The sequence below is a fragment of the Profundicola chukchiensis genome (assembly GCF_029664245.1).
In the GTDB taxonomy this organism is placed as follows: Bacteria; Bacteroidota; Bacteroidia; order Flavobacteriales; family Weeksellaceae; genus Profundicola; species Profundicola chukchiensis.
This window is the reverse complement of sequence record NZ_JANAIE010000010.1, coordinates 1-90,845: the sequence shown is the minus strand read 5'-3', so window position 1 is coordinate 90,845 and position 90,845 is coordinate 1. Positions and strand designations below refer to the sequence as shown.

The window sequence follows — 90,845 nt, the reverse complement described above, 5'->3', positions numbered from 1 at the left end:
ATATTTGTGATAATTTTGCTTTTTTCAATGAATTCCCAGACGGAATTCAAGCTCACACTTCTAAGACCTTATCCCAGAAAATATTTGATGCCAAGCTTAATATAGTTATGGCCATTCGTGAAAATGGGGATTCAACACCAGAGGAAGATGAATTGGCAGAATCTTACACCAACCAATTGCATGAAATGATTTCGAACCTAGACGAAAAGAGGTTTGAAGTTAGAAAGCATTGGCGCATGGTAAAGGATTTTAAAAGCAGAGAAAGATGGGATAATATCAGTGCAACCGATGTTCACGATCTTAGCGAAAACTTATCAGGATTAGCGCCTTACAACGAAACTGGAGATGAGTTAGCTAAAAGATTTGACTTGTTAGCCCTTAATTTTCAATTAGTCAAATTATCGGGTGATAAAAGTAAAGAAGAAGGCTATGTAAGACAAATCTATAACATTGGGAACAATCTTATCAAGAAAAGAAATGTACCCAAAGTCAAGGAGAAGTTAGAGCTAATAAAACAAATTCAAGAAGTTGAATTTTGGGAAAATACCAATGTGAATGTAATAGAAGACATTCGCATAGAATTAAGAGATTTACTAAAATTTATAGAAAGGGAAGAAGTAAAAACAGTCTACACAGACTTTGCCGATGAAATACAAATGAGCAAAGTGGAAGAAGTGGACATTATGCCTGCCTATACCAAACTAAGGAGTTATAGAGATAGAGTAGAAGCCTTTATTAGAAAAAACAAGTCACACTTGGTGATTGATAAACTTCATAAAAACATTCCAATTACGCCTATGGAGTTGGAGCTGTTAGAATCTTTTTTATTCAACGAAGAGCTAGGAACCAAAGAAGAATATGAAAGAGAATATGGTGAGCAACCATTGGGCAAGTTTATTAGAAGTATAGTTGGACTGGATATAGAAACAGTAAATCAGTTGTTTTCTAACTTCATTGAAGATAAAAACTTAAAACCAGTACAAATTACTTTTATTCAAACCTTGATTAACTATCTAAATCGTAATGGAACTTTAGACAAAAAACTACTAACTCAGCCACCATTTAATGAAGCCAGCGACAACGGCATCATTGGATTGTTTGATGATAGTAAAGTACGAGAGATAGTATCCATTATCGATAACGTGAATAGTAATATTGGATAGGAGGAGTGAGTATAATTTGTGTGACACTAGGCAATAAGTGCTAAGCTTTTCTGCAAAGAATACCCATGTTAAAACTAACCCCTTATTAAGCATAAAAAACCGAAAACAAAACTATGAAAGCAAACGAACTACCTATTAATACTTTTTTACAAGCTCCAAATGTGCAATTTGTAATTCCAGTGTATCAACGTAATTATGATTGGACGAATAGTGAATGTAAAGAGCTACTCAATGATATAATTGCTGTAGAAAAAGAAAATAGAGGAACGCATTTTATTGGTAGTATTGTTTTTATTCATGAAGGAACTTATAGTACAAGTGAGGTAAAAGAACTGGTTATCATAGACGGTCAACAAAGACTCACCACAATCAATATTTTGTATGTAGCCTTATATCGTTTTGCAAAGGAGAATGCTATGCAGCAAGAAGCCGATATGTTGCATAATATGTACTTAATAAATCAATATGTGCAAAAGGAGTCAAGTAAATTAAAGTTAAAGCAGACCGATACCAATTCATTAGCATTTAAAGCTATATTACATGGTACAGAAAATGAATTTGGGAAGTATTCTAACGTTATCGAGAACTTTAATTTTTTCAAATTAGCCATTACTAAGGATAGTTTTCACACGATACTTAATGGTTTAAAACGATTGATATTTGTTGAAATATCATTAGAAAGAGGTAAAGATGATCCACAAAGAATTTTTGAGAGTTTAAACTCAACAGGATTAGATTTATCTCAATCGGACTTGATTAGAAATTATATTCTAATGGACTTAGATCCAAAAAGTCAGCATAAAGTATTTGAACAAATATGGAATCCCATCGAGGAAAATGCTCGTGATTTAATAAAACAAAAATCTAAGGTTTCTGATTATATTCGAGATTATCTAACCCTGCGAAACAAAAAGATTCCTAATAAAAGTAAGGTTTATCTAGAGTTCAAGAAATTATATGCTATAAAAGATGAAGCCTATCACCAGGAGCTAGAAAATATAAAATCACTTTCTACACATTACAAGAAATTTATAAATCCGTCTACGGTACAAGATCCTAACTTAAGAAGAGAGTTAGAATACATTTCACGTTTAGAAATTAATGTTGCGTACCCATTTCTATTGCAGGTCTTTGAAGATGCTGATAATGGATTGATTACAAATGAAGAATTAATTAAAGTTTTAAAACTTATTCAGACCTATACTTGGAGAAGGTTTGTAGTTGGACTACCTACCAATGCACTGAATAAAATCTTTATGACATTGTATTCAGAAGTAGATACGGAGGAATATTATGATTCAATCGCATTAGCTCTAGTTACAAAACGAGGAAGTGCTAAATTTCCGACAGATGAGGATTTAAAAACGGCTTTAAAGGATAAAGACCTTTATAATATTCAGTCAAAAAATAGAAACTATATGTTCGAATTATTAGAGAATTTTAATAATCGTGAACATGTAGATACTTCTAATGATAAAATTACGGTTGAGCATATTTTCCCTCAAAATCCAAACGAAGAATGGTCTAAAGATATAACCCCAGATGACTACTTCTTGTTTAAAGAAAAGTATATTAACACGATTGCTAACCTTACCCTGTCGGGTAACAATGGAGCATTAGGAAACAAGTCTTTTTCTGCTAAAAAAGAAATGAACCGACATGGTGCAGAACAGGGGTATATCTATAGTAGGCTTTGGCTCAATGATTTTTTAAGATCTATTGATAGTTGGGATATAGCTAATTACGAGGAGCGATTCGATATAATATATGATAGGTTTTTAAAGATATGGGAATACCCAGATGTAGTTATACCAGTTTCAGAAAATACAGAAGAACAAAATATCTTTGAAGCAGATTCACCTACCTACAAAAAATTAGAGTATTTTATTTTTGAAAATACAAAAGTTGATGAAGAGATAATTTCTCGAATGTACTATTATATTATTGAAAAGCTATACGAGAAAAACGCACAACTATTATTAGGGGCTATAGATACGTTCAAAATTACTAGAAATCCCTCTGATTTTAGATCTGCACAAGAGGTATTAAGCGGTTATTACGTAGAAGCTAATATAGATAGTAATTCAAAGTTTAGTATTCTTAAAAGACTTCTTACATTATTTGAAATGGAAGATGATCTTATTATAAAATACGCTGATAGCGATAACCCTATAGGTTCAGTTCCAAATAGGTACACGGTTAGAAAAACGTATTGGAAGCAATTATTACCGCAAATAAATAATACAGATTTATATAATAATGTTAACCCTACTAAGGATCATTGGTTAAGTGCAGGTGCTGGTATCAGTGGATTAAGATATACATTAGTAATTACAGGTAAATATGTAAGAATAGAACTAGGCATTTCTAGTTCAGAGAAAGCAAAGAATAAGCGTTACTTTAATCAACTTCTCAGCAAAAAAGAGAGTATAGAAGAAGCTTTTGGAAGACCTTTAGAATGGGAAGAATTAGCTGAGCATAAGATGAGTCGTATAAAATATGAAATGACGGACGTAAGTTTGTATGATGAAAACGATTGGGAAAAGATGAATCAATTCATCGTTGAATATTTACCTAGATTTGAAAATGCTTTACAGAATGCTATCAAAGATTTAAAGTAATAAACATTTCTATTCATGAAATCATGAATTGTAGATTAAATAACTTGAATATAAGTGTAAATTATTTTTATCGAAACAAAAACACCCACTTTTACCAAAACTGGGTGTAAAAGTGGGTGTAATAATTGTAACTCTTTGATAATGAGTTGAAATTGTGGAGTCGGCGGGATTCGAACCCGCGTCCAAACAAGGAAGTAATAAACCTTCTACATGTTTAGTCTTTTCTTTAATTTTCGTGTGCAGCTTGGGTAAAGACACCCTGGCTAACACCTTAGTTCCAAAAATTTCGAATAAAAGTCGGAACTCCTTTTATTCTATCTCCGTATTTCTGTGCCCTAGATTCGGAAGCCACGGTGAGCGGGCGTCCGTAGGACATTTAACGTCCCTACCTTGTAGGGATAACGCCAAGACTTACTATAATTCAGTCGATTAGGCCGCTAAAGCGTAATTGTTGTTGCCAGTTAAAAAGTTGAAATGTCTGTTTAGCGTGAGTGCATAACGTTTCACGACATGCTTATCTACTAATTCGGCTTGCTGTCTAAACCAGTCGACCCCTTTTGTTCAATGAACTTCTTCCACCTTTGTGGATCAGCATGCAAAGTTACAATTTCTATACCATTAATCTAGTGTGTATGCTTTTTTTCTTGAAATTTAAGGATGTCAGACGAATGTTCAATTAAATGAATTGGCGCTTCTGGATGCTTTTCAATCATTTCCAATACACGAGCGTTTTTCTTGGCTTTATCGCCTCGAATATATATATGATCGATTCGGTTGCTGTATTTGGTAAAAAGCTCTAAATAAATATCGGTATCACTTTCTGTAGCATCTCCAATTAAGATAAAATTTTGTTCCTTATAGAATTCTAATAAATGCTCTAAGGTATTCATTTTGTGATTTCTAAAGGCTTTCAATTCATCCCCAAATTTTAATCCAAAGTCTCTTAAAAATAGAGGTCCCATTGGTATGTTTTCAAGTTTTAAGAAGTTGTGCAACATGTCATATAGGTTCCACGGGCTATTGCTTAAATAGAAAATTGGGTTGACTTTTTTACCTTCTTTGTTTAAGCTTAAAGTATGTAAAACCTCAGAAATATCCTCAAAAGGCATACGCGTATGAACATTTTTAAACAAAGTATTATACAGCATTTTAAGCTTTAAAAACGAATTAACGTTGGTTACCAGAACTGTGTCATCAATATCCGACACAATGACATGTTCGGTGTCGCGATGCGGCAATAGGATTCCAATGGTGTTTTCTACAGTTTCACCTTTTTCATTCTTGAAGTTGGGTGTCATAATATGTGCAGAATCCCATTCCAGAAACTCACCATCCGTTGGTTCTTGTTCGATATCCAATTCAACTTCAAAATAACCATCGTCGTCGGTATAAGTTTCAATGATCTGTTCTTGATAAGTAATAATCACTTTGGCAAATTTTGCTTCATCGGAGGCAAAACTCTTGAGATTATTAATCAGATTATCTAGCGTGGAATTTTCTTCCATTTCAATGATTCTTTCATCTTCCAGAACACGTCCTTTGATATGGATTTTGTGCTGATTGGCGTAGGAGAGGTAAGGTCGAATCCTCATAGGATCTTCGTCGAACAACTCTTTGGCAAAAGATTTTACCTCGAACCATGATTTTTTTAAAAACTTATCCATTGAAATATTTTTCTTTGATGTGTTGAACTTGTGGCAAGTAACTTCTACCAAATATATTAAGATGAATTAATAAATAATAATATTGCGCTAGTTCTATTTGAGTGTCCCAGTTTGATGTATCTTCTGTGTTTTCTCGATAGGCTTCAAAGAATTCCTCATCAAAACCACCAAATAACTTGGCCATCCCAATATCCATCATTGGATGTCCGTAGTAAACAGCTGGATCTATTAAAGCAATTTTCCCTTCAGCATTAATGATATAGTTTCCATTCCATAAATCTCCATGAATCAAAGAAGATTTAGTTTTAATAAATTCATTTTCAATAACTTGTGTAAAATCTTTTTCTTCAGGAATCTCATCTTTTGAAATTAAATTTTGTTGAACAGCTAATTGATATTGAGGAAGAATACGATGTTTCCAATAAAACTGTGACCATGAAGTTTCAGGTTGATTGACTTGTGTTAAAGTTCCAACCCAGTTATCAGATTCAAAACCAAACATTGCTGCTTGATGAGCATGTAAATGTGCCAAATTTTCTCCGAACTCTTTAAATGTAGAAGAATTTGCCCTTCCCGAAGGAATGAATTCCATCAGTAAATATGCGAAACCCCCAATTGAACCAATGCCAAGAACTTCAGGAATAATAAAGCTTTGCGTGTTCCTTAAAGTATTTAAACCAATTTCTTCAGCTAAGAATAAATCAATTTTATCACTCGTATTTAATTTTAAAACTAAATCTCCTTGATTGGTGTTTAATTTATAAACTTGTGAAATGCTACCACCCGAAAGTGGCTCATGTTGAATGATTTTAAAGTTAAATGTATCTTCTAAAGTCCGAAAAACTTCCATCATAGACTCGGAAAGTTATCTTCAATCAGTTTTTGTGCAATTTCAAAAGGCGTAACCTCATCTTTTTCTAAAGCTTCTCTATTATCCTCAATTTCCTTTTGAAGAACCGTTTTTTGCTTTAATTTCTTAAGAATTAATTCTTCTAAGTAATCATCAATGCGCAATAGTTTTTGTTCTTGACGCATTTTTTCAAAATATCCATTGCTTTGGATTAATTGATAATACTCCAATATTTTATCCCAAACTTCGTCGATACCGAGATTTGCAAAACCACTTCCTTTAAGGATTTTACGTTTCCATCCTGAATCTTTTGACGGCAGAAATTGCAGTGAACGATGCATATCCATTTTTGTATCCTGAACGATTTTTGGATCGTATAAATCGGTTTTATTAAGAAAAATAACATCTGCCATTTCCATGATGCCACGTTTAATCCCTTGTAAATCATCGCCAGTACCAGAAACCTGAAGGAATAAAAAGAAATCTGTGATATAGTGTACTAGAGTTTCGGACTGACCAACACCCACTGTTTCTACCAGGATTACATCAAAACCGGCAGCTTCGCATAAAAGTACAGCTTCGTAAGTGCGCGCCGTAATTCCACCAAGACTTCCGCCCGTAGCAGTTGGACGAATAAAAGCTTGGTCGGATTTAGAAAGATCTTCCATTCGGGTTTTGTCTCCCAAAATACTTCCGCCTGACAAAGAGCTGCTCGGATCTACCGCCAAAACTGCTACTTTTAAGTTCTGACGAATTAAAAACATACCAAAAGACTCTATAAATGTACTTTTACCCGCACCAGGAACGCCAGTAATAGCAATTCTCTTGGCTTTACCGGTGTAGGGCATTAGCTCGTGAATGAGTTTCTGAGCAAATAGTTGATGTTCTTCTTTCTTGCTTTCTGCATAGGTGATAGCACGACTTAGGGCCGTTAAATTACCAGCTCTAATTTCAGCAGATATGTCGGGAATTGATGTAAAGTTCAAAACTTATTAAAATTATCTTAATAACTCTTTTGCTAAGATATAATTTTAAATAGAAAGGCAATTATCTTTGCAGGATGAATTGGCGAAAATTATTGTTACCCTTTTCCCTTGTTTGGTGGATTATTACGGGTACTAGAAACACGATGTATAGTGCTGGCATATTGCCGTCAAAGAAGTTTAACAAACCGATTATCGTAATTGGTAATTTATCTGTGGGTGGAACAGGTAAGTCACCTCATGTGATGCATGTTTTAGATATTTTAAGAAATTTCTATAGCGTGGCATCCTTGAGTCGAGGCTATGGTAGGCGTACCAAAGGCTTTAGAGTGGCTAATTATGACTCCACAGCTTCTGAGATGGGAGATGAGCCAATGCAATTTTTCAATCGATTCAAGAATAGAATTATTGTTGCAGTAGGAGAGGATCGTGTTCAATCTATCAAGGAGTTGTTTAAGTTGTTCAGGTTAGATGCAGTTGTATTAGATGATGCATTTCAGCACAGAAAGCTTAAATCTGATATGAATATTGTTTTGACAGATTATAGTCATCGTTATACCAAAGATTATTTATTGCCTGCAGGTAATTTGAGAGAATCTAGACGTAATGCTAAGCGCGCTCAAATCATTATTGTCACCAAATGTCCAGATGATTTACCGGAGGAAGAAAAGAAGCAGATTCGTAAGGAATTAAAACCTACACCTAAGCAGCATATTTTCTTTTCACGAGTGAAATATGCCGATCAATTAGAGCATAGAGAGTTTCCAATATCATTAGAGAAATCAAGACATATGAATGTTTTGAGTATTACAGGAATTGCTTCTCCACAGCCTTTTATAGATTATTTAAAAGCTAACTTTAATCAAGTAAGAGAATTAAATTTCCCAGATCACTATGTGTTTAAGGAAGATGATGTAAGAGATATTGTTACGGCTTTCAACCAAATCGAAGGAGAAAAAATTATTCTAACCACTGAAAAGGACTACATGAGATTACGCCATGAGTATTCGATTGTGGATAATTTATATTATCTTCCCATTTCAATTGAAATTGACAAAGAAGAAGAGTTTAATCATTTAATATTTAGTTATGTACAAAGTTTTCGAAGCGGCAACTGATTACCTAAAAGCAAAATTTACGGAGGGTACTCCTGAATTTGCGATTGTTTTAGGGTCAGGTTTAGCGAAACTTAAAGATGAAATAGATGCTATCACCAAGATACCTTATCAAGATATTCCAGATTTCCCACAAACTACGGTTAAAGGCCATAGCGGAGAATTAATCTACGGAAGATTAGAAGGAAAATTGGTTCTTTTGATGGCTGGAAGATTCCATTATTATGAAGGATATACTATGAAGGAAGTTACATTTCCATTCAGATTATATCATTTATTAGGGATTAAAAATTTAATTGTTTCGAATGCATCGGGTGGTGTAAATCCGGACTTTAAAGTGGGTGATATTATGGTGATTACAGATCATATTAATATGTTCCCAGAGCATCCATTGCACGGACCTAATTTAGATAAGTTTGGGCCTAGATTCCCAGATATGTCTAAGGTGTATGATAGAGACTACATTAAAACTTTTGAAGATGTAGCAGCTCAAGAAGATATCAAAATTCATAAAGGTGTTTATCTTGGATTACAAGGGCCTACTTTTGAAACTCCATCTGAATATGGAATGATTCGCATTCTAGGTGCTGATGCTGTAGGAATGAGTACAGTGCCAGAAGTGATTGTAGCTAGACACCAAGGAATGCGTATTGCTGCTTTATCTGTTATTACTGATTTAGGAGGGCCTGATATTGCTTATCCTGTTTCGCATGAGGAAGTATTGAATGCAGCTAATGTTGCGATGCCACATGTGGTGAAATTAGTAAAAGGTTTGGTAAGAGCTTAATTCTTTAAAACTTATAACAAAAAAAACTCCTTTGACTTTAACATCAAAGGAGTTTTTCTATTGAATAAAACTTAAATTATTTCTTCTTTTTCTGATTAGGAATCACCACGATTGGAATTTTAGCATCCTTAATCACATCTCTACAAACACTACCAACAAAGGCTTCATAAAGTGTTCCATGACCTTTTGAGCCAATCACCATAGCATCTGCATTAACTTCGTCAGCCTGTTCTAAAATAGTATCCACTGGAATTCCTTGCTTCACCATAGATTCCACTTCAACTCCTTCGGCCGCAACAATCTCTTGTAGCTTGGTTAGTTCTTTGGCATCTTCTTCCAAAGCTGTTTTTTCTAGTTCAGGCAAATATTGAAAGCCAACATCGCCAATAATAAAGCCAATGTCTAAACTCACAACATGTAGTAAAATGAGTTTGCCACCAGATATTTTCGCCACCTTAACAGCTTCCATGGCTATTTCATGGGAAAAGGGAGATAAATCGACAGGAACGAGGATAGTTTTCATTATATTGATTTTTAATATTATTAAAGTTACGATATTTTTCTAATATCCACACTAAGATTGCTTTGATGGTTTATTTGAATTAAATTTGCCTTTATGCAGATAAAATTTACTTCTTATTTAGTTTTTGTTTTAATTTTCTTGGCTTCTTGTGGTACAGTGGGTAAAAAATCCAAAGTGGATAATTCGGTCACCGGTAGAGCCAAAACCGTTTTACAGGAGGCACATTCGTATATGGGAACGCCTTATAAATATGGAGGTGTAACCAAAAGAGGAATGGATTGCTCTGGTTTAGTTTTACAATCTTATAAGAAAGTAAATATTGATTTGCCGCGAATTACGCGTGATCAGGCAAAGCATGGAATGAAAGTGAAATTAAGAAATGTGCAACCTGGTGATCTATTGTTTTTTAATACTTCTGGAAGTAAAATTTCCCATGTAGGAATTGTAGATCATATTAAAAATGGAGAAATCTTTTTTATCCACGCTTCAACTTCCAAAGGTGTGATGGTAAGTTCTTTAGAGAACACATATTGGAAGCCAAGATTTGTTAAAGCTATCCGATATTTACATTAATTTCTTTTAATCGTAAGCGAGCCTCTGATAGTTCTGCCATCGTTTACTTCTATTAAATACCAATATTCACCCGAAGCTAAAGGTCTACCTTTATTCGTTCCATCCCATGCAAATTCAGAAGAATTTTCAGGAATGGTGTGTGTGTACCTTTGTACGCCTAATTGATCATAAATACTGACTTTAGTATCAGGATAATGTTGTAAACCTCCAATATACCAAGTGTCATTCATGCCATCATTATTGGGTGTAATCACATTGTAAATCTTAAAAATAGCATAAGGGACCTCCTTAACAATACAGTTTAAATGGTTCTTTACATAAATAACACCTTCTCCAACGTCCACATTATTAAACACGGGTTGAGCTTGATAATTTATATTATCGATAGAGTAGGTGTAGTCACTTTGATTCCAAATATCATATAATCTAACACTACCTGCTTGATCATTTACTTCCATTTTGTATTTAAACTCAATATCAGAAAGGATATAAGGAAAAGCTTGACTATTTCTACATCCTGTTGAAGACATTGCGCGTACTGAGTAGTATGCCTCGGGCATATCATCTGTAATATTCAAACTAGCTTGGGTTTGTCCCACCATGGCTACACCATCTTGATACCATTGATAGGATGTTGGAATAAAATCTCCTAAACTCACCGCCGATAATCTTAGATTTTCTGAACAAGCAGCTCCAGAAGCTTCTAATATAAAATCTTCACTCTTTTTTTGAATGCTCACATTATCATAAGCTAAGATTTTTGTTCCAAAGGTTTCATAATAAGTGTAAGGTATGCCAGAAGCCAATCCGATGATGATTGCTGTTATATCTTCTTCAACAGTAAATTCCATGCTTAACTTTTGCCATTCATGTTTGGGATAAAATGGCACACGAGTTAATTCGCTCCAATCCTCGTGAAAATCAGGATATCTTGCATAATCTAAATCGAAGTTCCTCAGGTTTCCATTTTTACCATACAGTCCGATATCAAGTTGCGGCCAATCAACATTATCATTTTGATTAAGTCTATAAATGAAAAAAGAAAAAATATAAGTATTGCCTGGCGTAAGTGCTTGATCTAAGTTAATTCCAAAGAAATCCTTATAAAAATCTACATATGTTTGGTCACCGCCATTAGCTAAACTAGTAAGCTTACTTTGCGTAGATACCACGCCTTTTCCCGAAGGATAGGGATAAGCAGGAATTTGAGTAAAAGCATCCCAATGATGATAACTCGCTCTTGCGAAATGAATATCATATGAATTGGTAGGGTTGATCCAATTTGTGGCTAAATGAATTTGTTCTGGACCGGAAGGTAGTTCTTCATATTGCTCAAAATCCCCATTAGGAATTAGGTTTTCATTTTCAACGCATTCACAATCTGAATCATTTAAATCAATAAAGCCATCCCCATCATCATCAATTGCGTTTGTACAATTCTCTTGTGCTTGGAATAGCACCGAAATGAAAAGAAAACATAAAAAGAGTACAAACTTCAAAGCCTTATATATGAGCACAACTTAGTGAATTTTAATTAGAATATCTTTTAAAAATTAAATTTAGTGTTAAGAAACTATAAATAACTTACTTAAATAATAACTTAGAGTTAAGTTTTAAATATAAAAAAGGAGTGCTTATTCTTAAATTAAAAACAAGCACTCCTTTTAAGTGTATTATTTATGATCTTAAGATTTTATGTCCTTAACATCGATATGTAATTCTTCTAATTGAGAAGCGTCAATACTTGCTGGTGTATTAATCATAACATCACGTCCTGCGTTGTTTTTCGGGAATGCGATATAATCACGAATTGTTTCAGAACCATCTAAAATTGAAACTAAACGGTCAAATCCGAAGGCGATACCACCATGTGGAGGAGCTCCATATTCGAAAGCATTCATTAAGAATCCAAACTGTTTTTGAGCTTCTTCTTTAGTGAAACCTAATAAATCAAACATACGAGATTGTACGTCTTTGTTGAAGATTCTGATCGAACCACCACCGATTTCGTTACCGTTTAGAACTAAATCATAAGCATTAGCTCTAACTTCTCCTGGATTACTTTCTAACAAAGCAATATCTTCAGGTTTCGGAGAGGTGAATGGATGGTGCATTGCATGCCATCTGTTGGTTTCTTCGTCCCATTCCAATAGAGGAAAATCTACAACCCAAAGTGGAGCAAACTCTTCTGGATTTCTTAAATCAAGACGTTTTGCCATTTCCATGCGTAATTCACTCAATTGCTTGCGCGTACTGTTAGCGTCACCGGCCATCAATAACATTAAATCACCTGGTTTAGCATCCATTTTCTCTGCCCAAGCTTTTAAATCTTCTTCAGAGTAGAATTTATCTACCGACGATTTAAAAGTTCCGTCTTCGTTATATCTAGCCCAAACCAATCCATTTGCACCAATTTGTGGACGTTTTACCCAATCGATTAAAGCATCTACTTGTTTTCTTGTGTAACTAGCGCAACCTGGAGCTGCAATACCAACGATAAGTTCTTGTGCATCGAATACATTGAAGCCTTTACCTTTAGCTAAGTCGTTTAACTCAGCGAATTCCATCCCAAAACGAATATCTGGTTTGTCGTTACCATAGCGACGCATAGCATCTGCATACGTCATTCTTGGGAATTTATCGATTTCTACACCTTTCACTTCTTTTAAAAGATGTCTAGTCAAACCTTCGAAAATATTTAAGATATCTTCTTGCTCAACAAACGCCATTTCACAGTCTATTTGTGTGAATTCTGGTTGTCTATCAGCTCTTAAATCCTCATCTCTAAAGCATTTTACGATTTGATAGTATTTATCTAAACCGCCCACCATCAATAATTGCTTGAAAGTTTGAGGTGATTGAGGTAGGGCATAAAACTGACCTGGATTCATTCTGGATGGAACAACGAAATCTCTAGCACCTTCTGGCGTAGATTTAATTAAAACAGGCGTTTCAACTTCAATAAAACCATCATTAGCCAAATAGCTTCTTACTTCTTGAGCTACTTTAGAACGAAAGATTAATTTATTTTTAACCGGGTTTCTACGAATGTCTAAATAGCGATATTGCATACGTAATTCTTCGCCACCATCGGTTTCATTTTCAATAGTGAATGGAGGTAATTTAGCCTCGTTTAAGATTTCAATTTCTTTGATTAAGATTTCAATTTCTCCTGTTGGAATATTAGGGTTCTTAGAAACTCTTTCGATTACTTCTCCCTTAACACGTACCACATACTCGCGACCAAGTTTTCTTGCTTCTGCAAATAATTCTTCGCTGGCTCTATCTTCGTCTACCACCAATTGCGTAATTCCGTAGCGATCCCTTAGATCGATCCACATCATAAAACCTTTGTCGCGGATGGTTTGAACCCAACCACTTAAAGTTACGTTTTCGCCTACATTATTGATATTTAATTCACCGTTGGTATGTGTTCTGTACATTTAATCTGAATTTTGGATAGCAAAAATAACCTTTTCTATATTGGATAAAAACAAAACCGCCGAAATAATTATTTCGACGGTTCTAATCTTGTTATATATTTTTAAAAATTACCTTTTAAAGTGTAAGTAAAGCAATTTTCCTTTGTATAAGTATAAATTGTTTCCTTTGATTTCGAATCTATCTACACTTTCTAAAAGTCGCAAAAATTCTGTTTCTGTCTCTAAATCAGGACAAGCTCTCTTGGTAGCATAAATACCACTAAAAGTGATTTGATCTTCTGATTTATAGTAATCACCACCATAGTAGTTACAACCTGCAAAGCCAGAAATTTTATTGTCTTCTTCTAGTCCAAACGAAATGCTGATAGGCTCGTCGTTCATCCCAATTTGATCTGCATTATCGTTCTGTAATGTCCATTGGTTTTTAAGACCTGCATCTGCTGTAATTTTGTTTACCGTTCCACAAGAGAATAATAGTAACAATAAGCTAGCTAATAATAAATGTAGTGCTTTCATAATTCTAGGTTCTAAGTTCTGCTTTAAGTTCTTGTTTAAGCGAATTAACAACTTTTTTCATTAATTTATCAATTTGCTTATCGTTCATTGTTTTGTTTTCGTCTTGTAAATTTATGCTAATAGCATAAGATTTCTTGCCCGCTGGAAGTTTATCTCCTTCGTAAACATCAAATAAATTAACGTTTTTAATTAAATTATCGTCTGTTTTCTTTACTAAATTTTCGATTTCTTGATAAGTAATTTCTTTGTCCAGTAGCAATGCTAAATCTCGTCTTACCATTGGGAATTTAGAAATTGAACGATATTTCAACTTAGCTTGTTGCTGTACAAGTTTAATTACATCCTTAACATAAATTTCTGCGTAAAGAACTTCTTGATCTATATCGAACTTCTTTAAAACTTTCTTTGAAATTTTACTTAAATGTGCAATTTTTTGTCCATCTACTAAATAATCAACTCCATTTTCTTCGTAAGAGGTGTGAGCTGCTTCTAATTGAACGCCAGTCACTTTCAAGCGTCTAAAGATTTGATTAATCAGTCCGCTTACTTGTAAGAAACTTACTTTCTCACGTTTTTGAGTCCAGCTTTCTTTATTCCAATTACCAGCGATTACAATTCCTAAAGTTATAGCTTCATGGAATTCCCCGTCGATTTTTTGATAAGATTTCCCAAGCTCGAATAACTTGATTTGATCTTTTTTACGCTTAATGTTGTAATCCACATTTTCTAATAAACCAGGTAACAAACTTCTACGCATTACTGTAAGATCAGCGCTTAAAGAGTTGATAATATCTACTGATTTCTCGTCTTCTAAATCAAGCCATTTGTTGTAATCATCTTTATGCATAGAAAGATTCATAGCTTCATAGAAACCTTGATCTACAAGCATATTGGCCATAGTATTTTCAATGGTATCCTCTGGGAATCCGTTTCCTGGAACAATAGCCACAGAAAGCTTTTCTGGGTTTCCGATTTTGTTAAATCCATAGATACGCATGATTTCTTCTATCAAATCAGCCTCTCTCTGAACATCCACACGATAAGCCGGAATCTCTAATTCCAAGATATCATTGGTTTCCGTAAGAATCTCGATTTCTAAAGAATTCAGAATTTCCTTAATCGTTTCTCTATGTAACCTTTCGCCAATTAAACTATCGATTTTTCTATAATTTAAAATCGCTTTATGGTTTTTGATTGGAGTAGGATAGTGGTCGATAACTTCTCCTATAACTTCAGCGTTTGCTAATTCAGAAATTAACTCAACCGCCATTTCTAATGCCTTGATGGTGATATTAGGATCAATCCCTCTCTCAAATCTAAAGGAAGAATCACTATTAATATGATGAGCTTTAGAAGTTTTTCTAACAGAAACAGGGTCAAAATAAGCACTTTCTAAGAAAATGTTGGTCGTTTCCGCTGTTACAGATGAATCTAAACCACCCATAACACCACCAATAGCAATTGGATTTTCAGTGTCACAGATTAAAAGTTCAGTTCCGGCTAATTTTCTGTCGACTTTATCTAAAGTAGAAAATTGTGCATCCTTATAAACACCTGATTGAACAATGATTTTGTTACCTTTAATTTTATCAGCATCAAAAGCATGCATGGGTTGACCTAAAGAATGAAGAATATAATTAGTAATATCTACCACATTATTTAATGGAGATAAACCAATAGCTTTTAATCTATCTTGCAACCATTTAGGAGATTCAGCAACTTTTACGTTTTTCATCGATATCCCCGCATATCTTGGACAGTTTTTCGTATCCAAAATCTCTACGCTAATAGGATTCGCATCTTTCGAAGTAGGAACTTTTTTAAAGTTTTTGTTGATTTTTTCTGCTGATAACTTTCTGTTTTTCAAAGCAGCATATAAATCTCTCGCAACACCAAAATGGCTCATTGCATCTGCGCGATTCGGTGTTAAACCAATCTCAAAAACAGTATCAGAAGTCGTGTCGATGATGTCGGCTAGGGGAGTTCCAGGAACTAAATCTGAATCCATTTCCCAAATTCCTCCATGATCTTCGCTTAGACGTAATTCTTTTTTAGAGCAAATCATTCCGTTAGAAGATTCACCTCTCAATTTCATCTTTTTAATTTCGAATTCGCCTCCTTTGCCATCTTTGATGATTGCACCTGAAGTTGCCACAGGAACTTTTTGTCCAAGTGCCACATTTGGCGCTCCACAAACAATCTGTTCTACGTTTCCGTTACCTAAGTCAACTTTGGTAACTTTTAATTTATCAGCATTGGGATGTTTTTCGCATGAAATAACTTCTCCAACAACAAAATTCTTTAAATCTTCTTCCTGAATTCCAACTACTTCTGTTCCTTCTACTTCTAAACCAATATCGGTAAGAATCTCGGAAACTTTGTCGGTTGATAAATCAGTGTTTATAAAATCTTTTAACCAATTATAAGAAATCTTCATCTGGTAGTTTTATAATATGAAACGCTGTTTTGAAACTTCAAAACAGCGATATTTTTTAATTAATGTTTCAGTTTAAAATTCAATTATGCAGATAACATAAGTGGCATCACCAACATAAGGATTTCTTCGCCTTCCTCTAATCCATCAAGCGGACGAATAATTCCGGCACGATTAGATTCTGACATAGAAAGTGTAATATCCTCACTTTGTAGGTTGTTCAACATTTCTGATAAGAATTTAGCGTTAAAGCCAATCTGCATATCATCACCGTTGTAGTCACACATTAAGTTTTCAACAGCTTTGTTCGCGAAATCAATATCTTCTGCACTGATTGTCAACTGATTTCCTGTAATTTTAAGTCTAACTTGGTGAGTAGATTTATTTGCGAAAATCGCAACACGACGTAGAGAATTCAAGAACATATTACGGTTAATCGTTAATACATTCGGGTTTTCTTTAGGAATTACAGCATCATAAGCAGGATATTTACCATCGATTAATCTACAAGTAAGACTAATGTTTCCTGTTGTGAAAGATGTATTGATATCATTGTATTCAACCACAACTTCTTCGCCCATTGGGAAGATGTTTTTGATTAAATTCAATGGCTTTTTAGGCATAATAAAGTGTGAACCATCTTGTGCTTCAACATCAGAGCGGGTATATTTAACCAGTCTGTGTGCATCGGTTGCCACGAAGTTACATTGCGCATTATCCCACTGAAAGAAAACACCCGTCATAACAGGTCTATGCTCGTCAGTTCCGGTAGCGAACAAACTTTTGTTAATAGCTTCGATTAAGATATCTGAGCTAATAATAGTTTTAGTTGCCTCATCAACAGTTGGTGTTTCTGGGAAGTCATCTGCAGACAAATAAGCTAGCTCATAATTACCTTGTTCAGAAACAATTTCTAACTGTCCATTTCCTTTATCTAAAAAGGTAAGTGGTTGGTCTGGAAAAGTTTTTAAGGTATCTAATAACATTTTTGCTGGAACACAAATGCTTTCAACGTCTTCTGAGTCAACAGTTAACGTAGTAGTAACAGTTGTTTCTAAATCAGATCCAGTAATCTTAAGGTTCTGTTGATCTAATTCAAACAAAAAATTATCTAAAATAGGCATGGTGTTCTGATTGTTGATGACACCACTTATGGTTTGAAGATGCTTTTGTAAATGCGAACTCGCTACGATAAACTTCATGAATTATTTTTCTATTTGATGTAAAAACAAAAATAAGTTATTTAAGGCAATTTCGGTAATTAAATGCAAAAACTTATTAAGGATACTCAGACTTAATATCTCAAAAGCCTATAACTAATAAAAAATTAGGGCCTGTGTAGATTCACTAGCCTTAAAATCGTGTTACTTTTTAATGAATTTCTTCGTTTCTTTTCTATCCGTATAACTAACTTCAATAAAATAAGTCCCTGGTGCCAGACTCTGAACATAGATATCAGCCTCTCTATCGTTGATTTGCTTATTTAAAACCAACCTAGCACTTGCGTCTAAAATTTGAATTTCTTGAATCACTTCCGGAGCTAATAAATGTAATTGTGAAACCACAGGATTAGGGTAGAGTTGAAGCTCTAACGCCTCATTTGGAGTGATATCCGTAGTGTTCAAAGTTGCGTTATAAACATAGGTAAGAATATCTTGATTGGGATTTAACTCATAGCTTGAAAAATTAACAGGTAAATCCTCTAAATAAAATACTTGATCATTTTGAGTCAGGTTTAACCTTCTAATTTCTGAAGAACCATCGCTAGAAATCAATTCAATTTCAATTTCTGTTTCAAAGAAATCTACAGATTCGTGACTTGGAATTTGAGAAATTGTTAAGGCTGCTGTATGATTATTTTGGTCATAATCCATTTCTACAGACATATACGGAAAACCTTCTCCATAAACCCAATCTGCAAAAAACTCATTTAAATCCAATCCGCTTTGAGCTTCCATATGATTTTGTAGATCTGGCGTGGTTGCAAATCCATAGGCCAATAAAGGATCGTTTAAATAATTTTGAAGTGCTTGATAAAAATCCTCATCGCCCAATTTAAATCTAAGCATGTGAACTACCATAGCGCCTTTGTAATAACTCAATCTAGAATTGAAAATTCTGTTGTCTGAAACAGCTTGAGCAGGTGGTATATAGACAGATCCATCATCTTGTGACATCACAAAATTATTTCTACTTAGCTTCCATTGATAGAAGAATTCTTCTCCATACAACTGACGTCTTAGTAAGCCTTCTAAATAAACTGCAAAACCTTCATTTAACCACACATCCGACCAAGTTCCACAAGTTACTTTGTTACCAAACCACTGATGTGCCAATTCGTGGGCTGTTAATGAGGTTTCAAAATGGATTTGAGAAGACATGGTAGAATGTTCCATTCCGCCACCCCAATTCCACTGAGCGTGACCATATTTTTCGTTCTTATATGGATAATCACCGACTAAATCCGAGAAAAACTCTACATAATAAGGAACAGCATCCAATTGAGTTTGAACTTCGGACGTTAATTGCTCCGGATAAACATAATTAATAATAGGAACTGTTGTTCCGCTAACATTTGCCGTGTTATTATATTCAACATAATTAGACATGGCAATACTTACTAAATAAGCCGGAATAGGATATTCAGTTCTCCAATGTGTGGTTTTAAGGCCATTTCCTAAATTTTCTTCAGAAATTAAAAGTCCATTGGAACCAACTTTGTAAGCAGCAGGATGCGTAACCTTAATATCTACCACATCTGCTTTGTCTTTTAAATTATCAATACCTACCCACCAAGTAGAGGCGTAGAAAGGCTCACTCAAAGATGAAACAATCGGAACTCCGTCATGAAATTCTTTCGTTAAGGCAATTGAATTTGAAATATTCGCTTGATAAGTTATACTTAGTTCAACAAGATCTCCTATCGATTTAGTTTCATTGAGTTGAACATTAATCCCATTCGATGTTCGAGTAAAAGAAAGAGGAATGTCTCCATCTTGTAAAGCACTTTCGATGTTTAAATTACTCTGAGCATCAAGGCTCACCTGATTTGTTTCCTCTAGCATAATGAAATTTACTTTAGAAATTCCAGTAAAATTATCCAAGGAGGAATCAAATATAAAGTTTAAGTCATAGGATGTAACATCTATTAATTCAGGTGATTGCATTCTGTCATGCAATTGAGTAGGAGAGAGTCTATGACCTTTAGATTCTATATTGGCGATAACTTCGGGCGACTGAGCCAAAAGGATATTGGCGCATCCGAAGATTAAAAAGTAAAGTAAAATTTTCATTTATTGAGATATTGGTGTAGCAATGTAGTTACTTCTTTAGGTTTCTGCAAAACCATAATATGAGTTCCATTTTGAATCAAATCGGCTTCGTTCATCAAATATTTATGTGGAAACACAATGTCTTTAGTTCCATGCATTTGATATAAACCATTAATTTTCTCTACAGATGGACGCCAATTTACAATTTTATCGATAGACCATCTTAAATAATAAGGATCTTTATAGGTAAAGAATTCATCTAAGCCTGGCATTTTTGGGTTATATAATTTTCTGAAAAATGCATAAGAAATTAGCTTATCAGAAGTGAAAAACCGCATAGGAATGGCTCTATGGGCAGCAGTTCTAGAAGATAGCTTCATGTACTTGGGCATCTGTTTTCGATTTTGTACAGAAGATATTAAAATGGTCTTTTCAGGATTTACATATTTATTTAATTCCTGAACGATGATTCCTCCAAAAGATAACCCAACAAGGGCAAAATCCTCGTTTACATTTATTTCATCTGCAAATCTTTGAACATAATGATCTAGTGATTCTCCGCGCTCGGGTAAATTCCATTCAATGAATACAGGCTCAAAATCCTTTGAGATTTTTAAGTTTTTAAAAGCTCTTTGATTTGCACCTAATCCACTGAAGAAGTAAATTTTCATGCAGGTTGCAATAATTGAACGTCTACAATTCCATCTGGATTTAACATCACCAATTCAACCTCCATCAATTGATTGATTAAAGATTCATCATATGGAGTTTGAACTTTCACATAGTTCTCTGTGAAACCATGCATCATTCCGTTTTTATTATCTGATTCCCATACCACTTTTCGTGTAGAACCTAATTGAGATTTATAGAATGCCATTCTTTTCTTTTCAGATAAAATCCTAAGCATTTTATTTCTCTTTTTACGCTCACTCATGGGCACAACACCATCAAAATGAATCGCTTCGGTGTCGTCACGTTCTGAATAAGTAAATACATGTAAATAGCTAATATCCAGCTCGTTTAGGAAGTTGTAAGTTTTAAGGAATTCTTCGTGAGTTTCACCTGGAAAACCTACAATTACATCCACACCAATACAAGCATGTGGCATCACTTCTTTGATTCTAGCAACACGCTCTTTATATAATCCCGTTAAATAACGACGCTTCATTTTCTTCAAAATGTTATCGCTACCAGATTGTAATGGAATATGGAAGTGTGGAACAAATCTTTGGCTGGTAGAAGTGAAGTCGATGAGTTCATTCTTCAATAAATTAGGTTCAATAGAAGAAATTCTCAATCGATGAACCGAAGTTTCTGCGTCCAATCTTTCGCATAACTCCATAAAAGTGTTTTCGTGTTTTTTATTACCGAACTCGCCTTTACCGTAATCGCCGATATTCACACCCGTTAATACAATTTCTTGAATTCCTTGATCTGAAATTTCTTGAGCTTTATTTAAAATATTCTCAACAGAATCTGAACGTGAAATCCCTCTAGCTAAAGGAATTGTACAATAAGTACAAACATAGTCACAACCATCTTGAACTTTTAAGAAGGCTCGGGTTCTATCACCAATAGAGTAGGCGCTTTCGTAGAAATCAGCTTCCTCGATTTCACAAGAATGCACCTGCGCTTGATCTGCTTTATCTAAGCTAGATAAAAAAGAAACAATATTAAATTTCTCTTTTGCACCTAAAACCAAATCAACGCCAGGTAGTTCAGCGATTTCTTCTGGTTTCAATTGTGCATAACAACCTACCACGACAACAAAACCTTCTGGATTTGCTTTCAAGGCCTTCTTGACAATACGTTTACATTCGTTATCAGCGTTTTGTGTCACCGAACAAGTGTTGATAACATAAACATCTGCCTTCTGATCAAATTCCACCGTCTGATACCCGCCCTGAACTAGATTTCGAGCGATGGTAGAGGTTTCCGAGAAATTTAATTTACATCCTAAAGTGTAAAATGCTGCGCTTTTTTGCATTCGGCAAAGATACGAAGATTTAGATTTTAATTAAAATGCTTAAAATTAATTTTATACAAATAAAAAAGCCCTAGAAAATTATTGTTCTAGAGCTTAAATTTTATAATGTATATTATTTAATTACTTAACAATCAGCCATTTTAACACTCACTGCCAAACCGCCTTCTGAGGTTTCTTTATACTTGGTATTCATGTCTTTAGCCGTTTCCCACATGGTTTCAATCACGTTATCTAAGCTGACTTTAACATATTCTTCATCGTGATCTAGTGCTAATTCAGCTGCATTAATGGCTTTAATCGCTCCCATAGAATTTCTTTCAATACATGGAATTTGAACTAAACCGGCAATCGGATCACAAGTTAAACCTAAATGATGTTCCATTGCAATTTCAGCTGCGTTTAAGCATTGAGCTGGTGTTCCACCTCTTAAATCACAAAGAGCTGCTGCTGCCATCGCCGAAGAAACACCAATTTCTGCTTGACAACCACCCATAGCTGCTGAAATCGTTGCATTTCTTTTGAAAATACTTCCAACAACTCCTGCTGTTAACAAGAAACGTTTAATTCTTGGGAAGGCTGCTTTGTGATTTTCTACCGTTAAATAGAATAGGAGTACAGCCGGAATTACACCCGCAGAACCGTTGGTTGGAGCTGTTACAACTCTTCCTAAGGCAGCATTTACTTCATTAACTGCAATGGCATAAGTTGAAACCCATTTAAAAATTTGACGATAGGTCATTTTCGTATTTCGAATGCTGGCAACCCATTCTTGAGGCGTTTCATATTTTGCTTCCTCAGTAACCAACTTGGAATACATATCAAAAGCACGTCTTCTAACATTTAAACCACCCGGTAAAAATCCTTCAGAATGACAACCTATATATATAGACTCCAACATTACCTTCCAAATTTCTTTTAAATCGCTATCGATTTGTTCTGCATAACGAACGGTTAGCTCATTTTGCATAACTAATTCTGGGATAGAAAGTCCTTGATCTTTACAATGTTGCAGTAATTGAGCTGCATTATCTGTGGGATATGGGAAATCTTTATTATCAGATAAATCTACTGTTTCTGAAGTTTCTTCTTTAGTAATAAATCCACCACCAATAGAGTAAAATGTTGATTCATAAACTCCTGAATCATGTTTTGCGAAAAATTTCATTCCATTGGCATGATATGGTAAAAATTCTCTATCAAAATGAATATCAGACCATTCGAATGGGATTTCTCTTTCTTGGTTTAAGAAAACAGACTTATTGGTTTTGATTTGTTCAATACTATTTTCAATTTCTTCGATAGGAATCGTTACTGGATCATAGCCAGATAAACCAAGCATAACCGCTTTATCGGTAGCGTGGCCAATTCCCGTTAAAGAAAGAGAACCATATAAATGAATTTCTAATCCAGAAACTTTATCAAATAAATCCTCATCTTTAAGTTCTTGAATAAATTCTTGTGCAGCGCGCCAAGGTCCCAAGGTATGTGAACTTGATGGACCAACGCCGATTTTAAGCATATCGAAAATGCTGATATGTTTCATACATCATAAATCTAGTGTGTAGCAAATATATCTAAAGTAAATAGATTTATAATAATATGTTTCAAAACTTGAATTATATGGTTAAAGTCTTAATTTCAAGTGGAATGCATTAAATCTGAATATTAGAAAATAACCCTATAATTTATATTATGTTAAATTTCGTTTTCTGAAATAGTAATTATTACCATCCTTATATATAAACCATCATCTTGTACTCCATGATGTGGTTTTTGCACCATTTACCACATTCCATTCCCCAATTTGGAAATCTGCTGAGTTTCCGATTTCTGGATAAATATTCGATTCAGATTTAAATACGCGATTCTCAGCATGATATTCGTCATGTCCAAAATAATCTGATAAATCTCCGACTTCAACGATTTCTGCTTTGAACGAAATTTCTTCTTCGTTTTCTAATACTTCTCGATACAAGATTCCGATATCAACTTTGGAACTGTGTTTAGCATTTTCAATTTTTACATCTCTATAAATTATATCCAATGCTTTTTGGGAATTCATCGGTGTGTTATAATAATAGTCTGACTTGTCTATTAAATGTTGTTGTTTAATAATTGCCTCAAAAGCTTTGAGTATCGCAAAACTGGTAAACCTACGAGTTTGAACTCTCTTGTAATCATTTGGGAAATGACCACATTCAATCAAGATGGTTGGATATCCTAGTTTCTGAAAATTATCTCCAGTTGCTTTTGGGTAAAACTCATCACTGAATCTAGCCATTTGATGTGGTAAGAAATCTTGTAACCCTTCAATAATACAAGAGATTAGCTGAATTGCCTTTCTTTGACTGGTTGATATAGCGCCAGTGCTATCCGTTACAGGCGCTAAAAACGATAAACTCGCTGGATGATTCGAGTTTTTTGGATGAAATATAGTTCTTTGATCATGTAAATTGAATAGAAAATCATAATCCCATTTCACAACTAGTTCTTTGAGAGTACGCATTTCAGGAGATTGAGATTCAACAAAGTCTCTGTTTATATCGATATTAGCTGCATTTCTTCGCGTATACTTTTCCGCTCCATCTGGGTTAAGTTGTGGAATAAAGTGAATTTCTAGTTGTTGCTCAATAATATTATATAATGTTTCATCTTCATGTAATAACTTCCAGATATCAAACATAGCACGTGTAGCTGTAGATTCATTACCGTGCATTTGAGACCAAAGCAGAATTTTGGTTTTACCCTTCCCTATATTCAATTTATAAATAGGACGATCTTCAAACGAACTTCCAATGACTTCAAAAGAATATGAATTTTTAAAAATTAATTCCTCAACTCTGGTTGCAGGTAAATATCGGTTAGGTAAATCCTCCTTCCAATTTTCGTAGTTAGTCAAAACTGTGTCAATCATAAATTAAAGATAAATCTTTATTGTCTATTTACAAATGTAATTACAATTGTAAACAAGTGAATTTAGACTCATTTGTGAATACATTTAATGCATGACAAGAAGTCAGCTAATGTTATATTAAAATATAGAAAGTAAAACCACAAACATCAAGTATGTCAAAATGAGAGTATTATGTATTCTTATGTAAAAAGAATGTTTAGATTTACTTTAAGTGTTTTGAATTGAGATTATTAAAAGTAATTTTAAAATAAGTTTTATATTTGTAACATGGATTACAGGAATATAATCGAAGAAATTTTAGAAGTTTACAATATTAATGCTTCTGAACTTGCAGATAGAATCGAAGTTCAGCGATCAAGTATCTCGCATATTCTTTCTGGAAGGAATAAGCCTAGTTTAGATTTTTTAATAAAAGTTAAAGATGAGTTTCCTGAGCTTAGGTGGGATTATCTTTTATTAGCTAAGAAGCCCATGACTGAAATCGAGTCAGCTCAGATAAATAGAAAGATTGAACCTTTGTTTGCGGAAGAAAAGGAAGAAGAATCAAAGCCTCCACTCCACTCTAGTGTTCCAGGTGTTAATCCTGTTGCTGAAAAAGCTGATGAAGTAGATTCTCAAAGCACAAAAAAAACCAGATCAATTACTAAAATTGTCTGGTTCTATGATGATAATAGTTTTGAAGTATTTGAAAACTAATTATTTATAAGTCTTTTTTAAAGCTCATTCTTCTTTTGTGATTGACTGGATTATAATCCTTCCATAAGGTTTGAATGCTCTTGTTTTCAGCTAATTCAGGATTGGTTTCCAGGTATTTAATTCCATGTTTACTAAAGGTTTGAAACATTTCCTTGAAAACAATGGCAGTTACTCCTTTTCCTTGATAAGCTGGATCTATACCGATTAGGTAAAATGCAGCTGTATCATTCTTTTTAGAAGCTCGCAATAAATGCCACCAACCAAATGGAAATAATTTTCCTTTGGCTTTTTGTAAAGCTTTAGAATAAGACGGCATAGTGATCGCAAACGCAATCATATTACCTTTTGAATCCTCAATACAACTAACAAAATCTGGATTAATAAAGTTGATATATTTCTCTTTATAATGCTCAATTTGTTGTTTAGGGATGGGCACATAACTACTTAAGTGTCCATAGGTTTTATCCAAAAGTGCAAACATAGGATCAACCACTTCTCTTAAGTCGTCTTTAGTTTTAAACTTTTTAAGTTTCAAACCATATCTTTTCATGATTAACCCAGAGAACTTTATTACTTTTTTAGGTAAAACTTCAGGTAATTCAAGTGCATATTCTACCCATTCACTCGCCATTTCGAAACCTAGCTCACGTAAATGCTTTTCGTAATATTCATAGTTATATAGCGTAACCATGGTAGGGATCTTATCGAAACCTTTGGTTAGCAACCCTGCCTTATCTAAATTGGAGAACCCGACCGGGCCTTCAACGTTTTCTAGTTTATTTTCTCTTCCAAGTTCATAAACTTTCTCTAGCAAAGCTCTTGTAACCTCTATGTCATCGATCATGTCAAACCATCCAAAGCGAACTTTGGCCTTATTCTGCTCCTTAACCTCTTTCCAGTTGATTATAGCAGCAATTCGACCTGCTATTTTTCCATCCTTATAAGCTAAATAATACTTAGCGATAGCATGGTTAAATACCGGATTCAGGCTTTGGTCCAAGGCTTGTTTTTCCTCTTGGATTAATGGTGGGACATAGTATGGATTGTCCTTGTAAAGTTTCATTGGAAATTTGATGAATTCCAACAAATCCTTCTTATTCTTAACTTCTTTTACCTTTATAGACATGAAAAAATATTATGCAAATATAACTTTATATACATTTATTTAATAATCAAATTGAGAATAATACCTAAGATTTGTCATAAGTAGCTGATAATAGGCGAGTAAAATAGATCGTTTACAATTGTAAATAAATAAACTTTAATGCTTCTATTGATTTTTCACCTAGCGGCATTATATTTGCTAATCTTGAAGCAAAATTAAATAAAATGATGGGATATTATATTGTTATTGGAATATTTACCTTGATTAGTATGTACGTGAGTTATATGCTTAAATCTAAGTTTACTAAATATTCTAAAACGCGATTGGCTAACAACATGAGCGGAAAAGAAATTGCAGAACAGATGTTGGCTGATAACGGTATTTATGATGTTAAAGTAATTTCTACGCCAGGAAGCCTTACCGATCACTATAACCCTAGTAATAAAACGGTGAACTTATCAGAAACGGTGTATTTTGAACGAAATGCCGCTGCTGCTGCAGTAGCTGCACACGAATGTGGTCACGCGGTTCAGCATGCTGTGGGCTATTCTTGGTTAAACCTTAGATCTAAGTTAGTTCCAATGGTTAACATCAGTTCTAAGATGTCTATGTGGTTGATTATGGGTGGTATTTTCTTGATGGCGACTTCTGGAAATCAGATAGTATTGGCTTTGGGTGTGGCTGCATTTGCGGTAACTACTCTATTTGCTTTTATTACTTTACCTGTGGAATATGACGCAAGTAATAGAGCTTTAAAATGGTTGAGAGAAAGAAATATCGTTCAATCAGGTGAGTTGGCGATGTCTAAAGATGCTTTGAAATGGGCTGCTAGAACATATGTGGTTGCAGCAATTGGATCCTTAGCTCAGTTGGTATACTTTGCAAGTATGTTAATGGGTAATAGAGATTAAACGAAATTCATATAAAAATGAAAAGAGCAAGAAATTTAATTTCTTGCTCTTTTTTTATGCTTATTCTAAAGGTTTATAAAATGAGAGTTTACTTTAAAACACTTTTTAAGAACTTACCTGTATAGCTTTCTTTTACTTTGCTAATCTCATCTGGTGTTCCTTGTGCTACTAGTTTACCTCCTAAATTTCCTCCTTCTGGGCCAATATCAATGATATAATCGGCAACTTTAATAACATCTAAGTTATGTTCAATAATAACCACTGTGTTTCCTAAACTAACCAATTTATTGATTACTTCCATCAACACGCGAATATCTTCGAAATGTAAACCGGTAGTTGGTTCATCTAAAATGTAGAAAGTATTTCCTGTTTGTTTTTTACTTAACTCAGTAGCTAGTTTTACACGTTGAGCTTCACCTCCACTCAAAGTCGTAGATTGTTGACCCAGAGTTATGTAACCTAGCCCTACTTCAAGTAACATTTTAAGTCGTCGATGAATGTTTGGAATAGGTTCAAAAAACTCTACACCTTCCTCTACCGTCATCTCAAGTACATCAGATATGGATTTACCTTTGTAACGTACCTCTAAAGTTTCTCTATTAAATCTCTTACCGTGACATGTTTCACAATGCACATAAATGTCTGGTAAAAAATTCATTTCAATAACTCGAAGACCTGCACCTTGACAAGTTTCGCATCGACCTCCTTTTACGTTAAATGAAAATCTTCCTGGCTTATAACCTCTAATCTTAGATTCAGGTAAATTCGCAAATAAATTTCTAATATCTGAGAATACACCTGTATAAGTCGCAGGATTACTTCTCGGCGTCCTACCAATTGGAGATTGATCAATATCGATTACTTTATCAATTTCATCTATACCTTTGATGCTTTTGTATTCCAATGGTTTTTGGATGGCCTTAAAGAAATGCTGATTTAAAATTCTATATAAGGTTTCATTAATCAATGTAGATTTTCCACTTCCTGAAACTCCGGTAACAACCGTTAAAGTTCCTAATGGAATTTTGATGTCTACATTTTTAAGGTTATTTCCCTTTGCTCCTTTTAATTCTAAGAATTTTCCATTCCCTTTATTTCTCTCTGCTGGTACCTCAATGGTTTTTACTTGATTAATATAATCTGCAGTTAAGGTTTTAGCATTTTTTAATTCAGAAGGTTTTCCTTGCCAAACAATTTCACCTCCATGTTTCCCAGCAAATGGCCCCATGTCGATAACTTGATCGGCTTCTAAAATCATTTCCTCATCATGCTCTACTACAATTACCGAGTTTCCGATGTCTCGTAAATCCTTTAAGGATTTAATTAGCTTAACATTGTCACGAGGATGCAAACCAATCGATGGTTCATCTAAAATATATAATACGTTGACTAATTGAGTTCCGATTTGAGTTGCTAAACGAATACGTTGAGCTTCTCCTCCTGATAAAGTCTTAGATCCTCGGTTTAATGTTAAATAATCTAAACCAACATCCAATAGGAACTGACATCTGGTAGAAATTTCCTTTAAAATTTCAGAACCAATAAGTTTTTGTTTGTTATTAAGTTTTTCTGGTAGTTCGTCGAGCCAAGTTTTTAATGTTCTAAAATCTAATGCAGAAACATCGGCAATGTTTTTATCATCGATTTTGAAATATAAAGAATCAGTTCTTAGTCGCTGACCATGACAAGTAGAACAATCTGTTTGTACAGCATATCTCTTACTCAAAGAGCGAGACGATGGGTTATCTTTATCATTAATCACTCGATCTAGATAAGGAATAATTCCCTCGAAATCAATCTTATAAGTTTTTGTGATGTCAGCGTACTTTAGCTTCAATTCGATTTTCTCTACACTACCCTCTAAAATATCTTTTCTAGTTTTGGTAGATAAGTCTTTCCATGGAATTTTATCTGTTTCTTCATTTGCTGCCAGGATAGACTCAATTTGATTGTTTATCCAGGCCTTTTTCTTGATATCTTTTAATGGAGCAATCGCACCTTTTGAAATAGATAAGCTATCATCTGGAATAATGGAACTTTCATCAATTATTTTTACTTTTCCGATACCATTACATGTTGGGCAGGCACCTTTAGGAGAGTTAAATGAAAAAGTATTAGGTTCTGGAACTGGATAGGAAATACCAGAAGTTGGGCACATCATATCTCTACTAAAATAGCGAGCCTCGTTGGTGTCCATATCCAAGACCATCATTACATTATCACCTTGATACATAGCCGTCTCAAGGGAAAGTTGTAATCTATCATCACTTACGGTATCTGTAAGTTTAAGCTTATCGATTACAATTTCTATATCATGTGTCTTGTAGCGATCCAGTTGCATTCTAGGTTCAATATCTAGAATTTCACCATCTGCCCGAACTTCTAAAAATCCTTTTTTAGTAATCTGTTCGAATAATTCTCTATAATGACCTTTTCTTGCTCTAACAACCGGAGAAAGAATCATTATTTTCTTGCCTCCAAATTCTTTTCTAAGTAAATCCTTGATTTCATCATCTGTGTAGCTTACCATTTTCTCACCTGTGACATAGGAATAAGGAATGGAAGCTCGTGCGTATAATAATCTTAAAAAATCGTAGATCTCTGTAATAGTTCCTACAGTTGATCGTGGGCTTTTAGAGGTTGTTTTTTGTTCTATAGCAACTACAGGTGAAAGTCCGTCGATTTTATCCACATCGGGTCTTTCCATGCCGCCAAGAAGTTGGCGAGCATAAGCTGAGAAAGTTTCTATATAACGTCTTTGACCTTCGGCGTAGATAGTATCGAAGGCTAATGAAGATTTTCCACTCCCACTTAAACCTGTAATAACAACGAGTTGATCCCTAGGGATTTCAACATTAATATTTTTAAGGTTATGTTCTCTTGCGCCGTAAATCTGAATCGTGTCGTTCTTCATGAAGAAAATTGAACGCCAAATTTACGAAATATATATGTCTCAAGTGTTGCGTCCACTTGAAACTATATAAATGCAATTGGCGTTCGTTGAATATAAAAAGTTTTAAATCTTATTGATTTGCTTTAATAAACCACTCTAAGTTTTCCCATAAACTTTTAGCGTGTTTATTATAGAATTCCTCGTTTTCTGTGGATCCATCCTCTTTAAAGGCCGTTCCAACGTGAGCTACGTGGAATCTAGCTTTTGCTACGTGTGCTCCTATTTTATATAATAGGAATTGTAAATCTTTTGTAACCTGAGCTCCTGCCATATCACCTGAAGATGCAACGGCAAGTCCGATAGGTTTTTTCTGCCATTCTGCATATAACAGATCGATTACATTCTTAAGTGATGCAGGAAAACTGCCATTATATTCTGGTGAAACTATAATAACAGCATCCGCCTCATCGATTTCCTTAGAAAATTTAACTGCGCCCTCGTGTTTTTCTTTCATAAAGCTAAGACGCTCATGAAATAATGGGAAATTTCTTTCTTTTAAATCGATGATATTAGTTTCTACATCGGTGTTATTATCCATCCAATTTTTAAGAAATAAGGCAATGCCGTGAGTATCTCTTCCGTCTCGGATGCTTGAGGATATTATCTGTACTTTCATTTAATTTTGTTTTTGGTGTAGAGCTTATAATTTATACACAAATTTAATGGCTTTGAGTTTAGCAAATATAATTTCCTTTGTCAAAATTTCTCCTTGCTCTTAAACTTATGAATTTTGATTCCAAAGCCGTTTAGCTAAGCGGTATCGTGGCAGGGAATGACGTGGAAATCCTTTCTCATGCCAACAAGCAACAAGTAACGAAGCCAAAGAGCGACCAGAGGAAGCTCCTTTGGCTAGATTAGTTGTCTTGTTGGCATAGAAAGATTGGAACAAAATGCTCGGTTTTGATTTTATTATTCTTTAAAAGTGAATTTATTCGAAGCTTGATTTTCAAGTCTTGAATAAAATTGAAATTTAAAGTCAAAATCAAAAGCCACCCAAATTATTCCTATTATTTTGCTGGTAAGATTTGAGTTACAACTTCACCAAATCCAACACGTTTTCCATCTTTTTCGCTCCATCCTCTCATGGTAACTGTATCGTAATCCTCTATAAATGAACGTTCTTGACCATCTTTAAGTTTAACAGGTTTTTGTCCGCTCCAAGAGATTTCTAACATAGATCCGTAGCTATTTTCGTCTTTTCCAGAGATAGTTCCACTTGCGTACATGTCTCCTACTTCGATATTACAACCATTTACGGTGTGGTGAGCCAATTGCTGCGCCATATTCCAGTACATGTATTTGAAGTTTGAGTTACAAACTACTGTTTCTTCACTGTCTTGTGGCGTTAAACCAACTTGTAAATTGATATCGAAATTCTTTTCACCTTCATATTTTAAGTAAGGTAAAACTTCTGGATCTTGTTTAGGACCAGCCACACGGAATGGATCTAACGCTTCTAAAGTAACAATCCACGGAGAAACCGAAGAACCGAAGTTTTTAGCAAGGAATGGCCCTAAAGGAACATATTCCCATTTTTGTAAATCACGCGCACTCCAGTCATTGAATAAAACCATTCCAAAGATGTGATCCTCAGCGTTTTCAGTAGTCAATGAATCACCCAATTCTGTATATGTATTAGTAATGAATGCCATTTCTAATTCAAAGTCTAATCTTTTACTAGGTCCGAAAACTGGCATATCTGAGTCTGCTGGCTTAGTTTGACCTTTTGGTCTGTGAAGCGCAGTTCCAGAGCTAACGATAGAAGAAGAACGACCGTGGTAGCCTACTGGTAAGTGTTTCCAGTTTGGTAATAAAGCGTTTTCTGGATCGCGAAACATTTTACCTACGTTGGTAGCATGTTCAATCGAGCTATAGAAATCTGTATAGTTTGGAACATGTACAGGAAGCATCATTTGAACATCATTAAGGTCAAAAAATGCATTGGCCTGTAAGTCTGTATCTTTAGATAAGTCAGAACCTTCTAAAAATAATTTTTGGATATGCTCACGAACCGGAACGGTAACTGATTTTCCTAATTCAATGAACGGATTTAAAACCATTGCTTCGAAAACATTTTCTTCTAATCCTAGGTTATCTAAATAACCAGCATCGTATAACATAGCCAAGTCAATCACAGTATCACCAATTCTGGTAACACATGTAGGATATTCTTCAGCAATAAATGCTACACCGAATGGAATATTGTATATTGAAAAATCTGATTCCGAATCATAGGTAATGAATGATTTCATAAAATTTATGGTATTTTATTTGTTATTATTGGACGTGAAATTAATCAATTATTAGCACTATACAATGATTTTATTATTGAAACTTATATTAATCCCCTTGGTTTCGGCGGCCATTGGTTGGATAACGAATAAAATCGCTGTTTGGCTTTTGTTCAATCCTAAAGAACCTGTGAAGTTTCTGTTTTGGACTTTTCAAGGTGTATTCCCAAAACGACAGGATGCGATTGCAACTAGAATTGGTGATTTGGTAGCTGATGAGCTTCTTTCGGCTCATTCTATAAAGGAGCAAGTTTTTACAGATGAAAATCAATCGAGTATTGTGAATTTTGTTTTAGAACGCGTCGATTTATATCTAGAGCACGAATTCAAAAAAGAGCATTGGTTTTTGAATATGTTTATGGGCGATGGTACCAAGACACAAATGAAATCTGAACTAGAAAGAAAGCTTTATGAATCTCTAGATGACATTAGTGAGAATTTTCATGAGTATTTAGAGGAAAAGGTGAATATCAGAAAACTTGTTTCTGACAGAATTAGTAGTCTAGATTCGGGGCAAGTAAATAATTTAATGAATCAAATTCTAAAGTCGGAATTGGGCTTTATTGAGCTAACTGGAGCTATTTTAGGATTTTTGATTGGATTAATTCAGGTATTAATGTTAGAAATTATTGGTTAAGACGAAATCTTTTGATTTTCAATTGTTTTTGGCACAGAGTTTTCTATATATAAGCTAAGATTTTTTAAAAACTAAAAATAATTATTATGAAAAAAAGAAATGGATTATTAGCATTATTGGGTATTGGAGCTTTAGCATTTTGGAAGTACAAGAAAATGTCTCCAGAAGAGCAAGAAAATGTAAAGGGACAAATCAATGAAGCGAAAAGAAAATTTACTGATGCTGGACAAGACATTAAGTCTAAAGTAGAAGATAAATTTAACCAAGCTAAAAGTACAGTTGAAGAAAAAGTAGACGACTTGAAAAAAGACGTTTCTGCTAACTAAGATGTAAATCTTAATAGAATACAAAACAGCCTGAAAAGGCTGTTTTTTTTGTTCTCTATTTTAAGGCTGAATTATTTTTTAAGTATAAAATGGATTAGAAAATTCCACTGATTTCTTTTACTTTTCCGCCAGAGCTTTTTTCGATATTCATTTGAATACTTCCTTTTGGCTTATAATGTAAATCCCCGCTAGAAGAAACAGAAGCATTAAGCTCCTTCTCTACTCCTATTTTCAAATCACCTGATGAAGAGATTTCAGCATTTACAATATCTGCTGTGAAAGATTTACCATCAATATCGCCTGAGCTAGAAGCCATAATATTAGCCGTTTTCGTTCTACCTTTGATTTTGATAAGTCCACTAGATGTTGCATTTAAATTGGCTTCTTTTGCTTTGACACTTCCTTTATATTCCCCCGAACTGCTCACTTCGATATTTATTTTATCACAGTTTGCATCATATTCCACACTTCCTGATGAACTAGCATAAATAAACTGTTCTGATGCATCGAAGTTTCCATCTATTTTTAATTGAGCCGCACTAGAGGCTTTGAATTTAGACACATCACTTCCCCAAACTTCTAAACGAGTTTTATTTTTATTTAAAACCGTATTATATGGTAAATCAAAATCAATGGTTAAAACGCCATCATCGCCTACCTGAATGTTAAGATAGTCCATGAAATTACTTGAGGCATCTACTCTGTGCTCAAAAGATTTATGAAGAACAACTTCAATTCCTTCCGCAACGGAGATGGAGTTAAACTCTTCTAAATCAAAAGTTTTGGTTTCGAAATTATCAGATTCTAATTTCTGAGTTCCGGAACAAGCCGCCAAAAACAATAAGGATAAGGTTAATAATACTAAGTAAGTCTTTTTCATAAAATTAAATTATTTTCCAATTTACTTCAAAAACTTTAATTATTTATTAATTACCTTAAATTAAAAGGAATAAAAAAGTCATATTAAGATTTAAACTCAATGTGACTTGATTTGTTATAACTTTGATTATCAAAAAATAATCTCTCAGGTTTCTTAAATGCTTTTGATGAAATTAATCAATAATTCTACGCCATAACCTGTAGCGCTTTTATCCTTTGAATAATCATTATTACCAAATGCAACTCCTGCAATATCTAAATGCACCCAATTAGGATGTTCATTGGTGAACTGCTCTAAAAATTTACCAGCATAAATCACGTCAGAAAGTGGTGCAAGGCTAATATGTTTAAGGTCAGCAACATCAGATTTTAAATCTTCTAGATATTCATCCCATAAAGGTAAACGCCAAACTTTTTCCCCGATTTCATTACCTAATTTAGACATGGTCTCACTGATTTCATCACTTACGGTAAGCATTGCGGCTGCTTTGTATCCTAAAGTTCTAACAGCGCTTCCAGTTAAAGTGGCAATATCTAATAAAACATCTGGATTATATTTATCATTCAAATAAGCTAAACCATCTGCCAAGGTCATTCTACCTTCTGCGTCTGTATTGATTACTTCAATGGTTTTACCTGCATAAGAATCAATGACATCTCCTGGTAAATAAGAATTTTTATCCACAGCATTATCGGTTGCTGGTAAAATTGCTACGATATTTTTGTCTAATTGAAGTTTTACAGCACTCAATAAAGTTCCTAAAACCGTGGTGGCTCCTCCCATATCACTTTTCATATAGTGCATGTTTTCAGAAGGTTTAATCGAAATACCTCCCGTATCGAAGGTGATGCATTTTCCTACAATTCCAATGGTTTTCTTTACATTTTTTGGTCTATATTCTAAGATCATAAAAGCTGGTTCATAAGCACTTCCCTGGTTCACGGAAAGGAAAGACGAAAGACCTACTTTTTTACATTCTTTCTTGTTTAAGATGGTTAGTTTTAAACCTAGATTCTCTGCAAATTCAGTTACGAAATCTGCTAAAATCTCGGAATTCTTTTGATTAGGTGGAAGATTGAGTAAATCCATTCCCATAAATTTACCTTCTACTAAATAACGCGCTTCTAAGCCTAAATCATCTAAATTAAATTTCGTATTAGGTTGATAAAGAGATAGATTTACGTTCTCATTCCAAAGTGCGAAGGTTTTATCATCTTTTCCAACATTGATTTTATAGGTTCCTTCGAACAATCCAATCATTAAATGTTTTACTTGCTGATCATTAAAACTTTCTGGGAAAACAATACTGATGTTTTCTGCTTCAATATTCTCTTTGTTTTGATGTGAGAACTTTTTAGCTATGTTTTTAAGTTTGCCTAAATCTTTTTCATTTTCTAAGCCGACCAAGAAACACATTTTTGAATTTTTTTCAATTAATTGTGTCTCATTCTTTTTTGCCTTAAAAAATGGAATATTTAGATCATATTTTTCAGCTACTTTGTTTTTTTCAGCTTCTGTAACGAATACAATGCTCGTTTGACTGAAGTCGTAAGATTTAATTTGTTGTATTGGATTCATTTTATTCTTCTTTAATTGTAGATGAATCATCTAAGATATCATAAAAAAGCCATTCTATTGCTTTCGGAAATTCTTGTGACCAATGAAACTCTGAATTTTCATCCTCGGGATTGACTTTTAATTTAAATTATAAATCCTTTTCTTTATCGTCACCAAAGTTATACTCCAATTTGGTGGGAAAGGATTCGCCGATTCGAATTTTATTCCATAACTAGCATCATCATATCGAGTCAACTTTTATCTAGAATCACTAGGATTCCATTTGTTGAAATTTACCATAACAAAAAATCGGTCGATGATCTTCGACGGTACTCCTTAGTTTAAACTCCAGATACTCCCTTAGTTGTGTAAACTCCTCTTCGCTATGTGCCTCGATTTAGAGGAATTAGAATAATCCGTTGATCTCTCCTTCTACCTTTTCTATAATGCTTCCTAAATCTTCTGGATTGTTCACGAAGTCTAAATTATCTACATTGATAATCAGCTTTTTACCCTCATCATAAGAATTAATCCAAGTTTCGTATTTGTCATTTAATCGATTAAGATAATCAATACTGATACTACTTTCGTAATCTCTTCCTCTCATGTGAATTTGCTTCACCAAAGTAGAAATATTCGCATCTAGATATATTAACAAATCAGGCGCTTGAACAAAAGAATTCATTAAATTAAAAACTGTTAGATAATTCTCATAATCACGCGTCATCAACAAGCCCATATCATGCAAATTACTTGCGAAAATATGCGCATCTTCATGAATTGTTCTGTCCTGAATAATGTTCTTTCCACTCTCTCTAATTTGCTTCACTTGACCAAAACGACTTCCTAAAAAGTAGATTTGAAGTTGAAAAGCCCATTGCTCCATATTGTTATAGAAATCGTCTAAATATGGATTTCTATCCACATCCTCAAATTGAGGTGTCCAATTAAAATGTTTTGCTAAAAGTTTAGTTAGCGTAGTTTTTCCTGCTCCAATATTCCCTGAAATGGCTATATGCATAATTATAAAATGACAAGTTGAAAGCGTAAAAATACCAATTTGTTATGAGTATTAAGTGTATAAAATACAATTTGTACGCTAGAACTAAGTTTGTTACTGAAAACTAATTAATTATATTCTTAAAAATTTTGACATAAAAAATTCCCACAGCTAAATGAACCATGGGAATTTAAAATTTATCTTAAATGGATTTAGATTGGTTTTACAACTTCTAAGAACCATTCTTTTACTTTGCCTTCTAAATGTGGAGCTAATTTTTCTTCACAAAATGCATGATAGTCATTCAACCAATTTTTTTGTGGTTGCGTCAACATTTCAGGTACGATTGAATCTTTAAAGAAAGGACAAATCGTTAAGGTTTCGAAATTGTAGAAAGTTCCAAAATCCGTTTTTTCAACTTCTTTCACTGCCACTAAATTTTCGTGACGAATTCCATATTTATTCTCAACATAGAATCCTGGCTCATTAGATAAAACCATTCCCGGAATCAGCGGCTGATCGTTCATATCTTTACGAATATTCTGTGGCCCTTCGTGAACGTTCATAAAACTACCAACACCATGTCCAGTTCCGTGTCCATAATCTTTAGAATTTAACCAAAGTGGCATTCTAGCAATCGCATCAAGCTGAACTCCTCTTGTTCCTTTAGGGAATTGAACCATTGATAAATCAATCATTCCTTGTAATACAAGCGTACAGTTTTGTTTAAACTCTTCAGTTACGTCACCTAAAACTAAAACACGTGTAATATCAGTTGTTCCTTCTTTATATTGTCCACCTGAATCTAATAAAATACTTCCTTCGTCTTTCACGGTTTTCGCACCTTCTTCAGAAGCTGAATAGTGAACAATCGCTCCATTTCCTTGATATCCAATGATGCTACCAAAACTTTCACCAACAAAGTTTTCTCCTTTTGCTCTAAACTCACGTAATTTTAATCCAACTTCGTATTCGCTTAAGTTTTGCTTACAACCTTCGTGCTTCAACCAATACAAGAAATTCACCATAGCAACACCATCACGCACCATTACTTTTCTAAAGCCTTCTAATTCAGCTTCATTTTTAATGGCTTTCATTAAGTTCCCAGGCGTAGCTTTCTCAACAACTTTATTGTCTTTTTCAATCGCATCAAAAATCGATTGGTTACTTGTCGCAGAAACCAAAATAGTTTCATCTTTCATTGATTTTAAATCATCAAAAAACGCTTCATAAGCTTTCACCGAAACTTTGGCATTCGACAAATGTTGACGAACTTTATCATCGATTTTATTCTCATCTACATATAATGTTGCAGTAGAATCGCTCACTAAAATATAGCCTAAGAAAACTGGATTGTAATCCACATCAGCACCACGCAAATTCACTGTCCATGCAACATCGTCTAAAGCAGTAATAATGTGATGAGTCGCTTTAGATTTCTTCATTTCCTCACGAATTTCAGCTAATTTATCCTCCACAGATTTACCAGCTAATTCAGTCGGATGAATGAAAATCGGAGCAATTTTTCCTGCCTCGCTCCTATCCTTCCAAATATTCTTCAACAAAGGTTGATCAACCAGCTGAATATCATTTTCCGCAAACTTATCTTGTAATGATTTCCAGTTGTTGTGTGCTGTAGCCAAAGCATTTACACCCACTTTTCCACCTGCCGGAATATTTTCGATAATCCAATCAATATAGTGTGGCGTTCCATCCTCACCGTCCTTCATCAAATCAATCCCGCTACCTTTCAATTCCGTTGGAGCTTGAACAAAATACCTAGAATCTGTCCATAAACCTGCCTTATCTTTCGTGAAAACTACAAATCCCGCAGAACCCGTAAAACCCGAAATCCATTCGCGCTCCAACCACTCATCTGGCAAATATTCGCTCATGTGTGGATCGGCTGAATAAACAATAAAAGCATCGATTCCTTCATTAGACATTTCATTTCTTAATGCCCCAATTTTATCTTGTATCGTCATAAAACTATTTATTTACTTTTTTCGCTTTCTCGACTGAGAAAATTACAAGCTATAAAGCTACAAAGACCTATCCAAAATAAGGGAATTATCCATTAAAATTTGAAAATTATACTGTGAATCTGAATAAAACTTTAGATTTATTTAAGGAGCTATTTCCTGCTTTCCTTTTCAATCTTTCTCTGCCAACAAGACAAAAATATCTAGTCAAAGGAGCTTCCTTTGGTCGCTCTTTGTCGTTGTATTTTGTAACTTGTTGGCAAAGAAAGGATTTTCAATACAATCAGGGCTAGAGCTCTCTCCTAGCTCTAACGTGAATCTTGGCAAGAAATTAGATGCCTATAAATTTAAATTGATAACAACATGAAATATTTGACTTTTAAAAATGGAGATAAAGTTCCAATGATTGGTTTAGGAACCTACAAAGCCGACGAAGGAAGAGTTTACGAAGGAATTCGATCGGCAATTAAAATTGGATATCGTCATTTTGATTGTGCACATAATTATGGCAATGAGGCAGAAATCGGACAAGCCTTAGCTGATGCCATGGCAGAAGGCGAAGTTACCCGCGAAGAATTATGGATTACTTCTAAACTTTGGAATGATTCACATCAAGAACATGAAGTAGAACCTGCCATTAAACACACACTTAAGAACTTACAATTAGATTATTTAGATCTTTATCTTATCCACTGGCCAATGGCTGTAAAACATGGTCATGAATTCCCTGATAAAGCAGAAAACTTCTACAAACCAGGAGAAATTAGCCTTAGTGAAACTTGGGCTGGAATGTTGAAAGTAAGAGAAAAAGGTTTAGCAAAACATGTTGGTGTTTCTAACTTTAATGTGGCGCAAATAAACCAAATTATTGCGGATACAGGAGAAGTTCCAGAAATGAATCAAATCGAAGTTCATCCTTATTTACAACAAAACGAACTAAAAGAACATGCCGATAGTACTGGCTATTTCATTACAGCTTACAAACCAATCGGTTCAGGTGATTTGGTGAACGAAAACATGAAAAAGAGAGGAATTCCTAGCATGATGCAAAATGAAACCTTAGTGAAAATTGCAGAGGAATTAAATGCACCGGTTTCACATGTTTTATTGGCTTGGTTGAGACAACGTGGAATTGTTGCAGTTCCAAAATCTTCTAATGCTACTCGACAAGAAGAAAACTTCAAATCTAGGAGTCTTGAACTAACAGACGATCATATGGACGCTATTTCTACTTTAGAAAAAGGATTTAGATATGTAGACGCAACCTTCTTTTGTGGTGGAGAATCACCATATACCGTAGAAGATATTTGGGGAAAATAATTTTAAATTAGACATGTGGGTTTGATTTAAATAAACTCTATTATAACCTATAACCCTGCAATTATTGCAGGGTTTTTTATTGAATTTAGTGCAACATTAATTATAAAACCAACTTAGTGTTTAATCGCATAATTCTATAAAAAATTAGTCAAATGTGACTTAAATCAGCGCCTAAATTGAAAGTGTTTTGACGAGATAGGTTTATCTTTATATCATAACCCTTAGAAATAAATAGATATGGCATTTCCAACAGATTTAGAGATAGCAAACGCTGTAAAACCAAAGAAAATCACCAAGATTGCCAAAAAATTAGGCATCGATAAAAATGATTTAGAATTATATGGAAAAGTAAAAGCTAAAATTCCTTTAAGTTATATCGATCCTGAAAAGATTAAGACAAATAAATTGGTTTTGGTGACGGCTATTACGCCAACGCCCGCCGGTGAAGGAAAAACTACCGTGAGCATTGGTTTGGTAGATGGTTTAAACAAAATTGGAAAACAAGCCACTGCTGTAATTCGAGAACCTTCCCTAGGACCTGTTTTTGGAATTAAAGGAGGCGCTGCTGGTGGTGGATATTCACAAGTTATCCCAATGGAAGACATTAATCTTCACTTTACAGGGGATTTTAATGCGATTGAAAAAGCTAATAATTTATTATCGGCGGCGATTGATAATAATATTCAAAGCAGAACTAAATCCATTGGTATAGACCCAAGCACAGTTACATGGAAACGTGTAATGGATATGAATGATAGATCGTTGCGCGAAGTTATTGTGGGCGTGGGAGATAAAAACGGTGTGGTTCGTCAAGATGGATTTAATATTACACCAGCTTCTGAAATCATGGCTATTTTGTGTTTATCAGAAAACTTCTCCGATTTAAAAGAAAGGTTAGGTAAGATTTATGTCGCAGATAAATTCGATGGAACACCTGTATTTGCCAAGGATTTAAAAGTTGTAGGTGCGATGGCTATTTTATTAAAAGAAGCTATTAAACCAAATTTAGTTCAAACTTTAGAAGGAAATCCAGCCTTGGTTCATGGAGGACCTTTCGCGAGTATTGCACAAGGAACGAATACGATAATTGCGACTAAAATGGGCTTGTCTCTATCGGAATATGTTGTTACCGAAGCAGGTTTTGGTGCTGATTTAGGAGCAGAAAAGTTCTTAAACATTAAATGTGTTGCAGGTGGATTATCTCCGGATGTTGCTGTTGTGGTTGCAACTGTTAGAGCCTTAAGACATCATGGAGGCGCGCATAAAAATGATTTACAAAAACCAGATTTAGAGAAATTAAAAGCCGGTTTCCCGAACTTAGAAAAACATATAGAGAACGTTCAGAAGTTTAATATAACGCCGGTGGTTGCTATCAACTATTTCCCAAATGACAGTGATGAAGAAATAGAGTTTATCATCAATGAATGTGAAAAGAGAGGAATTAAAGCTGTTGTATCTAAAGCCTTTTCAGAAGGTGGAAAAGGCGCAGAAGATTTAGCTCGAGCGGTGGCTGAAGTCGCTGATGCTAATGAAACGAAGTTCACGCCTTTGTATAATCACTCGGCTGGAATTCAAGAAAAAATTGAGACCATTGCAAAAGAAATCTATGGAGCTGATAAAGTCAACTTTTTAGCCAAAGCAAAAAGAGTGATGAAGGATTTAGAAAAGAAAGGCTTCGAGAAATTACCAGTTTGTATGGTTAAAACTCCGAAATCTTTAAGTGATGATGACAATAAATTAGGTCGTCCGAGCGGATTTTCGGTTACAGTTCGCGATTTCGAAATTGCTTCGGGTGCTGGATTCATTATCCCTATGTTGGGTGATGCAATGAGAATGCCTGGCCTACCTGCTACTCCAGCTGCTGAAGGAATGGATATAGATGATAATGGTGTGATTACAGGTTTAAGTTAATATTCAAATTGGTTATCAATAATTAGCAGAGTAATAAAATAATATTTATAGGTTAATTAAAAGAAATATCAATTTAAAACCCTTAAAATTAGATAAAGAAAAAGTCGGCAAATTGCCGACTTTTTTTATTTTTAAATAATTTCAATTCTCTATTTCTTAAGTAATAATAAATCTACTCTTCTATTCTGTGCTCTACAAACTTTTGAATTATTTTCAGGACATATAGGATTTTTAGAACCAAAACCTTCGGCATGTACTCGTTCCTCATCAACACCTAATTTAATTAATTCCTTAATGACCGCTTCTGCTCTAGCTTGAGATAAGTCTAAGTTAGTTTGTGCAGAACCAGAATTGTCTGTGTATCCTCCAAATTTAATTTGAGAATAATAGAAGGTGTTCATTAATACAGAAATGTTTTTTAATTGTTCTATAGATTGTTCTGTCAATTCAGCACTTCCTTTCTTAAAGCTAGTTCTATCTAAAGTCAGCCACTTATCAAAATTACTAGGCGTTTCTGGATCGAAATTATCATCTAAGAATCTCTTGAATAATTTATTTTCTGTTGAATTTTCTCCAAATCTTAATTTATCACCTGTGGGTAGTTCAATAGTGGTTTCCTTTCCAGTATCATAAATGTAATTTCCGTCTTCATCTAATTGTTTCTCTACCGCTGAATTCGTTTGATTAGAATCATCCGATAAATGATGTCCACCCAAAATCGGCGCAATCACCAATCCAACCAAGCAGGTTAATTTAATAAGAATATTCATAGAAGGACCTGACGTGTCTTTAAATGGATCACCTACTGTATCTCCTGTAACGGCAGCTTTGTGTGCATCTGAACCTTTATAAGTCATAACTCCGTCTATTTCTACACCTGCTTCAAAAGATTTTTTAGCATTGTCCCACGCTCCACCAGCATTATTCTGGAAAATAGCCCACATTACCCCTGACACACAAACTCCGGCCATATAACCTCCAAGTGGTTCTGCCCCGAAAATTAATCCAATAATAACTGGAGAAATAATGGTGATTAAACCTGGTAAAAGCATTTCTCTTAATGCAGCTTGTGTTGAAATTTCAACACATTTAGCATAATCTGGTTTTCCTGTTCCTTCCATAATACCTGGAATTTCTTTGAACTGTCTTCTTACCTCATGAACCATTTCCATAGCTGCTTTTCCAACTGATTGCATAGCTAGGGCCGAGAAAATTACTGGAATCATTCCTCCTACGAATAGCATCGCCAGCACGTCAGCTTTGAAAATATTAATACCGTCAATACCGGTAAAGGTTACATAAGCTGCAAATAAGGCAAGTGCTGTTAAGGCTGCAGATGCAATAGCAAATCCTTTTCCTACGGCTGCCGTTGTATTTCCTACCGAATCTAAAATATCTGTTCGTTCTCTAACTTGATCTTCTAAATTACTCATCTCGGCAATTCCTCCTGCATTATCTGCAATAGGTCCAAATGCATCGATTGCTAATTGCATCGCAGTGGTTGCCATCATTGCCGAAGCAGCTAAAGCCACTCCATAAAACCCAGCTAATTCATAAGATCCATAAATGGCAGCAGCAAATAATAATACGGATGCAAAAGTTGATTTCATTCCGACGGCCAAACCTGCAATAATGTTGGTTGCCGCACCTGTGGAACTATTTCTAACAATATCCATTACAGGTTTTTTACCTAAACTTGTGTAATAAGCCGTAACCCAAGAAATTAACGCACCTACAGCTAAACCAATCGTTGCTGCATAGAATACATGAATAGATGGAATGGGTTTCGTTCCTTCTCCAAAGAAATTCATGTCAATTACTTCTGGTAGCATCCATTTAATTAAGAAAAAACTAGTCACCCATGTGATAGCAATCGCTGTCCAGTTACCAATATCAAGTGCTTTTTGTACTTGTGCTTCCTTGGCATCATTGTTTTTAATTCCAACTAAAAAAGTACCAATAATTGAAGCGATAACTCCAACTCCAGCCATTACAAGTGGTAATAAAATTGGGCCTAAACCATTGAAATCATCTGTGAATTGAGTATTCAAAGACATATCTCTAATGATATAATTACCCAAAACCATAGAGGCTAGAACCGTAGCGACATAAGATCCAAACAAATCTGCACCCATTCCAGCGACATCACCTACATTATCCCCTACATTATCTGCAATAGTAGCTGGGTTTCTTGGATCATCTTCGGGAATTCCTGCTTCAACTTTTCCTACTAAATCTGCTCCTACATCAGCTGCTTTGGTGTAGATTCCACCTCCTACTCTTGCAAATAAAGCAATAGATTCTGCCCCTAAAGAAAATCCAGCAAGTGCTTCAAGTGCCATTGTCATTTCTTCGTAAAAGTTACCATCGGGTGTGATGAACATTTTAAGAAAAAGAAGAAAGAATAAACTTAAACCTAATACGGCTAAGCCTGCTACACCCAATCCCATAACAGTTCCACCCCCAAAGGAAACCTGTAATGCTTTTGGCAAACTTGTTTTTGCTGCTTCTGCAGTTCTTGTGTTGGCGTCGGTAGCTATTCGCATTCCAATATTTCCGGCTAAAGCTGAAAAAATGGCTCCCACAATAAAGGCGACTACAATTATCCAATGGGTAGAAGGAACTATCCACGAAATAGCAAATAAGGCTATGGAAGCTATTAAGGCGAAAATGACTAGTAGACGATATTCGGCTGCTAAAAACGCTAATGCTCCTTCTTTAATGCTCTTAGAAATAGTTTGCATTTTTTCACTTCCAGGATTTTGCTTTTTAACCCAAGACATTTTAATGCCCATGAAAATCAAACCAATGATGGCTAGAATCGCTGGTATAAACAGTATAAATTCGCTCATGATGTTTGTTTTACTTTTTTAATGAATTACCAAATATATAGATTTAACATTTCTTTCACTATATAAATTTGGTTAGTTATTTGGTGATTTTTCAACAAAAGGTTAATAAACTTATTAAAATAAAATTAATATTGAGTTAAGTTTAAATTACATTAAAATTGAAGCATATGAAATTTTAAAAAGCCTACTCTGTATTTATTTAAATTGATTTGAGTGGAATAACCAAAATAAATTGTTTATTTTTGAAATTGAATTCAAAATCTTTTGTTTAGAAATGATTCCTATGTTGATGGTTTGAATTCACTAATAATTTATAAAATTAGACTATGAGCAATATACAAGTTAAGACGATGGCCCAGTTTATGGCAGAAGGCAAAAAACCTGAAGTTCTTTTTTGGGTTGGATGTGCTGGAAGCTTTGATGATAGAGCAAAGAAAATCACGCGTGCTTTTGTTAAGATTTTAAATAAAGTAGGTGTTGAGTTTGCTGTTTTGGGTACAGAAGAAAGTTGTACTGGTGATCCTGCGAAACGTGCTGGTAACGAGTTTGCTTTTCAAATGTCGGCTATGATGAATATCGAAGTTTTGAATGGCTACCAAATTGAAGATATTGTTACGACTTGTCCTCATTGCTTTAATACACTAAAGAATGAATATCCTGGATTGGGAGGTTTCTATAATGTTCAACACCACTCTCAGTATTTACAAAAATTAATCGATGCAGGAAGGTTAACCATAGAAGGTAAAACTTTTAAAGGAAGAAAAATTACGTTCCACGATCCATGTTATTTAGGACGAGGAAATGATGTGTATGAGGCACCGAGAGATTTAATTAAAAAACTTGACGCTGAATTGGTGGAAATGAAGCGTTGTAAATCTAAAGGCTTATGTTGTGGTGCTGGTGGTGCTCAGATGTTTAAGGAACCTGAAGCAGGAAATAAAGATATTAATATCGAGCGTACGGAAGAAGCAGTTGAAACCAAAGCTGAAGTTATTGCAACAGGATGTCCATTCTGTATGACGATGATGACCGATGGTGTTAAAGGAGTTAACCGCGAAGGTGACGTTATGGTTAGAGACTTTGCTGAATTAATTGCAGAAGCAGAAGATTTATAAATTTTAAAGAAAATAATAAAATATAGAATAGCATTAATTTTTAATTAGTGCTATTTTTTTTGCACCAATTTAAATTCTTAAACAAGTGTTAATTAAATTTAAAAAAACTTTAAATAAGATAAAGTTTAAAACCTTAAATTCGCTTCCAAATTAATAAAAATGAATAAACATTTACTTTCTCTTTGTCTGAGCTTTTTATTTACGATGGTTTGGGCACAGCATGAATTTCAACCTGGTTATGTTGTTAAAAATGGCCAAAGAATCGATTGTTTAATTAAGAACGAAGGTTGGTTTAGAGCGCCTGAGGTTATTTCTTATAAGTTCGAAAATCAAGACAAAATCAACATGGCTCCTGCCAATGAGTTTGATGGATTTTATATTGAGGATACTAAATATAAATATGTAAGTCGTCATTTTCAACCTTTGTATAACAAACCAGCTACTGATATGTATTTGCTCGTTTTGGTAGAAGGAAAAGCATCTCTTTATCAATTTAATTCTGCAAGTGGTGAGAAATATTATTATGAAGCAGAGGATGGAAAGCTTAAGGAATTACAATATAAATCTAAGATAGAAGGTAGTAAGTTAAGAGAAGAATTCGGGTTTCGAGGTCAAATTTTTCAAGATTTAGAATGTAAGGATATTACCAAGTCTATGCTTCAAAGTTTAGAATATCAGAAAAAGAAACTCGTTAACGTATTCAATACTTATAATGAATGTTCTAATGCTGAATATACAGATTACACTAAGTTCAAAAATAAAGGTGACTTTAATCTTTATCTAATGGCCGGAACATCTTTATTCACTACTAGCACTAGCGCTAAAGGTAATGAAACAGAAGTTTCTGCACCAAGTAATATTCCATTGATGGGAGCTTTGGAGATTGAATATACTTTACCAATTAATAATAATAAATTTTCAGTATTTACTGGAGTGTCTTATTCTCAAAATAAGGTAGAAGGAACTTTAAAAAGCAAAGTTAAGGTACCTTCTACAGGTTTGTATCTTACAAATAATTACGATTATGATGTTGCTTATGATTTATTAAGCATACCTGTTGGAGTTAGGTTAAGTATGTTTGTAGATCCAAATCATTCTTTTTATATAAATCCAGGATTCACCTACAACTTCATTATGTCTGAAGAAGAATTTAACTTCGCCCACTTTGATAATAATGAAACTAAAAACTCTTCTTATTTAGATCATGGTATCGGTTTTTTCGCTGGTATTGGATATAGATTTAAATCAAAATTTGGAGCAGAAATTCGATATACTCCTGCTAATGTAGTATATATTAGGGAATTGAAACCTAGCAGTAATGCTGTGGTTGTAATGCTTTCTTACAAAATATTTTAAACCACTTTTAACCTTAAGTTCGCTTTCAAATTAATAAAAATGAATAAACTTTTACTTCACTTTGTCTGAGCTTACTATTTGCGATGGTTTGGGCACAGCATGAATTCCAACCTGGTTATGTTGTCAAAAATGGACAAAGAATCGATTGTTTAATTAAGAACGAAGGTTGGTTTACATCACCTTCCGAAATATCATATAAAGTTTCGGATAATGATGATGAGCTAATTGCAACAGCAAATTCGATAGATGAGTTTTATATACTTGATACACAATATAAATATGTCAGTAAATTCTTTCAACATGTGAATAACATTCCTGCGCAAAAGAACTTTTTACGAGTTCTTGTGGATGGAAAAGCAAGGCTTTATTCATTTAATTCTGGCTTAAATGAGTTTTTATTTTTTGATGTAAATCAGCAAGATTTAGAAATGTTGGAATACAAAACCAAAGTAGAAGAAAGTAAATTAAAAGAATTTTCTAAATTTCGTGGCCAATTATATAAAAGATTAAAATGTGAGGACTTAACTTTAAAAACATTTCAGGATTTAAATTATAAAGTCGATGATTTGGTTCAAATTTTTAAAATTTATAACACTTGTGAGAACTCAGAATTTAAAGACTTTACACAATATCGGAACGAGAGTACAATGAGTTTGTATGTTTATGGAGGAATTTCTCCATTTAAACTTAATCCAATGGGTAAAAATGCACATAAAGCTGTTTCTACCCAAACCTTTGTTTCTTTAAAGGCAGGAATGGAATTAGAATATCTATTACCAATTAATAACAATAAGTTGGGAATAATTTTAGGCGTGGATTATTCAAGTAATACATCAGAAGGCTTTATCCTTTATCGTGATATTGTTCCTTCTTCACAAACTCCTGTTTTGAGACCTCGTAAATTTAAAACCGATTATAATATATTGTCGATTCCATTGGGCGTTCGTTATTATATGTTTTTAGCTGAAAATCATCAGATTTTCGCAAACTCTGGAGTTTCCTTTGGTATTCCTTTAGGTGATGCTATTTTTGAAAATGTAAACTATAATGCTACTTTATATGAATCTAAGTCTGGATTTGGATATTTCATAGGGACAGGCTATCGATTTAATCAAAGATTTGGCTTAGAACTTAGATTTTCTAGCCTGGGCGTTTTAAATGTAAGACATCAGACTGGTAAAAATAGCAACTTTACTGCTGTATTGTCTTATAGGTTTTTATAAGTACAATTGATTTATTTCAAAGAAATTTTGGGATTACCTTGACTCGGTATCTTAAAAATGTGAGATTTATAACACATAACTTTAGATCGCAAATCTCAAATTCATAAAAAAAACCTATCTAAAATAAATTAGATAGGTTTTTTCATTTTATGGAAGTTTAAGTTTTAGCTTAATACTTCACGAATGATTTTAATTGAATCGTCGATTTCTTGTTTAGTAACTGTTAAGTGTGGACGGAATCTAACACTTTTCTCTCCACAAGTTAAAACCAATAATTTATTCTCGAAACATTTAGACCAGAAAGCATCTCTATCTGCATCATTTGGTAAATCAAATGCACACCATAGACCTCTACCTCTAGCATTGGTTACTTGCTCGAAATCTGCCTCTAATTTTTGAAGTTCTGAAAGTAAGTATTCACCCATTACGCGCGAGTTCTCTACTAAGTTTTCCTCTTCAATTACTTCTAAAATTAACTTGAAACGCATCATGTCGATAAAGTTACCTCCGAAAGTAGAGTTAATTCTACTACTCTCTTTGAACACGTTTTTATCAACTTGATCTAATTTCTCTTTGTTAGCTAAGATTCCACAAACTTGTGTTTTCTTTCCGAATGACATCACATCTGGTACGATTCCATAATGTTGCCAAGCCCACATAGTTCCTGTGATTCCCATTCCACATTGAACCTCGTCGAAGATTAATAAAACTTCTTTTTCGTCACAAATATCTCTTAAGTATTGTAAGAATTCTGGTCTGAAGAAGTTATCTCCACCTTCTCCTTGAATAGTCTCAAGACAGATACAAGCGATTTCGTCTGGGTTGTTAGCAAATGCTGCTTCAATTTGTTTTTTTGCTTGTTCTTCTAAAGCGATTGTTTTTTCAACATTTTCACCTTCGAATGGGAAGAACATTTTTGGGTTTTCAATACGTGGCCAATCAAATTTAGGGAAGTACATGAATTTTCTTGGGTCATTGGTGTTGGTCAATGACATAGTATAACCCGTTCTACCGTGGAATGCTTGTTTGAAGTGAATTACTTGTCCAGCTTCTTTGTCAACTCCCCTAGACATATTCAATCTAGTTCTCCAGTCAAAAGCTGTTTTTAATGCATTTTCTACTGCTAAAGCTCCACCTGAAACAAAGAATGCATATTGTAACTCTTCTGGAATAGCAACTCTAGAAAAAGTATCGATAAAATCAGCAAATTCTTGGTTGTAAACATCAGACATAGATGGTTTAATGATAGCACATTTACCTAACCAATCTTGGTGTTTTTTGATGTGTGGGTGGTTGTAACCAATAGCTGCCGAAGCAAACATAGAGAACATGTCTAAATATTCTGCTCCATTTACATCAACGATATAGCTATCATGTGATTTTTCTAAATCCATTACCAAATCAAAACCGTCGGCTAAGATATGCTTGCTTAATCTATCGTGTACTTTTTGTGAAGTTAATGTTTCATTCATATTTCTTGAATTTTTTAAAATTTAAGTCATAAAAGAACTGACTTAATAATGTTATTTTTTTGTGTTTTATGCGCTCAATTTATTAATGAAGTATATAATATAATATATAAGACCCTGAAAATAAATCCAGGGTCCTAAATTAAAATATTAAATATCAAATTTAATTCCTTGAGCTAAAGGAAGTTCAGTTGTGTAATTGATAGTGTTAGTTTGGCGTCTCATATAGATTTTCCAAGCATCTGATCCAGACTCACGTCCACCACCAGTTTCTTTCTCACCACCAAATGCACCACCGATTTCAGCACCAGAAGTACCAATATTTACGTTTGCAATACCACAGTCAGAACCTGCATGTGATAAGAAACGCTCAGCTTCTCTCAAGTTGTTGGTCATAATTGCAGAAGATAAACCTTGAGCTACACCGTTTTGTAATTCAATAGCATTTTCAACATCTCCGCTATATTTCATTAAGTATAATACTGGAGCGAAAGTTTCGTGTTGAACGATATCAAAATGGTTTTCAGCTTCGGCGATAGCTGGTTTTACGTAGCATCCACTTTCGTAACCTTCACCTTCTAATACACCACCCTCAACAATGATGTTTCCACCTTCTTCTACAACGCGTTTCAATGCATCTTGGTACATCGCTACAGCATCTGTATCGATTAATGGACCTACGTGATTGTTTTCGTCTAATGGGTTACCAATTTTTAATTGTCCATAAGCAGCAACAATGGCATCTTTCACTTTATCATAAATGCTTTCGTGGATGATCAAACGACGAGTAGAAGTACATCTTTGTCCTGCTGTACCAACAGCACCAAATACAGCACCGATTACCGTCATTTTAATATCAGCATCTGGAGTAACGATGATGGCGTTGTTTCCACCTAACTCTAATAAAGTTTTACCTAATCTTTCGGCTACTGTACTCGCTACGATTTTACCCATACGTGTAGATCCTGTAGCAGAGATTAATGGAATACGCTTATCGGTTGTCATGAATTCACCTACTTTGTAATCACCATTAATTAAACAAGAAATACCTTCAGGTAAATTGTTTTCTTTTAAGATATCAGCGATAATTTTCTGACAAGCAACACCTGTTAATGGAACTTTTTCACTTGGCTTCCAGATACAAACATCGCCACAAACCCAAGCTAACGCAGTATTCCAAGACCAAACCGCTACTGGGAAGTTGAATGCAGAAATAATTCCTACAATCCCTAGTGGGTGGTATTGATCATACATTCTGTGTCCTGGTCTTTCTGAGTGAATCGTAGAACCATATAATTGACGAGATAAACCAACTGCAAAGTCACAGATATCGATCATTTCTTGCACTTCACCGTAGCCTTCTTGTAGAGATTTCCCCATTTCATAAGAAACTAATTTTCCTAATGGTTCTTTTAATTCTCTTAATTTATTTCCAAACTGACGAACGATTTCACCTCTCTGTGGAGCTGGAACCAAACGCCAATCTTTAAAGGCTTTTTGAGCAGTTTCTACGACTTTATCATAGTCCTCACGTGTTGTTGTTGCAACTTTAGCAATGTGCATTGCATCTACCGGAGAAGATGAAGAAATTTCTGCGCCACTTCCAAACCAATCTGAACCTGTAGAAGTCCCTTTGTTAGTAGCTTCAATGCCTAATTGCTTTAAAACGTCTTGTATCATAATAAAATTTAGTTTTATTTTAATTTCGAAGTTTCCAAATTTAATGAAATACATAGACTTTTCCTACCAAGTAGAGAAAGCTTAAGATAATTTTATGAACAAGTTGTTCGAGGAAGTTACTCACATGATGATTTCTCTGAATTAATATAAATTTCTGTATCTTTCAATAACAATCACATAAAAATATATAAGTTCACACCTTGCATTCAATCTATAAGATTACTAACCATATTTTATAAGCATAATAATTATATTTATTTGAAAATCATAATATTACCTAAATTCCCTTAGGTATTAAATAGTTAAAGAACTAGAGCATCTTGGTTATTTAAGAATGAAAAATGATATTGCAGCCAATGAATCAAGACAACCGTAAAATTATTCACATCGATATGGATGCTTTTTATGCTTCTGTTGAACAACATGATGCTCCAGAGTTAAAAGGTAAGCCTATTGCTGTGGGTGGAAGTTCGGAACGTGGTGTGGTGGCTGCTGCTAGTTATGAGGCCAGGAAATTTGGAGTAAAAAGTGCTATGAGTAGTATGATTGCTGCCAAACGTTGTCCAGATTTAATCTTTATTAAACCAAGATTCGAGCGATATCGTGAGGTTTCCTATCAAATTCGTGAGATTTTCTATGAATATACCGATTTGGTCGAGCCATTATCTTTGGATGAAGCTTATTTAGATGTTACGATAAATAAAAAGAATATTTCCTCGGCTTCTCAAATTGCTAGAGAAATTAGAGCTAAAATTTTGGAGAAAACAGGTTTAACCGCTTCAGCAGGAATTTCAGTAAATAAATTTGTGGCTAAAATAGCCAGTGATTACAATAAACCAAATGGACAGAAAACCGTTACACAAGAAGAAATTCTAGATTTTTTAGGCCCCTTAAAAATTCAACAATTTTATGGAATTGGTAAAGTTACTGCACAAAAAATGCGAGATATGGGAATTTTTAATGGCAAGGATTTACGTGATTTAAGCTTAGAATTCTTAGAACAAAATTTCAGAAATATGGGCTTGCATTATTATCAAATTGCACGTGGAATCCACAATAGTCCCGTTAATCCCAATCGACAACCCAAATCTGTAGGTGGAGAAAACACCTTCGAAACTAACTTGAAATCTATCCAAGAAATGCAATCAGCACTTGTTCCCATTATTCAAAAAGTGGTGGATAGATTAGCTAAAAAGGAAGTAAAAGGTAGAAGCATTACTCTGAAAATAAAATTTGATGATTTTAGTGTCATCACACGAAGTCAGACTGGGGATGAATACGTTGATCAATTTGATGAAATTTATAAAATTATCAACGAACTTTTAATTTTAGAAAACCCTCGTAAACCTGTGCGATTGTTAGGTGTTTCTATATCTCAACTCAATTTATACGCCGAGAAAACGGTTCAATTAAAAATCCCTTTTCCAGCGTTGAAAAAGGGATTGTAATATTTAAATAAAGATAAAACTTTACATTCTTCTTGGTCTAGGAAGAGGTACATACTCTTCTTCATCGCCTACAACTTTAGGGAAAGCATCTAAATTCTGTTCTTCCCAATCTTTCTTGGCTTGTTCGATTACAGCTTTGTCCGAATTCACGAAATTCCAGAAAATAAATCTTTCTTCTTCAAAAGGTTCTCCACCAAAAATATAAACAGTTGTATTGGCTTCCATTTCAAAAGAACATAGCGTACTGTCTTTTGCAATTAGAATGTGTTTTGGTTCATAAATATGACCATCTGCACTGATTCCTCCTTCTAAGATATACAAAGCGCTTTCGCCATATAAATCTTTACCAATATTGATTTGTTGTTTTTTATCCGTCTTAATTTCAATGAAATACAATTCACTGTGCACAGGAACAGGTGATTCCTTATCGAAAGCTTTACCAGCGATTAATTTAAACTTTGCTCCATCTTCCTCCCAGCTTGGAATATCTTCTTCTGGAATATGTGAAAAACTAGGCTCAGATTTTTCTAAATGCTTTGGTAATGCCACCCAAATCTGTAATCCATGCAGAGATTTCTCTGTATTTCTTAAATAATCAGGAGTTCTTTCTGAGTGAACAACACCTTTTCCGGCTGTCATCCAGTTTACTGCACCTGGTTTAATCTCAATATCAGATCCTAAACTATCCTTATGCTGCATTGAGCCTTCGAATAAATAAGTCAAAGTTGATAAACCTATATGCGGATGAGGAGCTACATCTAGATTTTGGTCTTTGCTCATATTGGCTGGTCCCATATGATCGATAAAAGTAAAAGGACCTACCGAACGTTTTTGACGGAAAGGTAATAATCTACCTACCATAAAGTTACCAATATCTGCTGCGCGCTCTTCTAAAATCAATTCTACGTTAGACATAACTCTATTTTTTATAAATTTTAATTAAGCTAAAACATCACCAATACTTTCGTCTTGATCGAATCTCTTTTTAGCATATGGACAAAGAGGAATAACCTTCACACCTTTTTCACGAGCGAATTCTACTCCAGCCATCACCAATTGTTTCGCATAGCCTTTGCCACCAAATTTTTCGTCGACGCCAGTATGATCAATGATAAATTTATCTTCTCCGGCCCAAGTAAAAGTCATTTCACCTGCTTCTACTCCATCTTCGTAAATTACAAATCTGCCTTTTTTACCGTTATCTTCTAATTCTATTTTATTCATAGTTTTAATTTATTTGGTACAAGTTAAGCAATCAATTTCTTAAATTCTAAACAAATAGCATTTTAGCTATGTTAAGAATTCATTAACCCAAATTCTTACTTGGTGAAATTATTAATTGTATCTGTAATAATTTTAACACATTCCATCATTTGCTCTTCAGTCATTACTAAAGGTGGTGCAAAACGAATGATGTTTCCATGGGTTGGTTTAGCTAATAAGCCATTTTCTTTTAGAGCAACACAAATGTCCCAAGCCGTAGAGCTATCTTCGGTATCGTTAATTACAATCGCATTTAATAAACCTTTACCACGTACCAGTTTTACTAAATCATTTGAATCAACCAATTTCTGAATTTCTGAACGGAACAGGTTTCCTAACTTTTCTGCATTTTCCATTAAGTTTTCCTCCTGAACAACCTCTAAAGCTGCCATTGCAACAGCACAAGCTAATGGATTTCCACCAAAAGTTGATCCGTGCTGACCTGGTTTTAATACATCAAAAATATCGTCATCAGCTAAAACTGCTGAAACTGGATAAACTCCACCACTCAATGCTTTTCCTAAAATTAAGATATCTGGATGTACGCCTTCGTGATCTACGGCTAACATTCTACCAGTTCTTGCGATTCCTGTTTGAATTTCGTCAGCAATAAATAATGTTTCGTACTTATGACAAAGCTCTGCTGCTCCTTTTAAGTATCCGTCTTGAGGAACGAATACACCAGCCTCACCTTGAATTGGCTCAACTAAAAATGCCACAACATTATCTTCTTTTAAAGCTTCTTCTAAAGCATCTAAATCATCATAAGCTACTTTAATGAATCCTTTGGTATAAGGACCAAAATTCTTTCTAGCATCTTCGTCATTACTGAAAGAGATAATTGTAGTAGTTCTACCGTGGAAGTTATTTTCTGCTACAATGATTTTAGCTTCTTGATCTGGAATACCACGTCTTTCGTAGCCGTATTTTCTAGCAATTTTAATAGCGGATTCTACAGCTTCAGCCCCTGAGTTCATTGGCAATAATTTATCGAAGCCAAAGAATTCACATGCATATTTCTCGTATTGACCTAATTGATCACTGTGAAAAGCTCTAGAAGTTAAAGTTAATTTCTCTGCTTGATCTTTTAAGGCTTGAATGATTTTAGGATGACAATGACCTTGGTTAACGGCCGAATAGGCAGAAAGAAAATCGAAATATTTCTTTCCTTCTACGTCATATACATATACGCCTTCTCCTCTACTTAAAACTACTGGAAGCGGATGATAGTTGTGCGCACCATAGCGACTTTCCATAGCAATTAGCTCATCTGAGGTGTATTTCGTATTTGTTGACATATTTTGATTTTTAATGAATTTGTTCAAAAATAGGAAATTTGAAACGAAGCAATTACATTTGTGTCTATAATTTTTTAAACAGAAATGCGTTAGGGATTGAAATGAAAATCCTTTTGCTGATGAGGGTTTATAATTTGTCGGTAGAAAAGAGCGACTATAGAAGCTCCTTTTTCACAGTTACAAATTTACCCGAATGGCAAAAGATTGCAATGAAAAGCCCGTAAAACGCCCAAAACAAATAAAATATGAATGAAGTTTTTGAGATTTTAAAGTATATCCTTCCAATGTTAATTATGGGTGGTATTTTTTACTTTCTTATCGAAAAGTTTTTTGCTGAAGAAACTATACGTCGAAAAATTGAACTTCAATTAAAAGATAAAGAACTGCTGACGCCTCAAAGAATGCAAGCGTATGAAAGAATGGCTTTGTTTTTAGAGCGTATTCGTCCTACCAATTTGGTAAGAAGAATTGAAATGCCAGCAGATGCAGATACTTATGAATATGTTTTATTTAATTCTGTTCAAGAGGAGTTTGACCATAACTTGAGTCAGCAAATCTATATGGATCCAGAAACTTGGAGTGTAATTTTTTCAGCAAAGAATGCAACTCAAAACTTCATTAAACAATGTAGAGAAACTAGCGAAGATCCCAACTCTTCGGAAGCCTTTAGAAGTGAATTAATTAAGCGCTCTGTGGATGGTAACTCTATTTGTAATGGTGCTTTGTTGCAGTTGCAATCAGACATTCAAAAGCAGTTTTGATTTTAAGCTCATTAAAAGGTTGAATTCTTTGGTTTAAAATTAAAGTTGTAAATTGATACCTCAATAAATGACCATTAAATAGTATGAAAAAATTAGAAAATTACTCTGAAGAGGAATGGAATATAGTTAGCACACTGCCGCATTTAGTGGGAATGTCGATGTCTGGAATTGCCGCTAGCGGTATTGTGGGCACGACAAAAGAAATGATTGCCAACAGTAAGGCATGGAAAAATGCTAAAGAAAAGTATGCCGACAATCATTTGATTCAAGCTATGATGCCAAGCTTAGAGAGTTTTGGAGAAAGCATGTCTGAAGCAAAATTGAGTAGCAATAAAATCATGGACAAAATTAAGTCTAGTGAAGTAAAAGACGCTGAAGAAATGGCTGATATGGTGATGCATGATGCGGACAGAGCTATGGATATTCTAGAAGAAAAAGAATCTAGAGAAACAGTAGAGGAATTTAAACTTTGGTTATTAGAAATCGCTGAAGATGTTGCTAAAGCAGGAGTTGAAGGAGATTTCTTTGGATTTGGAGGAACTGAGTATAGTGAAAAAGAAAAACAGTTATTCGACGATTTAAATGATTCTTTAAACAAAGAATAATCTTAAATAGATATTATAAAAATGAAAGGCTACTTCTCTCGAGGTAGCCTTTTTCTATGAATAATACTTTAATATCTTAATCTTTTCTTACTCTGGTTAAATCTAACATATCAATGGGTGTAGATTTAAATCCTTTTACGTTTTTTCTAAGAAATGTGGTGCTCTGATCATAAAAAGTTGGAATCACTGGCATTTCATTCATGATGAGCTCATCCATTTGTTTGTAAACCTCTACCCTCGCCTTTTCGTCGTTCATTTGAAGTGCTTTCATATATAACGCATCAAATTCATCACTTTTAAAATGAGAATAATTCGGTCCATTTGGTGCGAAATTCTGACTATAAAATAAGGATAAGAAATTCTCAGCATCAGGGTAATCAGCTCCCCAATTGGCTCTAAAGAATGGGAACTTACCTGAAGCTTTTCCATCTCTTAATGTGGATGGATCAACAACATTTACTTCAATGGGCCAACCCGTTTTAAACATTTCAGATTGAACAAATTCGCAGATATCTGCATATTCTTGAGTGGTTACGAGTTTTACTTTGGGAAGAGACGCATTTTCAGATTTATATTTACTAATAATTTCTCTTGCTTTAATGGGGTTATATCCATCGCCTAAGTCCTCTTGATGTCCAGGCAATCCTTTTGGAATAAAGCCACCATGCGCCGGAAAACCAATGTTGTTGCGTAGAAATTGAATCATCTTAGACTTATCGATACTCATGTTCATTGCTTTTCTTAATTCAGCAGGAACTTCGGCATTATCATCTAAGTAAAAGCATAAATATTCTGTATTGAGATAAGGCGCCTTAATCATCACCAAATCTTCTTGATATTTCTCTTGCAAATGACCATCAGCAGTTAGTAATTCATCTTTATAAGACGGATCTAAACTTGCCATCATGTCTATTTTACCTTGAACGAGTTGAAGGAACTCACTATGTTTTTCGGGCAAGAAATTAACTGCGACATAGTCTAAATAAGGTAAGTTTTCGCTGGATTCATCTTTCTTATAAAATAAAGGATTCTTTTTGAGAACTAATTTTACATTATTTTCCCATAATTGAAATTGAAACGGCCCCGTACCGATTGGATTTTCTTTAAAAGCTTCCCCATCATTTTCGAATAATTCTTTAGGAACTACCGAACAATATTTCATGGCCATTAAACCTAAAAATGGCGGAAATGCAGACTTTAATTCCACTTGAAAAACAGAATCATTTAAAGCTTTATAATCAGCAACATTATTTAAAACAAAGCCACCAGAAGAACCAACTTTTGGATTGGTAAGTCGCTGAAAACTATACTCAAAGTCGCTTGCAACTACAGTTCTAGTTGAATCCTTGCCAAAAGCAGGATGTTTATGAAAATAGACATCATTTCTTAAGGTAAAAGTATAGATTTTACCATCTTCAGAAATATCCCATTTTTTAGCAATCTCAGGAATAATATGCAAGCTATCGTCGAAATTCACTAAGCCCGTATACATTAAATTCGCCATCCAATTATTGGATTTACTTCTTGCAAAAGCTGGGTCTAATGATGATACGTTCTCATATCTATTTAACCTAAAAACCTTGGTGTCATCTACCTGAACAGGAATGTCACATGAATGAATTCCCATAAAAGAAATTAGGATTAAGAAATAAACAAAATAGCTTTGATTCATATATGTTATAAAACGGGCTTAAATGCTCGGCGAATTTAAAGATTAATTATAATCTCTCGCACCAAAAATAGCACTTCCTACGCGTAGCATATTACTACCTTCTTCTAAAGCGATTTGATAATCAGCAGTCATTCCCATAGATAAATGTTGAATCTGTGGAAACTCTGTTTTTAATTCATCATAAAGCTTTTTCAAGGCTTGGAATTCCTCACGAACTTGTTCCATATCATCCGTAAATGTGGCCATTCCCATCAAACCAACGATGTTTACGTTCTGCATTTTAGCTACATTTTCTGCATTTAAAACTTCTCGTGCTTCTTGTAGCGTCATTCCGAATTTTGTGTCTTCGTCAGCAATTTTAACTTGCAGCAAAACATCCTGAACGCGATCGGAATTTTTAGCACGTTTTTGAACTTCTTTCAAGCGTTTAGCCTTGTCGATACCATGAATTAAATGCACAAAATCAGCCATTTGACGGATTTTATTCGTTTGAACATGTCCAATCATATGCCAACGGATATCTTTTGGTAAAAGCTCAGCTTTTTCTAGCATCTCTTGAACTTTGTTCTCACCAAAATCACGATGTCCTAAGTCGTAAATCTTTTGAATAGCCTCAACCGGATGGGTTTTAGAAACCACAACCAAAGTAACGTCCTCTGGAATTTCCTTCTTTATACGAAGATAATTTTCTTCAATACTCATTTAATCGTTTAAATCTAAAATAGTTAATGCAGATAAAAATTTAGGTTCAATATAAGTTGATTTTGGAGGCATAACTAATCCCTCATCAGCTACCAATAATAAGTCATGAATAGATATTGGATAAAAACCAAATCCAACTTTATAAGCGCCAGAATCAACTTTTTCTTTCATGCTCATAATACCTCTCATGTCTCCCGTTCCCTTCATGAATCCTACCCTATCGTCTGTGCGAATATTTTCAATACCTAATAATGGTTTCATTAAATATTCCTCCCATAAATAAGTATCTAGCTCACCTAAACCTTTTGGAACACCACGTAATTCTTGATTAACATATAATCCATAGAATTTACCATCTAAATACATAGAAATGTGATGTTTGTGTGATGGGAAATAAGGCGTATCTCCTTTTTCTATAACTGTAAATACCTCATCTACTTTCTTTAAGAACTCATCTGGGGTCATTCCATTTAAATCTTTAATGACACGGTTGTAGTCATAAATATTCAAATGATTTCCAGGAATTAAAATCGCCATTACCCAGTTGAAAGCCTCTCCACCAAAGTAATCTGGCTCTTGCTTTCTCATGTGTTCAGTAAAAATGGCAGAACTACCCATTCTATGGTGACCATCCGCAATGTATAAAGCAGGAAGCTTTTCGATGGAATCTTTCATCTGCTTCATTACAAGTCTATCTTTTACTTGCCACAGACGATGTGTTTTTCCATCTGATCCCTTGAACTCTAAAGTTGGTGTGTTTCTAGTTGTCATAGACATTAACAACTCAATACTTTGGTTCTCAGGAAATGTCAACATAATCGGATCTGCCTGAATCTGAATTTTCTTTAAGTATTCTGCAAATCTAATTTCCCTTTCCTCAATCGTGTTTTCATGCTTTTTGATTAAACCGTTGTTATAATCATCAACACTTACAGAACCAAGAATTCCAATCGTAGAAATCTCATTATCATCTTCTTGCTCGTAGATATAATAAGATTTATTATCTCTTAAAAGAATTTCATCCGCTAAAAATTGCTCGAATTTACTTCTAACTTCATCCAGATTGCTTTGATCTGAATCATCTTTATTAAAAATAGATGGTGAAATAATATGTAAAAAAGACTCAGCATTAGTGGCTAACTCTTTCTCCATTTCTTCTTTTGGATAATAATCAACATTTTTGGTAGTGACCAATGCAGCTTTTTGCTTCGCTGGTCTCACACCACGAAAGGGACTGAATTTTATCATATTACAATATTAGGTTTAAAATGAGTAGTTGTTTTTTTATCTTATTAAAGCTTGCCATGCTTCTTCTAATTTTCCATTATTCAATAGTTGCTTTGCTCTAGCATGGTCATGAACATCTGCTGAATAAACACCATTTGGAATTTCTTCTACATTGGCTAACTGCGCTAAATCGTTTCCGGTAAGAACTTCACTTTTAAGAATATCTTTTGGTAAATGATCGAACCCTACTCCTAGGGTTTGTAGAGGTTTAGGAATCTGGAATAATGCATCTCCAAAGGCTTTGCAATACCAAGATCCGCCCATACGTGCTACTAATTTCATTCGTTCGGTACTAATTCTACCATCTTCGTCTAAAACTTCTTCGTGAATGTGAACTTTTAGCACTTCACATATTATAAGGTTTCCTGCTCCACCTTCATTTCCTAAAGATATTACTTCATTTACCTTACATTCTATCGATACCTTAGATTCCAATACACGTGGCGGTGCAACTATATCTGATTTAACCTCCGTTAAACCAGCTTTAATGAATTCGTTTACATCTTCAGCATACTCTGTACTAGCCAATGAAGCTTGATGAACAATTTCTTCTGTAACAACATTAATAACAACCTCCTTGGTCTCCAAAATATTTTCTAAGGTGTGCTTGGTGGTATTATTTCTAACACGGCGAGCAGGTGAAAAAATTAAGGTTGGAGGATTAGCACTAAAAACATTAAAAAAACTAAACGGACTCAGGTTTACATTACCTTCCTTATCGACAGTACTTGCAAATGCAATCGGTCTAGGAGCTACGGCTGACAATAAATAACCGTGTAATTCTTGGGTTGAAACTTCACCTGGAGCGACAGTTTTAATTTTATAATGTGGCTTTATCATAAATAAGAAAATTTAGAAGTCCCTAATTTACGAATATTAGTTATGAAATGAAACCTAAAAACTTAGCTTCTTCTAATTCTAGGCTATTTTTAGCGATTTTTTTAGTATTAAAGCCCTAAAAAGCAAAAATCAAGTGAAATTCTATAATTAGAAATGACACTTGACCTTTATAATTACATTAAAGATAAATACCTATAAATTCATTTTTCTAGGCTTAATCATATTTTCTGGTTTTAGAATATCCTTCAACCTCTCCTCTTCCATTAATCCTTGCTTTAAAATTAAATCATAAACCGATTCTCCAGTTTCCAAAGCTTCTTTAGCTAACTTAGTGGAAACTTCATATCCTAAATATGGATTTAATGCAGTCACTAGACTAATACTGTTCATAACAAGCTCTTTGCATCTTTCTGCATTGGCTGTTATTCCATCAATACATCGAATGCGTAGTGTTTTCATTCCGTTCATTAGCATTTCAACATTTTCTAATAAAGAAAATGCAATAACTGGTTCCATTACATTTAATTGTAACTGCCCCGCTTCTGACCCCATAGTTATGGTTAAATCATTACCAATTACTCTAAAAGCAATTTGATTTACCACTTCTGGAATTACAGGATTTACTTTACCAGGCATAATAGATGAACCCGGTTGAACTGCGGGTAGATTGATTTCATTGATTCCAGTTCGTGGTCCTGAAGACAACAATCTCAAATCATTTGAAATCTTAGATAACTTAACCGCTAATCTTTTTATAGTAGATGAATTCATTATAAATACACCTGTATCACTAGTGGCCTCAATCATGTTGCTGGCTGCTTTCACTTTTATATTAGTGATATCTCTTAGGTGTTTAATACAAAGTGGCGTGTAATCTGGATCAGAGTTAATACCTGTACCTATAGCGGTAGCACCCATGTTAACTTCTAATAAAAGCTTTTTATTTTGTTGTAATCTATCAATTTCTTCTTTTAAGTTAGCAGCAAAAGCTTTAAACTCCTGTCCTAATGTCATTGGCACAGCATCTTGTAATTGAGTGCGCCCCATCTTAATGACTTTCTTGAACTCTTTGCCTTTGCTTTTAAAGCTTTTAATTAATAATTTCAATTCCTTTTCTAAGGCTGTAATGCTTCTGTATAAAGCAATCTTAAGCGCAGTTGGGTAGGCATCGTTGGTGGATTGTGATAAATTAACATGATTATTGGGATGACAATATTGGTATTCACCTTTTTTATGTCCCATGATTTCTAGTGCAATATTGGCAATAACCTCGTTTGCATTCATATTAGTAGAAGTTCCAGCTCCGCCTTGCATCATGTCCACCACAAACTGATCATTGTATTTACCTGATTTAACAGCTTGACATGCAGAAATGATTGCTCCCGCTAATACAGGCTCGAGTAAATCCAAATCTCTATTGGCTTTTGCAGCTGCTTCTTTCACATCAGCAAAAGCATAAATAAATTCGGGGTAATCATATAGATAAGAGCCACTAATATCGAAATTCTCTACGGCGCGCAAGGTTTGTACACCATAATAAACCTCTACTGGGACTTCTCTATCACCAATTAAATCATGTTCTAAACGCGTTTTTCCACTCAAAGGCTTGCTCATAAATTACATTTTATTTTATGTATCTAAGTTACAATTTTTGAGTGTTTTATTTTAAAAACTATTAAAATTATTTCTACTGCCATATTTATTGTAGTCGCAAAAACATCAATATAAAATTATCTATTTCTTAATTTCAATTCTTATCAATACGATATTCACCGTATATGTTGTTTATCAATATGGTAATGTCAAATATAAATTCTATATTTGTAATGAAACTTAAATACTCTTTATTATGAAAAATTTTATCCTAGTTGGGCTTATGCTCCTATGCGCAAATTTATTTCCACAAGTTGGTATTGATACCGACACACCCAATGGCGCCTCTATTTTAGATATTGTATCTACTGAGAAAGGTGTGCTAATTCCTAGACTTACTAGTGCCGAACGTGATTCTAACCTAGCAGATAATGATATTAATACTGTGCCTCCAAATGGTGTAGTAAATACAGATATTACTCCTGGTTTATTAATTTTCAACACCACTGAAAATGCTTTTGAATATTGGGATGGTATATTATGGAGACAATTATTCTACAATACCTCTACTACCGCTGGAAATGCTGGTGCAGTAAAAATCATTGGACAAGAAGGAGCATTAACACTTCCTTTCATTTCCCTTAGACATAGCGGAAGTAGATTTGGTGCAAGAAAAGAAATGAAATTTACTGAAGATTTAATTTTCGCACCTGCTCCAACTACAAGTTGGCCAGAGAATGAGCAAAATCCATGGACATCTGAAGCAATTTATAGAACATCAACTTTAACCCCTCCTGGTTCTATGAATCAAATGGGAAAAGTATGGCGTGAAAATCCAGTTTTAGGACAAGTACATGTATGGAGGTTGAATGTGTTAGTAGGAACAGGACCGAATAGTTCAGGCTCATTAATGGCAGTCATGAGAAATCAAATGTCTGGATTTGAGGTTGTTGACATATCACAAATTCCTCATGGTTCGGCCACTGGAAATATTTTGACTTTTTATTTCTATACAATAGCTGACGATGCAAGTTTAGATCCAGGTAGAGGTTATAAACTTTTCTTAGCTTCTGATACAGATTGTACAGTAACGTTTAAGGATTTAACGAGAATATCCTTATTCCAAGATTAATTCCAATAACAAATCAAATATAAATTAAAAATCCACCTTAGATTTCCTAAGGTGGATTTTTTAATATTTCTAAAATAGATAATTCTAAAACCAGTTTTCGAAGTCTTTAAGGTTCTCTTTGACTTGAGTTAAAAATTGACTGGCATAAGCTCCATTAATTACTCGGTGGTCATAAGAAATAGATAACATCATTTTCTTACGTACGGCTAATTGTTCCACTCCATCTTTTTCTATAACTCCAGCAGCAGAAAGAATTTGTCCTAATGCTAGCACTCCAACTTGTGGTTTACTAATAATCGGTGTGCCAGCAAGACTACCAAACATTCCAGTATTACTAACTGTAAAGGTCGTATTCTGAACGTCGTCATTGGCTAATTTTCCTGATTTGGCCTGTGCTGCTTTGTCATTAACAGCCTTTACCCACGATATAAAATCATAGTCTTGAGCAGCCTTTACATTCGGTACTATTAATTCCCCGTTCGCTAAAGAAGCGGCAAAGCCTAAATTAATGTCTTTTTTATGAATCCATTCATCAACATTCATCCAAGTATTTAAAAGTGGATAGTCTTTTAAGGCCTGAATAATAGCATATTGAAAATAATGTGTGTAAGTTATTTTCGTATCATTTTGCTTAAAGAAGGAATCTTTAATATTTTCTCTATGCTCCACTATATTGGTTACATCAACCTCTGCGAAAGTCGTTACATGTGGAATTTCCATAAAAGATTGCTGCAAATGATCTGCAAGCAACTTCTGCATACGACTTAACTCATTTAAGGTATCTCCTTCGGCTAATTGTAGCTTCATTTTCTGACTAGAGAAACCTGTGGCTACGGCTTGTTTCTTTTCAGGGTTTAAGTATTTTAAAATATCCTTTTTCTGAATTCTTCCATTCTCACCAGAACCTTTGATTTTCTCTAATTCGTTAAGTTCTAATCCTGCCTCTGTAGCAATCATTCTAACTACCGGAGACAAGAAAGATTTACTTCCTTTATATGAATTGCTTTTTATACTTTCAGAACTTTCCTCTGATTTACTAGAATTTGCTTGGTTTTTGGCCTCTTCTAACTTGATATGCTGAACATCATTTTCATCGACTTCAAGCATACAAATTGGTGCTCCTACTTCGGTTTCACCTTTTTCTGGAACCAAAATCTCCTTTAAAACACCTTCGTATTCGCAAGGCAACTCGCTTTCAACTTTATCCGTTCCAATAAGAACAAAAAGTTCATCACGCTCAATTTTATCCCCAGGCTTTTTAAACCATTCGATAATCGTAGCCTCCGAAACACTTTCCCCCATTTTAGGAAGAAGGATAGGAATTGTTATTTTGCTCATGTTTTATTTAGTATACGGTAATTGGTAGTTAGTATTTAGTAAGATAAAAGCCTTATAATTTAGAGTTTAAGTATTTGGATAAATTAAAAAGCATTTTTTTAATGATAATTAACTCTTCAATTAATTCTTCAAAATCTTTATGCGAAATAAATTCTAATTCTTTTGATATAATTAACTGTGTTTCCAACTCATTCGCCGATCCGATAGCATAACCTACAAACTTTAGAAAGTCTCTTTTACCTCTTCTACCACTACCTTCTGCTAAATTAGAGGCTATAGAAATGGATGACCTTCTGATTTGATTGGTTATACCATAAATTTCTTTAGAGGGAAAATTTTCAGTGAGCTTATATACTTTAACACATACATCTTTAGATAATTGCCAAACTTCTAACTTTTGATAATCGTTCATAAGCCATCAACTTACCAATTACTAACTACTAAATACCAATTACTTATTATCCAAACGCATTAATTCCAGTGATATCCATACCTGTGATTAACAAGTGAACATCGTGAGTTCCTTCGTAAGTGATTACAGATTCTAAGTTAGCAGCGTGGCGCATCATTGGATAATCTCCAACGATTCCCATTCCACCTAAAATCTGACGGCTCTCGCGTGCGATATCAATGGCCATTTTTACGTTGTTTCTTTTTGCCATAGAAATTTGTGCTGGACTAGCTTTGTCTTCATTCTTTAAAGTACCTAATCTCCAACATAATAATTGAGCTTTGGTGATTTCAGTTAAGAATTCAGCTAATTTTTTCTGTTGTAATTGGAATCCAGCTAATGGTTTTCCGAATTGTGTTCTTTCTAAACTGTATTTAACCGCGGTTTCATAACAGTCGATGGCAGCACCGATTACACCCCAAGAAATACCATATCTAGCAGAGTTTAAACAAGATAAAGGTCCTTTTAATCCTTTGATATCTGGGAATAAGTTCTCTTTTGGAACTTTTACGTTTTCAAATACTAATTCTCCTGTTTTAGAAGCACGTAATGACCATTTATTGTGAGTTTCTGGGGTAGTAAATCCTTCCATTCCTCTTTCTACAACCATTCCTCTTACAACACCTTCTTCGTCCTTAGCCCAAACTACAGCAATGTCTGCAATTGGAGAGTTGGTAATCCACATTTTAGCACCATTTAATACCACGTGATCACCTTTATCAACAAATTTAGTCTCCATTCCAGCTGGGTTAGATCCGTGGTTTGGTTCAGTAAGACCAAAACATCCAATCAATTCTCCCGAAGCTAATTTTGGTAGCCATTTCATTTTTTGCTCTTCTGTAGCATATTGATGAATTGGGAACATTACCAATGAAGATTGAACTGAAGCTGAAGAACGAACAGCAGAATCACCTGCTTCTAATTCTTGCATAATCAGACCATAAGAAATTTGATCTAAACCTGCTCCACCATATTTTTCTGGAATATATGGCCCTAAAGCACCAATAGCTCCCAATTTTTTCATTAAATCTGGTATATCCGTATGATCATGAGCATGTTGGTCAATCACTGGTTTAATTTCTTGATTTACAAAATCACGAACAGCTCCACGCACCATTTTGTGCTCCTCTGTCAGTAAATCATCAATCTGATAATAGTCTGTGTTTATTTGCATCTGATTATTAATTATTTTCTTTGAAGTAACTTTTAATTATTGTTTAAATTGTCTTTTCTATGCACATTTTTGAAATGCATCATAACCCACAAATTTAATAAATACTTTCCTATTTAGAAGCCTTTTGCTTCGAATTAAATCTACAATCATCACTTCTTTTAATCCCTTATATTATTAGGTATATAACTCAAATTTTAAGATTTAAATATTTTATTTTGTTGATAATATGTTCACATCTTAAAAACATTTTTCTGGCAAAGAGTCGAAATATTATCCCTATTTTTGAGTCAAATTATAAATCTTCTTTTAGCTAAATTTATCTCTTCATCGAGATACGACAAAGGGGAATCACGTTAGAATCGTGAGCTGTTGCGCAACTGTATTGGGAGTTTAAATCCCTGAGCCAGAATGCCTTTTTAGCTACAAGACTTTATCTTTCGCATGAAAAGTAAAAGTCTACAAAGCTTGAGTAGTTTCATTAGCTCAAAGCCTCGTTCCTTTACTTTTTATGTTTTTAATAGAATTTAAATTAAAAGCATATTATGAGTATTTTTAGTCCACGTCAAGCCTATAAACCTTTTGAGTATCCAGAAATAACTCAATTTACAGACAGCATCAACAAAAGTTTTTGGGTTCATTCAGAAATTGACTTTACGGCCGATGTGCAAGATTTTCAAAGTCATTTAATGCCTCATGAACAACAAATCATCAAAAAATGTTTGTTGGCAATCGCTCAAATCGAGGTGAATGTAAAAAGCTTTTGGGGAAATCTTTATCAGCATTTACCAAAACCAGAGTTTAATGGTTTAGGAAGCACCTTTGCAGAGTGTGAATTTAGACATTCAGAAGCCTATTCTCGCTTACTCGAAGTGCTTAATTACACCAACGAGTTCGAGAAATTAGAGCAAGTTCCAGCTATTTCAGATCGTATCGCTTATCTTAAAAAAGCTTTACAAAATGCTAAATCTGACAAGAATGAAGAGTATTTGTTTTCTTTAATTTTATTTTCAATTTTAGTTGAAAACGTTTCTCTTTTCAGTCAATTTGGGATTATTCTTTACTTCACAAGATTTAAAGGTTACTTAAAAAATACCAGCAATATCATCGCTTGGACTTCTATTGACGAGCAAATTCACGCCAATGCAGGTATTCATATTATAAATATCATTCAAGAGGAATTCCCAGAGTTTTTAGATCAAGAAGCTCAAGACAAAATCACTGAAATCATTAAAGAATCGATGTCCGTAGAATCAAGAATTCTAGATTGGATTTTTGAAGATGGTGAGCTCGAAATGATATCTAAAAATGATATTATGAACTTCATGAAATTTAGAGTAGATGATAGTTTATCTAAAATTGGACTGAGCAAAATTTACCATATCAATTCAGAGCAATATGCTCCTATGAAGTGGTTTGAAGAAGAAGTTTTCTCTAATAGTTTAGATGATTTCTTTGCAAAACGTCCTGTGGATTACACCAAACACGATAAAAGTATTACCGCTCTAGATTTATTTTAAGATGACACAAAATACAATTGATGAAAGAATTGCTAGTTCTAAAACAAGCATATTCAAAGTCGTGTTTCCCAATACTACCAATCATTACAACACGCTATTTGGTGGTACGGCAATGCACATGATGGATGAAGTTGCCTTTATTACAGGAACTAGATTTTGTAGAAAAAGTATAGTTACGATTTCTTCGAGTCAGATTGACTTTAATAAACCTATTCCTGCGGATTCCATTGTAGAATTGATTGGAGAAATAGTTGATATCGGAAATACAAGCATGAAGGTTAAAGTTCAAGTATTTAGAGAAAATATGTTTGATGATATGCGAGACAAATGTATTGAAGGTTTTTTCACATTTGTTGCCGTAGACGAAAATAAAAAGCCTGTTAAAATTATAGACAAATGGAAAAATATTGGTGGTTGAACCACGAAAGTGAGCAAATCCTGAATCGAGGTTACTTGCTAAAAGGAGAAACAATAGAAGGTGCCATAGATAGAATTACTACAGCAGCTTGCAAACGATTATATAAACCTGAATTAAAAGAAAAATTCACGGAAATAATAGAAAATGGTTGGATGAGTTTAAGCTCACCGATTTGGGCTAACATGGGAACAGAAAGAGGTTTGCCGATTTCATGTTTTAATGTTCATGTTCCGGATTACATAGAAGGAATTACGCATAAATTGGGAGAAGTTATCATGCAAACCAAAATTGGTGGAGGAACTTCGGGATACTTTGGTGAATTACGTGCTCGCGGAAGTACGGTTACCGACAACGGAAGAAGTAGCGGTGCGGTCAGTTTCATGAAATTGTTTGACACTGCTATGGACACTATTTCTCAAGGTGGAGTTCGTAGAGGTGCATTTGCGGCTTATTTGGACATTGATCACGAAGATATTTTAGAGTTTTTAAGCATTAAAAACATTGGAAATCCTATTCAAAATCTATTCTACGGCGTTTGTGTTCCAGATTATTGGATGCAAGAAATGATAGATGGCGACATGGATAAAAGAAATATCTGGGCAAAAGTGCTGGAATCTCGTCAGCAAAAAGGATTGCCATATATTTTCTACACAGATAATGTCAATAGAAACAAACCTCAAGTTTATAAAGATTTAAACTTAAAGATTAACGCGAGTAATTTATGCTCCGAAATCATGCTTCCATCTACCGAAGAAGAGTCATTTATTTGTTGTTTGTCTTCCATGAACTTGGAATTATACGAGGAATGGAAAGATACAGATGCCGTTAAATATGCCATTTATTTCTTAGATGCTGTTCTGCAGGAATTCATTGTTAAAACTGAAAACAACTATTATTTAGCATCAGCGAATAGATTTGCAAAAAGACATAGATCTTTAGGATTGGGTGTATTAGGTTGGCATTCTTATTTACAAAAGAATATGATTCCGTTTGAAGGATTAAGAGCTAAACAATTGACTACAGAAATCTTTAAAAATATTCAGACAAAAGCCGAGCAAGCAACAATGGAGTTAGCAGAAATTTATGGCGAACCTGAAATTTTACAAGATTATGGCCGCAGAAATACAACTTTATTAGCCATCGCTCCTACTACTTCATCTTCCGCTATTTTAGGGCAAACATCACCTGGTATTGAACCTTTTAGCAGTAACTATTATAAGGCAGGTTTGTCTAAAGGTAATTTCATGAGAAAGAATAAATACTTGAAGAAATTACTTGAAGAAAAAGGATTAGATAATGAAGATACTTGGAGAAGTATCATGTTGAATCAAGGAAGTGTTCAGCACTTAAACGAGTTGACACAGGAAGAAAAAGATGTTTTCAAAACCTTTAAAGAAATAAGTCAATTAGAAATTATTCAACAAGCTTCGATTCGACAAAAATATGTGGATCAATCACAGAGTTTAAACTTAAATATTCCTTCTGCTTTATCTATTAAAGAAGTCAATCAATTAATGATTGAAGCATGGAAATTAGGCGTTAAAACTTTGTACTACCAAAGAAGCCAAAGTGTTTCTAAAGATTTGGTGAGCAATTTAGTTCAATGTAGCAGCTGCGAAGCTTAACCTCTCATATTTAATTTTAATAAAAAATCCCAAAACGAGAATATTCAAGTTTTGGGATTTTATTTTGTTTTTATTTTAACTTTAGTACTTCCAAAGCCTTATTAATTTCTCTTCTAATTCCTTAGTTGGTAAGAATTGTTTTTCTAATTCTGCATCAAACGGAACAGCTGTATTCATAGAAGCTACACGCATAACCGGAGCATCTAAATATTCAAAACAAGTTTCTGAAATAACTGCAGAAATTTCTCCCCCAAATCCACCGATTTCAACATCTTCGTGTAAAACTAAAACCTTTCCAGTCTTCTTAACAGATTCAATTACAGCTTCTTTATCCCAAGGAACTAATGTTCTTAAATCAATTAAGTCAGCTTTGATTTCAGGATTTTTAGCTAATAAATCCAAGGCCCAATGAACTCCTAAACCATAAGTTACGATCGTTAAATCTTCACCTTTGGTATGGAATCTAGCTTTACCAAAAGGTAAAGTATAATATCCTTCCGGAACATTAGATTTTAGTGTTCTATATAATTTTTTGTGCTCAAAGAACATTACAGGATTCGGGTCAGCAAAGGCTTGTAATAATAATCCCTTTGCATCTTCTGGTGTAGATGGATAAACTACTTTTAACCCTGGTGTATGCGTAAACCAAGCTTCTGTGGATTGCGAGTGATAAGGTCCAGCTGCAACTCCAGCACCGGTTGGCATTCTCACGACTACATCAGAATTTTGTTGCCAGCGATAATGTGATTTTGCTAAGTTATTTACGATTTGATTAAATCCTTCGGTCACGAAATCAGAGAACTGCATTTCTACCATGGCTTTGTAACCTGAAATCGATAATCCTAACGCTGAACCTACAATCGCAGCTTCACATAATGGCGTATTTCTAACGCGATCTTCGCCATATTTAGCTAACAATCCATCGGTAATCTTGAACACTCCACCATAATCAGCGATATCCTGTCCCATTAAAACCAATTTCGGATGTTCGTCCATGGCAATTTGAATTGCCTCTGCAATGGCATCCACAAATCTCAATTCACGGTCTTCAACTTTTTTAGGTTGATGAACTTCGTTATCGAATGGCGCATACATATCCGCTAATTCTTTCTCTCTGTTCGGAACTACTTTTGGTTCTGCATCCGCAATCGCCAATTCATCCATGACCAATTTCTCAAATTCAGCTTTAGTTGCATCAATGAATTCTTGATCAATAATATTATTTTCTAATAACTGCGCTTCAAATCTTGGTAACGGATCTTTTTCTTCCCAACTTTCAATTAAGCCTTCTGGATAATAAGCCGTACCACTCGCCTCCTCGTGACCACGCATTCTGAATGAATTACATTCAATTAAAACCGGACGAGGGTTTTCTCTAATTTCTTCTGCCCAATGAGAAACGGTTTCGTAAACTTCCATAAAGTCATTTCCATCGATAGAAACTGCTTCAATTCCGTATCCAATACCTTTATCTGCAAAAGATTCCATTCTAAATTGCTGAGAAGACGGCGTAGATAATCCCCACTGGTTATTTTCTACAATAAAGATCACCGGAAGTTGCCAAACCGCAGCCACGTTGATGGATTCATGGAAATCTCCTTCACTCGCTCCTCCATCACCCGTAAATACCAAACAAGCTTGTTTGTTTTTCTTTAGTTTATTGGCCAAAGCGATTCCATCGGCTACTCCCATTTGAGATCCTAAATGAGAAATCATTCCAACGATTTTGTAATCGTGTGTTCCAAAGTGGAAGGAACGATCACGACCTTTGGTAAATCCGTTCTCTTTTCCTTGAAACTGAGAAAACAGTCTTCTTAATGGAATATCTCTAGAAGTGAAAACGCCTAGATTTCTATGCATCGTTAGCATATATTCCTCTGGGTCCATAGCAAGCGTACAACCAACGGAAATACCCTCTTGTCCCCATGATGAGAACCATTTAGAAATTTTACCTTGTCTAAGTGAAATCAACATACGCTCCTCTATCACACGAGGTAGCAACAGCTTTTTATAAAAGCCCTGAAGTTGTTCGGGCGTGTATTTTTGTAAGTTCAAGTCTTAAATTTTGTAAGGGTTAAAATTAGTAAGATTTACCATAAGTTAAAAGAAAATTATCAAAGATATTTAATGGCTTAATCTCCTTTAATTAAACTAAAAAATGTCCTCTGAAATAAATCAAAGGACATTTAGTTCTAAATTAAAATATTAATCTTAATGTTTTTCACTCCAAGCATTATATCCACCATCTAAATCTTTGATAGTTTCAAAACCTTCTTCTTCTAGAATTTCAGCAGCCTTTTGACTTCTCTTCCCCGAGCGACAATAAACATACACTGGCTTAGATTTATCTAGTTTTTGAATTTGTTGTTTAAATTCATCTGTTTTTAAGACATCAATATTAGTGGCATCACCTATATAACCTTCTTCATATTCTTCTGCCGTTCTTACATCAAGCAATTGAATATCGTCAGATTGAATTTCTTGTTCGAATTGTTCTACTGAAAGAACATCGCCTACTTCGTTTTGAGCTTGTACTTCTTGCTTACAACTTAGGGCAAACAAAAAAGTTAGTATAATTATAATATTTTTCATCTTATTTAGGTTCTCCTGTTAATGGACAAATTTCTTTGGTAACAATACCTGTCTGTGCAATATCCTTAAATCCACCTGCTATATCGATTAAGTTATGGTATCCACGGCTCTTCAAAATAGAAGCAGCAATCATAGACCTATAACCTCCTTGACAGTGAATATAGAAAGTTTTCTCTTTAGGAAATTGAGCTAAATGATCATTTAAGTTAGAAAGTGGTGTGTGTTCAGCTTTTTCAACGTGTTGAGAAGTGAACTCTCCATCTTTTCTAACATCAAAAACTGGAATATCCTCTGATTTATAGATTTCAGCAAACTCTTCAGCATTGATAGAAGTTACCGTATCGGTTTCTTTACCAGCTTCTTTCCAAGCATTAAATCCTCCTTTCAAGAATCCTAGAACATTATCAAAACCAACTCTCGCTAATCTTGTAACAGCTTCCTCTTCTTGACCTTCTTCGGTAACTAATAAAATCGGCTGTTTTACATCTTTAATTAAAGCTCCAACCCAAGGTGCAAATTGCCCTTTCAATCCAATAAAAATAGATTTTGGAATATGACCTTCTGAATAAGTTTTTTGATTTCTAACATCTAAAACTAAGGCCTCATTCTGATTGGCAACTAATTCAAATTCTTCTGGTGATAAAGCTTTTAAACCTCTTTCTTTAACTTCATCAAAATCATCGTAACCAGATTTATTCATCTGTACATTCATCGGGAAATAAGCTGGTGGTTCAGCAATTCCATCCAATACAGCCTCAATAAACTCTTCCTTGGTCATATCCGCTCTCAAAGCATAGTTGGTAGCTTTTTGATTCCCTAAAGTATCAACGGTTTCTTTACTCATGTTTTTACCACAAGCCGAACCAGCACCGTGACCAGGATAAACTGTAATGTCATCAGCTAAAGGCATGATTCTATTTCTTAAACTATCATATAAAATACCTGCTAGCATTTCAGATGTTAATTCGTTTCCTTTTTGAGCTAAATCAGGACGTCCAACATCTCCTAAGAATAAAGTATCTCCTGAGAAAATTGCTACATCTTTCCCGTTCTCATCTCTTAATAGATAAGTGGTACTTTCCATGGTGTGTCCTGGCGTGTGTAAGGCTACAATCGTAACATTTCCAACCTTAAACTCTTGATTATCCTCTGCAACAATTACATCATAATTTGGTTCTGCTGTTGGACCATACACGATAGGTGCATTTGTTTTCTTAGACAAACTTAGATGTCCACTCACGAAGTCTGCGTGAAAGTGAGTTTCAAAAATGTATTTAAGTTTTACATTATCCTTTTCTAATTTATCTAAATAAGGTTGTACTTCTCTTAATGGATCTATAATCGCAGCTTCTCCATTAGAAGTAATATAATAAGCCCCTTGTGCTAAACAACCCGTATATATTTGTTCTATATTCATATTAAAGTTTTTACAAATTTAGTATTAATCTAAGCCTTGTATCGTAATCTAAGTTACAATTGACTTTCTAGAAATCTAATAGTTTAATTTGATTTCTACCAATTTCTATTTTTCCTTGATTTTCTAATTTCTTAAGTAATCGAGAGATAACTACCCTAGACGAATTAAGATGACTTGCTAATTCTTGGTGGGTAACAATAATGTTGGTATCACCCGAAACCATGGCTTTGTCTTTTAAGAATTGATAAACCCTTTGATCTAATTGTTGAAAAGCCATTGCGTCAACAACATCTAAAAGTTCATTGACTCTCTCGAAATAGCTTTGCATAACAAATGCTCTCCATTCATCATACTTAACCATCCATTCATCAAGTTTTTGAATCGGAATCATTACTAATTTAACATCGGTCTCAGCCTCGGCTCTCACTTCACTTTGCTTGCTTCCCATGCAGCAGTTTAATGTAAAAGCACAAGTATCACCTCTTTCTAAAAAATAAAGCAATAACTCTTGTCCATTTTCATTTTCCCTTAAGATACGAATGGCACCATCTAATAATAGCGGTAAATGTTTAAAAGTCACACCATAGTCCATGATTTCCTCGCCAGCTTTAAACTCACGATAAACTCCTAATTCTTCAATCTCCTGTAAGAGTTCTGGACTAAATAAGTAGCCATATTGGGCTTTTAGCAATTCATTCATAGTTGTAAAATTATCAAATTTGAATGAATACCTAGTTATAATAAGGGAATATTAAGATAGCCTTAAGACTTATTCTCACTTAAACTCACTCAAGAATCATTTAAAAAATTCGATTCATCATAAATCCCATGGCTTTATTCTTAAATAATAGCTAAATTCTAGCTTTCATGACCTTATATTAAGGTATAGGCGTTTGAAATATTTATCTTTGCAAAATGCAATTTAAGCTTAAATCTGACTATAAACCCACAGGTGATCAACCACAAGCCATTAAGGAATTAACCCGAGGTTTGAATCAAGGTGATCCGTACCAAACTTTATTAGGTGTTACGGGATCGGGTAAAACATTTACGGTAGCCAATGTGATTACCGAAGTTCAAAAACCAACCCTTGTTTTAGCGCACAATAAAACTTTGGCGGCTCAGCTATATATGGAGTTTCAAGAGTTTTTCCCCGACAATGCGGTTGAATATTTTGTTTCATACTATGATTACTATCAACCAGAAGCGTTTATTCCAACTTCGGGAACCTATATCGAAAAGGATTTATCCATTAACGAGGAGATTGAAAAGTTAAGATTAAGTACAACCTCTTCTCTTCTATCAGGAAGACGAGATATTTTGGTGGTAGCATCTGTTTCATGTTTATATGGTATTGGTAATCCAACCGAGTTTCATAAAAACGTAATTAATATTGAGAAAGGCCAAAGAATTGCTCGAACTCACTTCTTACATAATTTGGTAAATGCCTTGTACTCTAGAAGTGCTGTAGACTTTGGTCGTGGTAATTTTAGGGTTCTTGGAGACGTTGTTGAAATATTTCCAGCTTACGCAGACGATGGAATTAGAGTTCATTTCTTTGGAGATGAAATCGAAGAAATTGAGTCCTTTTCTGTAGGAAGCGGAAATAGAATTTCCAGTTTTGATAAGATGAATGTTTATCCTGCGAACATCTTCGTTACTTCTCCTGACACGATGAAAGGTGCAATTCATCAGATTCAAATTGACTTAGGAAAACAAGTTGAATACTTCCAGGATATCGGTAAGAGTCTAGAAGCTAAAAGGCTGAAAGAAAGAACTGAATTCGATGTGGAGATGATGAAAGAGTTAGGCTATTGCTCTGGAATTGAGAATTATTCTCGATATCTAGATGGCCGACTACCAGGTACACGTCCATTCTGTTTGTTGGATTATTTCCCAGATGATTATTTAATGGTAATCGATGAGTCTCACGTTACGATTCCACAAGTTCATGCAATGTATGGTGGAGATAGAAGTCGTAAGGAGAATTTGGTGGATTATGGTTTTAGATTACCGGCTGCCATGGACAATAGACCATTAAAGTTTGAGGAATTTGAAGCTTTACAAAATCAAGTAATATATGTTTCTGCAACACCGGCTAATTATGAATTAGAAAAATCCGAAGGTGTTGTGGTAGAGCAAATTATTCGTCCAACAGGATTATTAGATCCACCGATTGAAATCCGTCCTTCTTTAAATCAAATGGATGATTTGATGGAAGAAATTCAAAAGCGTGCTGAAATTGATGAGCGTGTCCTTGTTACGACTTTAACCAAAAGAATGGCTGAAGAGTTGACTAAGTTCCTGACGCGCTATGGTGTAAGAACTCAATATATTCACTCTGATGTGGATACTTTGGATCGTGTTCAAATCATGGAAGATTTAAGAATCGGGAAATTTGATGTTTTGGTGGGTGTAAACTTATTGAGAGAAGGTTTAGACTTGCCTGAAGTTTCTTTGGTGGCTATTTTAGATGCGGATAAAGAAGGATTTTTGAGAAGCCATAGATCTCTTACACAAACATCTGGTAGAGCTGCGAGAAACGTAAATGGACGTGTAATTATGTATGCAGATAAGATTACTGACTCTATGCAAAAGACCATTGACGAAACTGAGCGTAGACGAGAAATTCAAATTCAATATAATACAGATCACAACAAGAAACCAGAGCCATTAGTGAAGAAGATTAATCGAATTAAGCGCGAGGCTGACTTCGAGAAAAATCCATATGTTCAGAAATCGGCGGTTATTATGGCAGCATCAGAGCGTCCTGAATATGGTGATGATGTAGATATTGAAAAGTTAATTGAGCAAAAAACAAAAGCCATGGAAAAGGCTGCTAAAGATTTAGATTTTATTCAAGCAGCTGCTTTACGAGACGAAATTAAAGCCTTAAAAGAACAAGTCGAATCTTAAACTAAGCTTTAAAATTAATTAAGATAAAATTTAGGAATGTGAAGCCTGTATTTCACTGCTATACTTCTGATTAAAATAATAATCAGGATAGTAGAAATTTGCACTAATTGCGATGAGAACCCAGGAATGTAAGTCATGATAATAAATGCTGTACCACCTATAATACAGGCAGTTGCATAAATTTCTTTTCTTAATAATAGTGGAATACGATTGATAAGAATATCTCTTAAAACTCCACCAAAACAACCTGTTATAGTTCCTAGAGTTAGACAAATAACTGGATGATGTCCAAATTCTAATCCTTTTTGAACTCCAATAATTGTGAATAGTCCAAGTCCAATGGAGTCGAAAATAAATAACGTATTCTTGTACTTTTTCTCCACCGACCTAAAAATCATAGAGAATATAGCAGTAACAAAAATCACCGTACAGATAAGCATATCGTGCATCCAAAAAACAGGAGCACCCAACAACAAATCACGAATGGTACCTCCTCCAACGGCCGTGGCAAAGGCAATAATTAATACACCAAAAGGATCTAACTTATATTGCATCGCTGCAAAAGCCCCAGACATAGCAAAAGCAATCGTTCCAATTACCTCAATGAGAAGGGAGAAATTTTCGTGAAATAAGAATGTTGCAAACATAAATATGGTTGAGATCACAAATATGAGAATGTTTTGGGAAATTTAGCAATTTCTCAGAGATGAGTTTAAACATGATTTATCGAAGACCTTTATATAGGCTTGAATTGATTATCTGCACAAACTTTGGGGATAAATAATCTAATAATCTTATTTTTACAAAAATTGATATTATATGTTCAACTTATTTTCATCGAAAAAGAAAGTAAAACCAACTGAAATTACAGATTCCAACTTCAATGATTTGGTTTTTAATTCAGACGAACCAGTTGTTTTAGACTTTTACGCAACTTGGTGTCAACCTTGTCATGTAATGGTTTCTCTGATTAATCGCTTGGTCAAGGAAGAAGATGTACAAGGAAAAGCACTTATTGCCAAGGTTGATATTGATGCAAATCCTGCCCTAGCAAAACATTTTGAAATTAAATCTGTTCCAACGCTTTTATATATTTATAAAAACAAGGTTTATGAAAGACAAGCTGGTTTGATTCCTTATCCTTTATTAAAAGATAAAGTTTTAAAGTTTTCAGAAGACGTTAAGTAAATATTTTTAACCAACTTCATTAAACATCTATAAATAAAAGAAGGCTCAGAGTTATAAAAACTTTGAGCCTTTTGTAATAAACTAAATTTACAGTTTATCCTCTTCCCGCGTTTGCGTGGCGGTCTTTTAACATATTTGTAAACTCTTTGTGATTAATTAAATCAGAAATATTCACATGCATGCGATATCTCCAATAATGTGGGAAAACAGCCGGAACATTTATTCGCTCAATTTCCTCATTTGGATTTCTAAGTTCTGAATGCATTCCCAAGAACTCTTGCAATGGAATTACAGACAACAAAGCAGGCGAATATAAATGCTGATCAACAATAATCGAAAGCAATTCCTCTGATAATTCTTCAGGAGCAGCTCCTTTTTTACCCATCATAGTATTATAAAAATACTGTGTAGCTTCTCTATCCTCTTTCCACCACTGGCGCAGTGTAGATGTATCATGTGAAGATGGAGAAACTACCGACAAATATGGTGCGTGATGCGGATTAGAGAACTTCAGTTCTTCGTCTGAAGGCATTCTCTGTACTTGTAATGACATAATCGCTAAATCATTCATCACTTGAGGAACAACCTTAGGAACCATCCCTAAATCTTCTCCACAAGTCAACATATTAGTAGCTTGTTTTAAAGCAGGAAGCTTCTCTAGACCTTTAGCTTTCCAGAATTGTTCTTGACGATTATAGAAATAATCTAAGTACAAGGCATATAATTTATCCTGGGTATCTTTTGGCAACCATTTGAAATTATTGGTTTCATTTATGCCATACCTCGGATGTAATCTTACTTCATCGGCATCTTCTTTAATAAACAATACATTCGCTGCTAATTCCAACAAACGCTCTAAATGTCCGTGATCTGCAGCTAAAGTATTTTTAATTTTTCGCTGTGTATTGTATTCTTCTTTGAACTTTAATTCACCAAGATCGTTTTTAAAATCAAAATAAGTATGTACTACTTCTTCTGTTTCCGAACCAAAATACAATCTGATCAAATCATAATGCAAATAAGGTTCAACCAAACGTTCAAGGTCTAAGTGAATTCCACGAAAGTTTAATTCATCTAAACTAATAGGTAATGCTGGTTCAAAACGACCTAAAATACCTTGAGTTGCGCTTAAAGGAATTTGCCAAATTCTAAAGAAACCAAGAATATGATCTATCCTAAAGGCATCAAAATACCTTGACATAAATTGGAATCTACTTTTCCACCAAGCAAAATCATCTTCCTTCATGCGAGGCCAATTATAGGTAGGGAATTCCCAATTCTGACCTAATACAGCAAAGTCATCTGGCGGAGCTCCGGCTTGTTGATCCATGTGAAATAACTCTGGATTCCACCATGCATCTACACTATGGCGATAGATTCCGATAGGTAAATCTCCTTTTAAGGTTAAATTTAAATTATGTAATTCATCTACAGCTTTAGATAACTGCTCGTGCAATTGCCATTGTACAAAAACGTAGAACATAACAGCGTCTAAGTCCTTGCTCTTAGCACCAAACATTCTTGTTAAAGTAGCTTTAGAACTTTTTGAATTCGATTTCCATTGAGTGAAATCTGCTGTTTTGTTTTTATCTCTTAATACCGAAAAGGCAGCGTAAGGCTTCACCCATTCTTCATTATCTTTCAAGAAAGCTTTAAAGGATTTATCTCCTAAAATAGCTTCTTTATTTTCTTTAAAGTATTTCTTTAAAAATTTAGTTTTGAAATTGTTGACCAACTCATAATCAACATTATCATGCTGATTTAATTCCTTGGCTTTGGCTTCAATTTCTTTTAATTCTTTGGCTGATAACTTAAATTTAAGTGCATTTAAGTTCAAATACATCGGGTGCAATGCATAAACCGAAATTGCTGCATATGGATAAGAGTCTGTCCAGTCAAATTTAGCTGTTGTATCATGAATTGGTAAGATTTGAACCATAGAAAATCCAGCTTCTTTAGCCCATTTCCCGAATTCAATTAAGTCCAAAAACTCTCCAACACCTAAGCCTCTTTCAGACCTTAACGAAAACACAGGAACCGCAATTCCACTTCCTCTCCATTTTTTATGCTGAGGTTGTCTAAATCCTGTATCATGTTGAATGATAAATTCGTCATCATTAGAGGGTAAACCTATTCTATTTTCTCCTTCTTCAAAATATTTTAGAATATTTGTTTCTGGATTAACTACTAAGTATTTATAAGAAAACTGATGATTTACTTGAGCTAAATCAAGGTTAACAGACCATTTCCCTTTACCATCCCAATGCATAGGAATGGCATTTTCTTCGTTCCAACTTCCTAATTCCCCAATGCTTCCTAATAAATACACAGATTCGTTAGGATGTAGTGGTCTAAAAGAAATATTGAATTGATGGGTATGTTTTTTACTTACTTTTTGCTCAGTGACAGGAATGTCAACACCAATATGCTCAAAAAATTCAGTATTCAAATTAAATTCAGGCAGGTTGGGATAATTCCAAGCATCTTTTAAAATATAACTATCCTTAGAACCCAATGCAGAAAAACTACGTTTAGACCATTCCTCGGTGATGCTCTGGTCACGATCATCTTTTATGAAATATAAATATTCAAAATCCTTAGACTTTATTTTCATATCTACCGACCATTGGGCAAAATGAGAATAACTTAGGGCTATCGCCTTGTCTTTGTCCCAGTTGCCAAGTTCCTTACAACTTCCGGTAATGAATATATTTTGTCCAACGACACTATTAAAAGTAACTTTAAATTTTAACTTCACGATATACAATAATTATTTAAGCAATATCTTTAAAAAAAGAATAAAAACCTATGTTTTGAAAAGAAAATTGCATTTAAAAACTCAAATTTAAACTTCTTATCACAAATACACTTTTTAAATAAATTCAAACCAACATAATCCTTTAAATCTTTTTTCACCTACCACTTTTAATTTCTTATTTTTGCAGGAATATACACTATTGAATGGCGAAGAAAACTAAAGATACACCTCAACCTAAAATTACAATAAACTGGGCCATGGTAAGAATGGTTACAGGTATCATCTTTGTTTTTACAGGTGTGGTAATGTTTTTATCTTTTATCTCACACCTTATAAACTGGAAAGAAGATCAAAGTCAAATAGGTACATGGAACGACGAAACTTTTGAAGTTAATAACATATTTGGAAAATTAGGTGCTTGGCTAGGTGACATGTTTATCTATAAAGGTTTGGGTGCTTCAGCAATATTAATTTCTTTATGGTTAGTATTAGTTGGGGTTTTAATTATTTTCAAACTTAAAAAGTTCAAAATATTAACCACAACACTTAATATGTTGTTCTTCCTGATTTGGATGCCATTATTCTTTAGCTTCACCTTTCCAGAACATGATAACTTTGGGGGTAGAATGGGATTTGTGTTAAAGAAGTACTTAATGGACTTGGTAGATTCTTTAGGAATCATCTTAATTTTAGCATTTTCTTTCTTGTTATTTGCTGTGCTGGAATGGAGAATTACACCAGAAAAAATTGCCAACAAGATAAAAGAAGACCGTTTAGCTAAAGATTTACGTAGAGAGAAGAAAGAAGCTAAAAAACAAGAACTTAAGAAAGAAAAAGAATCTGCTAAGAAAGAGCTTATTGAAGAAGATTCACAAGAAGAAATTGCAGCAGAAACTCCGATACCTGCAGCTACTCCTAAGAAGGCTTTTGATACAACAACATCTGATGACGAATTAGAGCCATTCAAGGTTTCGGCAAGTTCTCAGAAAAAAGAAAAACCAAAATCTAGCCCAACGTCTCAACCTAAAGAGGAAAAGAAACAGGAAGTTGTTTTTGAGCCTGAAATTAAAGAAATCATTATTGAACCTCATAAAGAAGGTGATGTTGCTTTAACGGTTGAAACTACAAAAGAAGAGGCTGTAACCGATGGTAGTGTTAGTAATCAATTGGTAGAGAAATTTGGTGAGTTTGATCCAACTTTAGAACTATCAAAATACAAGTTCCCAACCCTAGATTTACTGAGAGAATACGAAGGTGGAAACGATGTATCTATTGACCAAGTTGAATTAGAATCGAATAAGGATAAAATCGTTGATACTTTGGGTAACTATGGTATTAACATCGATTCGATTAAAGCGACTATCGGGCCAACAGTTACTTTATATGAAATTGTACCCGAGGCGGGGGTAAGAATTTCTAAGATTAAAAACTTAGAAGATGATATTGCCCTAAGTTTAAGTGCTTTAGGTATTAGAATTATTGCGCCTATTCCAGGGAAAGGAACGATTGGAATTGAGGTTCCGAATTCTAACCCAACAATGGTGAGTATGCGTTCGGTGATTTCATCTCAGAAGTTTCAGACTTCTAAAATGGAGTTGCCTATTGCTTTTGGTAAGACTATTTCTAATGAAACCTTGGTCGTTGACTTAGCAAAAATGCCTCACATGTTGATGGCAGGTGCTACCGGGCAAGGTAAATCGGTAGGATTAAATGCTATCATTACTTCTTTATTATATAAGAAACATCCCGCTGAGTTGAAGTTTGTGATGGTCGATCCTAAGAAAGTAGAGTTAGCTCTTTACAACAAGATTGAAAGACATTTCTTAGCTAAACTTCCAGATTCAGAGGATGCGATTATTACCGATAACCAAAAAGTAATTCATACACTGAACTCTCTTTGTATTGAAATGGACGATCGTTATGACTTATTAAAAGATGCCTACGTTCGTAACATTAAAGAATATAACGAGAAATTTAAAGCTAGAAAGCTGAGTCCAGAAAACGGACATAGATTTATGCCTTATATCGTATTGGTGGTGGATGAGTTCGCGGATTTAATCATGACTGCAGGTAAGGAAGTAGAACAACCTATAGCTCGTCTTGCACAATTAGCGCGTGCGGTGGGAATTCACTTAATCATCGCTACACAACGTCCATCTGTGAACGTAATTACAGGTATTATAAAAGCAAACTTCCCAGCGAGAGTTGCCTTTAGAGTAACCTCCAAAGTGGATTCAAGAACAATTTTAGATTCAGGTGGAGCGGATCAGTTGATTGGTAAAGGAGATATGCTTTATACAACTGGAAATGATTTGGTTCGTATTCAGTGTGCTTTTGTGGACACTCCTGAAGTAGATGAGATAGCAGATTACATCGGTAGTCAAAAAGGTTATCCAGATGCTTATATGCTTCCAGAGTATGAAGGAGAAGACGGCGGAAGTGGTGACCCATTGGATGTTGATCCAAATGACAGAGATTCATTATTTAATGATGCGGCGAGAATTGTCGTTGCGTCACAATCAGGTTCGGCTTCTCTCCTACAACGAAAATTAAAAATTGGGTATAATCGCGCTGGTAGAATTATTGACCAATTAGAGGCTAACGGTATCGTTGGAAACTTTGAGGGAAGTAAGGCGCGTGACGTACTGGTAAAGGATGAAGTGAGTTTGGAACAAATATTGAATAATGAGGCATAGATTAAATTTAAAATCATGAAAAAATTAATTTATACACTTTTTGCAGTATTGCTAATTACACCAATATTTGCACAAAATAGTTCAGAAGCTAAAAGTCTTTTAGATCAAGTTTCAGCGAATTACCAAACTAAATCTAGTATGTATCTTAAGTTTAGCAGTGTCTTAGAAAACACACAAGCTAAAACCAAAGATTCTTATAATGGCGAGGTTTACATAAAAGGAAACCAATATAACCTATCGGTTCCTAAAATGGACATTAAGCAGATTTATGATGGTAAAAAATTATATACCATTGCTACAGATCAACAAGAAGTAACTGTAACTTCTCCAGAAGCAAATAGCGACGAGTTGTTCACCCCTACCCGAGTGTTGGAAATGTACAAAAAAGGATATACGCTTTCTATGGATCAAACCAAGAAAGTAAATGGTAGAAATGTTACTTTTGTTAAGCTAGTTCCAACAAATAAAGCTAGCATCAAACATATTTTGGTAGGAATTGATAAGTCAAACAATGAGTTGGTACAATTGGTTGAAACCAACACCAACAATACCACTACAACGATTACCGTTGAGAAACAATTGAATGATATTATTGTTCCTAAATCATTATTGAGTTTTAACAAAGCTTTCTATAAAGACTTTTATATCTCAGAAATCTAATAATCTATATGCTTAAGAAGCTTGATTGGTATACGATCAAAACCTATTTTGGTCCTTTCATATTTATATTCAGCGTACTGTTCTTTATTTTTATGGTACAATTTGCTTGGCAAGAAATGGAAAAGTTTGCCGGTAAAGGATTGGATATGGTCACCATCTTCGAGCTTCTATTCTATCTAGGTCTTTCGGTGGTTCAATTGGTAATGCCCTTGACCATCTTATTAGCCGCGATTATGACTTTTGGTGGGTTTGGAGAGCGATATGAGCTCGCTGCCATGAAGTCTACGGGGATTTCCTTAGGTAGAATTATGCTGCCGTTGTTTATTATGGTTTCGCTACTATCAGTGGGATTATATTACTTCTCTGATTATGTAGTACCCAAATCGCAGCAGAAAGCAAGAAACATGTTAATTAACATTGCAAGGACAAAACCTGCAGTGAATTTTGAACCAGGAGTTTTCGTAATGGGAATCCCTGGTTTTTCTATGAAAGTTGGTGATAAGTCGGGTGATGACGGACAATTCGTAGAAGATGTTTTTATTCATAAAGATGTAAACGCCTTCGAAAATCAACAAACCATTGTTGCCAGTAGAGGAATATTTGAACCTGCAGAGGATCAACGTTTTTTAAGACTTTCTCTTTTTGAAGGTTATTTTTATGAAGACGAAATTCATAATAAATCTCGCGAAGTTCTAAAAAGACAACCCTTTAGACAGATTAAATTTGATACCATGGTGCAGTACATTGATGTGTCTGCCTTGGTAGAAAAAGCGATTGAAGATGAAAAGGTAACCGATCATTATAAATTCATGAACTCTAAGGATTTGGTGAATAGGATTGATACCTTAAAAATGAATGATTCGATCACCTATGTTAAGATGTTTGATGAAAGATATCAGACTCTTCTTCCTAGATATTATATGCTAGATTCAGTGAGTCAACACCAAACTGAAGCTATTCCCCTACCCAATCTAGAAGAAGTAAAAGAGGAAGACAGAATTAGTATTTATAAATCTGCAATTGCTGAAGTAGAAAGAGATAAAACCTTCTACAATGCTACTAAGTCAGAGATTTCAGGTAGAAACAAAAACAATGCTCGACATGTTTTGGTTTTGGTGCGAAACTATTCCAATGCACTGATGTGTATCGCCTTCTTTTTAATTGGAGCTCCATTAGGGGCAATCATTCGAAAAGGTGGTGTGGGAATGCCTGTGGTTGTAGCGATTATTATATTTATCTTATTCTACTTGGTATATATGTACACAGAGAATTTAGCTAAAAACGGAGAACTAGACCCGTATTGGGCATCTTGGTCTCCCGTCATCGTATTCTTCCCTATGGGATTGTATTTTACTTATAAAGCAATGACCGATTCAGATATCTTCGATATTGAGTCATATATTAAACCATTCCGAAAGCTTTTTGCTATCTTTGGAACCAAGAAAAAAGAACATGCCAGATACCAATAATTTGATCATGAATGATATTAAATTAGATAGCATTTCCGAGGCTATTGAAGAAATTAAGAAAGGAAAAATGGTCATTGTCGTGGATGATGAAGACAGAGAAAATGAAGGAGATTTTGTGGTTTCTGCTGAATTAATTACGCCAGAGATAATCAATTTTATGTCTATTCACGGTCGTGGATTGCATTGTGCTCCCCTACCAGAAGATAGATGCGAGGAATTAGAACTACATCCTATGGTAGGTAAAAACACCGATCCTAAGGAAACAGCCTTTACGGTTTCTGTAGATTTATTAGGGCATGGAGTAACTACCGGAATTTCTGCAGCAGATAGAGCGAAAACAGTTCAAGCTTTAATGGATCCTAATACAACGCCAGGTCAATTAGGTCGTCCGGGGCATGTATTCCCACTGAGAGCTAAAAAAGGAGGTGTATTACGTCGTCCAGGTCATACTGAGGCTGCTGTTGACTTAACGGTCTTAGCCGGTCTTAAACCAGGTGGTGTGATTGTAGAAATCATGAACGAAGATGGTACGATGGCAAGACTTCCTCAATTAAGAGAAATTGCAGATAAGTTTGATTTAAAGTTGGTTACTATCCAAGATTTAATCGCTTATCGATTGCAACATGAATCATTGATTGAGCGAATTGAGGAGTTTCCGATTAAAACTTTCTTTGGGGATTATCAATTAATCACCTTTAGGCAAAAAACCAATGAGCAGATTCACTTTGCTTTGGTTAAAGGAGAATGGAGCGAAGAAGAAGCTGTGCCGGTTCGTGTGAAATCTACCAACTCTTATTATGATTTATTTTCTTCACTACAATTTGGTGAAACACCACTATTGAAGCGAATTACTGAGATTATAGATGAGGAAGGAAAGGGAGCTATTGTTTTTATTAACAATATTGTAAGTTCGGATTTAATTCAAGCGAAGGTGAATCAATTTAAAGACTTTCAAACCGGAGATCAACAAACTCCATTGCTTAAACCAGATTCGTTAGATTATGGTACTGGAGCTCAAATCATTAAAGATTTAGGTATTACCAATATTAAATTAATCACACAATCTCCAAACAAAAAACGTTCGTTGAGTGGTTATGATCTAGAGATTGTAGATTATATTAAAATCTAATACAAGTCGCTTTTAAAAATATCAAAGCCGCTTTAGTTTCAACTAAAACGGCTTTATTTTTATCTTAAGTATTATTATGAAATCCTATGAATATAATTGCGACAAGTGATATTAAAGTCAAGTAGATTGAAGTCTATAAACAAGCAAGGATCTTGGATTAAGCACGAAGGCTACGCAATATTTTCATGCATTATCGTAAACAGTTTTTTTGGTTATAGTTTATTACCTTTTACTTTTCCATAATCTAGAAACTCCAAAACTTCTAATTGAGAAATTTGTTATCATCACCAATGTTCAAGATAGCGGTTTTAAGAATGCTTTTATATTTTTATTTTTTTCAATATTTTTTCTAGTCGCGAATCCAAGTCAAAAATGAACAGAGAAATTAGCGTATAAATTAACACTACATAAAATGGCAGAAAGAAAATAGTATTTATTGTTATAGCCTTTTCATAATTTTCATACCCTACTAAATCTGAAATCATCATAAAGTAAATAAGGTGATGAACTATTACTAATGGATAGCTAAACATAATATTTAAAAATAATATCATTGCTAAGGCAAAAATTCCAAGAAAAATTAAAATTCCATCAGGGGGTGCGAAGATTATTATTTGAATTAAATAACCAAGGTATACTGAAATGAATACTAATAATTCAAATCTCTCTTTAAATTTATCCAGCGTCATGATTAAAATTTTTCAATCCCCAATTTAATAAAATCCGAATTTCGATTTAGCATTTATTTTATTATTTAACCAATACTCATGATTTGGATAAAATAAAGAATATGCGTGTAAACCATCCTATTCATAGATCTAACTTAGCTTAACAATTCATGTCTATATCGCCTCTTTAGAAGATGTCGCATAGTCTTTGGTAAATACACAATTTGTGGTGGTAAATACGCTAAACATACATTTGTTGCAATGAATACATCTTCCCTCCAATTGAGATTTAGTTTTTAGTTTATTTACTAAATCCGGTTCTCGTAACAAGGCTCTACCCATGGCCACAAAAGAAAACCCATACCCCATTGCTCGTTCCATATGCGCATAATCGTTAATTCCACCGAGTAAAATTAATTGAGCACTCTTTATAATAGGTTGAAATTGTCTCGCCGACTCTAACATATATAAATCTTCGTATGGATACTCCCCTAGCATCATTTTACCAAATAATTTGACGCCCAACTTGAATATGCCTTTTTGGGTTGATGCCATACCGTCTATATCTGTTTCACCTCGGAAAAGATACATCTGATTGTACACCGAAGAGCCCATTGTTAACTCAAACGCATCCACAGCTCCAGTTTCATCAAGAATTTTCGCACATTGAGTAGATTCATCTAGCCAAATAGAACCTTTTATCCCATCATCCATAGAGATTTTAACGATAATGGCTAAGCGATCCTGAACACGTTCTTTAACAGCAAGAAGAATTTCTTTTGCAAAACGTGTACGGTTTTCAAGTGAACCTCCATACTCATCTTTTCGCTTGTTAATCCAAGGACTAAAGAAAGCAGAAACAAGATATAAATGACCAAAATGAAGTTCTATCGCATCAAACCCAGCATCGGCAGCTACTTCTGCAGCATCTGCAAATTGTCTTATGACTGTCTGCATTTCCTCTTTCGTGATTTCTCTACAAAGTTGAAAACTCGTAGGATTCCTAAAACGTGAAGGGGCTACAGGTTGCACTCCCGTTATCTTCTTATGAGCCACAGGTCCTGCATGACCTAATTGAGCTGAAGCTTTTCCTCCTGCTTCGTGCATAGCTCGGGTAAACTTCTTGAGACCAGGAATATTTTCACGAATCATCAAAATTTCTCCCGGCGCAGCAAATCCTTCAGGCGAAATAGCACAATAAGCTAAAGTAGTCATTCCCGTTCCACCTTCAATAAAACCACGATGAAAGTCAATAAGAGCTTGAGTTACTTTTCCTTTAGGGCTTCTCCCCTCACTCGTTGCTGCTTTTATGACGCGATTTGGCAAGGTGATAGGCCCCAATTGTGTAGGTGAAAAGACATCTGGTACTACATTTCGTTCTGTTTGATTATTCATTGGAATATTTTTAATGATGTATAGAAAAGAATTTAGATGATAGATGCAAAAAAAAGAATTGCAAACACACCTGAAATTGAATGAACGTAACATTTACGCTTTATTCAAATTTAACAAAATCTACCTACTACCACAAGATATTAGAATTAAATATCCTTATCTTATTATAATATTTGTTTCAAGAAAAAAGTTGATAATTAGAATCACCGAAGCATGCAAACAGCTTTTATAACTCTAAATCAAAAAATTCTATTTCTTATCATTTGAATTGCTTTATTCATTATTTGTTATTATTTCATAGGTATGAATGAATCTCCTATCGTCGATTTCAGAAATTGTATTTTATAAGTTTCTGCTAAGATATATTCAACTCACATTTCCAACTCCACAAGTCTTTGAGCAATCCTACTATGTTTAGGTAAGTTCTGAAAGCATTTACAAAAAATCTTATGGGATGAAGTAGATTCTATTAAATTGGGAAAATGTTCGACCCCATCGGGGTCGGATTACTTATCATCGATTGTTTTATAATTATTTGAATCCTTCGGATTCATGTTTAGCTACTTTAGTTAATTATAGGGCGTCGATTGTCTATTTTAATTACTTCATTAATCCCGAAGGGATTAAATATTTATAAATTCCATTATTCGTAATGGTTTTACGACCCCGTCGGGGTCGAATATACTTTTCACATATTATCATTGCTATAGACATTTGAATCCTT

Annotated in this window: 71 protein-coding genes, 1 other RNA gene and 1 riboswitch; of the genes, 27 read left to right on the top strand and 45 right to left on the bottom strand. The window is 34.4% G+C overall.

The window, feature by feature from the left end; genetic code table 11:
* Positions 1 to 1,163, top strand: a 1,163-nt coding sequence (locus NLM59_RS11435) for a type I restriction-modification enzyme R subunit C-terminal domain-containing protein (protein WP_304417917.1), incomplete at its 5' end; no start/stop codon positions are given.
* Positions 1,164 to 1,276: 113 nt separating this feature from the next.
* On the top strand, positions 1,277 to 3,784 hold the full coding sequence (locus tag NLM59_RS11430; protein WP_304417916.1) for a DUF4268 domain-containing protein: 2,508 nt from the start codon (positions 1,277 to 1,279) through the stop codon (positions 3,782 to 3,784).
* A gap of 152 nt (positions 3,785 to 3,936) precedes the next feature.
* On the opposite strand, the gene ssrA is transcribed toward NLM59_RS11430, so the two are convergent.
* From ssrA to meaB, 4 genes are all read right to left on the bottom strand, one after another.
* Positions 3,937 to 4,339, bottom strand: a transfer-messenger RNA (tmRNA) gene (gene ssrA, locus NLM59_RS11425).
* Positions 4,340 to 4,407: 68 nt separating this feature from the next.
* Positions 4,408 to 5,448 (bottom strand): phosphatase domain-containing protein, encoded by a 1,041-nt coding sequence (locus NLM59_RS11420; protein ID WP_304417915.1) that lies wholly within the window; start codon positions 5,446 to 5,448, stop codon positions 4,408 to 4,410.
* A complete protein-coding gene (locus tag NLM59_RS11415) occupies positions 5,441 to 6,301 on the bottom strand; it encodes a fructosamine kinase family protein (protein WP_304417914.1) in 861 nt (286 codons plus the stop codon). Before NLM59_RS11415 ends, NLM59_RS11420 begins: the two co-directional genes overlap by 8 nt.
* Complete coding sequence (gene meaB, locus NLM59_RS11410; protein WP_304417913.1) at positions 6,298 to 7,284, bottom strand: methylmalonyl Co-A mutase-associated GTPase MeaB; 987 nt, start codon at positions 7,282 to 7,284, stop codon at positions 6,298 to 6,300. Before meaB ends, NLM59_RS11415 begins: the two co-directional genes overlap by 4 nt.
* Positions 7,285 to 7,358: 74 nt before the next feature.
* Here meaB and lpxK point away from each other — a divergent pair, with 74 nt between their 5' ends.
* Together lpxK and NLM59_RS11400 are read left to right on the top strand one after the other, a co-directional pair.
* Positions 7,359 to 8,399, top strand: a complete 1,041-nt coding sequence (gene lpxK, locus NLM59_RS11405) for a tetraacyldisaccharide 4'-kinase (RefSeq protein ID WP_304417912.1) — start codon at positions 7,359 to 7,361, stop codon at positions 8,397 to 8,399.
* Complete coding sequence (locus tag NLM59_RS11400; protein ID WP_304417911.1) at positions 8,371 to 9,183, top strand: purine-nucleoside phosphorylase; 813 nt, start codon at positions 8,371 to 8,373, stop codon at positions 9,181 to 9,183. Before lpxK ends, NLM59_RS11400 begins: the two co-directional genes overlap by 29 nt.
* A gap of 76 nt (positions 9,184 to 9,259) precedes the next feature.
* On the opposite strand, the gene NLM59_RS11395 is transcribed toward NLM59_RS11400, so the two are convergent.
* The gene (locus NLM59_RS11395; protein ID WP_304417910.1) at positions 9,260 to 9,706 is read right to left on the bottom strand and encodes a universal stress protein; all 447 of its coding nucleotides are present in this window, start codon (positions 9,704 to 9,706) and stop codon (positions 9,260 to 9,262) included.
* A 93-nt stretch (positions 9,707 to 9,799) separates the two neighbouring features.
* Here NLM59_RS11395 and NLM59_RS11390 point away from each other — a divergent pair, with 93 nt between their 5' ends.
* A complete protein-coding gene (locus NLM59_RS11390; RefSeq protein WP_304417909.1) occupies positions 9,800 to 10,279 on the top strand; it encodes a C40 family peptidase in 480 nt (159 codons plus the stop codon).
* Here the strand turns inward: NLM59_RS11390 and NLM59_RS11385 are convergent.
* The 10 genes from NLM59_RS11385 to NLM59_RS11340 all read right to left on the bottom strand — a co-directional run bounded on the left by NLM59_RS11385 (position 10,276) and on the right by NLM59_RS11340 (position 24,845).
* On the bottom strand, positions 10,276 to 11,796 hold the full coding sequence (locus tag NLM59_RS11385; RefSeq protein ID WP_304417908.1) for a T9SS type B sorting domain-containing protein: 1,521 nt from the start codon (positions 11,794 to 11,796) through the stop codon (positions 10,276 to 10,278). The genes NLM59_RS11390 and NLM59_RS11385 overlap by 4 nt on opposite strands.
* Positions 11,797 to 11,964: 168 nt before the next feature.
* On the bottom strand, positions 11,965 to 13,722 hold the full coding sequence (gene aspS / locus NLM59_RS11380; protein WP_304417907.1) for an aspartate--tRNA ligase: 1,758 nt from the start codon (positions 13,720 to 13,722) through the stop codon (positions 11,965 to 11,967).
* 108 nt (positions 13,723 to 13,830) lie between these two features.
* Positions 13,831 to 14,238 carry an META domain-containing protein gene (locus NLM59_RS11375; RefSeq protein WP_304417906.1) on the bottom strand — a complete coding sequence of 136 codons (408 nt, stop codon included), beginning with the start codon at positions 14,236 to 14,238 and terminating at the stop codon, positions 13,831 to 13,833.
* Between the two features lie 4 nt (positions 14,239 to 14,242).
* A complete protein-coding gene (gene pheT, locus NLM59_RS11370; RefSeq protein ID WP_304417905.1) occupies positions 14,243 to 16,675 on the bottom strand; it encodes a phenylalanine--tRNA ligase subunit beta in 2,433 nt (810 codons plus the stop codon).
* An 83-nt stretch (positions 16,676 to 16,758) separates the two neighbouring features.
* Positions 16,759 to 17,874 (bottom strand): DNA polymerase III subunit beta, encoded by a 1,116-nt coding sequence (dnaN, locus tag NLM59_RS11365; protein ID WP_304417904.1) that lies wholly within the window; start codon positions 17,872 to 17,874, stop codon positions 16,759 to 16,761.
* 162 nt (positions 17,875 to 18,036) lie between these two features.
* Positions 18,037 to 19,965 carry a M1 family aminopeptidase gene (locus NLM59_RS11360; protein WP_304417903.1) on the bottom strand — a complete coding sequence of 643 codons (1,929 nt, stop codon included), beginning with the start codon at positions 19,963 to 19,965 and terminating at the stop codon, positions 18,037 to 18,039.
* Positions 19,962 to 20,615 carry an alpha/beta fold hydrolase gene (locus NLM59_RS11355; RefSeq protein ID WP_304417902.1) on the bottom strand — a complete coding sequence of 218 codons (654 nt, stop codon included), beginning with the start codon at positions 20,613 to 20,615 and terminating at the stop codon, positions 19,962 to 19,964. Before NLM59_RS11355 ends, NLM59_RS11360 begins: the two co-directional genes overlap by 4 nt.
* A complete protein-coding gene (gene mtaB / locus NLM59_RS11350) occupies positions 20,612 to 21,931 on the bottom strand; it encodes a tRNA (N(6)-L-threonylcarbamoyladenosine(37)-C(2))-methylthiotransferase MtaB (RefSeq protein WP_304417901.1) in 1,320 nt (439 codons plus the stop codon). The genes NLM59_RS11355 and mtaB overlap by 4 nt, the downstream gene beginning before the upstream one ends.
* Positions 21,932 to 22,055: 124 nt before the next feature.
* Positions 22,056 to 23,474: an L-serine ammonia-lyase gene (locus NLM59_RS11345; RefSeq protein WP_304417900.1), complete on the bottom strand. Its 1,419-nt coding sequence runs from the start codon at positions 23,472 to 23,474 to the stop codon at positions 22,056 to 22,058.
* Positions 23,475 to 23,678: 204 nt separating this feature from the next.
* On the bottom strand, positions 23,679 to 24,845 hold the full coding sequence (locus tag NLM59_RS11340; protein ID WP_304417899.1) for a M14 family zinc carboxypeptidase: 1,167 nt from the start codon (positions 24,843 to 24,845) through the stop codon (positions 23,679 to 23,681).
* Positions 24,846 to 25,112: 267 nt separating this feature from the next.
* Between NLM59_RS11340 and NLM59_RS11335 the strand changes: the two genes are divergently transcribed.
* On the top strand, positions 25,113 to 25,541 hold the full coding sequence (locus NLM59_RS11335) for a helix-turn-helix transcriptional regulator (RefSeq protein WP_304417898.1): 429 nt from the start codon (positions 25,113 to 25,115) through the stop codon (positions 25,539 to 25,541).
* Between the two features lie 4 nt (positions 25,542 to 25,545).
* On the opposite strand, the gene NLM59_RS11330 is transcribed toward NLM59_RS11335, so the two are convergent.
* Positions 25,546 to 26,667 carry a GNAT family N-acetyltransferase gene (locus tag NLM59_RS11330; RefSeq protein WP_304417897.1) on the bottom strand — a complete coding sequence of 374 codons (1,122 nt, stop codon included), beginning with the start codon at positions 26,665 to 26,667 and terminating at the stop codon, positions 25,546 to 25,548.
* A gap of 206 nt (positions 26,668 to 26,873) precedes the next feature.
* Here NLM59_RS11330 and NLM59_RS11325 point away from each other — a divergent pair, with 206 nt between their 5' ends.
* Positions 26,874 to 27,557 carry a zinc metallopeptidase gene (locus NLM59_RS11325; RefSeq protein ID WP_304417918.1) on the top strand — a complete coding sequence of 228 codons (684 nt, stop codon included), beginning with the start codon at positions 26,874 to 26,876 and terminating at the stop codon, positions 27,555 to 27,557.
* A gap of 88 nt (positions 27,558 to 27,645) precedes the next feature.
* Here NLM59_RS11325 and uvrA read toward each other — a convergent pair whose 3' ends face one another.
* From uvrA to fahA, 3 genes are all read right to left on the bottom strand, one after another.
* Positions 27,646 to 30,471 carry an excinuclease ABC subunit UvrA gene (gene uvrA, locus NLM59_RS11320; RefSeq protein WP_304417896.1) on the bottom strand — a complete coding sequence of 942 codons (2,826 nt, stop codon included), beginning with the start codon at positions 30,469 to 30,471 and terminating at the stop codon, positions 27,646 to 27,648.
* Positions 30,472 to 30,580: 109 nt separating this feature from the next.
* On the bottom strand, positions 30,581 to 31,126 hold the full coding sequence (locus tag NLM59_RS11315) for an NADPH-dependent FMN reductase (protein WP_304417895.1): 546 nt from the start codon (positions 31,124 to 31,126) through the stop codon (positions 30,581 to 30,583).
* A gap of 391 nt (positions 31,127 to 31,517) precedes the next feature.
* Positions 31,518 to 32,762: a fumarylacetoacetase gene (fahA, locus tag NLM59_RS11310; protein WP_304417894.1), complete on the bottom strand. Its 1,245-nt coding sequence runs from the start codon at positions 32,760 to 32,762 to the stop codon at positions 31,518 to 31,520.
* 64 nt (positions 32,763 to 32,826) lie between these two features.
* Between fahA and NLM59_RS11305 the strand changes: the two genes are divergently transcribed.
* Together NLM59_RS11305 and NLM59_RS11300 are read left to right on the top strand one after the other, a co-directional pair.
* Positions 32,827 to 33,438: a DUF445 domain-containing protein gene (locus tag NLM59_RS11305; RefSeq protein ID WP_304417893.1), complete on the top strand. Its 612-nt coding sequence runs from the start codon at positions 32,827 to 32,829 to the stop codon at positions 33,436 to 33,438.
* Between the two features lie 86 nt (positions 33,439 to 33,524).
* Positions 33,525 to 33,764 carry a YtxH domain-containing protein gene (locus NLM59_RS11300; RefSeq protein WP_304417892.1) on the top strand — a complete coding sequence of 80 codons (240 nt, stop codon included), beginning with the start codon at positions 33,525 to 33,527 and terminating at the stop codon, positions 33,762 to 33,764.
* A gap of 94 nt (positions 33,765 to 33,858) precedes the next feature.
* On the opposite strand, the gene NLM59_RS11295 is transcribed toward NLM59_RS11300, so the two are convergent.
* From NLM59_RS11295 to NLM59_RS11280, 4 genes are all read right to left on the bottom strand, one after another.
* The gene (locus NLM59_RS11295; RefSeq protein ID WP_304417891.1) at positions 33,859 to 34,644 is read right to left on the bottom strand and encodes a GIN domain-containing protein; all 786 of its coding nucleotides are present in this window, start codon (positions 34,642 to 34,644) and stop codon (positions 33,859 to 33,861) included.
* Between the two features lie 153 nt (positions 34,645 to 34,797).
* A complete protein-coding gene (locus NLM59_RS11290; RefSeq protein ID WP_304417890.1) occupies positions 34,798 to 36,222 on the bottom strand; it encodes a M17 family metallopeptidase in 1,425 nt (474 codons plus the stop codon).
* Between the two features lie 385 nt (positions 36,223 to 36,607).
* Positions 36,608 to 37,222, bottom strand: coding sequence for a deoxynucleoside kinase (locus tag NLM59_RS11285; protein WP_304417889.1), 615 nt, complete (start codon positions 37,220 to 37,222; stop codon positions 36,608 to 36,610).
* A 191-nt stretch (positions 37,223 to 37,413) separates the two neighbouring features.
* Entirely contained in the window at positions 37,414 to 39,186 is a 1,773-nt protein-coding gene (locus tag NLM59_RS11280) for an aminopeptidase P family protein (protein WP_304417888.1), read from the bottom strand.
* A gap of 360 nt (positions 39,187 to 39,546) precedes the next feature.
* Here NLM59_RS11280 and NLM59_RS11275 point away from each other — a divergent pair, with 360 nt between their 5' ends.
* Positions 39,547 to 40,503 carry an aldo/keto reductase gene (locus NLM59_RS11275; RefSeq protein WP_304417887.1) on the top strand — a complete coding sequence of 319 codons (957 nt, stop codon included), beginning with the start codon at positions 39,547 to 39,549 and terminating at the stop codon, positions 40,501 to 40,503.
* 237 nt (positions 40,504 to 40,740) lie between these two features.
* Complete coding sequence (locus tag NLM59_RS11270) at positions 40,741 to 42,414, top strand: formate--tetrahydrofolate ligase (RefSeq protein WP_304417886.1); 1,674 nt, start codon at positions 40,741 to 40,743, stop codon at positions 42,412 to 42,414.
* Positions 42,415 to 42,563: 149 nt separating this feature from the next.
* Here NLM59_RS11270 and NLM59_RS11265 read toward each other — a convergent pair whose 3' ends face one another.
* Positions 42,564 to 45,266, bottom strand: a complete 2,703-nt coding sequence (locus NLM59_RS11265; protein ID WP_304417885.1) for a sodium-translocating pyrophosphatase — start codon at positions 45,264 to 45,266, stop codon at positions 42,564 to 42,566.
* Between the two features lie 326 nt (positions 45,267 to 45,592).
* On the opposite strand from NLM59_RS11265, the gene NLM59_RS11260 reads away from it, so the two are divergent.
* The 3 genes from NLM59_RS11260 (at position 45,593) to NLM59_RS11250 (ending at position 48,960) form a co-directional block, all read left to right on the top strand.
* Entirely contained in the window at positions 45,593 to 46,381 is a 789-nt protein-coding gene (locus NLM59_RS11260; RefSeq protein WP_304417884.1) for a (Fe-S)-binding protein, read from the top strand.
* 159 nt (positions 46,382 to 46,540) lie between these two features.
* Positions 46,541 to 47,737 carry an outer membrane beta-barrel protein gene (locus tag NLM59_RS11255; protein ID WP_304417883.1) on the top strand — a complete coding sequence of 399 codons (1,197 nt, stop codon included), beginning with the start codon at positions 46,541 to 46,543 and terminating at the stop codon, positions 47,735 to 47,737.
* An 83-nt stretch (positions 47,738 to 47,820) separates the two neighbouring features.
* Entirely contained in the window at positions 47,821 to 48,960 is a 1,140-nt protein-coding gene (locus NLM59_RS11250) for an outer membrane beta-barrel protein (RefSeq protein ID WP_304417882.1), read from the top strand.
* A 164-nt stretch (positions 48,961 to 49,124) separates the two neighbouring features.
* Here the strand turns inward: NLM59_RS11250 and lat are convergent, their stop codons facing one another.
* Both lat and amaB read right to left on the bottom strand, forming a co-directional pair.
* Positions 49,125 to 50,432: an L-lysine 6-transaminase gene (gene lat, locus NLM59_RS11245; protein ID WP_304417881.1), complete on the bottom strand. Its 1,308-nt coding sequence runs from the start codon at positions 50,430 to 50,432 to the stop codon at positions 49,125 to 49,127.
* A gap of 147 nt (positions 50,433 to 50,579) precedes the next feature.
* On the bottom strand, positions 50,580 to 52,109 hold the full coding sequence (gene amaB / locus NLM59_RS11240) for an L-piperidine-6-carboxylate dehydrogenase (protein WP_304417880.1): 1,530 nt from the start codon (positions 52,107 to 52,109) through the stop codon (positions 50,580 to 50,582).
* Between the two features lie 356 nt (positions 52,110 to 52,465).
* On the opposite strand from amaB, the gene dinB reads away from it, so the two are divergent.
* The gene (dinB, locus tag NLM59_RS11235; RefSeq protein WP_407986274.1) at positions 52,466 to 53,557 is read left to right on the top strand and encodes a DNA polymerase IV; all 1,092 of its coding nucleotides are present in this window, start codon (positions 52,466 to 52,468) and stop codon (positions 53,555 to 53,557) included.
* Between the two features lie 21 nt (positions 53,558 to 53,578).
* Here dinB and NLM59_RS11230 read toward each other — a convergent pair whose 3' ends face one another.
* The 3 genes from NLM59_RS11230 to rocD form a co-directional block, all read right to left on the bottom strand.
* Positions 53,579 to 54,472, bottom strand: coding sequence for a pirin family protein (locus NLM59_RS11230; protein WP_304417878.1), 894 nt, complete (start codon positions 54,470 to 54,472; stop codon positions 53,579 to 53,581).
* Between the two features lie 24 nt (positions 54,473 to 54,496).
* The gene (locus NLM59_RS11225) at positions 54,497 to 54,781 is read right to left on the bottom strand and encodes a GNAT family N-acetyltransferase (RefSeq protein WP_304417877.1); all 285 of its coding nucleotides are present in this window, start codon (positions 54,779 to 54,781) and stop codon (positions 54,497 to 54,499) included.
* 95 nt (positions 54,782 to 54,876) lie between these two features.
* Complete coding sequence (rocD, locus tag NLM59_RS11220) at positions 54,877 to 56,118, bottom strand: ornithine--oxo-acid transaminase (RefSeq protein WP_304417876.1); 1,242 nt, start codon at positions 56,116 to 56,118, stop codon at positions 54,877 to 54,879.
* 245 nt (positions 56,119 to 56,363) lie between these two features.
* On the opposite strand from rocD, the gene NLM59_RS11215 reads away from it, so the two are divergent.
* Complete coding sequence (locus NLM59_RS11215; RefSeq protein ID WP_304417875.1) at positions 56,364 to 56,879, top strand: DUF7935 family protein; 516 nt, start codon at positions 56,364 to 56,366, stop codon at positions 56,877 to 56,879.
* 83 nt (positions 56,880 to 56,962) lie between these two features.
* Positions 56,963 to 57,484 (top strand): hypothetical protein, encoded by a 522-nt coding sequence (locus tag NLM59_RS11210; RefSeq protein WP_304417874.1) that lies wholly within the window; start codon positions 56,963 to 56,965, stop codon positions 57,482 to 57,484.
* Between the two features lie 76 nt (positions 57,485 to 57,560).
* On the opposite strand, the gene NLM59_RS11205 is transcribed toward NLM59_RS11210, so the two are convergent.
* From NLM59_RS11205 to aspA, 5 genes are all read right to left on the bottom strand, one after another.
* The gene (locus NLM59_RS11205) at positions 57,561 to 59,111 is read right to left on the bottom strand and encodes an ABC transporter substrate-binding protein (protein ID WP_304417873.1); all 1,551 of its coding nucleotides are present in this window, start codon (positions 59,109 to 59,111) and stop codon (positions 57,561 to 57,563) included.
* A gap of 87 nt (positions 59,112 to 59,198) precedes the next feature.
* Positions 59,199 to 59,858, bottom strand: a complete 660-nt coding sequence (locus NLM59_RS11200; RefSeq protein ID WP_304417872.1) for a YggS family pyridoxal phosphate-dependent enzyme — start codon at positions 59,856 to 59,858, stop codon at positions 59,199 to 59,201.
* Positions 59,859 to 61,106, bottom strand: a complete 1,248-nt coding sequence (locus NLM59_RS11195; protein ID WP_304417871.1) for a DUF1015 domain-containing protein — start codon at positions 61,104 to 61,106, stop codon at positions 59,859 to 59,861.
* Between the two features lie 36 nt (positions 61,107 to 61,142).
* On the bottom strand, positions 61,143 to 61,985 hold the full coding sequence (locus NLM59_RS11190; RefSeq protein WP_304417870.1) for a flavin reductase family protein: 843 nt from the start codon (positions 61,983 to 61,985) through the stop codon (positions 61,143 to 61,145).
* 192 nt (positions 61,986 to 62,177) lie between these two features.
* Positions 62,178 to 63,599 carry an aspartate ammonia-lyase gene (aspA, locus tag NLM59_RS11185; protein ID WP_304417869.1) on the bottom strand — a complete coding sequence of 474 codons (1,422 nt, stop codon included), beginning with the start codon at positions 63,597 to 63,599 and terminating at the stop codon, positions 62,178 to 62,180.
* A gap of 235 nt (positions 63,600 to 63,834) precedes the next feature.
* Between aspA and NLM59_RS11180 the strand changes: the two genes are divergently transcribed.
* A complete protein-coding gene (locus tag NLM59_RS11180; RefSeq protein ID WP_304417868.1) occupies positions 63,835 to 64,710 on the top strand; it encodes a hypothetical protein in 876 nt (291 codons plus the stop codon).
* Between the two features lie 84 nt (positions 64,711 to 64,794).
* Here the strand turns inward: NLM59_RS11180 and NLM59_RS11175 are convergent, their stop codons facing one another.
* The 3 genes from NLM59_RS11175 to NLM59_RS11165 are packed head-to-tail and all read right to left on the bottom strand — an operon-like array spanning position 64,795 to position 67,673.
* Positions 64,795 to 66,048, bottom strand: a complete 1,254-nt coding sequence (locus NLM59_RS11175; protein ID WP_304417867.1) for a dihydrolipoamide acetyltransferase family protein — start codon at positions 66,046 to 66,048, stop codon at positions 64,795 to 64,797.
* Between the two features lie 52 nt (positions 66,049 to 66,100).
* Positions 66,101 to 66,460: a four helix bundle protein gene (locus tag NLM59_RS11170; RefSeq protein WP_304417866.1), complete on the bottom strand. Its 360-nt coding sequence runs from the start codon at positions 66,458 to 66,460 to the stop codon at positions 66,101 to 66,103.
* A 46-nt stretch (positions 66,461 to 66,506) separates the two neighbouring features.
* Positions 66,507 to 67,673, bottom strand: coding sequence for an acyl-CoA dehydrogenase family protein (locus NLM59_RS11165; RefSeq protein ID WP_304417865.1), 1,167 nt, complete (start codon positions 67,671 to 67,673; stop codon positions 66,507 to 66,509).
* A gap of 295 nt (positions 67,674 to 67,968) precedes the next feature.
* Positions 67,969 to 68,107: riboswitch (cobalamin riboswitch) on the top strand.
* Between the two features lie 108 nt (positions 68,108 to 68,215).
* On the opposite strand from NLM59_RS11165, the gene NLM59_RS11160 reads away from it, so the two are divergent.
* The 3 genes from NLM59_RS11160 to NLM59_RS11150 are packed head-to-tail and all read left to right on the top strand — an operon-like array spanning position 68,216 to position 71,233.
* Positions 68,216 to 69,190 carry a ribonucleotide-diphosphate reductase subunit beta gene (locus NLM59_RS11160; RefSeq protein ID WP_304417864.1) on the top strand — a complete coding sequence of 325 codons (975 nt, stop codon included), beginning with the start codon at positions 68,216 to 68,218 and terminating at the stop codon, positions 69,188 to 69,190.
* A gap of 1 nt (position 69,191) precedes the next feature.
* Complete coding sequence (locus NLM59_RS11155) at positions 69,192 to 69,608, top strand: acyl-CoA thioesterase (protein WP_304417863.1); 417 nt, start codon at positions 69,192 to 69,194, stop codon at positions 69,606 to 69,608.
* A complete protein-coding gene (locus NLM59_RS11150; protein WP_304417862.1) occupies positions 69,587 to 71,233 on the top strand; it encodes a ribonucleoside-diphosphate reductase subunit alpha in 1,647 nt (548 codons plus the stop codon). Before NLM59_RS11155 ends, NLM59_RS11150 begins: the two co-directional genes overlap by 22 nt.
* Before the next feature lie 81 nt (positions 71,234 to 71,314).
* Here NLM59_RS11150 and NLM59_RS11145 read toward each other — a convergent pair whose 3' ends face one another.
* The 4 genes from NLM59_RS11145 to NLM59_RS11130 all read right to left on the bottom strand — a co-directional run bounded on the left by NLM59_RS11145 (position 71,315) and on the right by NLM59_RS11130 (position 75,942).
* On the bottom strand, positions 71,315 to 73,288 hold the full coding sequence (locus NLM59_RS11145; protein ID WP_304417861.1) for an alpha-ketoacid dehydrogenase subunit alpha/beta: 1,974 nt from the start codon (positions 73,286 to 73,288) through the stop codon (positions 71,315 to 71,317).
* A gap of 156 nt (positions 73,289 to 73,444) precedes the next feature.
* A complete protein-coding gene (locus NLM59_RS11140; protein ID WP_304417860.1) occupies positions 73,445 to 73,825 on the bottom strand; it encodes a rhodanese-like domain-containing protein in 381 nt (126 codons plus the stop codon).
* Position 73,826: 1 nt separating this feature from the next.
* The gene (locus NLM59_RS11135; RefSeq protein WP_304417859.1) at positions 73,827 to 75,242 is read right to left on the bottom strand and encodes an MBL fold metallo-hydrolase; all 1,416 of its coding nucleotides are present in this window, start codon (positions 75,240 to 75,242) and stop codon (positions 73,827 to 73,829) included.
* Between the two features lie 67 nt (positions 75,243 to 75,309).
* Positions 75,310 to 75,942, bottom strand: a complete 633-nt coding sequence (locus NLM59_RS11130) for a Crp/Fnr family transcriptional regulator (protein ID WP_304417858.1) — start codon at positions 75,940 to 75,942, stop codon at positions 75,310 to 75,312.
* A gap of 215 nt (positions 75,943 to 76,157) precedes the next feature.
* On the opposite strand from NLM59_RS11130, the gene uvrB reads away from it, so the two are divergent.
* Entirely contained in the window at positions 76,158 to 78,158 is a 2,001-nt protein-coding gene (uvrB, locus tag NLM59_RS11125) for an excinuclease ABC subunit UvrB (RefSeq protein WP_304417857.1), read from the top strand.
* A 14-nt stretch (positions 78,159 to 78,172) separates the two neighbouring features.
* Here uvrB and NLM59_RS11120 read toward each other — a convergent pair whose 3' ends face one another.
* The gene (locus NLM59_RS11120; RefSeq protein ID WP_304417856.1) at positions 78,173 to 78,805 is read right to left on the bottom strand and encodes a trimeric intracellular cation channel family protein; all 633 of its coding nucleotides are present in this window, start codon (positions 78,803 to 78,805) and stop codon (positions 78,173 to 78,175) included.
* Between the two features lie 172 nt (positions 78,806 to 78,977).
* On the opposite strand from NLM59_RS11120, the gene NLM59_RS11115 reads away from it, so the two are divergent.
* Complete coding sequence (locus tag NLM59_RS11115) at positions 78,978 to 79,346, top strand: thioredoxin family protein (RefSeq protein WP_304417855.1); 369 nt, start codon at positions 78,978 to 78,980, stop codon at positions 79,344 to 79,346.
* 94 nt (positions 79,347 to 79,440) lie between these two features.
* Here NLM59_RS11115 and NLM59_RS11110 read toward each other — a convergent pair whose 3' ends face one another.
* Positions 79,441 to 82,104, bottom strand: coding sequence for a 4-alpha-glucanotransferase (locus NLM59_RS11110; RefSeq protein ID WP_304417854.1), 2,664 nt, complete (start codon positions 82,102 to 82,104; stop codon positions 79,441 to 79,443).
* A 203-nt stretch (positions 82,105 to 82,307) separates the two neighbouring features.
* Between NLM59_RS11110 and NLM59_RS11105 the strand changes: the two genes are divergently transcribed.
* The 4 genes from NLM59_RS11105 to ribB are packed head-to-tail and all read left to right on the top strand — an operon-like array spanning position 82,308 to position 88,058.
* Entirely contained in the window at positions 82,308 to 84,800 is a 2,493-nt protein-coding gene (locus tag NLM59_RS11105) for an FtsK/SpoIIIE family DNA translocase (RefSeq protein WP_304417853.1), read from the top strand.
* Between the two features lie 15 nt (positions 84,801 to 84,815).
* The gene (locus NLM59_RS11100) at positions 84,816 to 85,460 is read left to right on the top strand and encodes a LolA family protein (protein WP_304417852.1); all 645 of its coding nucleotides are present in this window, start codon (positions 84,816 to 84,818) and stop codon (positions 85,458 to 85,460) included.
* Between the two features lie 8 nt (positions 85,461 to 85,468).
* A complete protein-coding gene (locus NLM59_RS11095; RefSeq protein ID WP_304417851.1) occupies positions 85,469 to 86,929 on the top strand; it encodes an LptF/LptG family permease in 1,461 nt (486 codons plus the stop codon).
* A 7-nt stretch (positions 86,930 to 86,936) separates the two neighbouring features.
* Positions 86,937 to 88,058, top strand: a complete 1,122-nt coding sequence (gene ribB / locus NLM59_RS11090; protein WP_304417850.1) for a 3,4-dihydroxy-2-butanone-4-phosphate synthase — start codon at positions 86,937 to 86,939, stop codon at positions 88,056 to 88,058.
* A gap of 320 nt (positions 88,059 to 88,378) precedes the next feature.
* On the opposite strand, the gene NLM59_RS11085 is transcribed toward ribB, so the two are convergent.
* Positions 88,379 to 88,747 (bottom strand): hypothetical protein, encoded by a 369-nt coding sequence (locus NLM59_RS11085; RefSeq protein ID WP_304417849.1) that lies wholly within the window; start codon positions 88,745 to 88,747, stop codon positions 88,379 to 88,381.
* 153 nt (positions 88,748 to 88,900) lie between these two features.
* A complete protein-coding gene (locus tag NLM59_RS11080; RefSeq protein ID WP_304417848.1) occupies positions 88,901 to 90,121 on the bottom strand; it encodes an NADH:flavin oxidoreductase in 1,221 nt (406 codons plus the stop codon).
* Positions 90,122 to 90,845: the final 724 nt, after the last annotated feature.

Bases quoted from the DNA above. Each gene is read 5' to 3' on its own strand.
- uvrB (WP_304417857.1), top strand. From the start codon at position 76,158: ATGCAATTTAAGCTTAAATCTGACTATAAACCCACAGGTGATCAACCA.
- NLM59_RS11415 (WP_304417914.1), bottom strand. From the start codon at position 6,301: ATGATGGAAGTTTTTCGGACTTTAGAAGATACATTTAACTTTAAAATC.
- NLM59_RS11135 (WP_304417859.1), bottom strand. From the start codon at position 75,242: ATGAATATAGAACAAATATATACGGGTTGTTTAGCACAAGGGGCTTAT.
- NLM59_RS11210 (WP_304417874.1), top strand. From the start codon at position 56,963: ATGAAAAAATTAGAAAATTACTCTGAAGAGGAATGGAATATAGTTAGC.
- NLM59_RS11195 (WP_304417871.1), bottom strand. From the start codon at position 61,106: ATGATAAAATTCAGTCCCTTTCGTGGTGTGAGACCAGCGAAGCAAAAA.
- NLM59_RS11360 (WP_304417903.1), bottom strand. From the start codon at position 19,965: ATGAAAATTTTACTTTACTTTTTAATCTTCGGATGCGCCAATATCCTT.
- NLM59_RS11305 (WP_304417893.1), top strand. From the start codon at position 32,827: ATGATTTTATTATTGAAACTTATATTAATCCCCTTGGTTTCGGCGGCC.
- NLM59_RS11375 (WP_304417906.1), bottom strand. From the start codon at position 14,238: ATGAAAGCACTACATTTATTATTAGCTAGCTTATTGTTACTATTATTC.
- NLM59_RS11150 (WP_304417862.1), top strand. From the start codon at position 69,587: ATGGAAAAATATTGGTGGTTGAACCACGAAAGTGAGCAAATCCTGAAT.
- NLM59_RS11085 (WP_304417849.1), bottom strand. From the start codon at position 88,747: ATGACGCTGGATAAATTTAAAGAGAGATTTGAATTATTAGTATTCATT.
- NLM59_RS11160 (WP_304417864.1), top strand. From the start codon at position 68,216: ATGAGTATTTTTAGTCCACGTCAAGCCTATAAACCTTTTGAGTATCCA.
- NLM59_RS11105 (WP_304417853.1), top strand. From the start codon at position 82,308: ATGGCGAAGAAAACTAAAGATACACCTCAACCTAAAATTACAATAAAC.
- fahA (WP_304417894.1), bottom strand. From the start codon at position 32,762: ATGAAATCATTCATTACCTATGATTCGGAATCAGATTTTTCAATATAC.
- NLM59_RS11230 (WP_304417878.1), bottom strand. From the start codon at position 54,472: ATGTCTAACGTAGAATTGATTTTAGAAGAGCGCGCAGCAGATATTGGT.
- NLM59_RS11290 (WP_304417890.1), bottom strand. From the start codon at position 36,222: ATGAATCCAATACAACAAATTAAATCTTACGACTTCAGTCAAACGAGC.
- NLM59_RS11140 (WP_304417860.1), bottom strand. From the start codon at position 73,825: ATGAAAAATATTATAATTATACTAACTTTTTTGTTTGCCCTAAGTTGT.
- NLM59_RS11180 (WP_304417868.1), top strand. From the start codon at position 63,835: ATGAAAAATTTTATCCTAGTTGGGCTTATGCTCCTATGCGCAAATTTA.
- NLM59_RS11345 (WP_304417900.1), bottom strand. From the start codon at position 23,474: ATGAAACATATCAGCATTTTCGATATGCTTAAAATCGGCGTTGGTCCA.
- NLM59_RS11225 (WP_304417877.1), bottom strand. From the start codon at position 54,781: ATGAATAAAATAGAATTAGAAGATAACGGTAAAAAAGGCAGATTTGTA.
- mtaB (WP_304417901.1), bottom strand. From the start codon at position 21,931: ATGCAAAAAAGCGCAGCATTTTACACTTTAGGATGTAAATTAAATTTC.
- NLM59_RS11295 (WP_304417891.1), bottom strand. From the start codon at position 34,644: ATGAAAAAGACTTACTTAGTATTATTAACCTTATCCTTATTGTTTTTG.
- NLM59_RS11430 (WP_304417916.1), top strand. From the start codon at position 1,277: ATGAAAGCAAACGAACTACCTATTAATACTTTTTTACAAGCTCCAAAT.
- NLM59_RS11390 (WP_304417909.1), top strand. From the start codon at position 9,800: ATGCAGATAAAATTTACTTCTTATTTAGTTTTTGTTTTAATTTTCTTG.
- NLM59_RS11335 (WP_304417898.1), top strand. From the start codon at position 25,113: ATGGATTACAGGAATATAATCGAAGAAATTTTAGAAGTTTACAATATT.
- NLM59_RS11175 (WP_304417867.1), bottom strand. From the start codon at position 66,048: ATGAGCAAAATAACAATTCCTATCCTTCTTCCTAAAATGGGGGAAAGT.
- NLM59_RS11395 (WP_304417910.1), bottom strand. From the start codon at position 9,706: ATGAAAACTATCCTCGTTCCTGTCGATTTATCTCCCTTTTCCCATGAA.
- NLM59_RS11260 (WP_304417884.1), top strand. From the start codon at position 45,593: ATGAGCAATATACAAGTTAAGACGATGGCCCAGTTTATGGCAGAAGGC.
- NLM59_RS11205 (WP_304417873.1), bottom strand. From the start codon at position 59,111: ATGGGAATTCATTCATGTGACATTCCTGTTCAGGTAGATGACACCAAG.
- NLM59_RS11280 (WP_304417888.1), bottom strand. From the start codon at position 39,186: ATGACGATACAAGATAAAATTGGGGCATTAAGAAATGAAATGTCTAAT.
- NLM59_RS11115 (WP_304417855.1), top strand. From the start codon at position 78,978: ATGTTCAACTTATTTTCATCGAAAAAGAAAGTAAAACCAACTGAAATT.
- NLM59_RS11170 (WP_304417866.1), bottom strand. From the start codon at position 66,460: ATGAACGATTATCAAAAGTTAGAAGTTTGGCAATTATCTAAAGATGTA.
- NLM59_RS11080 (WP_304417848.1), bottom strand. From the start codon at position 90,121: ATGAATAATCAAACAGAACGAAATGTAGTACCAGATGTCTTTTCACCT.
- NLM59_RS11285 (WP_304417889.1), bottom strand. From the start codon at position 37,222: ATGCATATAGCCATTTCAGGGAATATTGGAGCAGGAAAAACTACGCTA.
- aspS (WP_304417907.1), bottom strand. From the start codon at position 13,722: ATGTACAGAACACATACCAACGGTGAATTAAATATCAATAATGTAGGC.
- NLM59_RS11420 (WP_304417915.1), bottom strand. From the start codon at position 5,448: ATGGATAAGTTTTTAAAAAAATCATGGTTCGAGGTAAAATCTTTTGCC.
- NLM59_RS11270 (WP_304417886.1), top strand. From the start codon at position 40,741: ATGGCATTTCCAACAGATTTAGAGATAGCAAACGCTGTAAAACCAAAG.
- dinB (WP_407986274.1), top strand. From the start codon at position 52,466: ATGAATCAAGACAACCGTAAAATTATTCACATCGATATGGATGCTTTT.
- NLM59_RS11250 (WP_304417882.1), top strand. From the start codon at position 47,821: ATGGTTTGGGCACAGCATGAATTCCAACCTGGTTATGTTGTCAAAAAT.
- rocD (WP_304417876.1), bottom strand. From the start codon at position 56,118: ATGTCAACAAATACGAAATACACCTCAGATGAGCTAATTGCTATGGAA.
- NLM59_RS11400 (WP_304417911.1), top strand. From the start codon at position 8,371: ATGTACAAAGTTTTCGAAGCGGCAACTGATTACCTAAAAGCAAAATTT.
- NLM59_RS11355 (WP_304417902.1), bottom strand. From the start codon at position 20,615: ATGAAAATTTACTTCTTCAGTGGATTAGGTGCAAATCAAAGAGCTTTT.
- amaB (WP_304417880.1), bottom strand. From the start codon at position 52,109: ATGATACAAGACGTTTTAAAGCAATTAGGCATTGAAGCTACTAACAAA.
- lat (WP_304417881.1), bottom strand. From the start codon at position 50,432: ATGAATGAAACATTAACTTCACAAAAAGTACACGATAGATTAAGCAAG.
- NLM59_RS11190 (WP_304417870.1), bottom strand. From the start codon at position 61,985: ATGATAAAGCCACATTATAAAATTAAAACTGTCGCTCCAGGTGAAGTT.
- NLM59_RS11165 (WP_304417865.1), bottom strand. From the start codon at position 67,673: ATGCAAATAAACACAGACTATTATCAGATTGATGATTTACTGACAGAG.
- ribB (WP_304417850.1), top strand. From the start codon at position 86,937: ATGAATGATATTAAATTAGATAGCATTTCCGAGGCTATTGAAGAAATT.
- NLM59_RS11275 (WP_304417887.1), top strand. From the start codon at position 39,547: ATGAAATATTTGACTTTTAAAAATGGAGATAAAGTTCCAATGATTGGT.
- NLM59_RS11130 (WP_304417858.1), bottom strand. From the start codon at position 75,942: ATGAATGAATTGCTAAAAGCCCAATATGGCTACTTATTTAGTCCAGAA.
- NLM59_RS11300 (WP_304417892.1), top strand. From the start codon at position 33,525: ATGAAAAAAAGAAATGGATTATTAGCATTATTGGGTATTGGAGCTTTA.
- dnaN (WP_304417904.1), bottom strand. From the start codon at position 17,874: ATGAAGTTTATCGTAGCGAGTTCGCATTTACAAAAGCATCTTCAAACC.
- NLM59_RS11155 (WP_304417863.1), top strand. From the start codon at position 69,192: ATGACACAAAATACAATTGATGAAAGAATTGCTAGTTCTAAAACAAGC.
- NLM59_RS11255 (WP_304417883.1), top strand. From the start codon at position 46,541: ATGAATAAACATTTACTTTCTCTTTGTCTGAGCTTTTTATTTACGATG.
- NLM59_RS11120 (WP_304417856.1), bottom strand. From the start codon at position 78,805: ATGTTTGCAACATTCTTATTTCACGAAAATTTCTCCCTTCTCATTGAG.
- NLM59_RS11330 (WP_304417897.1), bottom strand. From the start codon at position 26,667: ATGTCTATAAAGGTAAAAGAAGTTAAGAATAAGAAGGATTTGTTGGAA.
- aspA (WP_304417869.1), bottom strand. From the start codon at position 63,599: ATGAGCAAGCCTTTGAGTGGAAAAACGCGTTTAGAACATGATTTAATT.
- NLM59_RS11215 (WP_304417875.1), top strand. From the start codon at position 56,364: ATGAATGAAGTTTTTGAGATTTTAAAGTATATCCTTCCAATGTTAATT.
- NLM59_RS11325 (WP_304417918.1), top strand. From the start codon at position 26,874: ATGGGATATTATATTGTTATTGGAATATTTACCTTGATTAGTATGTAC.
- NLM59_RS11100 (WP_304417852.1), top strand. From the start codon at position 84,816: ATGAAAAAATTAATTTATACACTTTTTGCAGTATTGCTAATTACACCA.
- lpxK (WP_304417912.1), top strand. From the start codon at position 7,359: ATGAATTGGCGAAAATTATTGTTACCCTTTTCCCTTGTTTGGTGGATT.
- NLM59_RS11095 (WP_304417851.1), top strand. From the start codon at position 85,469: ATGCTTAAGAAGCTTGATTGGTATACGATCAAAACCTATTTTGGTCCT.
- uvrA (WP_304417896.1), bottom strand. From the start codon at position 30,471: ATGAAGAACGACACGATTCAGATTTACGGCGCAAGAGAACATAACCTT.
- NLM59_RS11315 (WP_304417895.1), bottom strand. From the start codon at position 31,126: ATGAAAGTACAGATAATATCCTCAAGCATCCGAGACGGAAGAGATACT.
- NLM59_RS11200 (WP_304417872.1), bottom strand. From the start codon at position 59,858: ATGAGTATTGAAGAAAATTATCTTCGTATAAAGAAGGAAATTCCAGAG.
- NLM59_RS11265 (WP_304417885.1), bottom strand. From the start codon at position 45,266: ATGAGCGAATTTATACTGTTTATACCAGCGATTCTAGCCATCATTGGT.
- pheT (WP_304417905.1), bottom strand. From the start codon at position 16,675: ATGAAGATTTCTTATAATTGGTTAAAAGATTTTATAAACACTGATTTA.
- NLM59_RS11340 (WP_304417899.1), bottom strand. From the start codon at position 24,845: ATGATTGACACAGTTTTGACTAACTACGAAAATTGGAAGGAGGATTTA.